This is a genomic window from Mycoplasmopsis fermentans PG18 (assembly GCF_000209735.1).
Taxonomy (GTDB): Bacteria; Bacillota_I; Bacilli_A; order Mycoplasmatales; family Metamycoplasmataceae; genus Mycoplasmopsis; species Mycoplasmopsis fermentans.
In genome coordinates this window covers 549,391-664,733 of record NC_021002.1, presented here as the reverse complement: position 1 = coordinate 664,733, position 115,343 = coordinate 549,391, and the positions used below count along the sequence as shown (strand labels likewise).

106 protein-coding genes, 4 tRNA genes and 1 pseudogene (1 of these 111 running past the window's edge) are annotated in these 115,343 nt (G+C 26.9%); 37 read left to right on the top strand and 74 right to left on the bottom strand.

Annotated elements, in window-relative coordinates; all coding sequences use genetic code 4:
- The 7 genes and pseudogenes from mutM to MBIO_RS03025 form a co-directional block, all read right to left on the bottom strand.
- Window positions 1-130, bottom strand: the start of a protein-coding gene (gene mutM / locus MBIO_RS03050; protein ID WP_013526847.1) for a bifunctional DNA-formamidopyrimidine glycosylase/DNA-(apurinic or apyrimidinic site) lyase. It extends 692 nt beyond the left edge of the window; the window shows 130 of its 822 coding nt (coding positions 1-130); it begins with the start codon at window positions 128-130; its stop codon lies beyond the left edge, outside the window.
- A gap of 411 nt (window positions 131-541) precedes the next feature.
- Window positions 542-1,655: pseudogene (locus tag MBIO_RS04695) on the bottom strand (IS30 family transposase).
- A 128-nt stretch (window positions 1,656-1,783) separates the two neighbouring features.
- Entirely contained in the window at window positions 1,784-3,064 is a 1,281-nt protein-coding gene (locus MBIO_RS03040; RefSeq protein ID WP_013354597.1) for an ATP-binding protein, read from the bottom strand.
- A 182-nt stretch (window positions 3,065-3,246) separates the two neighbouring features.
- Window positions 3,247-4,527: a glucose-6-phosphate isomerase gene (locus MBIO_RS03035; protein WP_013354598.1), complete on the bottom strand. Its 1,281-nt coding sequence runs from the start codon at window positions 4,525-4,527 to the stop codon at window positions 3,247-3,249.
- Between the two features lie 108 nt (window positions 4,528-4,635).
- Window positions 4,636-5,415, bottom strand: coding sequence for a glucose-6-phosphate isomerase (locus MBIO_RS05100; RefSeq protein ID WP_258408933.1), 780 nt, complete (start codon window positions 5,413-5,415; stop codon window positions 4,636-4,638).
- Window positions 5,416-5,439: 24 nt separating this feature from the next.
- Window positions 5,440-5,880, bottom strand: coding sequence for a hypothetical protein (locus MBIO_RS05095; protein WP_015511063.1), 441 nt, complete (start codon window positions 5,878-5,880; stop codon window positions 5,440-5,442).
- Entirely contained in the window at window positions 5,867-6,226 is a 360-nt protein-coding gene (locus MBIO_RS03025) for a S1 domain-containing protein (RefSeq protein ID WP_013526840.1), read from the bottom strand. Before MBIO_RS03025 ends, MBIO_RS05095 begins: the two co-directional genes overlap by 14 nt.
- Before the next feature lie 287 nt (window positions 6,227-6,513).
- Between MBIO_RS03025 and MBIO_RS03020 the strand changes: the two genes are divergently transcribed.
- The 9 genes from MBIO_RS03020 (at window position 6,514) to MBIO_RS02980 (ending at window position 16,269) form a co-directional block, all read left to right on the top strand.
- Entirely contained in the window at window positions 6,514-8,235 is a 1,722-nt protein-coding gene (locus MBIO_RS03020) for an MAG3090 family protein (RefSeq protein ID WP_013354601.1), read from the top strand.
- Between the two features lie 79 nt (window positions 8,236-8,314).
- The gene (locus MBIO_RS03015; RefSeq protein WP_013526838.1) at window positions 8,315-9,676 is read left to right on the top strand and encodes a glycine--tRNA ligase; all 1,362 of its coding nucleotides are present in this window, start codon (window positions 8,315-8,317) and stop codon (window positions 9,674-9,676) included.
- Window positions 9,677-9,709: 33 nt separating this feature from the next.
- Window positions 9,710-11,617, top strand: coding sequence for a DNA primase (dnaG, locus tag MBIO_RS03010; RefSeq protein WP_015511059.1), 1,908 nt, complete (start codon window positions 9,710-9,712; stop codon window positions 11,615-11,617).
- Entirely contained in the window at window positions 11,610-13,079 is a 1,470-nt protein-coding gene (locus MBIO_RS03005) for an RNA polymerase sigma factor (protein ID WP_013526837.1), read from the top strand. The genes dnaG and MBIO_RS03005 overlap by 8 nt, the downstream gene beginning before the upstream one ends.
- A complete protein-coding gene (locus MBIO_RS03000) occupies window positions 13,079-13,855 on the top strand; it encodes a Nif3-like dinuclear metal center hexameric protein (protein WP_013354605.1) in 777 nt (258 codons plus the stop codon). The genes MBIO_RS03005 and MBIO_RS03000 overlap by 1 nt, the downstream gene beginning before the upstream one ends.
- A 75-nt stretch (window positions 13,856-13,930) precedes the next feature.
- Window positions 13,931-14,350 (top strand): hypothetical protein, encoded by a 420-nt coding sequence (locus tag MBIO_RS02995; RefSeq protein WP_013354606.1) that lies wholly within the window; start codon window positions 13,931-13,933, stop codon window positions 14,348-14,350.
- Window positions 14,351-14,478: 128 nt separating this feature from the next.
- A complete protein-coding gene (locus MBIO_RS02990) occupies window positions 14,479-14,934 on the top strand; it encodes a hypothetical protein (RefSeq protein ID WP_013354607.1) in 456 nt (151 codons plus the stop codon).
- Between the two features lie 61 nt (window positions 14,935-14,995).
- Window positions 14,996-15,709 carry a HEAT repeat domain-containing protein gene (locus tag MBIO_RS02985; RefSeq protein ID WP_013354608.1) on the top strand — a complete coding sequence of 238 codons (714 nt, stop codon included), beginning with the start codon at window positions 14,996-14,998 and terminating at the stop codon, window positions 15,707-15,709.
- 56 nt (window positions 15,710-15,765) lie between these two features.
- Window positions 15,766-16,269 (top strand): dUTP diphosphatase, encoded by a 504-nt coding sequence (locus tag MBIO_RS02980; protein ID WP_013526836.1) that lies wholly within the window; start codon window positions 15,766-15,768, stop codon window positions 16,267-16,269.
- 36 nt (window positions 16,270-16,305) lie between these two features.
- On the opposite strand, the gene MBIO_RS02975 is transcribed toward MBIO_RS02980, so the two are convergent.
- The 21 genes from MBIO_RS02975 to MBIO_RS02885 form a co-directional block, all read right to left on the bottom strand.
- On the bottom strand, window positions 16,306-16,683 hold the full coding sequence (locus MBIO_RS02975; RefSeq protein ID WP_013354610.1) for an SdpI family protein: 378 nt from the start codon (window positions 16,681-16,683) through the stop codon (window positions 16,306-16,308).
- An 86-nt stretch (window positions 16,684-16,769) separates the two neighbouring features.
- The gene (gene lon / locus MBIO_RS02970) at window positions 16,770-19,751 is read right to left on the bottom strand and encodes an endopeptidase La (RefSeq protein ID WP_013354611.1); all 2,982 of its coding nucleotides are present in this window, start codon (window positions 19,749-19,751) and stop codon (window positions 16,770-16,772) included.
- Window positions 19,752-19,891: 140 nt separating this feature from the next.
- A complete protein-coding gene (locus MBIO_RS02965) occupies window positions 19,892-22,234 on the bottom strand; it encodes a class I tRNA ligase family protein (RefSeq protein WP_041594279.1) in 2,343 nt (780 codons plus the stop codon).
- 25 nt (window positions 22,235-22,259) lie between these two features.
- Window positions 22,260-23,036: an MPN527 family putative ECF transporter permease subunit gene (locus MBIO_RS02960; RefSeq protein ID WP_015511051.1), complete on the bottom strand. Its 777-nt coding sequence runs from the start codon at window positions 23,034-23,036 to the stop codon at window positions 22,260-22,262.
- Window positions 23,023-23,649, bottom strand: a complete 627-nt coding sequence (upp, locus tag MBIO_RS02955; RefSeq protein WP_013354614.1) for a uracil phosphoribosyltransferase — start codon at window positions 23,647-23,649, stop codon at window positions 23,023-23,025. Before upp ends, MBIO_RS02960 begins: the two co-directional genes overlap by 14 nt.
- A gap of 188 nt (window positions 23,650-23,837) precedes the next feature.
- Window positions 23,838-24,230: a hypothetical protein gene (locus tag MBIO_RS02950; protein WP_013354615.1), complete on the bottom strand. Its 393-nt coding sequence runs from the start codon at window positions 24,228-24,230 to the stop codon at window positions 23,838-23,840.
- Entirely contained in the window at window positions 24,230-24,478 is a 249-nt protein-coding gene (locus MBIO_RS02945; protein ID WP_013526834.1) for a MurR/RpiR family transcriptional regulator, read from the bottom strand. The genes MBIO_RS02950 and MBIO_RS02945 overlap by 1 nt, the downstream gene beginning before the upstream one ends.
- A 126-nt stretch (window positions 24,479-24,604) precedes the next feature.
- Entirely contained in the window at window positions 24,605-24,778 is a 174-nt protein-coding gene (locus tag MBIO_RS04915) for a hypothetical protein (RefSeq protein WP_013354617.1), read from the bottom strand.
- A 286-nt stretch (window positions 24,779-25,064) separates the two neighbouring features.
- Window positions 25,065-28,880 (bottom strand): rhoptry family protein, encoded by a 3,816-nt coding sequence (locus MBIO_RS02940; RefSeq protein ID WP_013354618.1) that lies wholly within the window; start codon window positions 28,878-28,880, stop codon window positions 25,065-25,067.
- Window positions 28,881-29,055: 175 nt separating this feature from the next.
- Window positions 29,056-29,451, bottom strand: coding sequence for a transposase (locus MBIO_RS05090; RefSeq protein WP_015511047.1), 396 nt, complete (start codon window positions 29,449-29,451; stop codon window positions 29,056-29,058).
- The gene (locus MBIO_RS02930) at window positions 29,408-30,172 is read right to left on the bottom strand and encodes an IS256 family transposase (RefSeq protein WP_013526859.1); all 765 of its coding nucleotides are present in this window, start codon (window positions 30,170-30,172) and stop codon (window positions 29,408-29,410) included. The genes MBIO_RS05090 and MBIO_RS02930 overlap by 44 nt, the downstream gene beginning before the upstream one ends.
- A 279-nt stretch (window positions 30,173-30,451) precedes the next feature.
- Window positions 30,452-31,351: an IS3 family transposase gene (locus MBIO_RS02925; RefSeq protein ID WP_232048404.1), complete on the bottom strand. Its 900-nt coding sequence runs from the start codon at window positions 31,349-31,351 to the stop codon at window positions 30,452-30,454.
- Between the two features lie 501 nt (window positions 31,352-31,852).
- On the bottom strand, window positions 31,853-33,007 hold the full coding sequence (locus MBIO_RS02920; protein ID WP_232048387.1) for an Mbov_0401 family ICE element transposase-like protein: 1,155 nt from the start codon (window positions 33,005-33,007) through the stop codon (window positions 31,853-31,855).
- A gap of 59 nt (window positions 33,008-33,066) precedes the next feature.
- On the bottom strand, window positions 33,067-33,993 hold the full coding sequence (locus MBIO_RS02915; protein WP_013526808.1) for an Mbov_0400 family ICE element protein: 927 nt from the start codon (window positions 33,991-33,993) through the stop codon (window positions 33,067-33,069).
- 233 nt (window positions 33,994-34,226) lie between these two features.
- On the bottom strand, window positions 34,227-34,355 hold the full coding sequence (locus MBIO_RS05085; RefSeq protein ID WP_013526861.1) for a hypothetical protein: 129 nt from the start codon (window positions 34,353-34,355) through the stop codon (window positions 34,227-34,229).
- Between the two features lie 227 nt (window positions 34,356-34,582).
- Window positions 34,583-38,812: an Mbov_0399 family ICE element protein gene (locus tag MBIO_RS02910; protein ID WP_258408932.1), complete on the bottom strand. Its 4,230-nt coding sequence runs from the start codon at window positions 38,810-38,812 to the stop codon at window positions 34,583-34,585.
- Window positions 38,813-38,893: 81 nt separating this feature from the next.
- Window positions 38,894-39,577, bottom strand: a complete 684-nt coding sequence (locus tag MBIO_RS02905; protein WP_013526863.1) for an Mbov_0398 family ICE element protein — start codon at window positions 39,575-39,577, stop codon at window positions 38,894-38,896.
- The gene (locus MBIO_RS02900) at window positions 39,558-42,371 is read right to left on the bottom strand and encodes an Mbov_0397 family ICE element conjugal transfer ATPase (protein ID WP_013526864.1); all 2,814 of its coding nucleotides are present in this window, start codon (window positions 42,369-42,371) and stop codon (window positions 39,558-39,560) included. Before MBIO_RS02900 ends, MBIO_RS02905 begins: the two co-directional genes overlap by 20 nt.
- A 15-nt stretch (window positions 42,372-42,386) precedes the next feature.
- The gene (locus MBIO_RS02895) at window positions 42,387-43,577 is read right to left on the bottom strand and encodes an Mbov_0396 family ICE element transmembrane protein (RefSeq protein ID WP_013526865.1); all 1,191 of its coding nucleotides are present in this window, start codon (window positions 43,575-43,577) and stop codon (window positions 42,387-42,389) included.
- Window positions 43,577-43,858 (bottom strand): Mbov_0395 family pilin-like conjugal transfer protein, encoded by a 282-nt coding sequence (locus tag MBIO_RS02890; RefSeq protein WP_013526816.1) that lies wholly within the window; start codon window positions 43,856-43,858, stop codon window positions 43,577-43,579. The genes MBIO_RS02895 and MBIO_RS02890 overlap by 1 nt, the downstream gene beginning before the upstream one ends.
- A 114-nt stretch (window positions 43,859-43,972) precedes the next feature.
- Window positions 43,973-45,541 (bottom strand): CDS14 family ICE transfer lipoprotein, encoded by a 1,569-nt coding sequence (locus MBIO_RS02885; protein ID WP_013526866.1) that lies wholly within the window; start codon window positions 45,539-45,541, stop codon window positions 43,973-43,975.
- 96 nt (window positions 45,542-45,637) lie between these two features.
- On the opposite strand from MBIO_RS02885, the gene MBIO_RS04875 reads away from it, so the two are divergent.
- Window positions 45,638-45,784, top strand: a complete 147-nt coding sequence (locus MBIO_RS04875) for a hypothetical protein (RefSeq protein ID WP_158305110.1) — start codon at window positions 45,638-45,640, stop codon at window positions 45,782-45,784.
- A gap of 34 nt (window positions 45,785-45,818) precedes the next feature.
- On the opposite strand, the gene MBIO_RS02875 is transcribed toward MBIO_RS04875, so the two are convergent.
- The 10 genes from MBIO_RS02875 to MBIO_RS02830 all read right to left on the bottom strand — a co-directional run bounded on the left by MBIO_RS02875 (window position 45,819) and on the right by MBIO_RS02830 (window position 53,565).
- Window positions 45,819-46,370, bottom strand: coding sequence for a single-stranded DNA-binding protein (locus tag MBIO_RS02875; protein WP_013526867.1), 552 nt, complete (start codon window positions 46,368-46,370; stop codon window positions 45,819-45,821).
- 9 nt (window positions 46,371-46,379) lie between these two features.
- Window positions 46,380-47,096 carry an Mbov_0392 family ICE element protein gene (locus MBIO_RS02870; protein WP_013526868.1) on the bottom strand — a complete coding sequence of 239 codons (717 nt, stop codon included), beginning with the start codon at window positions 47,094-47,096 and terminating at the stop codon, window positions 46,380-46,382.
- A 12-nt stretch (window positions 47,097-47,108) separates the two neighbouring features.
- Entirely contained in the window at window positions 47,109-47,348 is a 240-nt protein-coding gene (locus tag MBIO_RS02865) for a hypothetical protein (RefSeq protein WP_013526869.1), read from the bottom strand.
- A gap of 8 nt (window positions 47,349-47,356) precedes the next feature.
- Window positions 47,357-48,304 carry a toxin-antitoxin system YwqK family antitoxin gene (locus tag MBIO_RS02860; protein WP_013526824.1) on the bottom strand — a complete coding sequence of 316 codons (948 nt, stop codon included), beginning with the start codon at window positions 48,302-48,304 and terminating at the stop codon, window positions 47,357-47,359.
- 1 nt (window position 48,305) lies between these two features.
- Entirely contained in the window at window positions 48,306-48,494 is a 189-nt protein-coding gene (locus tag MBIO_RS02855) for a hypothetical protein (RefSeq protein WP_013526825.1), read from the bottom strand.
- A gap of 10 nt (window positions 48,495-48,504) precedes the next feature.
- On the bottom strand, window positions 48,505-50,724 hold the full coding sequence (locus MBIO_RS02850; protein WP_013526870.1) for a type IV secretory system conjugative DNA transfer family protein: 2,220 nt from the start codon (window positions 50,722-50,724) through the stop codon (window positions 48,505-48,507).
- Window positions 50,724-51,191, bottom strand: coding sequence for a hypothetical protein (locus tag MBIO_RS02845; protein ID WP_013526828.1), 468 nt, complete (start codon window positions 51,189-51,191; stop codon window positions 50,724-50,726). The genes MBIO_RS02850 and MBIO_RS02845 overlap by 1 nt, the downstream gene beginning before the upstream one ends.
- 9 nt (window positions 51,192-51,200) lie before the next feature.
- Window positions 51,201-52,403, bottom strand: a complete 1,203-nt coding sequence (locus MBIO_RS02840) for a relaxase MobL (RefSeq protein WP_013526871.1) — start codon at window positions 52,401-52,403, stop codon at window positions 51,201-51,203.
- A 20-nt stretch (window positions 52,404-52,423) separates the two neighbouring features.
- Complete coding sequence (locus MBIO_RS02835) at window positions 52,424-52,615, bottom strand: hypothetical protein (RefSeq protein ID WP_013526872.1); 192 nt, start codon at window positions 52,613-52,615, stop codon at window positions 52,424-52,426.
- A gap of 230 nt (window positions 52,616-52,845) precedes the next feature.
- Window positions 52,846-53,565: an MAGa4850 family ICE element protein gene (locus MBIO_RS02830; RefSeq protein WP_013526873.1), complete on the bottom strand. Its 720-nt coding sequence runs from the start codon at window positions 53,563-53,565 to the stop codon at window positions 52,846-52,848.
- Window positions 53,566-53,739: 174 nt separating this feature from the next.
- Between MBIO_RS02830 and MBIO_RS02825 the strand changes: the two genes are divergently transcribed.
- From MBIO_RS02825 to MBIO_RS04690, 3 genes are all read left to right on the top strand, one after another.
- Window positions 53,740-54,432: an ATP-binding cassette domain-containing protein gene (locus MBIO_RS02825; protein ID WP_158304011.1), complete on the top strand. Its 693-nt coding sequence runs from the start codon at window positions 53,740-53,742 to the stop codon at window positions 54,430-54,432.
- A 103-nt stretch (window positions 54,433-54,535) separates the two neighbouring features.
- Entirely contained in the window at window positions 54,536-56,638 is a 2,103-nt protein-coding gene (locus MBIO_RS02820) for a hypothetical protein (protein WP_013527095.1), read from the top strand.
- An 81-nt stretch (window positions 56,639-56,719) separates the two neighbouring features.
- A complete protein-coding gene (locus tag MBIO_RS04690; RefSeq protein ID WP_258408930.1) occupies window positions 56,720-57,904 on the top strand; it encodes an IS256 family transposase in 1,185 nt (394 codons plus the stop codon).
- 308 nt (window positions 57,905-58,212) lie between these two features.
- Here MBIO_RS04690 and MBIO_RS02810 read toward each other — a convergent pair whose 3' ends face one another.
- Both MBIO_RS02810 and MBIO_RS02805 read right to left on the bottom strand, forming a co-directional pair.
- A complete protein-coding gene (locus MBIO_RS02810; protein ID WP_013527099.1) occupies window positions 58,213-58,869 on the bottom strand; it encodes a DUF402 domain-containing protein in 657 nt (218 codons plus the stop codon).
- Window positions 58,856-60,931 (bottom strand): MYPU_1760 family metalloprotease, encoded by a 2,076-nt coding sequence (locus MBIO_RS02805; protein WP_041594228.1) that lies wholly within the window; start codon window positions 60,929-60,931, stop codon window positions 58,856-58,858. The genes MBIO_RS02810 and MBIO_RS02805 overlap by 14 nt, the downstream gene beginning before the upstream one ends.
- Before the next feature lie 227 nt (window positions 60,932-61,158).
- Here MBIO_RS02805 and MBIO_RS02800 point away from each other — a divergent pair, with 227 nt between their 5' ends.
- The 4 genes from MBIO_RS02800 (at window position 61,159) to MBIO_RS02785 (ending at window position 64,138) form a co-directional block, all read left to right on the top strand.
- A complete protein-coding gene (locus MBIO_RS02800) occupies window positions 61,159-61,374 on the top strand; it encodes an MAG6790 family protein (RefSeq protein ID WP_013354908.1) in 216 nt (71 codons plus the stop codon).
- A 172-nt stretch (window positions 61,375-61,546) separates the two neighbouring features.
- Window positions 61,547-62,650 carry an HAD family acid phosphatase gene (locus MBIO_RS02795; RefSeq protein WP_013527101.1) on the top strand — a complete coding sequence of 368 codons (1,104 nt, stop codon included), beginning with the start codon at window positions 61,547-61,549 and terminating at the stop codon, window positions 62,648-62,650.
- Window positions 62,586-62,888: a hypothetical protein gene (locus MBIO_RS02790; protein ID WP_041594227.1), complete on the top strand. Its 303-nt coding sequence runs from the start codon at window positions 62,586-62,588 to the stop codon at window positions 62,886-62,888. The genes MBIO_RS02795 and MBIO_RS02790 overlap by 65 nt, the downstream gene beginning before the upstream one ends.
- Before the next feature lie 149 nt (window positions 62,889-63,037).
- Window positions 63,038-64,138: an IS30 family transposase gene (locus MBIO_RS02785; protein WP_129622075.1), complete on the top strand. Its 1,101-nt coding sequence runs from the start codon at window positions 63,038-63,040 to the stop codon at window positions 64,136-64,138.
- Between the two features lie 254 nt (window positions 64,139-64,392).
- Here MBIO_RS02785 and MBIO_RS02780 read toward each other — a convergent pair.
- Together MBIO_RS02780 and MBIO_RS02775 are read right to left on the bottom strand one after the other, a co-directional pair.
- Window positions 64,393-64,468: transfer RNA gene (locus tag MBIO_RS02780), tRNA-Lys, on the bottom strand.
- 28 nt (window positions 64,469-64,496) lie between these two features.
- Window positions 64,497-64,583, bottom strand: a tRNA-Leu gene (locus tag MBIO_RS02775).
- A 160-nt stretch (window positions 64,584-64,743) separates the two neighbouring features.
- Between MBIO_RS02775 and MBIO_RS02770 the strand changes: the two genes are divergently transcribed.
- The gene (locus MBIO_RS02770; RefSeq protein ID WP_015511028.1) at window positions 64,744-66,741 is read left to right on the top strand and encodes a hypothetical protein; all 1,998 of its coding nucleotides are present in this window, start codon (window positions 64,744-64,746) and stop codon (window positions 66,739-66,741) included.
- Between the two features lie 48 nt (window positions 66,742-66,789).
- Here the strand turns inward: MBIO_RS02770 and MBIO_RS02765 are convergent, their stop codons facing one another.
- On the bottom strand, window positions 66,790-67,674 hold the full coding sequence (locus MBIO_RS02765) for a 5'-3' exonuclease (protein WP_041594226.1): 885 nt from the start codon (window positions 67,672-67,674) through the stop codon (window positions 66,790-66,792).
- Entirely contained in the window at window positions 67,674-70,577 is a 2,904-nt protein-coding gene (gene dnaE, locus MBIO_RS02760) for a DNA polymerase III subunit alpha (RefSeq protein WP_013527107.1), read from the bottom strand. The genes MBIO_RS02765 and dnaE overlap by 1 nt, the downstream gene beginning before the upstream one ends.
- A gap of 103 nt (window positions 70,578-70,680) precedes the next feature.
- On the opposite strand from dnaE, the gene MBIO_RS02755 reads away from it, so the two are divergent.
- On the top strand, window positions 70,681-71,061 hold the full coding sequence (locus MBIO_RS02755) for a hypothetical protein (protein WP_041594225.1): 381 nt from the start codon (window positions 70,681-70,683) through the stop codon (window positions 71,059-71,061).
- A gap of 31 nt (window positions 71,062-71,092) precedes the next feature.
- On the opposite strand, the gene MBIO_RS02750 is transcribed toward MBIO_RS02755, so the two are convergent.
- From MBIO_RS02750 to MBIO_RS02735, 4 genes are all read right to left on the bottom strand, one after another.
- Window positions 71,093-72,430: an MAG4530 family protein gene (locus MBIO_RS02750; protein ID WP_013354915.1), complete on the bottom strand. Its 1,338-nt coding sequence runs from the start codon at window positions 72,428-72,430 to the stop codon at window positions 71,093-71,095.
- Between the two features lie 99 nt (window positions 72,431-72,529).
- Complete coding sequence (frr, locus tag MBIO_RS02745; RefSeq protein WP_013354916.1) at window positions 72,530-73,081, bottom strand: ribosome recycling factor; 552 nt, start codon at window positions 73,079-73,081, stop codon at window positions 72,530-72,532.
- Complete coding sequence (gene pyrH, locus MBIO_RS02740) at window positions 73,081-73,797, bottom strand: UMP kinase (protein ID WP_013354917.1); 717 nt, start codon at window positions 73,795-73,797, stop codon at window positions 73,081-73,083. The genes frr and pyrH overlap by 1 nt, the downstream gene beginning before the upstream one ends.
- A 155-nt stretch (window positions 73,798-73,952) precedes the next feature.
- Window positions 73,953-74,531, bottom strand: a complete 579-nt coding sequence (locus MBIO_RS02735) for a hypothetical protein (RefSeq protein ID WP_013354918.1) — start codon at window positions 74,529-74,531, stop codon at window positions 73,953-73,955.
- A gap of 125 nt (window positions 74,532-74,656) precedes the next feature.
- Between MBIO_RS02735 and MBIO_RS02730 the strand changes: the two genes are divergently transcribed.
- From MBIO_RS02730 to MBIO_RS02715, 4 genes are all read left to right on the top strand, one after another.
- Window positions 74,657-76,849, top strand: a complete 2,193-nt coding sequence (locus MBIO_RS02730; protein ID WP_013527109.1) for a HinT-interacting membrane complex protein P80 — start codon at window positions 74,657-74,659, stop codon at window positions 76,847-76,849.
- A 15-nt stretch (window positions 76,850-76,864) separates the two neighbouring features.
- Window positions 76,865-78,199, top strand: a complete 1,335-nt coding sequence (locus MBIO_RS02725; protein ID WP_013527110.1) for a HinT-interacting membrane complex lipoprotein P60 — start codon at window positions 76,865-76,867, stop codon at window positions 78,197-78,199.
- A 10-nt stretch (window positions 78,200-78,209) separates the two neighbouring features.
- On the top strand, window positions 78,210-78,545 hold the full coding sequence (gene hinT / locus MBIO_RS02720; RefSeq protein WP_013527111.1) for a histidine triad protein HinT: 336 nt from the start codon (window positions 78,210-78,212) through the stop codon (window positions 78,543-78,545).
- A gap of 173 nt (window positions 78,546-78,718) precedes the next feature.
- Entirely contained in the window at window positions 78,719-79,015 is a 297-nt protein-coding gene (locus MBIO_RS02715) for an HU family DNA-binding protein (protein ID WP_015511021.1), read from the top strand.
- Window positions 79,016-79,027: 12 nt separating this feature from the next.
- Here MBIO_RS02715 and recU read toward each other — a convergent pair whose 3' ends face one another.
- Window positions 79,028-79,516 carry a Holliday junction resolvase RecU gene (recU, locus tag MBIO_RS02710; protein WP_041594224.1) on the bottom strand — a complete coding sequence of 163 codons (489 nt, stop codon included), beginning with the start codon at window positions 79,514-79,516 and terminating at the stop codon, window positions 79,028-79,030.
- Between the two features lie 136 nt (window positions 79,517-79,652).
- Between recU and MBIO_RS02705 the strand changes: the two genes are divergently transcribed.
- Together MBIO_RS02705 and MBIO_RS02700 are read left to right on the top strand one after the other, a co-directional pair.
- On the top strand, window positions 79,653-80,171 hold the full coding sequence (locus tag MBIO_RS02705; protein ID WP_013527114.1) for an MAG0490 family ComEA-like DNA-binding protein: 519 nt from the start codon (window positions 79,653-79,655) through the stop codon (window positions 80,169-80,171).
- Window positions 80,096-81,502, top strand: coding sequence for an MAG0480 family ComEC-like protein (locus MBIO_RS02700; RefSeq protein ID WP_015511019.1), 1,407 nt, complete (start codon window positions 80,096-80,098; stop codon window positions 81,500-81,502). The genes MBIO_RS02705 and MBIO_RS02700 overlap by 76 nt, the downstream gene beginning before the upstream one ends.
- 26 nt (window positions 81,503-81,528) lie before the next feature.
- Here the strand turns inward: MBIO_RS02700 and MBIO_RS02695 are convergent.
- From MBIO_RS02695 to mnmE, 7 genes are all read right to left on the bottom strand, one after another.
- A tRNA-Arg gene (locus MBIO_RS02695) sits at window positions 81,529-81,605 on the bottom strand.
- A gap of 4 nt (window positions 81,606-81,609) precedes the next feature.
- Window positions 81,610-81,684: transfer RNA gene (locus MBIO_RS02690), tRNA-Cys, on the bottom strand.
- Window positions 81,685-81,928: 244 nt separating this feature from the next.
- Window positions 81,929-82,924: an NAD(P)H-dependent glycerol-3-phosphate dehydrogenase gene (locus MBIO_RS02685; RefSeq protein WP_013527116.1), complete on the bottom strand. Its 996-nt coding sequence runs from the start codon at window positions 82,922-82,924 to the stop codon at window positions 81,929-81,931.
- Between the two features lie 12 nt (window positions 82,925-82,936).
- Window positions 82,937-83,362: an ABC-2 family transporter permease gene (locus MBIO_RS02680; protein ID WP_013354927.1), complete on the bottom strand. Its 426-nt coding sequence runs from the start codon at window positions 83,360-83,362 to the stop codon at window positions 82,937-82,939.
- 7 nt (window positions 83,363-83,369) lie between these two features.
- Window positions 83,370-84,146, bottom strand: a complete 777-nt coding sequence (gene rsmA / locus MBIO_RS02675; RefSeq protein WP_013527117.1) for a 16S rRNA (adenine(1518)-N(6)/adenine(1519)-N(6))-dimethyltransferase RsmA — start codon at window positions 84,144-84,146, stop codon at window positions 83,370-83,372.
- Window positions 84,130-84,903 (bottom strand): TatD family hydrolase, encoded by a 774-nt coding sequence (locus MBIO_RS02670; RefSeq protein WP_013354929.1) that lies wholly within the window; start codon window positions 84,901-84,903, stop codon window positions 84,130-84,132. The genes rsmA and MBIO_RS02670 overlap by 17 nt, the downstream gene beginning before the upstream one ends.
- Window positions 84,904-84,922: 19 nt before the next feature.
- Window positions 84,923-86,266, bottom strand: a complete 1,344-nt coding sequence (gene mnmE / locus MBIO_RS02665) for a tRNA uridine-5-carboxymethylaminomethyl(34) synthesis GTPase MnmE (RefSeq protein ID WP_013354930.1) — start codon at window positions 86,264-86,266, stop codon at window positions 84,923-84,925.
- A gap of 70 nt (window positions 86,267-86,336) precedes the next feature.
- On the opposite strand from mnmE, the gene MBIO_RS02660 reads away from it, so the two are divergent.
- Window positions 86,337-87,023 carry a hypothetical protein gene (locus tag MBIO_RS02660; RefSeq protein ID WP_013354931.1) on the top strand — a complete coding sequence of 229 codons (687 nt, stop codon included), beginning with the start codon at window positions 86,337-86,339 and terminating at the stop codon, window positions 87,021-87,023.
- 37 nt (window positions 87,024-87,060) lie between these two features.
- Here MBIO_RS02660 and MBIO_RS02655 read toward each other — a convergent pair whose 3' ends face one another.
- The 9 genes from MBIO_RS02655 to secG all read right to left on the bottom strand — a co-directional run bounded on the left by MBIO_RS02655 (window position 87,061) and on the right by secG (window position 96,385).
- The gene (locus MBIO_RS02655; RefSeq protein ID WP_013527118.1) at window positions 87,061-88,815 is read right to left on the bottom strand and encodes a PTS transporter subunit EIIC; all 1,755 of its coding nucleotides are present in this window, start codon (window positions 88,813-88,815) and stop codon (window positions 87,061-87,063) included.
- The gene (locus MBIO_RS02650; protein WP_013527119.1) at window positions 88,815-89,018 is read right to left on the bottom strand and encodes a hypothetical protein; all 204 of its coding nucleotides are present in this window, start codon (window positions 89,016-89,018) and stop codon (window positions 88,815-88,817) included. The genes MBIO_RS02655 and MBIO_RS02650 overlap by 1 nt, the downstream gene beginning before the upstream one ends.
- 313 nt (window positions 89,019-89,331) lie before the next feature.
- A complete protein-coding gene (locus tag MBIO_RS02645; RefSeq protein WP_013354934.1) occupies window positions 89,332-90,033 on the bottom strand; it encodes a hypothetical protein in 702 nt (233 codons plus the stop codon).
- 99 nt (window positions 90,034-90,132) lie between these two features.
- Window positions 90,133-91,140 (bottom strand): type I glyceraldehyde-3-phosphate dehydrogenase, encoded by a 1,008-nt coding sequence (gene gap, locus MBIO_RS02640; RefSeq protein WP_013354935.1) that lies wholly within the window; start codon window positions 91,138-91,140, stop codon window positions 90,133-90,135.
- Between the two features lie 191 nt (window positions 91,141-91,331).
- Window positions 91,332-91,616: a hypothetical protein gene (locus tag MBIO_RS02635; protein WP_013354936.1), complete on the bottom strand. Its 285-nt coding sequence runs from the start codon at window positions 91,614-91,616 to the stop codon at window positions 91,332-91,334.
- Between the two features lie 10 nt (window positions 91,617-91,626).
- Window positions 91,627-93,171 (bottom strand): methionine--tRNA ligase, encoded by a 1,545-nt coding sequence (gene metG, locus MBIO_RS02630; RefSeq protein ID WP_013527120.1) that lies wholly within the window; start codon window positions 93,169-93,171, stop codon window positions 91,627-91,629.
- Between the two features lie 2 nt (window positions 93,172-93,173).
- Window positions 93,174-93,959 carry a tRNA1(Val) (adenine(37)-N6)-methyltransferase gene (locus tag MBIO_RS02625; protein WP_013354938.1) on the bottom strand — a complete coding sequence of 262 codons (786 nt, stop codon included), beginning with the start codon at window positions 93,957-93,959 and terminating at the stop codon, window positions 93,174-93,176.
- A gap of 2 nt (window positions 93,960-93,961) precedes the next feature.
- Window positions 93,962-96,145 (bottom strand): ribonuclease R, encoded by a 2,184-nt coding sequence (gene rnr, locus MBIO_RS02620; RefSeq protein ID WP_015511008.1) that lies wholly within the window; start codon window positions 96,143-96,145, stop codon window positions 93,962-93,964.
- A gap of 3 nt (window positions 96,146-96,148) precedes the next feature.
- Window positions 96,149-96,385, bottom strand: a complete 237-nt coding sequence (gene secG / locus MBIO_RS02615; RefSeq protein ID WP_013354940.1) for a preprotein translocase subunit SecG — start codon at window positions 96,383-96,385, stop codon at window positions 96,149-96,151.
- A 213-nt stretch (window positions 96,386-96,598) separates the two neighbouring features.
- On the opposite strand from secG, the gene MBIO_RS02610 reads away from it, so the two are divergent.
- The 6 genes from MBIO_RS02610 (at window position 96,599) to MBIO_RS02585 (ending at window position 101,863) form a co-directional block, all read left to right on the top strand.
- Window positions 96,599-97,894: a hypothetical protein gene (locus tag MBIO_RS02610; protein ID WP_041594223.1), complete on the top strand. Its 1,296-nt coding sequence runs from the start codon at window positions 96,599-96,601 to the stop codon at window positions 97,892-97,894.
- A gap of 98 nt (window positions 97,895-97,992) precedes the next feature.
- Window positions 97,993-98,592 (top strand): guanylate kinase, encoded by a 600-nt coding sequence (gene gmk / locus MBIO_RS02605; RefSeq protein ID WP_013527123.1) that lies wholly within the window; start codon window positions 97,993-97,995, stop codon window positions 98,590-98,592.
- Complete coding sequence (locus tag MBIO_RS02600; protein WP_041594222.1) at window positions 98,592-99,359, top strand: PP2C family protein-serine/threonine phosphatase; 768 nt, start codon at window positions 98,592-98,594, stop codon at window positions 99,357-99,359. Before gmk ends, MBIO_RS02600 begins: the two co-directional genes overlap by 1 nt.
- 1 nt (window position 99,360) lies before the next feature.
- Window positions 99,361-100,359, top strand: coding sequence for a serine/threonine-protein kinase (locus MBIO_RS02595; RefSeq protein ID WP_015511003.1), 999 nt, complete (start codon window positions 99,361-99,363; stop codon window positions 100,357-100,359).
- Window positions 100,360-100,371: 12 nt separating this feature from the next.
- Window positions 100,372-101,208: a ribosome small subunit-dependent GTPase A gene (gene rsgA / locus MBIO_RS02590; RefSeq protein ID WP_013527125.1), complete on the top strand. Its 837-nt coding sequence runs from the start codon at window positions 100,372-100,374 to the stop codon at window positions 101,206-101,208.
- On the top strand, window positions 101,201-101,863 hold the full coding sequence (locus MBIO_RS02585; RefSeq protein WP_013527126.1) for a ribulose-phosphate 3-epimerase: 663 nt from the start codon (window positions 101,201-101,203) through the stop codon (window positions 101,861-101,863). Before rsgA ends, MBIO_RS02585 begins: the two co-directional genes overlap by 8 nt.
- 117 nt (window positions 101,864-101,980) lie before the next feature.
- Here MBIO_RS02585 and rpmB read toward each other — a convergent pair whose 3' ends face one another.
- The 6 genes from rpmB to MBIO_RS02555 form a co-directional block, all read right to left on the bottom strand.
- Window positions 101,981-102,181, bottom strand: a complete 201-nt coding sequence (gene rpmB, locus MBIO_RS02580) for a 50S ribosomal protein L28 (RefSeq protein WP_013354947.1) — start codon at window positions 102,179-102,181, stop codon at window positions 101,981-101,983.
- Window positions 102,182-102,288: 107 nt separating this feature from the next.
- Window positions 102,289-102,825 (bottom strand): hypothetical protein, encoded by a 537-nt coding sequence (locus MBIO_RS02575; RefSeq protein WP_013527128.1) that lies wholly within the window; start codon window positions 102,823-102,825, stop codon window positions 102,289-102,291.
- 12 nt (window positions 102,826-102,837) lie between these two features.
- Window positions 102,838-103,770, bottom strand: a complete 933-nt coding sequence (locus tag MBIO_RS02570; protein ID WP_013527129.1) for an NAD(P)/FAD-dependent oxidoreductase — start codon at window positions 103,768-103,770, stop codon at window positions 102,838-102,840.
- 16 nt (window positions 103,771-103,786) lie between these two features.
- Entirely contained in the window at window positions 103,787-104,719 is a 933-nt protein-coding gene (gene lgt / locus MBIO_RS02565) for a prolipoprotein diacylglyceryl transferase (protein ID WP_015510999.1), read from the bottom strand.
- Window positions 104,709-105,650 carry an HPr(Ser) kinase/phosphatase gene (gene hprK, locus MBIO_RS02560; protein ID WP_015510998.1) on the bottom strand — a complete coding sequence of 314 codons (942 nt, stop codon included), beginning with the start codon at window positions 105,648-105,650 and terminating at the stop codon, window positions 104,709-104,711. The genes lgt and hprK overlap by 11 nt, the downstream gene beginning before the upstream one ends.
- Window positions 105,651-106,729: 1,079 nt before the next feature.
- Window positions 106,730-107,851, bottom strand: a complete 1,122-nt coding sequence (locus MBIO_RS02555; RefSeq protein ID WP_013354954.1) for a type 2 periplasmic-binding domain-containing protein — start codon at window positions 107,849-107,851, stop codon at window positions 106,730-106,732.
- Window positions 107,852-107,927: 76 nt separating this feature from the next.
- Between MBIO_RS02555 and MBIO_RS02550 the strand changes: the two genes are divergently transcribed.
- The 5 genes from MBIO_RS02550 to MBIO_RS02530 all read left to right on the top strand — a co-directional run bounded on the left by MBIO_RS02550 (window position 107,928) and on the right by MBIO_RS02530 (window position 113,457).
- Window positions 107,928-109,739, top strand: coding sequence for an ABC transporter permease subunit (locus MBIO_RS02550; protein WP_013354955.1), 1,812 nt, complete (start codon window positions 107,928-107,930; stop codon window positions 109,737-109,739).
- A gap of 8 nt (window positions 109,740-109,747) precedes the next feature.
- The gene (locus tag MBIO_RS02545) at window positions 109,748-110,518 is read left to right on the top strand and encodes a phosphate ABC transporter ATP-binding protein (RefSeq protein WP_013354956.1); all 771 of its coding nucleotides are present in this window, start codon (window positions 109,748-109,750) and stop codon (window positions 110,516-110,518) included.
- Window positions 110,519-110,522: 4 nt separating this feature from the next.
- A complete protein-coding gene (locus tag MBIO_RS02540) occupies window positions 110,523-111,224 on the top strand; it encodes a PhoU domain-containing protein (RefSeq protein WP_013354957.1) in 702 nt (233 codons plus the stop codon).
- Window positions 111,225-111,432: 208 nt separating this feature from the next.
- Window positions 111,433-112,806, top strand: a complete 1,374-nt coding sequence (locus MBIO_RS02535; RefSeq protein WP_013354958.1) for a M17 family metallopeptidase — start codon at window positions 111,433-111,435, stop codon at window positions 112,804-112,806.
- 72 nt (window positions 112,807-112,878) lie between these two features.
- Window positions 112,879-113,457: a thymidine kinase gene (locus MBIO_RS02530; protein WP_013354959.1), complete on the top strand. Its 579-nt coding sequence runs from the start codon at window positions 112,879-112,881 to the stop codon at window positions 113,455-113,457.
- A gap of 72 nt (window positions 113,458-113,529) precedes the next feature.
- Here the strand turns inward: MBIO_RS02530 and MBIO_RS02525 are convergent, their stop codons facing one another.
- From MBIO_RS02525 to MBIO_RS02515, 3 genes are all read right to left on the bottom strand, one after another.
- The gene (locus MBIO_RS02525; RefSeq protein ID WP_013527135.1) at window positions 113,530-113,721 is read right to left on the bottom strand and encodes a hypothetical protein; all 192 of its coding nucleotides are present in this window, start codon (window positions 113,719-113,721) and stop codon (window positions 113,530-113,532) included.
- A 109-nt stretch (window positions 113,722-113,830) separates the two neighbouring features.
- Window positions 113,831-114,514 (bottom strand): DUF4143 domain-containing protein, encoded by a 684-nt coding sequence (locus tag MBIO_RS02520; protein WP_416373309.1) that lies wholly within the window; start codon window positions 114,512-114,514, stop codon window positions 113,831-113,833.
- A gap of 296 nt (window positions 114,515-114,810) precedes the next feature.
- Window positions 114,811-115,275, bottom strand: coding sequence for a restriction endonuclease (locus tag MBIO_RS02515; protein ID WP_013526949.1), 465 nt, complete (start codon window positions 115,273-115,275; stop codon window positions 114,811-114,813).
- Between the last annotated feature and the right edge of the window lie 68 nt (window positions 115,276-115,343).

Genomic DNA, 115,343 nt, shown 5'->3' with positions numbered 1-115,343 from the left:
TCTTGAATTCTTCAACACTTACCTCTTTAATTAATTTAGGATGTAAGATATCAATTTTAACTATTTTTCTATTAACAACTTTAGGTCTTAAATCTTTGACCACACTTCTAACTTCTGGTAATTCTGGCATAATGTTTTAATTATATATTAAAAAAAGAATATAATTTAATATATATGCATTGGAGGTTAAATTATGGCTTGTTCAAAGAAAAATTGTTGCACAAAAAATTGTGAAGTAAAAGACTGTGCAACTAAATGTACAACAAAAGATTGCTGCAAAAATTCATGTTGTTCATCATGTTGCAAAGAAAAATGCCGCAAAGAATGCAAATGTTGTTAATTAAAAATAGAATATTGCTTTAATTAGCAATATTCCTAGATTGTAATCTGTAAGTTTACACCTAGAAATTTGGAATATTGCATGTCAATATTCCTTTTTAATTATTAATATTGTTATTATTTTTTGTCCAATAGGACAAATAAAAGTGAGGGCATTAACCCTTCCTAAAATATTTGGCGACTTGTCGCCCTTTCTAAAATATTATTTTAATTTTCCTATTTTTTTGAAAAACAAATTTCTATTCTTGTTGCTTTCTCAGTTTCTCTTTTGTTTTCCATATAATACTTTGTCAATACCTGTTGAATTTCAAGGATTTTCTGCATTCAATTTTTCGTACATTTCCAAAACAGATAAATATCCAAAAATTTCTCTTGGACGATTGTTTATTTCATTTTGTACTTTTAAAATTTCTTCTTCAGTAATATCATCAAAATTAGTCTTTTTCTTAAAAAAATCTTCTAACTAAATCATTGAAATTTTCATTTGAACTTCTTTGAAAAGAAGCATATGGATCAGCTTTATATATAAAAATTTTTAGTTTATATCCAATGAAAAATAATGTTAAAAATTCTAATCCATTATCCTGAGTTATAGATTTAACATTTAATTTATGTTTTCAAATAAGATTCCATAAATACAAATTTAAATTTCGTGGATTTTTATTAGGAATTTTTACCAAAAATCCATATCTAAAGACTCTTTCGGTAAAACTAAGTAAATGACAATGTGTGCCTTTGCTCTTACCTACAATAAGGTCTATTTCCCAATGGCCAAATTCTTTTCTTTCATTTATGTTTGCTGGTCTAGATCAAAAAGGTCTTACATAACGTGCGCCGACCAGTCTTCTAGCAGCGCTTTGTTTCTCTCTTTTTTCGCCTTTTTTGTAGACTTTTCTTAATAAACCTTTTCAGTTCAAAATTCAATGACCACTTTTTATTCAATTGTAGACTGTTTTAAAAGAAGGAACATCAATATCAGGATAAAGATTTTTTATTTTTTCAATTGTTAATTTAACAGTCCGCATTTTACCATCATATTCTTTTTTAAATAAAGAAGAAAATTCTTTATATTTATTTAAATTGTTTAAAAATTTAAAATGATTTTTTCACTTTTCTCTTGTAATTGTTTTTTCAATTGCATATAAAGCAAAATAACCTCAAAAAGTAGAATTATTTTTTATTTCATTATTAATAGTTGTTCTTGAATAACCTAATATTTTTGCTATTTTTGTTATACTATAATTAGTTGTTCAAAGTAAGTATTCAAGAACAGTGCGTTCATTTCATGATAATTTTTTTGCATTTCTTCATGACAGTCGCCAAATACTCTTTGGGTGACTTTTTTTATAAAAAAAACTTCACCCATTATAGATTCTATCTAAAATGTGTAAAGTTTCAGATTACAATGTAGCAATATTGCTTTAATTAGCAATATTCTTTTTTCTTAATTTTTTAACAATCCAATAGGCACAACATAAACATTATCTTCTCTTAAATAAGCACTTTTCCCTGTTCCTGTAATTACGATTAATTTTTTAGGTTTTGTTGCCTTTTGTTTTTCTAATTTGTTAGAAAATCTAACTAATTTTTCAGAAGCTTTATCAACTTGTTCTCAGCCTAATTTAATTTCAATTGCAACTCATTCGCCATTTTTTAATTCAATAACAGCATCTAATTCATTATCATTATAATCTTGATAATGATAAATATTTCACTCATTACTTTGAGCATAAACTTTCAAATCTCTTAAGACAAGGTTTTCAAATAAAAAACCCAAAGTATTTAAATCATTTTGCAAACTCTCATTATTAACATTCAATAACGCAGCTGCTAAAGAAGGATCGACAAAAAGTCTTTTTTCATTTTGTTTAATTCTTAAATTGGATCTAATATTCAAACTAAATGGTTGCAAATTATCAACAATAAAAGATCTATTTAAAATATCTAAATATGCATAAATAGTTTTTTTATCAATTGTTTCATTTTCATTTGTTTTAATATCATCAATTAGTTTATTAATGCTAACTGTTATCGCATTATTTCGAGCTAATGATTTTAATAATTTTTGTAATTTATTTTTATCAAATTTAGTATCACTAATTTTATCTAAATCTTCAGTTAAAAAAGTGTTTACATAATTACTTGCCGCTAAATAAGAGTATTTATCATCAACTTCAATATTGTCAGGTCAACCACCTCTAATAATTAAATTAATAATTTTATTTAATTCAATACCTTCATAAGTTGTATTTTCAAAATTGTCATTTATTAAATCTTTTAATGAAATTTGTCCTAAAGAATCTTTAGATTCAAATAAGCTCATAGGTCTCAATTGTAATGTAGCAATTCGACCAATACCACTATGAAATAGGCCTTTATGTTCAGGAGTAGAAGAACCAGTCAAAATGAATTGACCTTTAAGTCCACGGTTATCTACTTCGAATTTAACTACATCTCAAATAGGTGGATATTCTTGTCATTCGTCAATTAGTCTTGGTGTTTTTCCTTCTAAAATTTTAGTTGGATTTATTTTTGCTAAATGTCTATTTTCAAAATTATTTCTAGAATCTCCAACATAAAATGAACTGCTTGAGTGAAATTGTGATGTTCATGTTTTGCCACATCATTTAGGTCCTTGAATGCAAATTGCTCCAAAAACTTTTAAATATTTTCTTATTATTGGATCTAATAATCTTTCATAATACATTTCTTTTTTATATGTCATAAATATTTCTTTTTATTTATTAATATTATATATTAAAAGTTATTAGAGTCTATTAAAAATTCCTAAAATGGTGGAACACATTCCACCAAATTCAGTGGAATGTGTTCCACCATTTTAGGCTTTTTGAATAAAATTTAGAATAAAAATAAGCCTTTTAACAAGACTTATAATTTAAATTTTTATTATTTAAGAATTTTAAACATATTAGCTTTATAAACTTCAACACCTGGTTGGTTGAATGGATTAACACCTAAAAGATAAGCACTAATAGCTAAAGCTCTTTCAAAGAATTGGAATAAGTAACCTAATGTGTATTCATCAAATTTTGCAAAATTCATTACAATGTTTGGAACTTTACCTGTGTTCATGTGAGCATCTAAAGTTGCTGTAAAAGCTGTCATGTTAACATTATGCAATTTGTTTTTATCTAAATAAACAAGTTTATCTAAATCTTCATTATCAGCTTTAAAAGTAATATCGTATTTTGGTTTATCTAAAACTAAAATTGTTTCAAATAATACTTTATTTCCATCTTGAATCATTTGACCAAGTGAGTGCAAGTCTGTTGAAAAAATTCCGCTTGTTGGGAATAATCCTTTGCCATCTTTCCCTTCACTTTCAGCAAATAATTGTTTTCATCATTCTGCAAAATATTGCATTTTTGGCTCATAAGAAATCATCATTTCCATGGTGTAATTTTTACTTAAAACATGTCTTGCAACCGCATAACGATAAGCATCATTTGTTTTTAAACTTAAATCATTTGCATCTTTATTAGCTTCTTGAGCACCTTTAAGAATTTGTTCAATATCAATTCCCGCACAAATGAATGGGAATAAACCAACTGGACTTAAAACACTAAAACGTCCACCAACATCATCAGGAATAATTAATTTTTCATATCCTTTTTGAGTTGCTAATGAGTATAAAACGCCTTTTTTAGCATCAGTAGTAGCCACAATTAAATTCTTAGCTTCTACTGCTCCAACTTTTGCTTCTAATAATTTTCTAAATTCTCTAAAAGCAATAGAAGGTTCTAAAGTTGTTCCACTTTTTGAAATAACATTAATTGCAAACTTTTTGTTTTCAACATATTTTAATGCTGCTACTAAGCTTTCACTACTAATGCTATTTCCAGCAAATAATAATTCCATTTTTGGTTTGTTAATGCTGTAAGGTCCATACATAAATTCATAGCCACTTTTAGCTCCTAAATATGACCCACCAATACCAATAACTACAACTACTTCAATGTTTTTGCTTTCTCATAGTTCAGCTATCTTTTTCATTCTTTTAACTTCTTCACTTTTGCCTTTGTTAGGTAATTCTAATCAACCTAATCAATCTTTTTCTGCAATAGTTTTGTTCATTATTGAATCATGAATTTGTTTAACTTTGTCTTGATAAGAAAGTAATGTTTTTTCATCAACACAATTATGTAAATTAACTTTAACTGCTTTCATATTTTTTTATCCTTAACTTAATAATTTCTTTAATTATTCTACATTTTTAATATTTTCTTTTGTTAACTATCTTCTTTTAATTAAAAAATATGGAAATTATTACAATTTTTATATATCAAAAGGATTCAATTTATTTAAGTAACATTCAAAAATATAACTTCAATATAGAAATCCAACTAAGTATCCTAAATTTAATTCATTTGAACTTTCCAATGAAATATCAAAAACTGGTAATGATGCAACATTTGAAAGTGTTGTCAAATAACCTTTTTTTGCTACTTTGTAATAGCTGCTTATGCGGTTATCTTTATGGTTCTCTAAACCATCTTGAGTATTATTAATTTCATCACTAATTCTAAAGTCAATTTTTTCATTTTCAATGCTAAAAATTGAGGTAAAAAAGTTGCGATTATTATCAATTAAATATTGTCCATAAGTATAAATATCTTGACTAAAAATTGCATACATTGTCACATTATTTGACTTTAAATATTGACTATTATTTATTGTGCTATAAAGCTTCAAAATACCTTTAAATCTTTCATCAGTTCCAATTAAAAGATCATTTTTTCGATCACCTTTTAAGCTATACCTAATGTAGGCATATTGGAATGCTTTGTTTTGTTCTAAGTTACTACTTAATCAGTTTGTGCAACCTGAAGAATAGCCTTCAGATAAGTCATTAATATTAGCTCCTTGAAGCAACAAAAGTAACATATTAATTTCACTAAAAAAAGCAAAATTATTTGAGAGGATATTTGGACTAATAAGTCTGTTTTGAAGGGGAATACTTAAAAATTCCAATTGTTTTTCTAATGATTCTTTTGAGATTAAAAAAACTCTTTCAAGTGCTCGATAATAACCTTGATTTAATTGAAAATGATTCATTAATAATTTAATAAAATTAATTGTTTATTCACTAAATTTAGTAAATGATCCAAACATTAAAGCAATGCCTTTTTGTTCAAATTTTTTCTTATACTCTTCAAACTTAGCATAGTAATCTTGCTCATAATTATCAACATTAATAAAATTAAATTTTAACTTGTATTTTTTTAATAAATCATACTTAAATAAAAAGTCATTTCCAGCTTGATAATTATCAATTATTTTGCTTGTTGTCATAATCAAAATTTCTTTAATTTCTTGCTTTTTTATTAAGCGTACAAAATTGTTTAATTCATCAACATTAAAATTACTAAAATTTAAAGCTAATTCATGAAAACCAAAATGTTCAAAACCCTCGATATTTTTTAATTTAACATCCTTAATCAAGTTATTGCCACGATTAATCAAACTTTCATTTTTAAAATCAGGTGAATAATTATAAGCTTTCAAATTAATTGTTGCCATTATTACCTTCTTTATGATAATTTTTGATTTCTTGATCAATTTGGTTTTTCAAGTTTTCAAAACCATGTTTTGTATTGCTTAAATTTTCTTTAAATGGACTGCGTGAAAAGGTGGCATGATTAATTTTAAAATTACCAATACCACTATGACTGTGATAATCAACTTTTTCAACTATAAAATTAATTTTTTCGCCGATCTTAAATTCATGACGCAAGTTAATTTTGTTTCAGTCAGTTATCAAATCACGAGGAATAAAATAAGAATAATCATTATTGCATAAAATTGTAAGTCCTTCACTACTTACACTTTTTATTTTTCCGAATAAAATATCGCCTTTATGATTCATGGTGTTTTTATTATACTTAAACTTTATGTTTATATTAATAATTAAATGGAAAAAAATAAGAAAAAATGCAAAAATATTTGATTTTTTAGCAATTTTTTTGGTCAAAAATAAAAAATATTTATTTTTAGCTAATTTTTTTGAACTAATTGCATTATAAAATTAAATATTAATTTATAATATTAATACAATAATAAAATACTATTGTTTGAGGCCAAAAATAGTAAAAAAAATTTTCAATAAATACACTATTTATTGGCTAATTAGTAAAAAATAAGCGAGGAATCAATATGAAAAGACTTAACTGTACATATGAAGTTAAAAAGGACCCAATTTATCCTTGATTACTAAAACATCCAAAAATCAAAATTGGATTAGCAAAATTTAAAACAAGACAAGAAGCTCTTGAATGATACATGTTACTTAAGTATGAAACAGCTGTTTGATATCAAAATGATCAAAAGATTTTTGAAGGTCAATTAACTTGTGATTGTGAAGATGGACAATGAAGCTACTACATTAAAACTGCTGGTTTTGATGGTGGCGGTACATATGAAGGTAACTGTCGTCAAATTGGAATTAATCCTTCAACATTCCAACACGATGATTATGATGCAAAAAGAAGATTAAGAAATCTTGATTTTGTATTAATTTCTGATCCAGCAACCTACTTTCCACCTGAATTAGAAATTGCTAAAAAGAAAAAGAAATCAGATGTTGTTGACGTTGATGCTATTAGAGCACAATTCCAAGAACAAATTAATATTCTTTTAACTCAAATTCATGAAAACAATGCTGAAGCAGACAAAGAACTTGAACTTCTTAAACAAGAATTAGCAAAAAAAGATATGAACTTCAATGAAATGGCTCGTAAAATGGAACTTTTAAGACAAAACTACAAGCCACTTGAAGGTGTAACATACATGAACTACATCACATTAAGTTTTGATGACTATGTAGGTGGTGTTGCTTTATACACAGAAAAAATTAAAAATATTATTGAAACAACTCCAAAACAAAATATTAGTGAAGCTGATTACAATAATATTAAGAAAAACTATGCTAACTTCAATAAACAATTATTAGAAGTTGAAGCAAATCCTAACTTCCCACATGCTGATTTAGTTCAAAAAATGCATGCTGAATTAAGTACAACTTTTGAATCATTACTTAGTTTATTAGTCTTAGATCCTAAATTAGAAGATACACCAGCTAACCGCGGTTATTTCCTAAATAAAGAAACTAAGCAAAAACAAGAAATCTCATGAGCTACTTCATATGTTTTAGTTGATCTTTATCATGTTGGATTTGTTCCTTATGAAGAATATGAATATGCAATTCCATATTTAGCAATTAGAAACAAATTTGCTGTAACAGTTATTAATGAATCAGATGCTACTAAAACAATAACAATTCAATCTGCAGAAAGAGATGCAGTTGAAATGGAAGAAGCTGTTTTAGCTGCTGAAAAATCTTCTAAAACTAAAAAACAACCTAAAACTGAAACTATAGTTACTGAAGTGCCTCCAGTAGTTGAAGAAGTTAAAGATGAATCAGTTGTTGAAGCTGAAGCTGTAGTTGAAGAAGTTAAACCAGTTGAAGAAAAACAACCAACAATTAAAGAAGAACCGCTTATTGTTTTAGCTCCTGAAGAAGCTAAAAAAGAAAAAGTTGAAGACAATGATTTTGTCTTAATTGACCATAAAAAAGCTGAAAAACCTAAAACAAGAGACTTTGCTGTTAGAGTTGTTGAAGAAAAACCTATTCAAGTAATTGAAGAAAAAGAAGCTCAACCTGAAGATAATTTCTACACAGGAATTAGAGGTAATGAACCAGTTGCTCTAGAATCAGAAGAATCATCAAACAATGTTTCAACTAAGAAAAAACGTTCAGCAGGATTCTACTTCTTAATCTTATTATTAGTACTAATTCTTGCAGGTCTTTTAACCTTAGATATTCTTGCTATTATTCAATTAGCAGGTGGTTATACATTCTTTAATTTTGGTGCTTAATTTAATTATCAAGAAATGCACTTAGATGCATTTTTTGTAATTATTTACTATTATTCAATTAATAAAAGGAGAGATATTTATGAAGAATAATGAAAAAAATATGACTACTTTAATAAATCATTTAAAAGCTAGTGGATTTGTTTATCAAGGTAGTGAAATTTATGGTGGTTTAGCTAATACTTGAGACTATGGTCCTCTTGGTTCACTTTTAAAGGATAATATTGAAGCTGCTTGAAAAAGCGAATTTATTAAAAAAGAAAAAAACAACCATTTACTAGATTCAAAAATTTTAATGAATCCTCAAGTTTGAGTAACTTCAGGTCATGTTATTAACTTTAATGATCCTTTAATTGAAAACAAAGTTAATGGCAAAAGATATCGTGCTGACAAATTAGTTCAAGAGATTGATCCTAACATTATTCCAGAAAAAATGACTAATGATGAAATCAAAAAATTCCTTGAAAAGAATCTTAAAGAATACGATGGTGCTAAAACTAACTGAAGCGATATTAGAAAATTTAACTTAATGTTTGAAACCAAACAAGGAGTTACAGAAGAAACCAAAAACAAAATTTACTTACGTCCTGAAACTGCTCAAGGTATTTTTGTTAACTTTAAAAACGTACAAAGAAGCATGCGTTCAAAATTACCTATGGGCATAGGGCAAGTTGGAAAAAGTTTCAGAAATGAAGTAACACCAGGTAACTTTATTTTCCGTACTCGTGAATTTGAACAAATGGAACTTGAAGTATTTTGCCATCCAAAAGAAGCAAACAAACTTTACAAATACTACATTAAAAAAGCTGAAAAATTTGCTGAATATTTAGGCTTAAGCAAAGAAAATGTTCGTATCAGAGAACATGAAAAAGAAGAACTAAGTCATTATTCTTCAGGCACAAGTGACATTGAATATCTTTTCCCTTTTGGCTGAGGTGAACTTTTAGGAATAGCTAATCGTACTGACTATGATTTAAATGCTCATATGAAAGCTACTGGTGAAAACTTAGAATATGTTGACCCTGTAACAAACGAAAAATTTGTTCCTTTTGTTATTGAACCTTCAATAGGACTTGACCGTTTAATGTTAGCAATTTTAATTGATTCATATGACGAAGAAAAACTTGAAAAAGATGACTCAAGAGTTGTTTTACATCTACACAAAAATTTAGCTCCTTATCAAGTTGCAGTTTTACCTTTAGTTAAAAAACTAAATGATAAAGCAACAGAAGTTTATGAAAAATTACTAAAAGCAGGCTTATCTGTAACTTATGATGAAACTGGATCAATAGGCAAAAGATACCGTCGTCAAGATGCTATTGGTACACCTTATTGTGTTACAATAGACTTTGATTCACTTGAAAAAAATACTGTAACAATTAGAGACAGAGACAGTATGAAACAAAAAACTGTACTAATTAATAATTTACTAAAAGAACTATAAAACAATAGTTTTAGAAAAAAACGGAGGTAACAAATGAGTAATAATAACCATGAAATAGTTGACTCAATTATTGCAAGTAATGATATTGTTGATGTTATCAACTCATTTGTTACTTTAAGCAAAAAAGGTCGTAGTTTTGTTTGCATTTGTCCTTTTCACCAAGACACAAATCCATCAATGAATGTCGACCCTAAAAAGCAAATATTTAAATGCTTTGTCTGCCAAGTTGGTGGTAATGTTTTAACATTTTTAATGAAATACAAAAAATGAACTTTCCAAGAATCACTAGAATATTTAGCTAATCGTAGTAATATCAATGTTGACTTAAGTTCATTCCAAAAATCAATAAGTCGTTACAATGAAGAAGACTTAAAAATAATTGAAATCAACAACAAAGCTAATTCACTTTTTAAACTAGAATTAATAAAAAGAAAAAACAAAGAATTAAAAGATTTTATTCATAAAAGAGCATTAACTAGTGAAATCATTCAGGCTTTTGATATTGGTTATAGTGAAGAAGAAAGTTTCAATTCAATTTTTGCAAATGAGTTAGAAAATATTCCTGACTTATTAGTCAAAGCAAGTTTAATTAATAGTCATAACAAAAGTGTCGCATTTAAGAATAGAATTACTTTTGCTATTAAAGATGAACAAGGTGAAATAGTTGGATTTAGTGCTCGTGCTTTAGACAATGATACTAAACCTAAATATATCAATAGTAATGAAACTAAACTTTTCAAAAAGAATTCTCTTTTATATAACTATTGACAAGCTAATAGTAAAAGCGAAGACAATTCAATCATAATTACTGAAGGATTTTTTGATGTTATTGCACTTTTTAAAGCTGAAATCTATAATGCTGTTGGTTTAATGGGTACAGCTTTAACCAATAATCATTTCCGATTACTAAAAAACAAAAAAGTAGTCATCTTTTTAGATGGTGATGATGCTGGTCAAAAAGCTTCACTAAAAAGTGCTAAGTTTTTATTAGACCATCGTATTGACACTTACATAGTACGTAACACAACTAAATATGACCCCGATGAATTATTTAATAGTTATGGTGCCGATATTCTTCACAAGTTAATTAAAGAAGCTCCAGCTGCATTAGATTTTATTTATGAAAATTTAAGCAAGAAATATAATCTCAGTGTTTCGCCAAACAATGAAATCAAAAATGTTAAAGCTTTTTGCAATGACTTTGTTAACTTCCTTGAACACCAAGAAATTAATGTTCAAGAATTCTACAAAAACAAAATTCAAACCGATTATGGTTTTAGCATTCAAGTAAAACACAACTTTAAGTTGCCTGATCCTTATGATTCTCAAGAAATTTATGCACCACAACAATTTCCAGAAGACTCAGGTGAATATCAATTATTAGAAAACAATATTCCCCCTTATGCTTATGATGAACAAAATTATAATCAAGTAGTTGAATACAGCAATAATGTCAATAATTTTAATCACCCTTTAAATAACGAAGTGCCATTAAGCGATTATTGAATTAACAATCTTTTCTATTTATTACTTAATCACACTGAATTAATTAAGCTATTTAAAGAAAGAGAAGATACACACAAAGACTTAATGTTTTTCGGTAAATTAAATAATGAAGATTTAAAAAAAGAACTTTATCAAACATTTAGAGAAAGTAAAAGTATTAAGGTTGCTAAATTAAAGGAATATATCAAAGACTTAGAACAGGAAAATGTTGATATCGATTTAAATCAATTTTCAAAAAAATACAAAGAGGATAAAATTATTAAACAAAACTTTAAAGATGTTTATCGCCGAGCATTAAAGGAATCAGATAATGCTTATAATAAATACACAAGCAATCCTGAAGTTTTGAAACAAATCAGCAGTATCAAAAAAATGTATGATGAACACAAAGAAAAATTAAGAGAAATGCAAAAAAGAAAGGAAAAAAATGAATAAAGCAAATGAAATTAAATCAATAATCTCAATGATTAAAAAACATGCAAAAAGCTTAAAGAAAAAACAAATAAGTCAGTCTGAAGTTTATGATTATTTAGATTCAATTAAAGTTGAAATTGATGATGAATCAATGGACGAAGTTTTAGGCCAACTTTTTGAATCAGGCTTAATTCTTGATGAAAGCGACGAGGGCGATTTAGACGATGTTAGTTTAGATGAATTAGACTCAGAATTAGAATTCGAAGAAAAAAGCAAAAAAGACGAAAACACCGATGAAATGGATGTTAAAAACAAAAAAAGTGATTTATATGACGAAGATTTAGATGAAGATGATAACTACAATTTAGTTGGTTCATATGGTGACGATGATGAAAGTCAAGAATACATTATTGAAGATGACTATGTTGATTCAAGTTATGATGAAGATGACGAAGATGAAGACGAAGAAGAATTAAGCAGTAAGAAAAAATCGAAAAAAAGTAAAAATAATGAAGATGAAGATTCACTTGAACTTGAATCTTATGAAAATGAAGAAATTAACCTTAATGATAACAAAGTAATTAAAGATAAAGATTTAACCAACAAACTTACCGAAACTAATGATATTGTTAAATGATACATGCGTTGAATTGGTAAATATGGAAAACTTTTAACCATTGAAGAAGAAAAGAAACTTGCTCAAGAAATGGAAAAAGGTGGCTTTAGAGGAAAACGTGCTAGGGATAAACTTATCAAACGTAATTTACGTTTAGTTATCAATAATGCTAAAAAATACAAAAATAGAGGACTTAGCTTTATTGACTTAATCTCAGAAGGTAACTCAGGTATCGTAAAAGCAGTTTCAAAATATAACGTTTCAAAAGGCTTTAAATTCTCAACATATGCAACTTGATGAATTCGTCAAGCAATAACTCGCGCTGTAGCTGATCAAGCTAGAACTATCAGAGTACCTGTTCACATGGTTGAAACTATTAACAAAATCACTAAAATTGAACGTGAATTGCAACAAGAATTAGGTTATGAACCAACTGATGAAATGATTGCTGAAAGATATGGCAATGGCTATGACGCTGAAAAAGTTAGATACATTAGAAAAATCAACATTGACCCTATTTCTTTAGACAAACAAATTGGTAAAGAAAATGATTCATCATTTAGTGACTTTGTTAAAGATGAAAGTGTTGTTAATCCAGTTGATTATGCTTCACAAGAAGAATTAGTGGAAACACTAAATTCAATTCTTGAAAAATCACTTGATGATGATGAAAGAATTTTAATCTGCAAACGTTTCGGAGTTGGAGTTGACGAAAATGGAAATAAATACCCAATTCACTCACTTGAAAAATTAGCAGAAGAAAGAAATGTTTCTAAAGAAAGAATTCGTCAAATTGAAAACAAAATTTTAAGAAAACTTAAAAGTAGCACACGTAAAGGACGTCACTTGAAAGATTTCATTAAATAATGCAAATTAGAAAAGTAACAAAATATTTATTAGAAAAGTGACCACTTGATCTTAAAGAAGAATGAGACCCAAGTGGTTTTTCTATTAAATTCAATTTATCAGAACCTTTACGTAGTATAGTTTGTGCTATTGACTTAACCAAAGAAGTTTTCGAAAAAGCTTTAGAAATAGATGCTAATTTAATCATCATTCATCACCCTTTTAAATTTGAAGCATCTTGAGATGATGAAGATATCAAAGCTCCATACAAAAGATCAATTTATCAAAAATGCAAAGAAAAAAGAATTAATGTTTTAGCTTTTCATACTAACTATGACAACCAATACTATGGAACTTCATATCAAATCATAAAAAAATTAGGACTTGAAAATTATCGCCAAAATTATGAACATAATTATCCTAATTTAGTAAATTACAAAACTACTTTTAATGATTTAGTTAAAAAAATTAAAACAACTTTTGGCTTCAAAGCTATGCGTACAAATTTACATAAAGACCTATGAAACAATGAAATTAGTAAAATTGCTTTCCTTTCAGGGGCTGGATATATTTCAGAAGTTAATGCTATAAATAATTTAAATTATGATCTTATTATTACAAGCGATATTAAATGAAGTGACTGAATAGTTTATAAAGAAACCAAAGCCAATATTTTAGAAATTTCTCACCTTGATGAACAAGTTTTCGCAGATGATGCATATAAAATAATCAAAGAAAAATTCCCTGGAGTTAAAATTGAATTAGTTCATATTAATGAACCATATTGAAACATTTAACAAAATATTTCTTCAAAATTAAAATTTATTTTTTATAATACTAAGGTAATAAAATTACATTTTTAAAGGAGAAAAATGCATAGAAAAAATCCTAAAAGTTCAGCTATTGCTTTGATTGTTTTATCACTTTTAAGCGCTGTTATAACAGGAATTGCAATATTTATGTTTATTGATGTTGCAGTTAAAATATTTAAAAGTGGAGAAGAAACAAATGAATATATTAAAAATAACTGAAAAGAAATTATTATCCCTACTGCATTAATTTTATCAATACTTCCTATAAGCGTTGCTTCATTTGTATTACATATTGTTATAACTATTCAAGCAAGCAAATTAGAAGATAAAAAATCAATGATAATCTTAATTATAGGATTCTTCGTTGGAATATTAACATTCATCGGAGCATTTATTTATATTTCTGATGCTCAAAAAGAAAATAAAAACTACTTCAATTATTTTAAATCAGATGAATCAATTGACTCAAAAGCAGAATAGAATTAATTTTAAAGACATTCTTATGTGAGTGTCTTTTTTTAAAAAATTTTTTTATTTTGTTTAAATTTATATAAAATTAAATTGCATCGGAAAATAGATGTTTTTGAGTTTAAATGAAAAGGAGATCTATGTCAACAGAAAACAAAACAGAATCTTTAAACAAAGTAAACAATGAAAAATTGGAAGCAAAAGAATTAAGCTATACTAAATGAATAGTTATTTGCAGTATTATTGCATGTAGCTTTATTGGATTTTTAATTCTTTTAGCTATTATTCAAAGTATTGTTATTGCGACTAATGGTTATACTCGATCATCTGCACTAACTTTTTCATTATTTACACTTATTGTTGGATTAGCACTAGGTGCAGTTTGAGTTACAATAACAGTATTTTCAATTTTCTTAGCAATTTACACTTCAGAATGAAATGATAAGACATTTATGATTTTATTTATAATTGGTTGCTTTATTTGAATTGTTTCCTTTGTTGCTGCTATACTACTTAGAAAAAAAGCAAATGTACAATTCTTCAAAGATGAAGTTATTGTAGTTAAAAAAGAAGTAGAAAAACAAGAAGAAAAATAATAATAAAATTATATAATATATGAGCCAAATTAAGGCTCATTTTTATATCAAAAGGATACTTATGAAACCAGTAGAAAATAAAAAACAATGATTATCAAGAGGTTATGTTGATCAAGAAGATATTGCAGAATTTGAAAACAAAAGCAAAAAAGAATTACTAGAATTATTGCAACATGAATATGCATGAGTTAGATCTTCTGCGGCTTATAATTTATCTCCTATGGATGAAGAAAGTGTAGATGCATTATTAAAACGATTAGAAAAAGAAGACAAACTTTATACTAAAATCGCTATTTGTGAAACTTTAGAAACAGGTAATGCTTTTACAGCTAATAAAATGATTGAATATTTGAGCAAAATTGGTAATAACCAAATTAAAGAATTGCCTAAATATATTAGTAATAAAAGTTCTTATCCACTACCAAGAGACATTATTGCCAAATCTTTAGCTAAAATGCATACTTCAATTTTTCCTCTTTTACTTGAAACTCTTAAGCAAGGAACAATTGAACAAAAACAAGAAGTTATTGATGCAATTGGTTACATTTGTTTTAATAAAAAAGAATTAGCTACTGAAAAACTTTTAAATGAGCTAATTGATGTTTATGGTCAAAATATTGATAATAAAATTTTTGTTTGGAAATTTTTAACATTATTATCAGCTTTTAATTTTGAAGCAAGTAAAGAAATACTTAACTCATATTTAAATAGCAAAGATACTTTATCAAAAGAAGCAACTCACTCTTTAGATATATTAAAGGAAGCAAATATTTAGCTAAATAATAATTTAGCTTTTTTATTGCGCTTTTAAACTTGTTGTATAATTGAAACATGAATTTAACAAAAATATTTACAATGCAAAAAGATCTTGACAAAGCTATTGCAGCTCGTAATGATATTGATGCAAAGACTTCAAAAAGCAAAATTAAAGAATTTCACTACATGAAATTATTAGCTTTACTTGTTGAAACGGCAGAATTTGCAAATGAAGTCCAAACATTCAAATATTGAAAAGCAAAAAAACAAATTGATAAAGACAAAGCTTTAGAAGAATTTGCTGATATATTGCACTTTGTTGGCTCTTTTGCTTATCAATATGAAGTTGATCCTAACATCACACCATTAATAATGAGTAAGGATGTTAATAAACAAATTTGCTTATTATTCCAAACAATTTCTTCAGCAACAAATAACATCAATAAATATGTTATTGGAGAAATATTAGCTTTAACTTTAGGGGTTGCTAAATTATTAGGTTACAGTCAAAAAGATCTTTTAGAAGCTTATTACAACAAAAACAAAAAGAATTACGAACGCATTAAAAATAAATATTAGAAGCATTGTTACATGCTTCTATTTTTTATGGATTTTTTATAAATCTGTAATTATTTTGTCTCTTTTTTTAAGTTTTAATTCAATGTAAATAATGATTGAAAAGAAACTCAAAAATCAAATTGCAAAAATTATTATGAATAAATAATGATAATCTTTAAGTGAAAAAACAATGCTGCAAGAAATAAAAGACAATATTAAAATGACTATACTTTGAGAAAACAAACCTCTTCCAAAAGTGTGATTTGCATAATAAAAGTATTCATGATTTTTTAATGATAATTTTGTTCTATAGCTAAAAACTTTATTAAGCTTAGGAGTTTTTCAATAAAAATTTGTTCCAAAAATTGTTCCGATAATAGCTAATAATAAAGTTATTGATAATAAAACATAACTTATAATTTGCATTTCTTTCATCTTAAATATTATACATTAGTTGTTACTTTTTAAAAAATATGAGGGTATTAAAAAAACTTATATTCAACGAATATAAGTCATTTAAATTATTTCTTATTTGCCTGTTTTATAGACTTTTTAGTCGAATCGCTTTTATCAGTTGTAGGCTTTTGATCTTTAAAAATGTGATTATAAATTTCTTCATAAGTTTCAACTGGAATAAAGGTAATTGCTTTTTTAACTTCTTCAGGAATATCTGCTAAATTCTTTTCATTGTCTTTTGGAATAAATACAGTTTTGATTCCTTTTTTATATGCAGCAAATGATTTTTCTTTTAATCCACCAATTTCAAAAACACGACCTCTTAAAGTAATTTCACCTGTCATTGCAATATCTTGAGGTACAGGTTTATTACTTAAAGCACTAACTAAAGCAGTTGTAAATGTTACACCAGCACTAGGCCCATCTTTAGGAACAGCTCCTTCTGGAACGTGAATATGAATTTCTCTTTCATCAAAAGCAAAATCTTTAATATCAAATTTTTCAGCATTAGCTCTTACATATGAAAGAGCAATATTGGCTGATTCCTTCATAACATCTTTAAGCGAACCGGTTAATTTGATACCGCTATTTTTACTCTTGAAGCTTGAAACTTCGATTTGCAATGTTGTTCCACCTATTGAAGTGTAAGCTAAACCGTTAACAACTCCAACTTGAGGTTCTTTCGTATCTTGGTGATCTGTAAATTTAGGAGTACCTAACATTTCAGTAACAATATCTTTTGTTATTGTAAATTTAGCAATTTTTTCACCTTCAACAATTCTTGTAACTATTTTACGAGCAATTTTATCTAAATCTCTCTTAAGTCCACGAACACCAGCTTCAGCTGTATAGTGTTTGATAATAAATTCTAGTGTTTTATCATCAATATTGAATTGTTCTTTTTTAAGACCTGCTTGTTGAATTGTAGAATCAATTAAGTGTTCACGTGCAATTTTAATTTTTTCATTAATTGTATATGAGTTTAATTCGATAATTTCCACACGGTCAATTAAAGGAGCAGGAATATTTTCGTAGTAGTTAGCAGTTGCAATAAACATAACTTTTGATAAGTCATATTCATGTTCAAGATAGTTATCTTGGAATTTTGTGTTTTGTTCAGGATCTAATACTTCAAGCATTGCACTAGCTGGATCACCTTTATAATCAGATGACATTTTGTCAATTTCATCCAATAAAATAAGTGGGTTAGATACACCAGCTCTTTGGATAGCTTTAATAATTTTACCTGGCATTGAACCTACATAAGTACGTCTGTGACCTCTAATTTCACTTTCATCATGCACACCACCAAGACTAATTTTAATGTAACTTTTGTTAAGCGCTTCAGCAATAGCTCTGGCTAAAGAGGTTTTACCAGTACCTGGAGGACCAACTAAAGTAAGAATAGGAACATTGTTAAATTCTGTTTGTAATTTAGCATTTTTTTCATCTTCTTTAAATAAGGACATATCAATTTGATAATTTTTGTCAATATCAATTAATTTGTCTTGGTCTGATTTTTTAGATAAGTTTTTATGGTTAATAATTAATGATAAGTATTCAATAATACGTTCTTTAACTTTTTCTAAGCCGTAGTGATTTTTATCTAAAACTTCTTTGGCACGTTTGATGTCTAAAGTTTCAACTTCTATTTTTCTTCAAGGCATTTTCTTTAATGTGCTGATGTAAGTAGCAGCAACATTAGCATCTGGTGTTCCTGACATCATACCTTTAAGTCTTTCCTTTTCTGTAGAGATAATTTTTAAAACACTTTCAGGATAAATTTGTTTTAATTTAGGATCATGAATAAGTTTTGAAAATGAGTCATCTTCTTCATCACCTTCTGAATCATTTTCTGAAAGACTTTCTTTAATAGCTTTAAGTTTTTCTCTTAAAAGAAATTCTTTTTGTTGTTTTTCTAAATTACTTTTAACTTTTTGGTTTATTTCATTTTCTAATAAAGCTTCAGCAATAGGATCTTTAGAATCTTTTTCACTCTTAGGTTTTTTAGTTAATAAGTTTTTTTTGTTTTCTTGAACTTTTTTAGTTTTTTCATTTTCTTCGTTGTATTCTTTTGCAACTTCTTTAATTTCATTAGCTCTAAAAATTGCTTCTGTTTCAAAGTATTTTACAGCTGCTTTTGAATTTGTGTTAATGCTTTTTGTTTTAGTATAGTTTTCGTCAAAAAATTTAAGTGAATTAATGATCCCTTTTTCTTTTGGAGTTCAACCAAAATTACGATATGAATAAAGTAATAATGACAAGTAATCAATATGGTCATTAACTGAATCTAAGTTAAAGATATCCATCTTATAAAGGCTATTTAAAGCAAAATAAATTAAAAGGGCTTCAACAATATTTTCGCCAGATTCATCATAATCTTCATCTCAACGAGGCGTGTTAAACATGCTTTCTTCCATTCATTTACTTTGTGCTCCTTCTGATTCTTTTAAGCTTAAATTATGATCTAAAATTTTGCTTCATAATCCTTTTTCAACTAAGTTTGTAATAGTTTTATCTAATACATTTAATTTTTTAACTGAATCTTTACTTAATTTATTTTCATAAGAACTTTTTGAAGCAACTGCAAATTCAACATTATATGAATTTTCAGGTGTTTTTTCACTATTATCTTCTAAATGAGTAATTTTATAACGTCCAATTCCTTTTACTTTAAGTTTATATCTATCGATTTCTTTTGAATCTTGTTTGTATTCAATATTTAAATCAAGCACTCTAACATAAGAACAATATTTGTTTACATTGTTACTTTTTGTAACTATTTTTTTTCTGCTTTCATCGCTGCCATCATATTTGTTTTTTGCGTAGTCAAAATAACCAATAAATAAATATTTAGCTTGGTCATTTTTTTCTTTCTTTTCATCATGACTAATTGATTCAAAATAATTAAACAAGTGATTTAAATATTGATCACTAAAACTTTGGTTTTTTGTTTTTATTTCTAAAATTTTTGTTTCATGATTATAAACTGCGTCAGATAAATATTCTTTATCTAAGACGTCCAACAGTAAGATTTTTTCTTTCATATGGTCTCCTTCTAAAATACATAATTTATATTTTAGCACTCTTATGCCTAAAGTGCCAAATATTTTTATATTTTCTTAATCTATTCTTAACATTTATTTAATAAATAAATAAAATTAGGAATTATTTGTGATTTTTGGCTCTATTTAGCCTTTATAACTAGGTTAACAATTTTATTTGGCACAAAAATTTCTTTAATAACAACTTGATTTTCTAATCATTTAGCAGCTTCATTTTTAGCTAAATTTAAAACATAATCTTTGTTATTGTTTGCTAAGTCAACTGTAATTTGAACTCTCATTTTGCCATTAATTGTTACTCCATAAGTGATTTCATCATGTTCTAAAGCACTATTATCAACACTAAAGTCCTTAAGGTTTTTAAGCTTAAAGAATTGCTCACTTAATTCTCAAGCTAAATGTGGAATAAATGGTTCCAAAATGTTTAATAAAACATAGTACATTTCTTTAATTAATAATGAGTTAGTAATCTTATCATAAGCATTGAAAGTTTCCATAGCTCAAGCAATTATAGTATTAAAAGCATAATTATTACGTCTATCACTAAACAAGTTTTCTTGCTTAATTAAACCTTGATAAAGTTTTCTTCTAGCATTCTTTTCTTCATTGTTTAATTTTAGATTTTTAATATCAGCTAACTTGTCTTTAGCCTTAACTTCTTTTCTTCTTGCTATTAATCTTTTAATAAATTTATGACAACCTTCAATACCTGAGGAAATTCATTCAAGTTCTTTTTCAGGCGGTGCTGCAAAAAGAACAAAAAGCCTCATAGTATCAGCATCATATTTTTTAATCATTTCATCTGGGCTAACAACATTACCTTTTGATTTAGACATCTTAAGTCCATCTTTAAGAATCATTCCTTGAGTTAATAAATTATCAAAAGGTTCTCTAAAGTCAACCATTTTTAAGTCTGCTAAAACTTTAGTAAAGAAACGTGCATACAGTAAGTGCAAAATAGCATGTTCAACTCCACCGATGTATTCATCAACATTATTTCAGTATTTTAATTGAACTTTATCAAAAATATGGCTTTCTCTTTTAGCTGGTGGTGTCGTATATCTTAAAAAGTATCAGCTTGATTCAAAGAAGGTATCAAAAGTATCAGTTTCTCTGGTTGCTTTTGAGTGACATTTAGGGCACTTAGTTTCCAATCATTTATTATTTGTTTTAAGTGGGTTGCCACTAGTAGTAAAGTTGACTTTGTAAGGCAAAGTAACTGGTAAGTTTTCTTCTTTTTCAGGAACTAAACCACACTTAGCACAATTGATCATAGGAATAGGAGCGCCTCAATATCTTTGGCGACTAATTCCTCAATCTTGTAAGTTGATTTTACTCGAGTTTTCAAGCTTACTAAAATCAGCTTTGTTATTTGCATAATTAGTAATTTCTAAGTTATTAAATTTGGCAAATTCTTCATGACTTTTAACTTTAGTAGTATCGATAATTTGACTTCTATTTTTTTCTCCGAGAGAACAAAAATCACTAACATAAATTTTGTATTTTTGATTATTTACTGGATTAATTGCTTGAAGTGGTAAAGCTAAACATAATTTTTGCGAAAAATCTTTTGCTGTAGCTTTTGCTTTAATTAAATTAAGTTTTTCAATTTCTTTATCACTTAATTTATTTTCTTCAATTAATTGTTTAACAAGGCCATGATTTGCACCAATAGTTATAAAATTCATGGTTACTAAAATATCTTTGTTTTTTGTAAAAATATCAATATTACTAAAGTGATTTTGATTATTTTCAACTATGTCAAATTTTGCCAAAAAGCCTGTTTCATAGCCAATTCAGTTTTTTTGCATCATTAAAACTTTGTCAGGTCAATGATTTTTTAATAACTCTAAATCATTTTGTAATTCTTCTGCGTAGTTTCTAATTTTTAAGTAATATTGTTCCATTTCTTTTTGAACAACAATATTGCCACAACGTCAACATTTTCCATCTTCAACTTGTTCATTTGCTAAAACTGTTTGATCATTTTCGCATCAATTTAATAATGCTTTTTTACGATATACTAAACCTTTTTTTCACATCTTAATGAAAATCAATTGTTCTCATTTTGTATAAATTTCATCAGCTGTAATACATTCATAATTTCAAGCAAAAGAGATTCCCAAATCCTTTAATTTAGGGTTCATATTTTTAATGTTTTTGTATGTTCAATCTTTAGGGTGAATGCCATTTTTAATAGCTGCATTTTCAGCTGGTAAACCAAAAGCATCTCAACCAAAAGGATGTAAAACATTAAAACCTTTACGACGATAATAACGTGCTAAAACATCGCCGATTGCATAGTTTCTAACATGCCCCATATGAATATTTCCACTTGGATAAGGGAACATACTTAAGATATATTTCTTTGGTTTCTTGGTTGTTTTTTGTGGTTCAAAATATTGAGTTTCAGCTCAATAATTTTGTCATTTTTTTTCGACTTTATGTTGATTATATGTTGACATTTTGACTCCTAAAATGATGTCTAAATTATTTGTGATTATCATTTAATTTTGCATAACAAGCTTGAATAAAAATATTTTTAAAATGTTTCTTTTTATTGATTTCAAGTAAATCGGATTTTCAAAGTTTAGCTTTAATATTGAAGGCTAAAAAGATAAAAATTATTAAAGCATTTAAACTTAAGTTAATAATATTGAAGAGAGCAAAAATAGTGCTAGTGCCTAAATAATAGTTGTTTATATTAAGAAATAGACCTTTGAATTTGTCTCAATTTTTTATCATTGAATTAATTGTGGCAGGTTCATTTTTTAATGCGCCAAAAGCTTTAAAGTATCAAGGTGTTGTAATAAAAACGTTAACAAAAGTTAAAAACAAAGTTGTAATGACTGCTGCTAAAGATAATTCAGCAATATAAAAATCTATTTGTTTTCGAATTGAATTTTGATAAATTGTTTTATTAAAAAACTTATATAGAAAATAAAAAGTTAATACAAAAGTTAGCTGAGTTAAAGCTAAAAGGAAATGTCCTAATAAACCAATAGGATCATAACAATTGCTGCCATAGGCAGGGCCTATTATTGCTAAAAGTAATATTAAGACTAAAGCTGATCAAGGTGCAATTGCTAAAGCGCTAAAAGTAACGACAACAAGTGCAAAATCAAACTTTAAAAAAGGCGCTAAAGGAAATTTCATAAAGCTTGAGCAAGTAATATTAACTACAATTGCTAAAGCTAATAAAACTCCAGTTTGGACTATTTTTTTAACAATACTTTTGCCATAATAAATACTTTTATTTTGTTCCAAAAATACGGTCTCCTGCGTCGCCTAAACCAGGTTCAATATATTTTTGATTATTGAGTTTTTTGTCTAGAGCAGCTAAATAAATTTCAAAGTCTTTACCAAAAGCCTTTTCAACAGCTGCTACTCCTTCTTTAACTCCAACTAAGCACACTAAATGAATATTAGTAAAGCCATCTGATTTTAATTTTTTAATAGCATCAACTGCGCTACCGCCAGTAGCGAGCATTGGATCAACTACAAAAATGTAGCTATCTTTTTTAACTTCTGGCATTTTGTAAAAATACTCATGAGCTTGATGAGTTACTTCATCGCGGTAAAGTCCAATGTGACCAACTCTAGCTTCAGGCATTAATTCAAGTAAGCCATCTAACATTCCAAGCCCAGCTCTTAAAATTGGCACAATAACTATTTCTTTATCAAAAGTAGCTCCTACATATTCTTGATTTAAAGGTGTCACTATTTTTCTAGCTTTAGTTTTATAGTTTCTTAAAACTTCATACACCATTAATGATGCGATTTCATTTAAGTTTCTTCTAAAACGAGAGTGATTTGCTTCTTTATCTCTCATATTAGTCAGCTTAATTGAAATAAGCGGATGATCTAAAACTTTTAACATCTTTTTTCCTCCTTATATATTAATCTAAATAATAATACTATATATTAAATATATTGTTTGCATTTTTAATAAATAATATATATATTAAAAAAATAAGTTGGCTGAAAAATGTCAAAAATTAAAAAAGAAAAATGCAAACTAGTTGCATTAATCTAATAAATTAATATTTATTAAAAGGATTTTCTAAGTTACTGACTTTTTTGCCTTTTTTTAATAATTTTAACTGTTTTTTCACTGGTTTTTGAATATTTTTTTCTTTGTTGACTATTTCAGAAATCTCTTTTAAAATTAATCTTATAAAATTTATCAAGTTGAGGATCTAAACTAAAGATTAAATAAAAGTAGATTAAATCTGTTAAAAAGTAAACACTAATTTTTGAGCCTAATGAAGCAGAAGTTTTAATATGTTGAGCTAAATTTGTTAAATTTAAAATACTTAAAGCATTTAATTTTGCAATACTTGTGCTTTGAGTTCATAAAGCATAATTAATGTTCTTGTTTTCCAAAATTTCACAAACTTTTATAACTTCAGCTGTTTCAAAAGAATGCGAAATAACTGTAACAAAAGCATCTGGACCCATTAAACATAAACTATGTTAAAAAAATCATGCATATTGTTAATAGGTAATGAAGTAAGTCTAATTTTGTTTAAATTTTCACGTAAATAACTAGCTACTTTTTCACTTTGCCCAATACCAAAAAATATGTGATTTTTAGTTTCGCTTAATAAATTGCAATACTCTTTAATTTCTTCTTTGTTAATTGACTCATAAGTTTTTTGTAAGCTTGAAGTATAGTAAGCAAAGATGTTTTTACTTATTTCATGCATACTTAAATTTGAACCAACATTGATTCTTGTTCAATCATCTGTTACTATTGTTCTTTTAGTAATATAGATTTGTAAAGATTTAAAACTAATAAAACTAGCTGCTCGAGCAAAACGAGTTAATGTTAGCTATGAAACAAACATTTTTTCAGTTAATTCAATTGAAGAGTTGTTTAAAAAAATTTCTGTTTTATTGTCGATATAATCGACTATGAATCTATACGTTTCATTTTCAGGTAAAAATTTTAAATATTTTTTTGAAGTAACTTTGACTTTAAATTTTTCATATCTTAATTTTAACAAATTAAAAAAATAAAATTCGAAGTTTAAAAATTATAGTGAACCCCAAATTCCGGACTTTTTGGAAAAGGGTTCATACCAAATAAGATAATGTTTTTTGAGCATTATTTTATTTTGTTCTACAATATTATTAGGTGTTGATGTAAAGTCAATTCTTTTCTATTGAGAAAGTGAGAGACTTTACACAAAATTATAAATAGTCTTAATAATATTTTTTAATTTAAATAATAAATGAACCCCTTTTTGAAAAAGAAATTTGGGGTTCAGCATAATATTAAATTTCGTTAATTTATCAAATAAGTTTGCTGTATGTATTATTACTTGTTTCAGTAAAGATTTTTGATCATTTATCTCAAATTGAAACTGTTTCAGAAGATTTATTTTTCAAAATGTATCTTTCGGTGATTGCATATTCTGATTTTCAGTACATTTTATTTCATATGTAGTATGAAGCATCAAAGTTTCCTAATGGGTTATCAAGAGTAAATTTAAAAATGTAATTTACTCATGAAATAGGAGCTCCATTATGTTGTAATATGAAAGCTGAATTATGTTCTACTGTTCTTAAATATGAGAATAATGTATTAGAAAATGGCATATATTCAAATAGTGGGTTAGTACTATCATATTTTTCATCTGATTTTCCACGTTTTGTTATATAGTGAGGACCATAGAAATTACTTGGTAATACTCCAATAGGATATTCTTCTCCTGTTTTTTTGTTATAAACATTAACTCTATTTCTTAATGGATTATTTCCAATTGCGTAATGAGATTTGTTTTCTTCTCCACTTCATCTTTCTCATATTCCTTCATAATATCCATTGCTTGTTGGATTGTTGTATTTAATAAAATCAAAAGCATATTTTATTTTGTAAAGAGCATCATTTAAATTAACAAAATTGCCTTGAAAATCATCTTTAAACATTATTTTAGAATCTGACATTTTTTTGATATTTGAAAGCATTTTTTCAGTTATTGTTTTCTCATATTCTATTAATTTGGCTAAAGTATATAGATCATCATGTCCACTTCAAATATCATTTTGTATTGCTTTTAAATAATCGCCATTATTTTTATTAGGATATGCTTCTTTTATATATTTAACTGTTGGTATACTATAATCTAGTGGTAGATTATTATCTTCTGGAGGTTCAATAATTGTATGTCAAGGCCTTCAATATTGATTTTCAATTTGCTTACCTTGTTCGATTTCACTAGTACTATTTCCTTTATCTACTCCATATCGGTGTCATGAATATTCGGCTCTAACTTTATCACCTTTAGAATTTCCTCAGCCTCCATTTGTGTTACCTTTTGAGTATCCTCCAGTATCTAAATCTGAAATATGGTCATATAGATGTTTTTTGCCTAGAACTTTAGGTTTAGTTCAAATTTTTGATTTTTCATCTCAATTTGCATTATCTTGTGAGACAGATGTTGGTCTATACAATTTTGTTGGAGATCAGTATACATCACCATAATTGAATTTTTCATGTAATAAGTAAATTAGTTTGTTTATGAAATATTCTCTTAAATCTTTAACAGCTAATAAATAATCATTTTCTAAATAATTTTTAATTAAATTAGTGTTTGTAAAATCAACGCCACCATCAAGTTGTTGCAAAGCTTTTAAACCTTCACTATCTAATTTAGAAATTTGATCATTTTTAATTGCATTCATTTCATTTTTTGCAAAAACAAGTGAACTTTCTTGTTCTGAAGTTAATTTTGCTTTTTGTTCAGTTTTTGCTTTTTCTTTTACATATTCATTATAGTAATTAAGAACACCAAATCATTTTTTAACAAAGTTAACTTTGTTGTCTTTATCAGCTTGAACAGCACTAAAGTTTTCTGTAGAATTAACATTTTTATAAGTTTCAATTGCAGCATCAAAAATTTTGTTTTTATATTCATATACTTTAGAATCCACATTTGCTATTGCTGCTAATTTTGCATCCATTTCATTGTATGATTCTAAGCAAAATTGAGCTTCATTTTCTAAGAAATTACTATAAAGTTTATCTTTTTCATTAATTGATGAAAGAAAATTATTGATTAAATTAATTTTTTCAAATAGTCCTTTAAATTTTTCTTTGTCATTTTGAATTTCACTGTTTTCAATTGAAGATATTTCTTTAGTTGATAAATCAGGTTTGTTATTATCAATATCTTCAATTGTTTTTTTAACATCTTCAAATTGGCTTAATGTTTTTAAATTAGCAAAAACTTTTGATAAGAAATCAACAATTTTTGGATTTGCATTACTAATAAGTTTTGAAATTTCTTTAGGTTTTGAAGCAAAGTTATTAACTTTTTGTAAGTTTAAATCAGTTGCGTTTTTAATAATTTTAAATATTTCTAAATAATTTGTTTCATATTTTTTAAGATTTGAAATTATTTCAAAGAATGCTGAAATATTATTAATTTTGTTGTCAATATCAGAATCTAAATTAGCTTTTAATAAAGGATCTAGTTTAGTTTGTATATCAATTATTGATTTATAAGAAGTTTCAAATAAATTAAATCCATTTAATGTTGTTTTGTTTGCTTCTAATGCTAAATTAAATTCATTTAATCTTGATTTAATGTTAACAAAGGCTTTTTTAAATCAATTTTTTATTGAATCTAATTCATTTTTGCTATTAACATAATCATTAATTAATTTGTTTCTGCCTTCAATATACTTGTCTCATTTGAGAGAATTTAATTCAATTTTAGATTTTTGTACAAATTCATCAATAATTTGTTTTGAGTTATTTAGTTTAGCTAATCTAACTGTTGTTTCAATTGAATCAACATTTGAATTATAAGCATTTAAAAATTCTTTAATAACAGATTGAATAGAAGTTGTCAAATTATTTTCGTCATTTAAAATAGCTTGAGTTTTGTTAATAAATTCGTCTAATTTTTCAAAAGAAATTTGATTTGAACTTTCAACAAATGAATTAAATTCATTAAGACCATTAATAATAGATGTTAATGATTTGCTGCTTAAGTCTAGAATTTGAGATTTGTTAAATAATTTTGTATTTTCAATTGTTTTGACAAAAGTATTAACATAACGATTTATATATTCTTTTGTATTTCCATATGATTGTTCCAATGTTTTACATGCCTTAATAATATCTTCTATAATAACACTTCTATTTACTGAAACACCGTTTTTTTCTAATATAACGTCATAATTATTAGAGTCAAATCTTGACAATAAAATCTTTTTAACAGCATTGATAGGATTTAAAATTGGAGAATTATTACTTGCAATAGTATTAGCATCTTCTATTTTTGCTGATAATTCTTCTATTTTAGATATGTTTGACATGAATTTTTTAATTAAACCATCTTTATTAACATATTTTTTAATAATTTTGTCATTTCAAACATGAAAATCAGATTTAATAAAATCTGCTGCCTTATCAATCATTTCAGTTGAAATGTTAGGTTTTGTGTTGTTTGAAAGTGCTTCTTCTTCGATTTTACTTAAAATGTTTTGATAATCTTTAATTTTGAGTTCTAAAGAATCTAATTCACTTTTACTATTAGCATCAACAAATTTTTCATCTGCGGTTTTTAAAGTTAATAAATCATTACTACGAACAATAAAATCTTGGATTGATTTTTTGATATTTTCATATTCGCTTTGATTAATAACTTGTTTTGTTCTTTCTATCATCTCTGGTAAAAGATTTTGAATTATTTTCTTTTCATTACTGTGTTTAGCAGCTCTTATATAACTTTTGTTACCAAAGTGGCGGCCAACATGATATGAAGAGTGTTGATCAATAATTCCTTGTAAATCTTTAATAAGTTTTTCATTTGAATCAATTTGAGTTTGGCACAAACTTAGTTCATTTCAAAGACTAGAAAGTCATTCTTGATTCTCATATTTCTTTCAAATTTCTTTTAATTTGTTGTCTTTTTCTTTTAATTTTTGATTTGATTCTTTAAAGTATTTTATGCTGTTTTCAATTCACAATTTTTCTTTTTTATAGTTTGAATGGTCAACTGCATAACCAATTAAAGTACCGGCTGATACTGCGCCAACAACCCCAGCAGAAATACCCATTGTTAAAGCTACAATTTTTTTTGTGCTATTTTTCATAGTTGTCTCCTTATATTTAACATAAAAAAATTAAATTTTCGGGACATAAGGAAAATTATGTCTTAAAAATAACCATAAAAAGTACCAAAAAAAGGCAAAAATTATTTTCTAAAAATACTATAACTTATAAAAGTAAGACATACCATTAAAGATTTTTAAAATTTTGAAAAAAATTTTATTCTTCATTTTCAAAATCAATAATTTTAAATTCATTTAATATGCTAGATCAATTTCTAATTCTTGAATTACTTCATTTTTTTATGATTTGTTGAGATGCTAGAAAAAGAATTTTTAAAAGACTATCATCAGATGGGAAAACCTTTTTTGTTTTTGCATATTTTCTAAATACACTATTTAAATTTTCGATTGGATTAGTGGTATAAATGAGCGTTCTTATTTCAAGGGAGTAATCAAACATTGTAGAAATTTCAGATCAGTTTTGTCTTCATATTGAAATAGATGTAGGATATTTTTTGCCTCATTTATCTTCAAAAATATCCAAATTATCCATTGCATTTTTTGCATCATTAGATTGATATACAGATTTTAAATCTTTGCAAAATTCTTTCATATCATTTAACAGAATTTCTAATCATATGTACAATGCAACGTTGTTGCTTACTATTAGGAAAAACAACTTCTATAGATTGTTGTATACCTTTTAAATTATCTGAGCAAATAATATCAATTTTACTAATTCCTCTATTTTTAAGAGCATTTAGGACAGACATTCAAAACTTTGTCGATTCATTTTCTCCAATATAAAGTCCTAGAATTTCTTTTTGCCCATCACTATTAATACCCATAATAACATATGTAGCTTTCTTAGTTACAACATTATTATCTACAACATGAAAATGTACTGCATCAATATAAATTATTGAATAATATGTTTCAAGTTTTCTTTCTTGTCATAATCTTGCGTCTTCGACAATTTCGTTAGTTAATTGACTTATTTGTGCTGGAGAATAATTAACACCATATTTGCTAAACATAAAATCATTTACATCTCTTGTTGACATTCCTCTAGAATATAAAGCAAATATCATATCAACTAATTCAGAAATATCACGTTCACACTTCTTGATGATTATAGGTTCAATTTTTGCTTCACGATCTCTTGGAATGTCAATTTCCATTTGGCCATATTGACTATTAACATTTTTCTTAAAAAAATCATTTCTATAATTTTTTTTGAACTTTATTATCATTTTTTCGTAACCTATAAAATTATCAAATTCTTTGTTCATCATTTTTTGGATTGTATTTTGAAATACTTCTTTCATAGCCATATTAAGATCACCAGTAGTAACTTGGTTTTAATTTTCTAAATTTTTTTGTTATTTCATCAATAGCAGGATTTATTAACCTTCTTTTCATAAATAAAAAAATCCTTTCTTAATTGATAAAATATTATCAGGAAATGATTTTAAGACTTTACACAAAATTTTTTATAGTTCCCAATTTTAAAAAACAGGCAAGACCTGTTGGTGATGTAAATTATTAGTGGGATAAGTTAGAAATTTAAAAGAGAAAACGGCATTTGGTATGAACCCCAAAAATTGGACTTTTTAATTATGTTTGGACTTATTCCTGTATTGGACAGGACTAAGTCCTTTTAATTTATTAACAATTCTGTCATTATTATAATATGAAATATATTCTCCTAAAGCAGTTTTAAATTCTTTAAAACTATTAAATTTCTTTTCTTCTCCAAATCAAAATTCTCTTTTTATAACACTAAATAAACATTCAGTAGGACTATTGTCTAAACAATTTCCCTTTCTTGACATGCTTTGAGTTGTTTGTTTTTCTTTCAAATAATCAATATAATCTTGATGAGTGTATTGTCATCCTTGATCAGAATGTAATAATACATTTTTTAAGCTGTGGCCATTCTCTTCTACGTTTTCTAACATTTTACCAACCATTCTTAAATTAGGCGATTTAGAAATCGAATAACCTAAAATCTCTCTGTTTTCAAAATCAACTACAGGAGAAAAATATGCTTTTTCATCATTTTTTAATTTAAATTCAGTAACATCTGTTCCTAGTATTTTCAAATATTTATTATTTGAAAAATTTCTTTTGTATCTGAAGAAATCTTCTGTGATATTTTCTTTATCTAAAAGCAAGTTTGGAATGTTTTTGTGAGCATCACCTTTGAATGAAGAATATTTATTTTTTCTTCTTAGCGTTTTGCCGAAAATATTCATTGCTTTCATTAATTTTTGAACTTTTTTATGATTGATTATTATTCCTTTATTTCTTAAAGCAAAAGTAATACGTCTATAACCGTATAGTCCTTTATTATAGTTAAATAAGTCAAAAATAACCTTTTTTAAATTTTCATCTTTATCAGGTTTATTTTGTGATTTTAATATCTCATAAAAAGTTGACTTTTTCAATTTAATTTTTTCTAATATTAATTTAATAAAAAATAGCTTTTTAAATTCTTGCCTTAGTTCAATTGTTATTTGGAATTTTTCTTTGTTAGTGAGTCTTTCAATTGAACCAAGGCGCTCACTTTTTTTGCTATCGCATTCTCCAATTTGAGTATTTTATTTTCTTCCTTTAATTGTTTAATTAATAAATCGGAACTAATATAAAAAGGTGTGTTATAAGATTCTCTACGTTTTCTTATTTCGTAATTATTTTATCATAATCCATTTTGTAGCAAAGGAAAATACTGCATGTGAAGAGCATGCAGTTTCCTTTTGCGCGCACACGCGCTACTTGAATAGTACAAGATAAAGACACTACAAAGCTATTTACCATAGCGTGTTTTATCTTGAAATGATTTATTCATAGAATAAATCAAAAATTAATATTTTCATATTTTCTAGGCGCATGCACTTTTTTCGTTTTTGCCTAAATTCGCATGCACTTTTACATGCACTTTAACTTGTATATTTTTATTTTAAAAATATATTAATACTGCTTTTGCGCATGCACTTTGTTAAAAATACTGCTTAAATGAAAAATAAGTTTGCTTTTGTTTCCATATTTTTTGCAATGCTTAACTGTATTGTTTTTAGTGAAAATGTAGCAAATTTCTTTGAGCAAAACCTCTTTAAATCGTGCCCAACTACCGTTTCAGCACAGCCTCCAAAGTAGTTTTTAACTAGCACTGAGTTTCAAATATATTCTCTATTTTCTTTATAATATTTCTTGAACTTTTTAGCATTAGCATATACAGTTTTATTTTTCTCTTGCTTTGTTATTCACTCTAAAACACTGTCAAGTTCTTTCTCAAATTCATAAATTAATCCTTTAGAAAACAAGTTGTCTAACACGCGATAAACATCTTTATAATCCCTAAAAAATCTCTTATTACTTACATTAATTTTTTTGCTATATCCAAAAGCTTTAAACATATTTGCTTTGAAATGAAATGGATCATAAACTCTCGTTGATTTTAAATTATCAGCTATTGTAGTTATGAATTTTGCACCATCTCCAGAGACAATAATTTCACAATTTTCTTTATATAAACTGTTTAAACTTTCTCTAATTTTGTTTTCAAAATCTTCTTCACTATTGAAGTTTTTAAACTCACTTGCAAGTGGTAAAAACTGCATAATAGAGGTCTTATTTTCTATGGCTTTTACACTACTTCCGCTAAGCAAAGTATGTATAGTCGCCATACGCACTCTAACCTTTATTTTTCTACCTTTAAAAGACACTCTAATATAAGCATCATCAATATCTATTTGTATAGTCTTGTACTCTAGATTTTTATAGTCTTTTAAAGTCAAATTATTTAATACTTCTTTCTTTAATTGTTCCCTATGGTAATAATAAACGTGATAAGGAATAAGTAGCTTACTATTATCACCTTTTGAAGCGTATATATTGTTTTCAACACATTTTTCGACGCACTCTTTATAATATTTATTTCTACCGTTATCAGCTAATCCTTCACTCGGATAAATAACTAGTCTTTTGCCTGTAGTTTTATCTTTATACATGTAGTAAATAATTCTTACTGTCTCGCCCCAAATAAAAATATCTCTTTCTATTTTTCTTTCAACATTATATTTAATTTTACGCTCTTCGCTATTCTTAAAAACTTCTGCTTGAGCATTTCAATTGTCAGCTAAAGTTTTACTCATTTTGTTCTTCACAGCGCCCTCCATAATCAATTAAAAACGACGTTTTCACGCCGTTAATAATTTTATATGTTTTACTTCAGCTTCGTTTTGTCTTTGTCTGTTTTGCTTTCTTTTATTGGTATTTCCTTAGCTACTTTATCCTTAGCTTTTTCGATATTTTTATTATCGTATGGATCAATATAGCTTGATTCACTTTTGCTACTTTTAGATAAAAAACCTATATTTTCAAAAGAATATATATTAACGTTATCCTTCGTCTTATCTAAGTCTTTTCAATCATTATGAGCAATTTCTCTAATAAAATAATTACTAGTTTCTTTATCTAATTCATACTCAAAATCATTTTGATTAATTATATTTTTCTCTTTACCAATACATAATTTAATATTCTTTAAAGCTTCTTTTGTATATTTTGTATTAGAAGTGTTTGTGTTAATTAGGAATTGGGATTTTGAAAAATTATTAGCAAAATAGTTTTTTGTTGCACGCTTAACTTTATTACTATTATTAGACAATGTAGATAAAAGCTGATTATTTATTAACTCATCGTTAGTATATAAAACTAAATTGTGCTTTAAATTATTTGATATCTTTATTATATTTAAATCGGGAGGAATTGCATTTATACGGCGACTTAGGTCATCGACTATCAATGATTTATCATTTTTATTTAATACAGAAGTATCTTGATAAATTGCTTTATCTATATTACTTTCAAGCAATTCCTTATCAATAATAAATATATCCTTAGTAACTACTACACTTTCATGATTCTTTCAATATTCGTTGGTTTGATAAGAGCTATTATCAATTATTAAATTATATTTGCTAGAACTTTTTCTTGCCGTTTGAAGTCTTATACAATAATAAGTTTTATTTTTTGTATTTTCAAAAATTATCAAAGGATGAATTTTAAATTTTGTATCGATATTTAGATGAAAAATATCTTCTAATAAAGGATTTGTAATTTTTAATGGTCTTCATAGTTCTAAACTCATATAAAAATTATACAAAAAAAGAGGATTAAACCTCTTTTTAAGACGAACTAGAGTCTAAGGCGTATCATCAAGCGCTTAAAGATAAAATATGAGCTGCTTGCTTGTTCGATTACTCATATAACAAAATCCTTCTTAGACTATTGTTTAAATTATACTACAAATAAATAAAAAAATTAATAATTTTTCAAATCTTATTTGCATTGTTTACTCTTAAACAAATTGATAATCTTTTACTAAAAAATTATAAAAGGGTGGGCTTGAATTTTTCCGTTATTTAAAACTTTGCCATCAATAGGTAGTTTGAAAATATTTTCTAATAATGGGTTATTAATTTTTAAAGGTTTTCATAAATCTAAAGACATAATAAAATTATACAAAAAAAGAGGTATAAAACCTCTTTTTAAGACGACCCAGCCTAGAGTAATTGTAGCTACACGCTAAGCTTGCTACTGTTCGATTACTTACGTGTATCTCTCTAGGTTCATATGTCTACATTATATAGTAAAAAAACAATATTTTATAAAATTCTTAACTTCACCCATATTTTCTTAATAATGTTTTAGTTAAAAATATAGTGCCTAACATTTTTTTATTTTGCAAATAATTTATTAATTTCTTCATCGCTAAGAACAACCGGCTTAGCCTTAATTCTGTCTTTTTTATAGATTTGTATTTCTTTGAATTTCTTAATTGAAACTTGTTTCTTGCTCTTGCCAGCTTTAAAGCCTTTTTTATTCAAGTATCATCTAATACCATATATGCCACCAACAGCAAAACCTAAGGCAAGCATAACCGATACAATTCAAATTCAATAATTACTTTTATGGCTTGCTTTTGTTTTATCAACATCTAAATCTTCACCATTTGGCTTTTTATGCTTATCGTTTTGTATTTCTTTAAATCATAATTTATCATCAAAAGCATTATAATTTGCCTCAATATTATTCACCACTATAGCATAGGCAAAATTAATATTATTGCCTTCTTTAACTGGTAATAAAACAAAATACTTGCCTCTAGCTTTATAATCTAAGCTTTTATTAAAGTTATCGTTTTGTATTTCTTTAATTGCCTTTTCTAAAGCTTCGTGGTACTTCTTAAATAGCTCAGTATCATTTATTTGATACGGAATAGGAACTTTATGTCCTTCAATTTCTCAAGTATTATATTCAGCCATTACCTTTGCTTTAGTTTCTTCATAAACTTTTTTGAATTTTTCATATTTAGCTTCATTTAATTTATCAATATCAGCTACTAAACCAAGTAAATAGAATGAAGCATTTACAAGTGAAACTAAATAATCTTTTTTAAACTCGATACCTGAAGCAATCGTTATCTCATTTAACTTATTTATAATATCTTTGGTAATTTTCTCAGGTTCTTTTTGCGATATAACAATAGGATTTTTTACTAGTGTATCATTAAGTAGTGATAAATCAAATGCTGGTGCTTCAGTATCATTAATAATATGAATCTTAGTGCTTGAAATTAAATTAGCATTAATACCTTTTATCTTAATATCAATACCATCTTTAAACTTATTCCCCTGTACTAGTAAATCTAAAACGTTATCTAGTCCTTCTACTTTAATATCTTTATTCAATAACATTTCTATGCCAGTTTTGTTTTTGTATAAGTTGAATTGTTCTTCTATTAGCCCTATCAACTTATTTCTAATCTTTTCTTTTAATTCTTTTGAATCATTACTAATATTCTTTCCCATTTCAATTTCGAAGTGTTTTTGAATGTCTAGTGATGATAAATCAATAGGAGGATAGTACACGTGGTACGCACTATTTTTCAAATTAAATGTTATGCTGTGATTTATGTATTTACCCGTTCCACGCAAAGTAAAAGCTCATCCCTTACCGTCATTATCTGGTACATTAATATCTTTAATATAAACTTTTAAAGCCCTATCCAATCAACGCTTTTCGCTTTCTGGCGTATTTCAATTAGCTATTACCCAGCCACCATTAATTTCATTTTCAGTTATTCCAATTGCCTTTAATTTAGCACTATTAGCAATATTTCTTTTAACAAAATTAAGCACGATTTCTTTAACTTGTCTTCTATAATTTTCTTTAATAGCTTCATTAGTTTCATCTCCATAATTCAAGCCATTAAGATTTTCTAATTTACCTCAAGTTATTTTATCTTTAAAAATATTTTCATACTCGTTTCCTGTTTCTACATTAAACTTTGACGCTTGGTCTACAAAGTTTTTATATAGTGAAATCATCTTGTCATATCCTAATTTACCCAAGTCATCATTTTGGATACCACAAGCTTCATTTAAGTAATTTTGAAATAGTGTAGTTATTCAATTGCCACCATCTAAAAATGCTTCAAAATAATCTTCACTTTGATTATTAATTTTTTCTATCTTGTTTTCAATTGAATCCAAGAAAAAACTTTTTGGCTCGCTCTTTGCATCAATTAATACCAAATTAACATTTGATATTGATTTTTCATTTACAGTAAATAATAGCCAAATGCCTTCCTCAGACATATAACTATATTCACTTGTCCCATTATTTACCGGTATTTCAATTAGTTTTTGTTCTTTCCTACCAATCTCAACGTATTTGTCATTTTCTTTTCTAAACAACAAACACTTATAGTATCTTGAAGATGACTCTAAAACTTTATCAACCACCAAGTTTCTTAATGCCCCCTTACCAAGCACATTAGCTTCAGCATAGATTCCAAGATCTGCTTTATCTGTAGTTATTTTAATATTAGGATATACAAAACGAAGTTGTTCTTTTAATTCATCACTAAACAACTTATTTTTAATTCAAACAATCTGCTTTTTAGTTCCTGTTTCTTTATCAATACTTGGATCATAATTCTTATTTACTATTAATTTGCCTTCTTTATCCTTTAACTCTTTTCCCTTTGAATCAAGCATATATGGAGAAATAATTTGTTTTTGATCCATATTCTTTTCCGGCTCTCAAGCATAATATTTTATGTTTTGTTTAAACTGATTTCCAATTACTTCATAAATAACTACATACTTTTCTTCCGGCTCTCCACTATTATTTGAGCCTTTCTTGTATCTATAAACTTCAACAAGATATTCATTTTTTGCAACATCGCCTTCGCCATTACCGCTTCCCGAGTTTTTATCAAAAGGTATTTTAGATGCATCATTAACATTAACTCTTTCATCAATTAATTTCTTTTCAAATATTCTATTTAAAACACTAACCTTTTGCTTATTTACCATTAAAACTTCAGTTTCATCCTCTGAAGCTTTAAAAGAAATATTAATTGGCCCTCTAACTACATACCTTCCACCAAATCATGGCTTACCGACAAAATCTTTTTCAAGTTCTTTATTGCTTACCCTTTCAGGTTCGTCTCTTTTAATTAGATTTTTTAAATCGCCACCATTAGCTTTTGTCTTTGCTTCTATTTGACTTATACTTCCATCAGGATTAGTAATAGAAGTTGATATAGTTAACCGTGAAGCTAACGAAGCTCCACTAAGTCTTTTATACAAATCTGATTCTAAAATATTTACCTTTAATGAATCAAAAACTTTAAAATTACCTAAAACGATATCTTTTAAAACCCTTAAAAATTGATTCCACTTCCCAACAGCTTCAGCTTTAATGTTTTCTTTTGTTCAGTCTTCAATATTATTAAGAATCTTATCCAAGTCTTTATCGATAATTTCCTTATCATCAATCTTGACTGATAAAACCTTAATATAAACATCAATTTTGTTCTTTTCACCAACAGCTTCGTTTTTTATCTTGTAATCATATTTGTATTTAACTTTAATTCCACTAGCATACTCAAACTCATATTCTTTATCGAATATTTTGTTTAAATGTTCTATATTCGATTTGCCTCCATTGTCTTTAAAAACTCCATCAACTGATGTAGTCAAATCGCCCAAGGTATCGCTTAATAAATCTATAGAGTAGTGATTTTGGTCAATTTTCTTATTTACCCCATATTCAAATCTATTCAAACAATTATCACTTGAAACACACTCTTTTAAAGCCTCTATGAATCAGCCAACTTTAGCATATTCTAGATTATTTAATACTTTATTATTATAGTACCTTACATCATACATTCCTTCAATTTCACAATCAAAATCATGAAGCCCCCACAAAAACATTTTATTTTTATCATCAGTTAGCCCACTATACACCCTTTTATCTTTATCAGTTTCAAGATTATTTAAAAACTCTAATGTTTTTTGAGAAACTTTATATTCAGCAAACAGGTTAGTAAAACTAGCACCTTTATGTTCTTCCATAAAGTTGTTTTTGTCTCATTTTATTAATTGTTCTATAAAATTAGAAGCAAAAATTACTCAATTCTCTTTTTCACGAGGATGCAAATAATTTAGATAATATTTATCATCGTATCAAAACCAGCCATAACTATTATGATTACTAGGATTTGTGTAATAGGCTTTTTCATAACGCACTTCAAAAGAGCCTAAAGTTGGCCTAGAAACTATTGACGTAATTTTATTTTTTACTGGGCCAGTTTTATGATAACCAACCCATTGGTCCTGTGCATACAATAATCCTTTATCACATAGTTGTGACCATTTTACTTGATACCTATTTTGTAGTCTTTCATTTTTAGCAATTTCATCATCTTCCATACTAGTAAAATTGGAAAATAAACTATTAGTATCAATCTTATGTTTTTCTTCAGGAGCTTTAAAATCTTTTCCATAACCTAGAAGTTTTTTATTAGTATTTAACGATAAATTAAGTACTGACGGAATCGCAATACTCAATACACTCAATGGAATTAATTTTAACATCTTTTTCTTATTCATTTTTTCCTCATTCTTCGCCCGTGCCTCCGCGTGCATATTAGTTATGCCCGTGTGCGCACGTGTGCATGTTTAAAGACTATTTTATTTTTTAAAAAACTCACTTAAATCAAAATCACCAAAATCTTCATCCTCTTTAGCATTATTTAATTCTGAAGCTTCAAGTTTTGCATTTTCTTTTTCAAACACTTTTTCAATTTCATTGTCTTCGAATTGTTCTGCAAACTTGCTTAATGAATTGTCTTCATTTCTTACCTTTTTAATTACCTTCTTATACCATGCAGAAGCCGATTCATTCATTCTTTCACGCAAACGCTTTGCATATTCTGGCTCTTTAAGCAAATTATTGTTAGGTTCATCTAACATTCCTTTATCGCTTATAAGAGCATTTAACAACATATTGACTTTTAAATCAAGCAAAACCAAATCAATATTTTGCTTGTTAATTTCATTTATAATCTTGCGATAAAATGGAGTCAAAGACGCTCAAGATACTTTTCTTAATGCATAAAATAAATCATTTTTGAAATCTTTAGCTATTTCCTCTTTCTCTTGTTTAATTAAAGCGTTGCGAATTATATCTTTAAGCTCTACATACGGAGTAGAGCCACTTTGTTTAATTCTTTTTACCCATCTTTCGTATAACGCCACATCATCTGGTTCACTAAGACGCGTAGAAATACATTTAGAGCCGTTTTTTGAGGCTCTAGAGCTTTTTACATATAATTCACCTTTTTTATTTTCTTGACTAATTTCTCATGTTTTCATCTTCCCCCTTTTCAAAGAATAATTCCTTTTCCTTTGGATTGTAATGTAGATTAATTTTGTATCTAAGTGCATTACTCATACTTGCTAAAACTTTCCCCACTCTTCTTCCTGAAATAAACTTAACTTCAGAATCTAGTAATGGAGCTTCAGCCGTTTTGTATAACTTTTTAACCGCCTCAATATCATCTCCTACTAACCCTAGAAAAAATGAATATTGACAGTTCCCCGTAATCTTTTTAGCAATTTGTTCAACTGCCGTGCTTGAAGCATAATCACTAGGATTTTGCGTGGTATGTATTGTCCCGCAATCAAGCTTACGCACAAGCTTTGTAGTATCTGATATATAGTTCAAAGTAGTTATATTCTTTTCACTAATATACAAGTGTTCTTCATCAATACAAAATGAACAATAACGTGTTAACTTTTGTATTTCTTTCTTGCTAATTAAACGAATCTTATTTTTTTCTTTATATTCGTTAATTCTTTTCTTGTTATTAAAAGCATTATCAAAGATAAAGCCATTCACCAAGCTAATTAAAACCATAATGCCAATTCTTGCATTTACGCTACCTTCAGTATCGATTAAATTACTTGTTTTAAAAACAACCAAATCGTTTTCAATATTGATATTGGTGTGACCATTATATAACGCACCCAAAGTTCCATATCTTCCAAATTTACCCTCTAATAATTCAGCCATATCTAAAACCTTTTTAGTATAGCCTTCTTTATCGTGATGGTCTTTAGGAGCTACAAACTTTTTCATTTGCTTAATCAAATCATCCATAGTTGGTCATCCATCGTTTTTGAGTTCTTTAACTTCCTTTAATCTATAAATGCCCCAACTTTGATATAACTTAATAATTTCAAGTTGCAAAATGTTCTTCTTCATTTCATTCATATCATCAAAAATGAAACTAAAGAACTTTTCTAACCAAAGCAAATGATTATTAATTAAAGTATTGAAATTAACATTGGCATCATCTTCTTCACGCGCAATAAATGATTTGACTTGTAATGGATTAATAACCGTTCCATCTCCAGAACCTAAATCAACTATTTGGCCTCCCATTTTATTTGCCCATTTAACATATTCAGCTTGCGGATCAATAATAATTGCTATATTCCCCGCAGCCAGTGATGAAGTAAGAATCTTCTTGGTTAAAGTACTTTTGCCCATTCCTGAAGTTCCCAATATCATCACATTATGATTTGCTCTACTTGAAGTCAAGCTAAACATATTTCATACAATAGGACTATCATTTCCTCCCACTTCATTTCCAAGCAACAAGTTGTTTCCGTCATTAAGTGGCAGATTTTTCAATGGATAGCCTATTGCGTTATTTATACTTGTGATTTGATAGTACTCTCTATCTAATTTGCTTAATGGATAATTAGACATATCTAAAAATCCTTCAAATTGTCTAAAGGTCAAATCATTAATTCCAAAATTAGATCTTGTAAAACCATTCTTAATTTTCAAATTATTTTGCTTCAATTCTTCAGCATTTTCCGCTTCAGCTAAAACAAAAATATTTGAATCAAATAACTTAAAATTATCCGCTTGTATTTGGTCAATCATAACCGCAATCGATTCTTCCTCTAATGCTGAACCGAATCTATTAATAATTGAATTATCCAAATTACCAGCGTCCATATTTTTCTTATTCGCTTTATCGATTATCTTATTTACAACATTTGGATCGTTATATGGAAAATTGTTTCACACAACTGTTCCCGATACATCGAATAACTTCTTTAATCACTCGTTATTCAAGCGTATTGGAATGTTCCCAGCACATTTAACGCTATACAACTTATCATCAATTTTTAATGAATTGCTTTTAAACTCCACCTTTTCATACTTGAACAAGCGGTCCAAACTATATTCACTTTCGTAAATATCACTTTCATTTAAAAACGTTTCAATATCTTCTTCGCTTTTATTAAAGTGATTAAGTTTATTCAAAAATGATAATAACTCAAAGCCACTTAGCTTTTCATAGCTAATAACTTCATAATCTTCAGCCTTTTGAATAAATGTCGAATAACACTCATCCAATTCTTCTAATGTTGGAGCATTTAAAATTAAATAAAATGTTTCAATCAAATTGCTTTTAACTTCATTCTTAAAATCAAGTTCATTAGCTTTAAAATAACTATTTCAAAACTCTTTTGTTTCTCCACCGCTATTTAACATCTTTTTACTTTGAATCGTGTTTATATAATTTAAATTACGTCTGTAATCAATTTGTTCATCTAATTTCACTATGCTAAATTTATATTTAAAACTATCCAATATTCTTGCAAAGTTTTCAATCAAAACCACTTTAGTATTTTCATTTTCAGCTCATATATTTTTTCCACCTAATTTAAAAACACTAAAGTAATTACTATGTTCACTCTTTTGAAACAACTTATTTGAAAATGACTTGTTTTTAACAACATCGTTTTCTACTAATGTTGAATATGGATTTAAATCAGAACTATCTCTTACATTCTTGTCATCCACCACATTAGAATACTTCTTTGGCATCGCCTTAAATTTAAACATTCTAATTAATAATTCATATATCTTGCAATTATTCTTATGTGTTGGTAATATCAAAATAAACAATAAAACCAAAAGTACACTAAAAACAATTCATTTATAAGTCTGCTTAACTGGATACAAAGCAACAAATGAAATAAATCAAGATATACAAGTTATTACAAAAAACTCGATAATATCTTTTCAACTAAATCTTCTTGTGGCTTTTGCCTTCTTATATTTTAATCGTTTAGGTTGTAGCACATTTCTCCCTTCTCATTATTCTTTAGGTTTAAGGAATAATCCTTTTCAGCCCATCTTCTTTACATTTTCAGCAAGCTGTGCTCCACCTTGAGCAGCTCTACCCGTTTTTGCAGCACTATTTCCCGCAGCTGAAGCCGATTTAATAGTGTTTTTACTACTTACACTAGTTCCAATAAATGAAGTTATAATTTCGCTTATTTCGCTGTATTTTAACGCTGTAGCACCATAAATAATTATTGAAGCTAAAGCTTGTAATACTCATCCAAAACCATTTGTTGATGATGCAATGAATATTTGCGTTAAAAATAGATTTACAGCACCGAAGAAAGCAAAAAGTATTTGTAGTCCTAGGAAAAATACCCCCACCGATAACATATTTCCCACATACTTATCCTTTCATATCCTTACTTTCTTGCCATCATCAAGCAAGCTCAAAGGTAAAATAATTGGAAATATTAAATACAAGAAGAATAACGGAAATATCTTTCCTATGGCATCCATCCCCCCTAAAACAAGTGGAATAGCAATAAACACCGCTCCAATAATTGATAGAAACGCTGCAGTTATTAAAATGGATGCTCAATTACCAATGTTTAAATGTTCAGTTTTCTTTGCTAAGGCCACAAAACTACCAAAACTAATATCCAAGTTGATAGTAAAGCCAAAAGGATTTGTAGTCGCAGGAATTAAAATATCTTTAACATCCCCAGCTAATTTTGGAGGATAAAACAACCTATGCAAGCCATTTATAAAAGCAACAACAATATCATTCCCTTCGCCAATCATCAATGTAATTATTTTTTGTACAAATAGATTAAAAAGTAAAATAGTAATTTGAAATGCTAAAAGTATAAACAAACTTTTAACACTAAATACCAACGCACTTCTCATTAGTGATACACTCTTTTCGCTTTCACTAAAACTGAACTTTATAATCAGCACAAAAAACATCACCAGTCATATAACCGCCGAAACTATCGCAAATCTAACATACATATATGGGCTTTGATGGTCCAAAATGTTTTGTCTCGGCATTATGCCAAAAATAACAAAGTTTAATAAATCGAAAGTTGCTAGTTTAACAACCGATAATAGAATCGCTAATAATATAAAAACAATTAGCGATACAAAAAATAGCAATAAATACAATACATATGTTGGACCATATTTGAAAATCTCCATCACACGGGTAAAAAATCCACTCATTAGCTAGTCTTTCCCCCGCTTGCTTGAATACTAATAACTAGTTCAAATATTCCTCAACCCACTATAACTAGAATTAATACAATTCCAGCTCACAAAATCTTTTTATTGTTTTGCTTTCTTTTTTGTGGATCATCTTCATGTGAGTTTTGTATCCCCGCCACAATCGAGGTAATAATAACGCTAATAACAGCCACCACAGCCACAAGTCCAAATATGATATGTCCAACTTTCTGTACTTGCTCTGTTAAATTACTTAATCCTTCTGTATCAATAGGTTTCATTTTTAATTTCTCCTTTTTGTCTTAATAAATTAATACAAAAAAACTAATAGAAAAACATCTATTAGAAAAATAGTTCTTTGCACACATTATTATGTAGTAAAGTTAGCATAATTTTTAATCTAAAGTGCTTGTATCCAAGCTTCCATTAACTCTATTATTCCAAATTGCAATTCAGCTATGAAACTTACTTTTAGCTTCTTTTTTATATTCAGCCTCTTGCATTTTATTCATAAATTTAGTGTTTAATTCAAGTTCTTTAAAACTTTTATCTTTAGCTTTAAAAACAGTATTTGTAAAAAAGTTTATGTATTCGTAAATTGGAGCATATGGTGTATTGCCTGACTTTTGATTATCATATTCAGTAAAACTATATGGCACTTCTCAATCATTAGCCCCATACATAGGCATTAACACATCATATAGTGTTCTATACGCCCATACGTAGCTATATTCATAATCAGCAAATTGATTATCCCCAATAGCTACTGGAAACATCTTAACTAAGGTTTTTTTCTCTTTGCCTAATTCTTCCATTTCCACGCCAAAGACTGCTCCGTATTTAAGAACATCAAGCAATGCATTTGTTGCTTTGTCCAAGTACTCTTTAAAATAATTTCTATATACTTGTTCAATTTCAAACCACTTCTTATTTCCAGCTTGAATAGTTCCAAACATTTGCAATAACTCTAAATACTTTTTATAAGCTTCGTTATTAACTAACGTTAGCTTAACCATCTTACCAGCCATCCAAGCAAAACTACTTAAATCATTTCAAAGATTATAATCATCACCCGTAGGCAATTGCATTATGAAATCTTTGTTTTGTTTTGCAGTCTCATAAATCTTAAAGCCTTCATGGTATTTTTCAACATTACTTCTTGTAAAAGCTAAATAAAACCATTTTGAATAATCTTTTCCTAAGTCGAAATAATTATTCCACATTCCTTGTTTATATAAACCATCAATAGCAATATCTTTAAATGTCTTGCTTGTGCCTTTAAGAGCAAAATCATTGATGAATTGTTCATAGTAATTATCAAGCTTCATATCAAAATAATAGTGATAGTGTTTTCTTACTTCCTTTTGGTCCTCAAACACTCATTTATTACCATGATAACTATCCTTATAGGCAAATACATCTTTTTGCGATCCTTCTAAATAACTAGCCATTGAATTAATATAATTCTTTGAATCCACAAGACCTAAATCTTTATATTCAGGATTCAAAAAGTTTCTCATCATATTATTCAACTTCACCGGCGCGCTATAATCAACATCGAATAAATCTTTAATTTCGTTTAATTCAGGTTGGCTAGTATACCAGTCTTTATCCAAGTCTAAACGAACATTGATTTTAGGCATATACTCGTTCTTTTTTCAATTATCATTTCTATACACATCGGCATCATATTTTTGCTCATTATGCAATACTTGCGCAAAATAATATTGATTGTCCTTCTTTAGAAAATCTTTTGGATTCTTTTCTGCATCATAATGTACATAGCCATCCACATCGCTCCAATCCGTGCTTTCTCCGCCACTAGGGTTTGGATTAGGGTTCGGATTTGGATTTGGAGGTTGATGTGGCTCAAAAATAGGACCAAAACAACTCGTCGTTAAACTTGCTAAAGGAACTATCGTTCCAATTGCCATAAACTTCATAAACTTTTTACTTTTTTTCATAATAATACCTTTACATAATAATTTTAATGCAAATCACTATTCTTCTTACTTTGTTTTCAGTATTCTATTCGTTTTTTCACTCAATATACTGGATATATGAAAGTCGCCATTCCAAGAAATAAAATTATTCCTTCGATAACTCCATACTTAGTTTCTGTCAATTCTTTATCAACATACATTCCATTAACGGCCACAAAAGATAAACTTAAAATCATCAGCATTAATATCCAGAATACTATGTAAATAATAAAAAACTTAAATTTCAAATAGTTTTTCATTACAATGTTTGACCGTGTTTTTTAGTTTCATCTTTTACTTCAACATCTTTGTTAAAAGCTTCTTCTTCGTATTTATCATAGACGCTTTGACACAATGGATCCATACCAATATATTGTTTAAAAGGTTCCATCATTTCATCCTTTTTCTTTAGTCTCGCTTTAACAACCTTTTCTTTTTCCTCCTTAGGTAATTTTGTTTCATCTTTATAAATAATATCTTCATCATTACCTTCAGCGTTTCTATCAACTTTTTTAGCACTATAAATAATATTGTCAGCAACAATTTCCATTTTGTATTGCTTATGATTATCTCTATCCACATAAGCATTTCTCTTTATCTTTCCAATAACTTCGACTAAGTCGCCTTTTTTATTGTACTTTTCAAAATTGCTTGCTTGCAAACCAAAAGCTGTAATATTTAGAAAATCAGGTTCCCCACCATATTCATTATTTACAGCAATCACAAACCCTAAAACAGCTTTACCACTTGTTGTTTTAGCTTTAAAGTAGTCTTCACTTACTACTCTACCCGTTAATATAACTTTATTCATCTGCCTCCTTTATTTTGTATTTTTAACTTTTGCTGTTTCACTTTCTTTTTCTACAATACCAGCAACATGTTTTTGAGCTTCTTTAACAGTTTTATCAGTTATTTCAACCTTATTATTTGCATCAATACTTTCTTTATTATTTAAATCAATGATTTCATCTAATTTTAAAGAAGCTAAATTTTCTATATATTCTTTTTTTATGTCATCAATATCTTCTGGATGAAAATTTAAATAATCATCAATATAAACATATTCTGTATCGATTCTACTTAAATCACCAAGTGAATAAATATATTTACTGTTTATTCCATTTTGTTTTAAATCTTCATCTACTAAATCAAATAAATATTCACTTTCTATATAACCATTTTCACCAAAAAAATCATTAAATGAGAATTTTAAATCTAAACTATTATTTTCTATATTTTCTAAATCTTCGACATTGCATATATTTAATAAAGTGATGTATTGCTCCAAATTTTTTTCATTTGTATCTTCAACATAAAACAATTTATCAAAAATCTTTTGATTTATATCATCGTCTACATTAGACATTTTGTCTACTATAGATAATACTTGTTTTTTATATTTATCCCGCATAGTATTATTCTTGATATTTTTTGCTAAATAGTTAAATTTAGCTACAACTTCTTCATCTGAAATATCACTTAATGCATATTGAGTTAGATAATACAAATCCTTAAAACAAAAAACTTTTTCAATCATTCTTTTTCCTTTCTATTTAGCAAAAAGCTTATTGCATATTTTTTTATTGCTTTCTTTTCTAAATTTTTCATATTTTTCTGGTTCCATTTTTTTGAATTCTTCAAGATATTTTTTAGCTAAGGTACTTTTGATACCATTTTGTTTTAAATCTTGATCTATTTTTTGTTTTGATTCTTCACTTAATAAAATTTCATCAAATTTATTGTTTTTAATTTCATGCATAATTTTTCCTTTTCCTTTCTTCTTTTCCATAGTTCCTCCTATTTTTTAGCCTTTGACTTTGGATTTTCAATTTTTGTTTCTTTAGCAATTTCTTTATTCATAGCTGCATTTTGTGCTTTTTCAATATTCGCATTATCATATGCGTCAGCTATAATCTTTCCACTTGCTAAATCCTTTTGGTATTGGCTCATCACAGCCTCTTTAGTTGAAACAACAATTTCTTTCATTGCTTCATTAAACGTTTTTGTTATCTCTTTAGCAACACCATCGCTCAACTTAAAGTTCTTTGCAATTTCCGGCTTTATCTCATTTTTAGCTAAAGCTTTTTCTTTTCTTTTATCAAAGAAATATTTAATAGCAGTTATGCCTATTACTAAAGGCAAACCGCCCACTAAATATGCTTGAAGACATAAGAACCCTTTTAATGCAAGAGCAGGTAATTTCTTCAAAACTTCCTTAAAGTTCTTGTTTCTTATTTCCGCTTTCTTTTCTTTATCAGCTTCTTTATATTCTTTTACCTCTTTTTCTTTTACTTCATTATTAGTAATAAAATTAGTTTTTCCTTCTACTTCTCCTTTAGCATCATATACAACTTCTTCGCCAGTTTTAAATCCATTTTCATACATTGTGCTTTTAACTAGCGCGCCGTCTTTATATTCTTCAACAGCCCCATTTAATAAACCATCTTCAAAATGTGCTTTATAAAGAATATCGCCCTTAGTGTTATAAATTGTTGCTTCACCATTTAATTCATCATTTTGGTAATTCGCAACGCCAACGAGCTGATTATTTTCAGCAATTTTGTAATAGCGTCCACTAAAAGCTCCTTCGTTCATTTCATAGTATTCTTGACTATTATCATTTAAAACATTATGTGCTAAAGTCAAACCACTTTTTGTACTAATTAATTCAAAATTAGTTCCGTTCTTTTCATAGTTTCTACGATTAATAATTTCTTCGTTTTCTAATGCATTAAATACTTGCATATTAAACCTCCTTAAAATAATGTTTAATCTTTTCTACTCTTTCAACTTGCACCCAACCATAATCTCCTTTTTCTATAATTTCATTGGCTATCTTGTCTGCCTCATTAAAGTTAGAGCAAACTGCATATGATTTTGTTTTCTTAGATTCAAGATTCTTTTTGACTCTAATTCTGTAAAAATATCTTTTCATTCGCCTTCTTCTATGTTTTAGCTCCAGCTGTTTTAATATCATTCATCTGGTCTAAACATATATTTATCGACTTCGTGAAATCGTTCACTAGTTCACTACTTAATTTGTTTTTGTATTTTTGTTGGAAACTTAATATCTTTTGTCAAGCAAGTGCTAATTTAGGCCATTCGCTTATCTTGTCTTTATACTCGCTAAGCTCCTTAATACTTCCTCTTGCATTTTGCATTTCCAAAATAAGTTTCTTTTGAACTTTCTTATCATTAAGTTCTTTATTGAGGCTTTCCTCTCTAGCTTTCTTGGCTCTTGAACTATCATTCAATTGGTCATAGTTTTTAATAGGATTTCTAACCGGTAATTCAACATCTGGCAAGTCTTGATAATTTCAAGATTCATTCACAGTGTTTTCTGTTTCGTCACATTCAAAAACATAATTATCATTACTAAAATATTTGTAAGCTAATTTTGTTTTTACTATCATAGGAAGAAAACCAATTTTTTGAATAATGGCATATTCTTTATTCTTCGCTTTAATTTCCGCCACACTCATTAAAGGCTTTTCTTCCACCGATTCACTTTCTGAAGATGAACCACCATTAGCTGATGTTGAAGATGATTTTGAAGTTGATTTTTTAATAACTTCTTTTTTGCCTAAAGAATTAGATAAATCGCTTAAAGTTTTTTCATCAATAGAGTTCAAGAAATAAGTAAATTGCAAATTACTACGAATAATGCTATCCACATTATGATTAGTGCTTGTATTGTATTTTTTAAGCTGATTGTAATCTTGCAATACAAGTTGGAAAAATACATTTCTACTACGCGATATTGTGACCTTATTATCTAGATTCAATATTGGAGGCAGGTTCCCCGCTTCATCTAACATGAAGAAGAACTTCCGTTCAAGTTTCAAGTCTTCCTTACTATTAGCGCAATCAATTAAAGCTTGATATATTTGGTCAATAAGCATACTTACTAAGAAGTGATTACTTGGCTTATGGTCTGGATAGTGAATGAAGATGACATAAGGTTCATTCGAAGATACAATACCATGTAAATCAAAACTCTTTGTTTCTCTTGTTAATCTCTTTATAAACTCATCTTCAGTAAAGTTTTTTAAAGCACTCGTAGTATGTGATAAATTACCCGTTAATGTTTCAGGAACAATATTTGCAATTGTCTTAACATTTTTAAATAATTCAGCTCAATAATACCTTTTATTTGTTTCTGCATTTATATAGCAAATTGAGATTCATTTTTGTTTAGGATTTCAAGTGTCCAAATTACACATTGAAGCTACCGATTGCAAATTGAAATGCCTTTCTGGTAATAAATCCGGCCTATCAATTGAAAGCAACAATAGAAATTGAGCCACAACATTAACAATCAATTTAGCATTATCAACCCACATAGGATTACCATCGCTATTATTCCCTCATTTTAGCTGTTCAACAACATTATTAATTTCGCTTATAGCTTCATTCATGTTGTCCTCTCATTTAGGATGCCCTTCCGGCACTCTATGAGCTAGTTTATAAGCAAATGATAATGGATTCCAACCAACACTTTTCTTTGTATCGCTAAAATCTACCGCATATATTTTGTATCCTTGCTTTTCAAGCTTTTTACCAACCATTTTGATAATTTCTTTTTTTGGATCCGGAATACAGAAATTAGCTCTATATTTATATCTTAGATGTGAATTATAAATAATATTAGGCAATAGTACACGTTGTGTTTTACCTGAACCTACACCCCCCAAAACAACTGAGTTAATATCACTTTCAGGTTCATTCACTCATCATTTATTTAGATTTGAATCGAACTTAATTACCCAATTAGCGTTGTTTTGATTTCCCACATAATTTGGTGCAACTTTAAACTTCTTATCGAAAGTTTCATTACTTACACCGCTATTATCAATTTCATTTCTATATCAATACTTATTAGGTTTTAATAATGATGTTTTAAGTTTATTTTTATAGAATAAATAACTTATACCCGCTATCGATGCAATTAATAAAAATGCGTATGAAATTAAAAACTGTTTTGGAAATGCATAAATGCTTGCTTTTGTCTGTGCAAAAAAGTCTTTAATTGAAACCATCTTAAAACTTTTCAAACGCTTAACATTAAATATAATGGCTAGAGCTAGGAAGATGATAATTGCTGCAAGAAGTATTGCAACAGCACTTAAAGATATTTTTAATATTTTCTTTTTCTTATCTCCCATTATTGACCTCCGCCTTCAGCCATAAAAATATCAAGCTTTTGCACAATAATTCTTTTAGCTAACTTTTGCATTGGAATTGCTTTAGCTATGCAAAGGCATTCTTCAATTATTTGACAATAGCCTTCTACGCTTAAGCCTAAATGTTCAATAAACTTCTGGTCGCATTTATATTTCATTCTTATAGGCTTTATTAATAACATCATGCAAAGGAATACAACCATTAATAATGAAGACGACACCGTAATAGAAATATTTCAAGCAAAACTTATATTTAATACATTCACTAGGCTAGCAAATATGAAGAAAACTAAAATTGATATTGAAAACAATACAAGTGCTACGTTTCTTAATGGCATATTGTTTTTCAAAATCTTTTTATAATGAAGTAAATTGATACCCGTTATAACATCATTCCAATCTTCCGTTTCTATAATTTTTTTAACTATCTTAGATATATTGTTTCCCATAATAAAATCCTATATTTTGTAATAAGTCATAATGTTTTCGTATTCTTGAATGCTTTGAGCTTCAAAAATCTTCTTAGCTCTATTAATCAATCTTCAAGAATCATCATTTACATTCAAGTTATAAAAGAATAATTTTGTAAAGCTTTTAGCACTCTTAGCATTTCTTGATTTTAGAATTGCTTTTATTATCTTGTTCCCTAGCTGTCTAGAAAACTCATCTTTTTCAGTTCTCAAAACATTATTGATTCTCTTTTTTAAAAACGTTGAATTCGTTTCATCCTTTAGTTGCATAACTAAATCAAATGCCTTTTGATAGTTATCCATCTTTCCTTTAAAATCATCATCATATTTATATAAAAATGTTTCTATCTTGTTTATCGCTTCTTTAACTTCTGGTGAAGCAAGTTTATAAGACTTATTGAACATATTCTCCATTTCAGCTCTTACATAACAGCAAGCCTCAATAAAGTCTTTGTAATCTTGGCTTTGAACATTCTCAAGCGTTCGTTCTGTCGAAGATAAAACATCTTTTCTGGCATCTCATAACTTACTTGTTAAATCCTTAAGATTTTGATAATCAAAGTTTTTAATAAGCTTGTTTGTAATCTTCATTCTTAGCATTTTTATATCGTCGATGTTTAATTTTCTTTTTGCTCTTTTTTTAGTCTTTTCAAAAAACATAAAATGGATGTGTGGATTATCTGTATTACCATGTATTGAATAATAAGAACTAAGGTTATCTAAATTAAAACCGCTAATGCTATAGAAGTTTCTAAACTCCTCTTTAACTAACTCAGCTCAATCATTAGCAGTTAAAACATTATGTTCTAAACCTAAATTACCTAAGTTTAAAATGCCTTCATAAAATGTTTGTTCATCAATACTCTTTAATTCTTCCTTAACGTTATCGATATTTACATCAGCACTAGAATCGTTTAGCATATCATAAACACCAGAATATTGGCTACCCATTTTAGACTTAAGATGATTTCTATATCAGTTAATCTTTTCTTCTCTACTTACTTCCTCTAAAAGCATTCTATCTTTTTCGCTATCATCAAAAGGACTAAATGCTACACACTTATCTCCTCTTGCAAAATAATCAATAACTGTCCCACTTGATACTCAACTACTTAAATCATGACAATAGCCTAAACCAGTTTTATAGTTAGTCATTTTAGATACATAGTTGAACTTCATATAAACATCCATTCTCCCTCCTCTTTAACTAACTAGCTCCCTTTAGCTATGCAATGAAACTCAGGAGTAAGTTTTGGTATATTCATAATTTGAGAAAGTCTTTTAGCTAAGTTTTTACGATTTTGTAATCCCAAATAGAGAAAATCATCTCCAACTGATGAAGATAAAAACTTTTGAGCAAACTTATAGTTAACTAAAATTAATTGTCCTTCTTTGTATTTCATTTCTTTCTCCTTCGTATTAATTCATTACATTCATTAATACTCCTAATTATTTATCGACCTAATTTGGACATCATCAGCATACTTATTCTAAAATGTCTTTAAACCCCAAAAAGGTTAAATATGAAAGATAACACACGAGTGTGCGTCCATAAGATTTTCTAAAGCAAGCAGTAATGAATAAACCGCAGTAATAATAATTGAAGCTTATTCATTACTACTCCTCATTTGCTTTATATGCGTATTACAAGATACCTTTGAGTCTTAAAGCTTAAATGCTGCAAGTTATCGACGCTTCTTTGAATAATAAATAACTCATCAGTTCTCAAACCTAAAACCAAACATATATTTTTCAAGTATCTGTAAGCCGTAGAACCTTTTAGCCCTAAAAAGTTATTTTGTACAATGACTTTCATCTTTCTACTTTTAACAAACTTTTTAGTTCCAAGTTCTTTTGATTTTCATACAAGCGTTTTATAAGCTCATAAATTAGCTAATCCAAACAACAAGAAAATCTTCCAGTCTTTATAACCACTAATAACAATGAACTTTCTATCGTCATTAGTTAGCTTAAACTTCTTAATTTTCACAGCGTTTCTAACTTTTAAAATTAGCCCTATATCTGTTAAAAACTTTACCGCTCTTTGCAAACTTGTTTTCTTGAAGCCAAAAGCCACTAATTCATAAAAATTTACATAGCGTTTTTTAGCCCCAAGAAACCTTAAACAGACATACACTTCAAAAGCAACTTTTTCAGTTCTCAAAATCTTATAGTAGCTTTCACCGAGTACTATCTTTGTTTTTAAAATTTCACTAACTGTATCTTGGCTTAACTTGTCATAAACCTTCTTGCCAAAATAATTTTTTCTCCATTCCAAGTTAGCTTCAAACTTTCTAACTTCGTTTTCGCTTCCTTCATTTGCAATTAACCTTAGTTCGCCGTATACACTCATAATTTCTCCTTTTTTTTGAACATATAACAGCGACTGTGGTATAATATATACAACAGGTCGAACGGGTAGTAAGTGTTCTAGACGCTGTTATTTTTTTATACTTTTGATCATTTTTTTGAAAAGTATATTAATTTAGCAGAATACGAAACTAAATAAAAATATGAATTAATGTTTATGAGTACTTTTATAAATAATCAAAAGTGAAATAAAAAAAGTGTTCAACACACTTCTTTCTATCACTTCCAAATAAATTTATTATTAGGCAGAAATGGTCAAGGAAAAACTCTTCTACTTAATATTGCTTCAATGCAAGACGATAATTTTACTGGAGAAATATTTTACGAAAACGAAAACATAAAAAATTGTAAAGAATGAAAAAATATTTTTTTCTTACCAACAGATTTTAATTTTCCAGTTTTTTTAACTTCTTATAAGTTTATAAAAATTTATTTAAAGCTTTTTTCAACAAAAATTTTTGGCAAATTTGAAATTGAAAATAAATTTAAAGAATTCGGTTTATTTGAATGCATAAATAAAAACCCAAATAAATTGTCTAGTGGGCAAAAAAGAACATTATTGTTTTTACTAATCAATATGATCGAACCTAAGGTTTTACTTTTAGACGAACCTGAAGCAAATTTGGATCCTTATGCAAGAAATCAACTTTATCAAAGACTTCAAGCTTTAAAGCAAAAGGGCGTGTCAATAATTTTAGCATCTCACGTTATAGATTCAAATAATGAAATAATTGATTACATTACTATTTTGAACGAAAAGGAAATAGTATTTGAATCAAAAATAAACTCAGTAAAAGAATCATCTAGCATTTATGAAAATTTTAATAAAGAAATATATGATAAGATTTAAAATAAATGACAAAAAATATGATTTCTTAACATACAACGACATTTTAACTTTTTTTAAACATTTTGTTTTACAAAATATAAAAATAAATTAGAAAGGATTTCAAATGAAAAAAATTATTAAAATAATAAGAAATTTAAGTATTTTATCACCAATACCAATGGTTTTGAATTCATGTTCAAATACCGATAAGCCTAAAAAACAAGAGGAACAAGAGGAAAAAAAAGTAAAAGAATATCATGTTCCGACTTCTTGCGTAGATTATGACAAAGATGAATTAAAAAATATATTAGAAAAAAATACTAAATTAGTAAAAAATGTTAATACAAATAAAAAAGAAAAATATATTGATTATGATTTCGTTTATGACGTTATACAAAAATGATATATTGAAAAAAATGGAAATCAATTAACAGATGTTTTTTATTTTCCTGCTTTTAATGCAATATCAATACATCCAGAATATACTAATGATAATGTTAAATTATTTTCTAGTTATTTATTTTCATCTAAAGATGATTTGATAAGTGAATTAAATTGAATAAACAACAATGAAGAAGAAGCTAAAATAAAATATTCAAATAGAAATTTTAAATTAAGTGAAGACGAAAATTTAAAAAAAATTAAATCAGAAATAGAAAAAGCTATCGAATTAAGAAAAAACAAAAAAGATATAAAAAAATTCAAAAAAATAGTAATGCCGTCAAACTTTTTAACTATGAATTCAAATGATAATTTTGATTGAAAAAGAGAATTTTCTAGAATTTCTTTGTTAAATAATTGCGAATTTGTATTTGATTCCAAATGTTCTAGTATTTTTTTTCATGATAGAAATTTTGGTAGTTGAGAGCTTAAGGGAAGAATTAATTTAAGTGAATTTAATAATGTTAAATTAAATTATTTAGACAATTCTAAAGATGGTTTGTCTTGGAATAAAAACATCTATTTTTATTTAAATAATTTTATAGACGAAGAAAAAGATATTATTGTTGATAAAAATATATTTAATATGGAAAGTTATGAACAATTTAATAATGTAAAAATAAGAAATCTATATTTAAGAAATTTTAAATATAGTTTTAATACAGGTGGTTTAAATTTAGATTATTTAAATATTGCAAAAAAATTAAAAGTAAAAAAACTTATAATTGATAAGGATTTATCATTTAAAACATCTTTCAAATTATCCTTAAAAAACACAGATTTCGAGGACATAGAAGGTGCAGAATATTTAATTAAAAACTTATATGTTCCGGAATTAAGTGGAGGAAACTCTGATTTATTTATAAAATTATTGAAAAATAATAAAATTCCTAAATCTTTCAAGATTAAATTAAAAGATTATTCGTTTCCACCAGAAGAAAATGATTTATACGTTAATTGTCTTTATCGTTTATTTAATTTAAATTTAGATTTAGTAGATTTATCCGATTCTGATCCTGTAAATATTTTATATTTTGGAAACCCTAAAAATAGTCAAACCGATAATGATGCATTTAACTGTTATACAGATAAAGTAATTTATCCTAAAAAAGTTGAAAAGGTTGAGGGGGCAATAGCTGCGCATAGATTTAAAAATATTAAATTTTGAAAAAATGTTGGATTTAATGCAGACAATTTTATTTATTTCTTTGACGAGCGAATGAATACAGATGATTGCAAAACACTTGAATTTGAAGAATTTGAAAATGTCTCAAAACCATTTGAAATGTTAAACAACGCGTTTGTTCTTTGACCTAATGGTAACAAATGAAATAAACCTTATGTATTGACTATAAAAATAAATAATTTAACAGCTTCAACGTTAAATCCAATTTATAATATCACACTCGGCAAGGAATATTTTGATGCAAGTCATTACAAAGATATTCTGGACGTTAACACATTAAATTTTACATTTGCTGAAAAAAGTTTAATGGGCTTTAAAACTGTTAGATGCTTAAATGATAATTTTGATGTATTTAAATCGTTAAATATGACAAAAGTAAATCACGAAGGAAAAGAAAAGTGATTTTTCAAAAATCATGCTGATTACTTTAATGTTCCAGTTTATGAATACAGAAGAATGAAATATAACGAATTAAGCTTTACATTTGAATGTAAAGATGGAACTTATTTGTTGAAACCAGATGAAGATCCTTATTTTGCAAAAAATGGTGAATTTTCATCAAGAAATTATTTAACTTACAATATTCAAAAAATTAAATAATGGGACTGTAAAAAATTTTGTGTAAAGTTCTAAAATCCTTTCTCAATAAATAAAATATTATCAAGAAAGGATTTTTTATTTATGAAAAGAAAACCAATAAATCCTGTTATTGATGAAATAACAGAAAAAATTTTAGAAAATTATAATCCAGTTACTTCTGGTGATCTTAGTATGGCTATGAAAGAAGTATTTCAAAATACAATCCAAAAAATGATGAACAAAGAATTTGATAATTTTATGGGTTATGAAAAAAATGATAATAAAGTTCAAAAAGAAAATTATAGAAACGGTTTTTCTAAGAAAAATGTTAATAGTCAATATGGTCAAATGGAAATTGACATTCCAAGAGATCGTGAAGCGAAATTTGAACCTATAATCATCAAAAAGTATGAACGTGATATTTCTGAATTAGTTGATATGGTATTTGCTTTATATTCTAGAGGAATGTCAACAAGAGATGTAAGTGATTTTATGTTTAGCAAATATGGCGTTAATTATTCTCCAACACAAATAAGCCAATTAACTAATGAAATTGTTGAAGACGCAAGATTATGACAAGAAAGAAAACTTGAAACATATTATCCAATAATTTATATTGATGCAGTACATTTTCATGTTGTAGACAATAATGTTGTAACTAAGAAAGCTACATATGTTATTATGGGTATTAATGGTGAAGGACAAAAAGAAATTCTAGGACTTTATATTGGAGAAAATGAATCTGCAAAGTTTTGAATGTCTGTCCTAAATGCTCTTAAAAATAGAGGAATTAGTAAAATTAATATTATTTGTTCAGATAATTTAAAAGGTATACAACAAGCTATAGAAGCCGTTTTTCCTGATAGTAAGCAACAACGTTGCATTGTACATATGATTAGAAATTCTGTTAAATATGTTAACTACAAGGATATGAAAGAATTTTGCAAAGATTTAAAATCTGTATATCAATCTAATGATGCAAAAAATGCAATGGATAATTTGGATATTTTTGAAGATAAATGAGGCAAAAAATATCCTACATCTATTTCAATATGAAGACGAAACTGATCTGAAATTTCTACAATGTTTGATTATTCTCTTGAAATAAGAACGCTCATTTATACCACTAATTCAATCGAAAATTTAAATAGCGTATTTAGAAAATATACAAAAACAAAAACGGTTTTCCCATCTGATGATAGTCTTTTAAAAATTCTTTTTCTAGCATCTCAACAAATCATAAAAAATGAAGTAATTCAAGAATTAGAAATTGATCTAGCATTTTAAATGAATTTAAAATTATTAATTTTGAAAATGAAGAATAATTTTTTCAAATTTTAAAAGCTTTGCTTCTTTGGCTTCAAAGAAGGCCTCTCCCTTAAATGAGTTAAGGGAGACGGGAGAGGGATTAAGATTTCTTGCATGGCAAGAACTTTTTCCTATTTTAAAATTCAAATTTTAAAAATAAGATAATGTTTTTTAGGCATTATCTTATTTTGTTCTGCAATATTATTAGGTGTTGATGTAAAGTTAATTCCTTTTTATTGAAAAAAGGAGAGACTTTACACAAAATTCTAAACAGTCTCAATTAACCTCTATTTATTTTTATTTCTTCATTTAAAACTATAACTACTTGCTTTTTTAACTCTAAAATCACGATAAATTGATTTGTCTTTTTTAGCTTGATTGATGTAATAATCAATTACATCTGGATTAAAGAAATACTCACCATTATTATGTTTATTAACTATTTCCTCTAAATTATCGTAAATCATATTTATCAGTTTTTTAGGATATTTGAGGCGTCTAGAATTGTAACGAAATTCTTCTTTATCTACAATTGTAAAATCTTTTTTAGGATAGCTTTTAACATCTAAATCAAAATCAACAAATTTGATTGTATTATCTTCATAATATGGTTTTGAAGCTAAATTTACATAGACATAATTACTTTTTGGTTTTAATAAAATCAAGGCATTATACATACTATTTTTAGGCATAAATCATAAAACATATTCGCGATATACTCAACCTTTTTTATCAGTTTCAGCTACTTTAGTTTTATACATAAATAGAACATAATGTTGCGGTGTATTTCTTAAAACCTTAACACCGTTTCATTGGCGGTATAATTCACCATTAAATTTAAAAGCTTGGACATTAATAATTGATCCAATTAAGGGAAAAACTATTTTTTTAGGTTTTAAATTTTCTTCTTTAATAAGAAGATTATCCTTATTAACTAAAGACATTCATTTCCCTCCTTTTAAAATATATTCCATATTTTTTATTTGATTGTTTTTTGCTTATAAAGCTAGCTTCTATTTTATATGAATTCGTTGAATCTAATTCACTAGGTGCATCACTACTAGTTAAATATCTATCTGGCAATGGATCTTTTTCATATTCTTTGATTAATTCATTATCTTGCATTTCACCATCATTATTTAGATCTTGTCAGAATTCAATAGGTGAATTTTCTTTTATATTTCTATAATCAAAATAATCACTTGTATAAGCTGCTTGTTTTGAAATTAAATCACTTAAAACCATATTTGGCGATAAGGTAAAAGTAGTATCTAATAAATTATCTTTTCCCTCAAATTTAAATGCATTTAAATAATTTATTTTAACAAACTCTTTTTCATCTTTATTATTTGTGAAATAAAATCCTTTGATATTTTTGTTATCTAAATAACCACTAATTCTTGTTTGAAAAATATTATTTTTATCAATTTCAACTGAATAACTATCAGTGTCTCCAGCAATTAATTTTTTAACATCTATTTTGCTTTTAACTTGAGCTATAGTTTTACCATAACCCATTGTTTCAAGAAACAATTTGTAAAATAGTTGTTGATTTTCACTTTTATAAATATTGTTACTATAAAAGTTTCGATCAGCTTCTAATTGAGCTTTATGCATTGTTCTTGATCAATCAATTGAATAACTATTGGCATAGGTCAACAAATTATTTGAATCTTTAAAAGTAACACCATAAAAAGATTCAATTATATCTAAATCATCTATAGTATCTGATTTAATTATTTTTTCATATAAATAATTATAAGGATTTGATGGATCATTAAATGGTATGTAAGCATATTTTTGTCATTCTCTTGGCACTAGTTCAACTAGAGAATAATAATAAGGCAAACTATTTATTGAATAATCGGCTATTAAATATTTTGAATCGAAATCTTTAGTTTCTCTAAAAGTTACTTTGTCATTTTCATCTTTAATAGATTTCAATTTATTTAAAGCTTCTTTGAATTTTTTATTATCGTTTTCATTTGATAAACTTCACAAGTCATTAAGACTTAGTTTATAAGGAACAAATGAATTGTCTCCTGGAAACCATGGATTTATTGAGTTTATTCATGTATCATCATAATTTAATAATTCCTTAAATTGATTAGCAAATTTTTTATATCAAAAATCACTTTTTACTGAAAATTCTAAATTTGAACGATAAGGAATTGTAATTGCTTTATTATTTTTAACATCTTCAATTGAACCATATGAAGCATAACTGTGTGCTCAATGGTGCATGTATTCATGAAAAAGTGAATAAAGTATTTGTTTTACTTTGACACTTAATTTTGCTCCTTTTTCACTTAGTGCCGCACCATTTAAATAAATTCTTTGAATTGTTGGCAAATAAATACCTGCAGATTCTTTAGTGATAATACTAAAGTCATTAACGTTTATAGAATCTAAAAATTTTATTTCCGGTCCATAAGTCATTCTTGAGTAGAAATAATTAGCTAATAAAGCTAAACCATAAGGGCCTAAAAGGAAGCGTGGTTTTTTGTTTTTATCAACGCCATAAGATTTGTCAATAAATTTGACATTGTTAATAGGATCAATATATACTCAACTGTTATTTTCAAATTTAAACGTTCCATTTTTAACTCAATTTCTCTTATCATATTTATAGCTATGTTTTTTCGTATCATACTTTAAAACAGTGTTATTAGCCAAAATATAATCATTAAATTTTAAATCAATAAATTGATTTTTTAAATCATTTGTAACATTGTCAAAATTATTTAATGAAGAAGGACTTTTTGCATATTGTTCAATATATTTATCTTGATTTATAAGTCCTATTTTATCTTCTTTACTTTGTATTTTTATTTTAACTAAATTATTATTTTTATTTATTGTTTCATTTTTATTATTTAAAAGTAAATAAACAGCAACAAACAATGAAACAAAACACAAAAAGATTGACAATGATATTAATGTTCAAAATAATGCATTGTTGCGCTTTTTTGATCCTGATCGCTTAATATTTTGAGGTGGGATCATGATAACCTTTCATAAAAAACTTACATATTAGTATATTTAACTAACATTTTTATTATAAATGATTAAATACCATATTTTTATAATTTTTGAAAATAATATTCAACAATTTAACCAAAAGTAATAACAATTCCATAAATAAGTGTTAAATTTTGCACAAACTAATTTTTGGTACTTCATACTTGATATAATAAAAATAGGTGGTTACAATAAACCACAAAAGGAGATTTATGTATAAATTTAAAGCAAAATTAGTTTCAACTCAAGAAGTTGTTGCACAAGCAAACTCACTTGAAGAAATCGAAGGATTAATCCTTGGCTTCCGTCGTAAACAAAAATATGACGAACACACAAGAGCCAACGAAAAAATCCAAATTATACATGTTGAAAGGGATTCTTTAAAAGGTAAACATAAATCAAAAGAAGAAATTCTTAAAGTTGTTTAATTACAATTAAATATAGGGGCTAAAGCTCCTTTTTTATGTGTCATTTTTTTCATAAAAGCACTTTTGAAGTCTTATTTTAATATAATTGTAATGTTAATATTGAGCTTGGTTGCTTATTTTTTTAGCCTTTTTTCAATATTAATTAAAAGAATAAAAAAATAGAGGAGAACTAATGAAGAAAAGATTTTTATTAGGTGCTTTAGCTCCAGTTGTTGCTTTAAGCCCTATTGCTATTGCAGTTAGTTGTGGAAAACAACCAACCATTGAAGAACAATTCGCTAAATTAAATAATGAAGGAAAATTAGCCTTTATTAATGCCATTGACTACAAAGGAATTATGTCAATGGATGAAAAAGAAAAATTAATTTCTAAATTAAATAAAGATGCTGCTCAATTTGGATCAATTGTTTGATACATTAAATCAGTTGAAGCAAGAATTGCAAAAGAAGCTGAATATTCTAGAGCAAAAGCTGTTTTTGACAACTTAATGAAATATGCTGTAACCGATGGTTTTGAATATGGTCAAAACTTTAATACAACTAAACAAGTAAATAATGCTGCAACAGATAAATACATTCCAGTTATCTTTATGGACATTGATGAAACTGTTTTACAAAATGACTACACAGAAACATTTGGTATGTTAAATGGTGGTTACAATGGAGACACGAAAGAAAAGAACGACCTTAAAGGAAATAGATTTGCTGTGCCAGGCGCTATTGATTTCATTAACTATGTACAATCAAAAGGTGCTTTAGTTGTTTATAACTCAGATATGAACCAATCTACAGCAGTTAGAGAAGCTGTTAAAAAGAATTTGATAAACTTAGGTGTTAAATATGTTTCAGACTTCCAATTCTGAATGCGTGGTTCAATGCCTTATGTAGCAATGGATGGAACTAAAGTTATTACAGACGAAATGACAAAAGATATGTCTAAGGGTGATCTTAAAAGCCTAGCTGAAAGAATGAAATTTACAAAAACTTTTGAAACTACACCATGAAGAACATGAACAAATTCAAATGCAGCTTATGTATTAGGCAAAAAAGTTTACAAAACAGACCGTATGAATGGTTTAGACGACAATGCAACAGGATGAAACTTAAAAACTGTTGATTCTAAATCAGGTGATGCTGTTAGATTGAGAACACTTATGAGAATAGGCGACAACTTTAATGACTTCTTTGATAGAAACTCAAAAGGTAAAGACAATGACAAAAGAACTCAACAATACGTTAAAAACACAGACATGAGAAAATTATTCACAGATTATTAATGGTGCTCCAGGATTAAGATTTGTTAAAAAAACAGATGGTAAATATGGAGAATTTCAAAAAACAACATACTGACAAGGTTACAGTATGGTTCCAGGAAATAGTGAATATGGTGGATGATTAGATTCATTCGGATACAGTGAAACTTACAAAAACATCTATGATGAATTGAAGAAAATATTAGCTAATCCTAAATATCAAGCTGAACGTACAATTGCAGATATTTACAACGAAAACTAATAAATCAATATTAATATCAAGCTTATTATTTAGCTTGATAGCTACATTGTAATCTGAAACTTTACACATTTTAGATAAAATCTATAATGGGTGAAGTTTTTTTTATAAAAAAAGTCACCCAAAGAGTATTTGGCGACTGTCATGAAAAAATGCAAAAAAAATTATCATGAAATGAACGCACTGTTCTTGAATACTTACTTTGAGCAACTAATTATAGTATAACAAAAATAGCAAAAATATTAGGTTATTCAAGAACAACTATTAATAATGAAATAAAAAATAATTCAACTTTTTTGGGTTATTTTGCTTTAGATGCAATTGAAAAAATAATTACAAGAGAAAAGTGAAAAAATCATTTTAAATTTTTAAACAATTTAAATAAATATAAAGAATTTTCTTCTTTATTTAAAAAAGAATATGATGGCAAAATGTGGACTGTCAAATTAACAATTGAAAAAATAAAGAATCTTTATCCTAATATTGATGTTCCTTCTTTTAAAACAGTCTACAATTGAATAAAAAGTGGTTATTGAATTTTGAACTGAAAAAGTTTATTAAGAAAAGTCTACAAAAAAGGTGGAAAAAGAGAGAAACAAAGCGCCGCTAGAAGACTGGTTGGTGCACGTTATGTAAGACCTTTTTGATCTAGACCAGCAAACATAAATGAAAGAAATGAATTTGGCCATTGGGAAATAGACCTTATTGTAGGTAAGAGCAAAGGAACACATTGTCATTTACTTAGTTTTACCGAAAGAGTCTCTAGATATGGGTTTTTGGTAAAAATTCCTAATAAAAATCCATGAAATTTAAATTTGTATTTATGGAATCTTATTTGAAAACATAAATTAAATGTTAAATCTATAACTCAGGATAATGGATTAGAATTTTCAACATTATTTTTCATTGGATATAAACTAAAAATTTTTATATATAAAGCTGATCCATGCGCTTCTTTTCAAAGGGGTTCAAATGAAAATTTCAATGGTTTAGTTAGAAGATTTTTTAAGAAAAAAACTAATTTTGATGATATTACTGAAGAAGAAATTCTAAAAGTACAAAATGAAATAAACAATCGTCCAAGAGAAATTTTTGGATATTTATCTGCTTTGGAAATGTACGAAAAATTGAATGCAGAAAATCCTTGAAATTCAACAGGTATTGACAAAGTATTATATGGAAAACAAAAGAGAAACTGAGAAAGTAACAAGAATAGAAATTTGTTTTTCAAAAAAATAAAAAAATTAAAATAATATTTTAGAAAGGGCGACAAGTCGCCAAATATTTTAGGGAGGACTAATGCCCTCACTTTTATTTGTCCTGACGGACAAAAAATAATAACAATATTAATAATTAAAAAGGAATATCGACATGCGATATTCCAAATTTCTAGGTGTAAACTTACAAATTACAATCTAGGTATCAAGCTTATTATTGAGCTTGATATTTTTTACTTTGCAAAAATAAAAGCATCCTATTGAAAGGATGCTTGGTCAATTACTTGAACTGGTACGTCCTAGAGGACTCGAACCTCCGACCCAATGGTTAAAAGCCATTTGCTCTACCGCCTGAGCTAAGGACGCATATTTGATGCCTAACGAAGTAGACAACTGGTACCCAGAACTGGACTTGAACCAGCACGAACTAACGTTCGAGGGATTTTAAGTCCCTTGCGTCTACCTATTCCGCCACCTGGGCATTTGCTAAAATGCTCTTTAATTATAAAGCAAAATAAAATAAAAACAAATATTTTTTAAAAATAAAATTTTGTGTTTTCATCTATATTTTTTGCTTTTAAAATTATAAAAAAGGAGTAAATTATGTTTATAAGTTATATTCTTAATAAAAGAGGTTTAAAATGAAAAAAAATAAAATTTTTAATAGTTTATTATTAACTCCATTAATTATAACTCCTATAACATCTTGTGGTAGTAAGCCAGAAGAAAAAAAGTCATTCCCATTACCCAGATCTTGCACAGATTATGACAAAAAAGAATTGAATAAAATAGTTGAAAAAAATACAAAATGAATTGAAAACTCTAAAACACATAAATTAGTAAAATATATTGATTATGATTTTTTCTATGATGTTGTAAAAAAATGATATTGTGATGATAATAACAATTTAAAATCTGATAATTTTTATTTTCCAGTACTAGATAAATTGTCAGTTTTACAAAAAGAAGATGACATTGCTTTAGTTTCAAGTTATATATTTTCAACAAAAAAAGATCTTCAAGAAGAACTAGATTGAATTAACAATAATGAAAAAAAGGCAATTCAAAAATATTCTAAAAGAAATGAGACACTAAGTGATGAAGAAAACTTGAAAAAAGTCAAAAAAGAAATAGAAAATGAAATTAAAATAAGAGAAAATAAAAGTGATGTTATTTCTTTTAAAAATTTTTGTATTTCTTCAAATTTCTTTTCTTTAGAAACTAATGATTTGCAAAATCCTAAATTTATGAAAAGCATGTTAAGACTTTCTTTGTTGAAAGACTGCAATGTCAACTTTGACTACAGCACTCGAGATACATTCTATTTCTATAAAAGAATTAATATAAAATTATCAGAATTTAATAATGTTTTAATTAGCTCATTCAACAATTCAAAATATTCTAAAAATTACATGTCAGGGATTTATTTCTATTTAAATAATTTTGTAGCAGAGAAACAAAATATTATTGTTGAAAAAAATAATTTTAATTATCGTGAAGCAAATCAATTTCAAAATGTAAAAATAAATAATTTAACATTAAATAATTTTAAACCAGACTTTGAAAACGAATACATTATAGCCAAAAAACTTGAAGTTAATACTATAGAATTTGGTGATGACTTTCTGAATAATGTTCATATAGAAGAAACGTTTAAAAATATAGATTTTAATGACATAAAAGGCGTTCAAAATGTATTAAAAAATTTAGATTGTTCGAAATCGAAAAATAAAGTTTTTCTATTCCAAAAATTAAATAAAATAAATAGAATGCCAGATTCATTTAAAATTAATTTAAGAGAAGAAACATTATCTGATTTTAGTACTTTATGGATGGGCAATTTAGATACCATTTTAGGCGCATGTAAAGATACTCTTGACTTATCAGAATCAAGTTTAATAAAATGTTTATCTTTTGATGATTATGGTATCTGAGGGCAATCATTTTTCAAAACTAAAAAGATTATCTTTCCTAAAAAAATAAAAGAAATTGAAGGACAAATTTACCCTGGTTCTTTTGTAAATATTAAATTTTGAGAAAATATCGGTTTTACATCAGACAATTTTAAATTATTTTTTGGCAGAAATTGACGATTAGATGAAGACAAACAAATTGAAATCTATAGCTTTGATAGTTCCAAAAAATTTGAAGTTTTAAATGACGCAGGTATTTTCTTAAAAGATAATGGCGAATGAGAAAACAAAAAAATTAGACTTACTATAAAAATAGATTATATGGAATCAAAAACATTAAATCCTATTTACAATATTACAAAAAATATGGACTTGTTTAGAGCTGAAAATTATATGGACACTTTAGATATTAATACATTTAATTTTGAATTAACAGAGAAAAGTTTGATGGGATTTAAAACAATCAGATGTTTAAAAGATGATTTTGAAATTTTCAAAGAAAAAAATATGGAAAAAACAACAAATAATAATGGAGAAGAAGTTTGATATTTTAAAAATCATGCAGATTATTTCAATGTTCCAGTTAATACTTATCCAAATATGGAATATAATAAATTAAGTTTTATTTTTGAATGCAATAATGGAACATACACATTAATTCCCGACAAAGTACCTTACTTTTACGATGGTAATTATTTAACATATAATATAACAAAAATAAAATAGCATAAAGCTATTCCTCATTTTTAAGAGTATCTTATTGATATTCTTTTTTTATTTCAATTCTTCAAATAAATTTGCGCATTTATTTAAACCATAAAAACGCATTGCATCTAAGCCATCTTCTAAGTTTAAGTTCAATAGGTAATCAGAAATGTTTTTATTCATATCAACATTTAAATTTAATTTTGCTAATGCTTTACATAAAAAAGCTTGATCTTTTTCATCTAATAATTTTTCTTTAGTTTTGCCTTTAATTTGATCAATATTTTGATACATGTTTTCAATTGAATCAAAAGTCTGAATTAATTTAATTGCACCTTTGTGTCCAATGCCATTAATTCCTCTTAAATTGTCAGAAGAATCTCCTGCTAAACCTTTATAATCAACTACTTGACTTGGTTTAATACCGTGAATAGTTTCAAAATTGTTAATGTCTTCTAATTCATAAGAAACTTTGAAATTTTCTTTAACTACTTTAATTACACTAGTATTAAGATTAACTAATTGTAAAAGGTCTTTGTCTTTAGAAAAAATTAAATTATTGCAATCTTGATTTTGAGCTAAAGTTGCAATTAAATCATCCGCTTCATCACCAACTTGTTCAAATCATTTGATATTTAATTTTGTCAAAATTTCTTTAATTAAGCTAAATTGTTCAAAAATTATTTCTGGTGCTTTGGTTCTACCTGCTTTATAATCTTTGAATATTTTATGTCTTCTAGTTTCTCCATAAGCATCAAAAGCAATAAATAAATATTTAGGTTTAAAGTATGCTATTAGTTTACTTAAAGTCATAAGAAAAACATGAACACCATTAGTTGTTAAACCTTGTGGTGAACGCATAATATTTTCTAATCTATCCGGATTATATGAAGCATAGAAAGAAGAAAATAATAAATAATTCCCATCTATTAATAAAAAGTTGTCTTTGTTCATTATTGAATTCCTTTTCAGCTAATTAAATTATGTTTGTTGCGACTGAAACTAATTGTAGCTTCAATTATTTGTCCTTTTTTAAGAGGAAGTGAGCTTGCCAATACTTTGTTGTTAACAAAGAAAGTAATTTTAGCTGTACTATCTCTTAATTCTAAAACGCTAAATTCTTTACCTCTTGGTCTTCTTAAATCAGCTACTTCAGCAGCAACAGAAACAGGAATTGAAGAGGTTATTGTATTTAATTTATTTTTGTATTTTGCTTCATAAATTGAAGTACTAAAAGCATTGTATAATTCACCTAAAAGAGCTATTTCATAGTCCATTTCGTAATTTATGTCACGTTCATTTTCTTGATCAAAAACTATATCATAGTAACCCATTTTTTGAATATCTTTTAATGCTTCTTTATAAGTTGAATGTGAAGATAAAACCTTAAAAATGTCTTTAATTTGATTATCACAAGATAGTATATATTTCATGTGTCCAAAGTCTCTAAAAGCATTGGCTTTAATTAATATTTCCATAGCAGCATCTTTAATACCTGCAAAACGAAGTCTAAGCATTGTATCAATTAAATTCTTTTGAAATGGTCCATTTTCATTTAAATCAGCCACAATTTTATTAACACCTTCAGCTCCAAAACCTTTAATCATTTCAAAAGGTAAATAAATGCCATCGTTTGTTACTATACATTTATTACTTGAATGCAAAATATTTGGCGAATAAACTGGAAAATTAAGTTTCTTAATTTCAGCTACATATTTATTAATTGTAGCTTGTGCTCCAGCTGCATTTGTAATTAAAGAGCTATAAAATAAGTTAGCATAACGAGCTTTATAGTATGACATTTTCATAGTTAAATATGCATAACTAACAGCATGAGATTTATTAAAACCGTATAGTCCAAATTTTTCAATATTGTTATAAATAGCATTAATAATTTTTTCGTTTATGCCTTTTTTAATGGCATTTTCAAAAAATATGCTTCTATATTTTTTGATATCAACTTCACTTTTTTTGCTAATTGCTTTACGCAATAAATCAGCTTGAGCAAAAGTCATTCCGCCAATACTTTGAGCTATTTGCATAATTTGTTCTTGATAAACTATTATGCCATATGTGTTGGCAACAACTTTGTCATAATCAGGATGTATTTTTTTAATTAATTTTTGATTTTTCTTATTAGTTGCATAGTCATTGATAAAGTCCATAGGTCCAGGTCTAAATAATGAAATAATGGCATATAAATCATCAAAAGAATTCAAGACAACTTTTTGAATTGTCTTCTTCATGCCCGGAGATTCTAATTGAAATATTCCTTCAGTAAAACCTAAGTTGAGCATTGTTAAAGTTTTAGGATCATTTAAAATTTGAGGATCGTTTTTTACTAAATAATCAAATTTTTGGTTTTCTTCTAAACTTTTTTCAATTAGCTGAATTTCAGTTAAAGTTCTTAAACCTAGCAAGTCAATTTTTAAAAGTCCATAACTCTCTATGTAATTCATTGGTACTTGTACCTGTTGGTAATTGTCTAAATTGCTTAAACAAACAGGGACATAATTAAATAATTTGTCCTTAGCAATAATAAAACCTGCTGCATGGAAACTTTGTTGACGAGGTAAGCCTTCGATTTTAAGTGCATGTTTATATAACTCAGGATAATTATCCATTTCAATTTTAAAGTCAATATCATTTTTATAAGCATCAGTTAAGTTATCTGATTTAATAGTTTTACTGATGCGGTTGATGTCAATTAAGCTAATTCCCATAACTCTGCCCATATCTCTAATTGCCATTTTAGCACCAATAGTTTGAAAAGTTGAAATAAGTCCAGTTTTATCTACTCCATATTTTTTTTGTAAATATTCAAAAACTTCAAAACGACGATCATCTTGAATATCTATATCAATGTCAGGCCATGAAACTCTATCAGGGTTTAAAAATCTTTCAAAAAGTAAGTTATATCTTAATGGATTAATTTCAGTTATATTTAAAAGATAAGAAACAAGTGAACCTGCTGCACTACCACGACCAGGTCCTATTGCTATTTTTTGACTTTTAGCTCAGTTAACTAAATCTTGAATAATTAAAAAGTAGTTAATATAACCAAGTTTTTTAATGACATTAAACTCATATTCAAGTCTTTTGTTTCAGTCTGGATAATTTTTTAATTCACTTGCTAGTCTTTTAGCGCCTGCTTTTAAAAGTGAAACAAAAAGCTTTTCATTGGTAGCTTCATCATTATTTTGAAAAGGAGCTAAATGCAAGGCCTTTTTAGGAAAAATAACATTGCATTCATTAATTATTGAATAAATACGGTCAATTATTTCGCTATCTACATTAACTTCATCAAAATAGTTGGCATAGTGTTTAGTTTCTTCTAAATTGCCTAATTTTTGTAAGTAATTTAGAGTTTCATTATCACTAGCTTCAAAAAGTTTATTTTCTTTTATTAATATAGAGTTAGGTAATGAAGCATCTGAAGAATTAATATAGTAGTTTTTACTTGCACTATATTTATTATCTTTAGTTTGAGCATAGTAACCATACCTTGGATGATCTAAAACTATTAAATTGGGATTTCATAATTCACTAATTTCAATAGCTTTATTAATACTTTTTTGATAAATTAGTTGATTAATTTTTTGGTAACCTTGGTAGTTTTTCGCTAAGACTATGAAGCGATAATTGTCTACATCTAAGTCCACTCCAATGATACCTTTGATATCATATTTTAAGCATGCTTCCATAAAAGCACCTAAACCGAACATATTGTTTCGGTCACTTAAAACTACTGCAGGAAGATTGTGTTCTTTTGATAATCTAACTAAATCATCTATTCTAATTAAAGAATCTAAAAAAGTGTATTCACTTGTATTGTATAAATTGACGTATTTTTTCATATTTTAATTATATTTATTTAATTAATAAAGCTAAGTAAAAGAATTATTTTTATATTTAGTTGTTAAAATAGTAAAATTATTATATACATTTCGGAGGTGTATTATGGCAAAAAAGATGAGTAAAGGTGCTATTATTGGTATATCAGTAGGAGCTACAATTTTAGTAGCTAGCACAGTAACCGCTGCTCTTGTGTGTACATTGCATGGAAAAACTGTTTATAAAATTGAATACTCTAAGTATAAAAGAGCTAGAGAAAAAGGCAATATTGGAGACAAAATAGCTTTAGCTACTTTAGAAGGACTTATTGTAACAGGTGAAACAACTTTGAAAGAAATAAATGGAACAAACCAACAATGATTGGATTTAGCTAAATTTGTAAAAGACACTAGAAAAGAAATAATAGGAAATAAATCAAAAGCTGATTTTCAAAAATTAATTGATGATTTTAAAAATTTTTTAAAAAGTTTAAAAGTAAAAAAATAATAGGCTGATAATACCTATTTTTTGTTTGCTTTTAGACATAATTGTTAACTAATTTAGTTAAAACAAAACGAATGTCAACTTTGTTTGTATTTACCTTTGGAGAAAGATAATTTAAGAATACTTTGCTTGTTTCAAAATGAATTTTAGTTGGTTCAATTTTCTTTAAATATTTATTCATTTCTTTTGCGTCTTTAAATTTTAAAAACATTGCATGATTGTCAAATGATTTAAGTGATGTTGATGAAAAATACTCATTAAGTATTAGTTCACGACCTAATAATGTGTTTTTAATTGATTGTGATAAATCAACTATTTTTTTGTCGAAAACAACTTTTTTAATGACCTTTTCGTAAAATAGGTTAAGTGATTTTAAACCAAATTTTGCATTGTTTTCCAAAGCTGTAAAAATGTTTTTGAGTTTTGTTCCTTCATAAATATCAAGCATTCTAATTGAATAATTTAAGAATTCACTACGATCATAAAAAGCTGCAAACATATTTGAAATTAAAAACAACTCAAACACTTCTTTTAGTTTAACAATATTTCATTTCTTTCATTTTGACAAAATAAGTGCTAAGTCACTCAATATGAAATATAAAATAGAATCACTAAGTGTTTCTTCATTATTTACAAATTGTAATAATTTGAAAATGCTTGATGACATTAGTCAATATCTATTAGGTATATTTACACCACGATATTTTTCAACTAAACTAGTTGGTATTAATTTTGCATATTCAATTTCAACTTGGTTATTGTTAATTTGCCCCACAAAAAGATTTTCTTTGTTTATTATTGCTTTATATTCTTTAATTTTGAAAACATGATTTCTAGTCTTTTTGTCTGAACTAATAAAGTGAAGTTTATTTAATTCACGATAAAAGTTTTGATCTAATCACATTAAAGCTGTTGAATCTAATAATGTAATCTTTTCTTTATTAGTAACTGATTGGATAGTTTCTTTCATATTTGTGTCTAAATCAAATATTAATCTTTTTAATTCGTTATATTCTTTTAATTTAAGATTAACTTTTAAATTATTAAGCATATATTTGTAACTCTTCAAATAGTTGTAATCAAATGTTATTAAAAAGTTATAAAGGAAAAATCTCTTCAATATCAAATAAATAGATATTCCAACTACAAAAATACAATACAATGAATACAAAACAACTGTTATTACAAAACTATTACTTTTAATGAAAGGAAGTTTTCAATTATTTAAATAATGAAGTAAAACTCCCATAATAACAGATGATAAAACTAAAAGAAGAGCTATCAACCAATCTAATAGCATCAAATTATGAATTTTGTCTTGTGATCTTTTGTATTTTTCAAAATATGGTTTAAGTTTCTTAATAAAAAGCATATATCCTCGTTTTCTTAATGAAATTATATCAATTTATTATTTAGATAATAAATTCTGCAAAATTTTTCTTAAAAATGAAAAAAGCCCTATAAAACAGGCTTATATGCTCATTAATTCTTTTTCTTTGTTGATTGTCATTTTGTTAATGTGTTCGATTTTTTTATCAACTTCTTTTTGAATTTCATCTAAGTATTTCTTTTCTTGATCTTCTGATAATTCTTCATCAGCCTTGATAGATTTGTTAACATTTTGTCTTGCATTTCTAATTGCAACTTTAGCATTTTCTGTAAATTTTGCAAGACTCTTAACCATATCTTTACGTCTTTCAGTTGTAAGAGGAGGAAAAGTTATTCTAACTTGATTTCCTTCATCAACAGGATTTAAACCTAAGTTAGCATTTAAAATTGTTTTTGCAATTTCATGGTTGCATGAAACGTCAAAAGGTTTAATTAATAATTGTTGTGGTTCTGGTACTGTAATTGAAGCAAGTTCTTCAAGAGGTGTCAAAGTATCATAATAATTAATTCTAACTCCCTTAATTAATTGAGGGTTAGCACGTCCAGTTGAAATTTTTGATAATTCAAAAGCATAATGATTAATTGCTTTTTCAGCCTCATCTAAAAAATCTAATAAATATAAATCTAATTCCATTATTTAATTACCTCTGTGTGTTCAATTTTACCTTCAAGAGCTTTGACAATAGCATTCTTTTCTTTAATGTTGAAAACAATTAAATTAATATTGTTGTCTCTAGCCATACTTGTGGCCGTTAAGTCCATGACTTGTAATTTTTTGTCTAAAATTTCATCATAAGTTACAACATCATATTTCTTGGCATTTGGATTTTTCTTAGGGTCTGAATCATAGATTCCACTAACACCATTTTTACCCATTAAGATAACTTCGGCTTTGATTTCTGAAGCAAATAATGTTGCTGCTGTATCTGTTGTAAAGTAAGGACGGCCTGTACCGCCAACAAAAATAACTACTTCACCTTCTTCAAGGTATTTTAAAGTCTTTTCATTAATATAATTTTCTGCAACTTTTTGATCAATTGCAATTGATGATTGGATTCTAGTTTTTAATCCAACTTTTTCGAATCCACTTTTAAGAGCTAGACCATTCATGATAGTTGCCAACATACCAATGTAGTCTGCTCTATTTCTAGGTATTCCATTCTTTTCAGCAGAAGCACCTCTTCAAAAGTTACCTCCACCAATAACAACACTAACTTGAACACCTTTGTCAATAATTTTTTTAAGCTGTTTAGCAATGTCTTCTACTAAATCATAGTCAATAGCTAAACTTTTTTGTTTATTTACTAAACCTTCACCTGAAAGTTTTACTAATATACGTTTGTATTTCACTTTTTTTCTCCTACAAATTTAACTTTAATTTTTTATATTATAAATTAATATCAAATAATTGTGAGTATTTTTCTTTACAAATATTTTGTAAAAAGCAAAAATACATAAAAAAATATAGAAATTAAAATCTATACTTCTTTTAATCATTTATTTTTTTATTTTATTTTTAAAAATTGACTAAACACAGGAAAATATTCATCATTGATTTTTGCCAATTCGACTGTTTTTCAGTTTAAATCAGAAAAAAATCTAAAATCGTCATGGCAAGAACTCAAGACAATTAATCTTAAAAATCTGTCTTCTTTAATTGTATTAATTAGCTCTATTAAACCTAATATTTTTGACTTACTTCCAAATATTTTTGTTGCTAAATTTATCTTATTTTTTCCTCAAAAAAGCAGTCTATTATGAGTTTTAAAACTATATAAATTTTTGCATTTTTCTTTACTTGTGCCAACAATTAAATCAATATAAATTCTTTTATTTTGGCATTTAAAAAATGGACTTAAATCTTTTTCATTTGTTTCATCATTTGTTAGAAATATTGAATTATTAAAATATTTGAGGTCAAAAAAATCTTTTCACCACAAAGAAATACGAAAGTTATCAGGTGTAACTTTTTCATTTTTAGAGATTACTCTTGCTGTCATTGGGCTTAAAGAATATGGAATTTTGTTAAGTTCTAATAGTTTTTTAAATTCATTTCAAGCAATCCAAAGCTCATCTTTTGTCATAAGAATAATTATAAATAAACTTTGAAAAAAGCATTGTTTTTTTTACATTTACTATATAATAAATTAAATTATAATTTTTATATCAATATTAATTTTAAATATATATTTAAATATATGGAGGAAGCATGGCTAAAAGAAAAGAAACATTTTTCGAACGTTTGACAAGAAAAAATGCCGAACACGAATATAAAAATCAACAAGCAATGCCTAAAAAGAAAAAGCTAAAAGGTATAATCCTTGGAACACTTTTAACATCTGCAATTGCAACAGGTATCATTGTTCCAGTTGTAATTAATTCAACAAAAGTAACATATAAAGACGCACTCAAAGATGAAAGTGCTGTTTTAACATTTACATTACCAGGATCAAAAGAAAAACATTCTATTACAATCAAAGAATTAAAAAATTCAAGTAAAACTGAAGATGCTAAAGATCCAAGTAAATTGTTACAACAAATTAAACGTCTTGCGATGTTTTATCTTTATGATAAAGAAGCAAAAGCCTCAGCTGAATATCAAAGATTATGAAATATGTCACGTGAAGGCAATGAAGAAGAAAATACTTCATTCAAATTAAAATCAATTGAAGAACTTAAAACAAAAGAAAGAAACAAGATTCTAGATATTCAAGAAAACACCAAAAGAACAGCCGGTTATGATAAATGAGAAGAAAAATTCAACAAAATTTTAGTTTCAAATTACAATGGAGCTAAAAACATTGATGAAGCAGTTGACTATCAAGTTTTTAAAGCTATTGAAAAAGATGCTTTAAGACGTTTTGAACTTTCAACAGTTGATATCAATAAAATAGTAAATCGTAAAGCTAACCAAAAGATCTATGAATTAGATAAAGATGGAAATCCAGATACAAGCAAAGTTTTATTTGACACTGGTCAATTAGTTTTTAACTACTACAAAGAAAACGAAAACTATTTCAAAATTAAAGATGATTACATGTCATTTACAACAAATAGTTATGTTAAAGCATATAAAGATGCATCTGCATTTATTGATGAATACTATAAAAATGATAATCCATATGCATTCACACAATTTACGATTCCAGGTGTTGCACCTACAAAAATAGCTAAAAAAGGCGAAAAAGAATTAGAATGAACAATTGACAGAACAGCTTTAAGAAAATTATTATATTTCTACCCAGCTGATGAAAAACACGGAAAAATTCAATCTTATGAAAAAATCTTTACAGACTTTAAGCCATATTCACATTACTCAAAGATTATCACAGATGCTAACAGTACAACTAATTTGCCTCAAGAAATTGTTGACTATACAACATTTTTAAGTTGAATATCAGCCGACGCTGATGAATACAAAAATAATTTTGGAACTAAGGGAATTCTTTCTCTAACCAATTTATTAAAATCAAATAATGATGAAGTTATTAAAGGTTTAATAACAATGCCAGAATTAGTTTATGGATCAACCTCTGTTCCCGAAATTGATTTAAAAGCATTATTTGAAAGTATTCAATCTAAATTAGAAACACTATTCCCTGAATTAGTTCCATTAAAACCAAATTATGATGCTACAGCTTCATTAGAAGAAAAAACTAAAAAAGTTGGAGATTACAACAAAAAACTTCTTGACATCATGAGAGATTTTGATAACAACAAGAAGAGTGGTTTATATGATGACAAATTAAAAGAAGAAATCATACCACTAATTGCTAAAGCTTTTGAAGGTGCTGACAAAAAAATAAGAACATTCTGAAAAGTTAAAGGTTTAGATAATGCTTACCTTTATTTAAATAGTAAAGGTGCTACAATAGTTTATTGTCAATCATTAACAGATGCTGATCAAGCTAAAAACAGAGCTAAAATGCTTGAAATCTTAAAAAATGATTTTATTTTAAGCAAAAAATACAAATCAATTAATGCAACAAAATACAATGCATTAGATGTAATTTCTAAAAACTTAAAATCAGATTATTATGTAAATAAAGTTTTATTAGAAGATGCTGATTTTGTTAAATATCTCAAAGAACAAGAAAATATTTATGCACTTGATGCACAAGGCAAAGCAGTAAAAGGTGTTAAATATTCTGACAAAGATATTGAAGAATTGAAAAAATCGAATGAAATTAAATACAGAATTGATGCTGAACAAAACGCTCTGGATGTTAATAAGAAATTAACAACTTGAATTAAAGAACGCGCTAAAAATGAAAAAGATAAAGACTTGTTATTTGAAGGCGGTTACAAAGTATACTTTACAAACAATAACAACAGCAAAAAAGATGAAGTAACAAAAATTATTAGTGAAAAAATTAAACAAATTTTGAAAGTTTTTAACTAGGAAGGAGAGTGCATAATGAAAAATAAAAAATTATTATTTTCTTTAGGAAGCATTAGCACTTTAGCAGCCTTCCCTATAGCCGCTGTTAGTTGTGGTCGTGTTGTTGAAACTCCAGCTAAAAAAATTCAAGATGATTTCTTAAAAGCTGGCGGCAGAAAAGAAGAAATCAAAAACATTTGAAGACAAATAACAATTGCTTCTTTATATAAGATAAACGTAACTAATTCATATAACACTGATAACTCTGAATACATAAAAACATTTAATGATACTAATTCACAACTTTATAAAGATTCTTTAGAAATTTTTAAAGTTTATGCTGAAGATAAAGTTTTCAAAAATGGAGCTGATGGTTATTACTTTTATGAAAAATCATTAGATTGAAAGAAAAAAAATTACTTTACTAAAGATCAAGAATCAAAAATATCAAATTTATTAAAAGTTGGCGAAATTCCTAATGAAGAAATTTTTAGAATTTTTTGAAATGCTGAAAAAACAGGAATTAGAGCCGAAATTCAAAAAATACTTTTAGTCCTAAAGTACTTTGAAATAAGTAATAAAGAACAATTAGCCAAACTTGATGACAAATTTAAATACAATTCATCATTCTTAAAATACGAATTAGAAAACTATAATTTAACTAGATATGCAGTTCAAAAGAAACCTGTTCAACTTTGAAAGAAAACTGCAAAAACTAAAATTACATCTGAAGAAGATTTCTTTGTTACTCAATTAAAAACAATTAAAAGTATTGACACATTTAATACCTTCATGAAAGGTTCGGAAGATGAAAGTAAAAAAATAAGTGACATTGAAAAAATTACTGATAATGCATACGAAAGTCAATTATTAGGCTATCAAGGTATTAACTTAAACTTCAGTAATTACAACTTGAAATGAGATGAAAAGAATTTACAAAATGCTGAAGCTAACAAACTTTATGGTTTCTATACACCTATTGAAGATAGACTAATTTTACAAGATGATGAATTATTTAAAAAAGGTTACAGTCCATATAAAGGCTCAAAATCAGACAAAGAAATTGTTGCTGCTTACTTAAACCAAATTGCCCCTATTGGACAACCTGAAGTTGAATTACCAAAAGAATCAAATGAAAAAGAAACTGAAAAAGTTAAACTTCTTTCATTCAAAGGCACAATCTTCCAAAATCATCTTAAAAAATTAGCGATCTTATTTGCTTTAAAAGATTCTTCATTAGTTGATACAGCAGAAACTGCATTCACTAAATTAGGTTACAAACTTAAAGTAGAAAATGATGCATTAAAAGAAGTACTTAAGGGTGAAAAATTTGTTGAAGGCGAAAAAGACAAAGACTCTAACAAAAAATAAGGAGTCAATTATGCAAAACATATTTCAATTAATAATTAACAAAAAAGCAGAAGCAAATATTATCTTTGAAGATGATAAATGTATAGCTTTTTATGACAAATTCCCAATTCAACCCGGACATTTCTTAGTGGTTCCAAAAAAACACAGTAAAAACATTACTGAAGCAGATGATGAAACAGCTGCACATTTAATAAATGTTGCTCGTAAACTTGGAAAAAAACATGTATTAGATAAGAAAATTGCAGGCTTCAAAATAATAATTAATACAGGCGAAGCTGCTGATCAAACAATTTTCCATACACACGTACACGTAATTCCATATCGTGAAAAAGCACAAGATAACTAAAAAGATGGCTTAATAAAAAAGTCATTTTTTATTTTTTAGTTTTTAACTAAACAAAGTATGCTAAATTATTTAATTTTATAAAAGCTATATGCAAAAGTGTATTTTTGACTTTTTGTACTATAAATAAGTAAAAAAATATAAAATAATAAAAAATATAGTATGATTATTATGCTATAAATCAAGAAAGGAAGATTATGACCAAAAAAGAATTTGTACAAAAAATTGCTGAAATGTTAGAAGTTCCAGTTAGAGTAGCAGATCAATACTTTGATGCATTTCTATTCGTTTTAAAAGAACAACTTATAGCTGAAGATAAAGTTCAACTTTCAGATTTAGGAACCTTCGAAACAAAAATTAGAAGAGGACGTGAAACAATTAATCCATTTACAAATGAACCAATTCAAGTGCCTGAAAAACGTGTTGTAAAATTCACACCTTCAAAATACTTAAGAGATATTGTAAACTTCTAATATCAACAATCACTAATAAAAATTTTGAACATAGGGCAAAAAGTCGATTATACCTGGAAAGGTTAATTCGATTCTAAAACCTATGTTTTTTATTTCTTCATAAGAAATAGATTTATTCATATGCTGAATTAACTCACTTGCTTTAACAAGATAAAACTCATCACAAAAACTAAAAAATATAATAAAGAAAGCTAATCCACTATTACTTTCAATATCCAATAAATACTTAATTTGGTGCCGAGCAATATTATTTGCTGGCAATCTTTTTTCATTTGTGCTTTTTGCTTCAAAAGCAACAAAAAATCCTTTATAGCAACCGATGTAATCAACTGTGCTCTTCTTTAATATATAAGCCTCATCCAATTTCAAATTATCATTTTTAACCTTCTTAAACTTAACAGGTAAAGACTTCTTTTCAATATAAGCTAATTTATTTTTGGCATAGTAATCAATTGTTTTATTAATTATTTTTTCTAATAACATTCCTCTATTTTTTTGCATGAAACACCTCAAATTAAAATTAACTTTTTTATGAAAAACATATCAAAAATGGAAAAATTTAGGAAAAATAGACTTAAAATACCAAATTTTTCCTAGAATCAACCAAAAATTAAAAAAAGCTAAAGTATAAAATGGAATGAAATATAGAAAGATAATATTAGGAACTTTGTTAGCAGGCACAATTGTAATTTCAACAAGTACAATTGCTTTTAATATTCAAAGAACCAAGGTTGCAAAGGTTAAAAGCAATGATCCTGCATCAATAGGATCAAAATTTTGTATCAAAGTATCCGGTGCAGTTGCCTTTGCTAAAAATTATTATTTCGAAAAGCCTATTTATTTAAAAGAATTATTAGATATGGCTCAACCTTATGAAAATGCAGACTTAAGCAAAATTGACTTAAAAAAAGAATTAAAAGAAAATCTTAATATTTACATTCCATATCAAAAAACTAATAACCCTTTTTTGTATTGAAATAACTTAAGTAAAGAACATTTTAAATTGTTAGTGGATTTTGGCATTAAAAAATCAATAGTTAACAAGATTTTAGATTTAAGAGAAAAGAAAAATCAAATAACATGGAACGACTTAGAAAATATTTCGGGAGTTGGCAAGGTAACCTTAAAGAAATTACAAGGAATTTTAATTCTGTAAGTCTTTTTCTTTTTAGTTTACTCTCACCTGTTTTATTACACTTAGTAATAAATGCTCAAGAAACCAAAATATTTTGAATACTATTATTTTTAATTTATGTTACTTTCTTAGCTTTAATTAAGCCTAAATATTTAATTTTAGTAGCCATGCTTTTGACTTTATATTTAAGTTATTTTTTATCTAAAACAAAAATTTATTATGAAAAAGGTATTTATAAAATTGAAGGATCGATAAGCGTCCTAAGCAAAAAATATTTAGTTATATCAAATGAAAATAATAATATTTTAATTTACACAAGTGATTTAAAAAATAGCACTCCTTTAAGTCTAGGGGACCAAGTAGAAATTCAAGGTGAATTAAATCCTATTGAAATAGACAATAGTAAAATAGCAACATTTTATTTGCAAAATAATATAAATTATTTGCTAAAAAAAACAGTCATTTTAACTGTTATTAAACCAGAATTTTCTGTTGAAGAAAAAATAATGAATTATTCAAAAAATCATGGTGAATTATTTGATTCATATTGAAGGTTGTTAGTTTTTGGATCCTATGATTCAAAAGAATTAGTATTGAATAAAGTTAATAGACTTAATATTGTTCATTTAATTGTTATTTCAGGTTTGCATTTTGACTTATTATTCTATTTAATTTTGTTGATACTAAAACCTTTGGATAAAATTAAAATCAAAAGTAAATATGTGGCTTTTGCCCTCATATTCTATTATTTAACATTACTTGCTAATCCTGTTTCTGCTTTAAGAGCTTATATTATGCAAGTTGTTAAAAATTCAAATAATCCTTTTAGTTATAACAACAAATTTAAAAAATATGATGGTCTAGTAATTTCAATTTTAGTTTTATTTTTACTTAAAAATAATTACTTGTTTTCTTTATCATTTATTCTTAGTTTTTCATCAACTTTTACAATTATGTTATTAGTGCCAATGGTCAAAAGTAAAAAATTAAACAACTTTTTAAAAACATTAATTTTGATGACTTTAATATATCTTTTTAATATTCCAATGCTTTTATATATTAATGAATATTGAAATTACTTCGGATTATTACTAGGAATAATTATGGCTCCATTATTTCAATTTTTTCACTTGTGTTCTTTATTATTTTGATGAAGTCCAACAATGCTGAGTTGAATGTATTACTTGTTAGATAATTTGTTATATTACTTAGTTGAATACACTTTTGCTTTAAAAATAAATATAAGTATCAATTGATGAATATTAATCTTTTGAAGTAGCTTTTGATATTTAACAATCTTTTTTATGAAGCTAAAATCTAATATAAAAATTTGAAAAATAAAAACAGCCTAAGCTGTTAAGGGTCATCACTGATGAAATGGCGTACCCAGCAGGAGTCGAACCCGCAACCTTCAGGGCCGTAACCTGACACTCTGTCCAGTTGAGCTATGGGTACAAAATGGAGACACCAACGGGATTCGAACCCGTAATCAGAGTTTTGCAGACTCATGCCTTGGCCATTTGGCTATGGTGTCATCTGCAAATAATTATATAATATACGACTAAAACTAATTATACAATTATATTTTTTTATTTAAAGAAAAAAATAATTACTATTTTTGTCAATTAAAACTGCAAATTCTCCATTAATAAATTTAATATTTTTTGCTTTTTAATAATACCACAAAAAATATTTATTTTGTATTTTATTTATAGACTTGGTATTTTAAGCCTTAAAATTGTTTTTCAATTTTGATAAAACAACTATAAAACAAACTTTTAGTTATATTTTTTAACAAAATCTAAAAGTAATTCAGGTTTCTTGTTTTTATATAAAATATCAATTATGCTTTTTAAAAATACAATTTTAAGATCTTTATTTTTCTTTAGAATATTAGCTAATATTTTAGCAGCATGATATCCTTCAATAGTTTTCTTATTATTTTTTAAAGTTGCTTCCAAGCCAAATTCTGCAACTTGTCTACCAAAAGAAAAGTTACGGCTTTTTGTACTTGAACAAGTTAAAAAGATATCGCCAATTCCTGCTAATTCAAATCCCATATTGTCATTTGATTCAGGAAATATTCTCTTGTAAACCATGTGAATTTCTTTAACACCAATTGAAAGCAAGGCCGCCATTGTATTTCGATATGGTCTTAAATAATCAATCATTCCAATTCCAATAGCTAGAACATTTTTTAGAGCAGCAAACAATTCTGAACCGTGTTCATTTTCATTAACAACAAGTCTAAAAGTGTCATTATTAAATAATTCAGAAACTTTTTTTAAAAATCTTGTTTTTGGACCAACAACATTAATCATGGTTAAAACATTTTCAAAAACTTCAACAGCAAAAGAAGGACCAATTAAAGTACAATAATTTTTTAAATTATTCGCAAATTGTTTGTTTAAAACTTCTGAAAAAAATTCATTTGTTTTTTCATCAATACCTTTTGCAACATTAATAACATTTATTTTTTTATTTTTGATTGTTTCCTTTATTTGTTCTAACACAGAAGTAATTGCACTTGAAGGTACAGCTAAAATTAAATAATCAAATTCTTTTAAAGCTTCATTTAAGTCCAAAGTAGCTTTTACATTAAAAGGATTATTAAATAAAGCATCTTTAAAATATTTACTATTATTTCCTTTGTTAATTGAATCTACTTCACTTGAATCAATTCCTCACATTAAAACCTTGTTATTATTTTTACTTAAAACAGTTGCGAGTGCTGAAGCTCAGGCACCTGTTCCGATAATTGTTACTTTTTTCATAATGCTCCTAAATTATTTAACTATTATTGTGTCATCATCATTTTTGTTATTAGAATTTTTATCACTGTAATCTTTTTTGCGTTTAAAAGCAATTGTACAATATGCTTTATAGTATTTAATAGCTTTTTCTTTTTGATCACTTTCATAATACTTGATGGCTTTCATTATTAAAATTCAACCAGATAATTGCAAAGTTCCAAATAATGTGAACACTGTGAAACATAAGAAAATTGCAACTTGTGCGCCAACATTAAAATAACCAAAGCCAAAAACCATTGAAAGTGTAAATCAAACCGCAAAAAGTCCAAAAGCAATAAGATAGCAAAGCGTTACTAAAATAATTATGAACTTTTTGGCATTTTTATAAGCTTGTGCTTCTTCATGATAGTTTTTACAAACAACAATTAATTCTTTTTCATATTCTAAATCTAAGTCCATAAATCTCCTAATTTTCTAAGCAATCGTATAAAGCTAATATAGTTTTTAAATCTAATTCTTGAATTCTAGTTAATTCTTTTAAATTTAATTTATTATATGCAATTTTAATTTTATCATTACTATATTTTGTAGCTAAAGCAAATGATAATTTTTTTCTTCTAGCTAAAAAACATAATTTGAAAAAGTCTTTTAAATTTTCATAATTATCATTTGCTTCATTTTTAAAAGTAATAGAAACAATAGCAGAATCAACTTTAGGAACTGGATCAAAATAAGTCTTCTTAACAAATAATTCTTTTTTAACATCAGCACAATATTGAACTGTTATTGAAAGTTTGCTGTAATCATTTTGATTAGGTTTAGCCACTAATCTTTGAGCCACTTCATTTTGAACCATAAGAATAGCTTTTTTAAAATTGTGTCGATAATCTAATAGTTTAAAAATAATATCACTAGTTATGTAATAAGGAATATTCCCAACAACAACATAGCTTTTATATTTTTTCAAATCAGCTATTAAAAAATCTCCTTGGACAATTTGATTTTGATTTAAGATATTATTTTTTTGTAAATAATCAACCATATCTTGATCTATTTCAAAAGCAGTAAATTCTTTTGCTTGTTGATTTAAAATTTTAGTTAAAGCACCTCTTCCGGGGCCTATTTCTAAAATCTTTTCACCTTGTGGTTTAATCAATTCAATTATTTTGTTAATAACATTTTGATCTTTTAAAAAATTTTGACCATATCTTTTTTTGGCTTTTAATTTATTTTCTTGAAACATTTATCTTAAATAAATCCTTTGCATTTTTTAAAATCTGGTCAGTAAATTTTTCAATTGGTATTTTTTTAATACCTGCAATAAAGTGAGTTGTTTGAATTACATAATTTGGATAATTTAATTCACCTCTTTTGTGAGCTGGAGAAAGAAAAGGAGCATCAGTTTCAGTTAATATTCTATCAATTGGCAATCAATCTAAAACTTCAATAGTTTCAGTTCCATTTTTATAAGTTGCCACTCCGCTAAAAGAAAAGTAACAACCTAATTCGTAAAACTTTTTGGCTCAATATAAGTTACCACTATATGTATGAATCATAAAAACAACATCTTTATAATATTGTTTAATAATTTCGTACAAATCTTCATATGCATCACGCATGTGAATTACTACTGGTAAATTGTGTTTTTTAGCTACTTGAATTTGAGCATGCAATGATTCAATTTGAATATCTTTCTTTTCTGGTGTATAAAAGTAATCTAAACCAATTTCGCCAATTGCAACAACAGAATCATCTAATTGCTTTTCAATAATTTCGCCGTCAACCTTTCCATGACATTCATTTGGATGAATTCCAATAACAGGAAAAGTATATGAAAAGTTTTTGGCAATTTTAATAACTTCTTCATTTTCTTGTTCATTACATCCGGTAATTAATAAAGCTACTAAACCTTTAGCATGAGCTCTTTCAATTACATGATAATTGTCATCATAGTATTCTTTTAATGGATGAGTATGAGCATCAATATATTTTATTGACATAGTTGTTCCTTTCTTATTTCTATTTTCCTAAACAAAAGTTTTTAAACATTTCGTCAAGCAATAATTCATTGTCAGCTCTACCTGAAATATCAACTAAATCAGCTCAAGCTTGTCTTACATCAATAATTACTACATCAACATCAATGCCATTATTTATTGATTCAATTGCATCAGAAATACTTGAATGAGCCTTTTTAACCAATGCTAGTTGTCTTGCATTAACAACGTATTCTTCATTGTTAATTTCATTCTTTGAAAAAATATTAACTAATGCTTCCTTTAAATCATCAATGTTTTTATTTTTAGCACTGACATAAATAACATTCTTTTTCTTTTTATTATTTTTTAATAAATCAACTTTATTAATTACTTTAATTAATGGTTTGTTAAATTGTTTAGCTAATTTTTCAACTTTTTTATCGTAATCATTTTCTAAAGTATTAGCTTCATTAACATGAATTACAACATCACATTTTTCAATTTGTTCAAAAGATTTTTCAATACCTATTTTTTCAATTTTTCGATTAGTTTTTCTAATTCCAGCGGTATCAACTAATTTGAATAATAAACCATCAATTTGATATGAAGCTTCAACAAGATCACGAGTTGTTCCAGCCTGATCTGTAACTATTGCTTTATCTTCATTTATTAAGCAATTTAATATTGAACTTTTTCCAACATTTGGCTTACCAAGAATAGCAACTTTAATGCCATCAAAAATTAATCTTGAGTTTTCACTTTCTTTGATAATTAAGCTCAATTTGTCTTGCAATTTTTGCAATCTAGAAATTAAATCTTTTGTCAAAACATTTTCAAAATCTTCATACTCTGGATAATCTATATTTATTTCCATTTGACCTATTAAATAGGCTAATTCGTCAATAAATGATTTAATCATGTTTGAAGTTTTGCCATCAAATTTCTTAATGGCTAATTCACTTTGTTTTAATGTTTTGGCATGTATTAAATCATTAATTGCTTCAGCTTTAATTAAGTCCATTTTACCATTCAAAAATGAACGTCGACTAAATTCACCTGGCAGTGCCATTCGAGCACCATTAGCTAATAATAACTCAAGAATTCTATTGGTTACTAATACACCACCATGGCAATTAATTTCAACAGTATTTTCGCCTGTAAAATTTTTATTTCCTATAAATCAAGCAATTAAAACTTCATCAATAATTTCTTTTGTTTTATTATCAAAAATATGGCCATAAGTTATTGTTTGATTTGTTCCTATTTTTCCTTTAAAAATTTTAGAAACTATTTCAATACTATCTTGACCACTAACTCTGATTATTGATATGGCTTGATTAATCTTACCACCTGAAGATATTGCTGCAATTGTGTCATTTATCATAATGTAAATATTTTACATTAAATTTAGATTTTTGTTTGTATCAATAAATTGACAAATAAAGGAGAAAAAAATGAATAATCAAAATTTTAAGAATTTATTAACTAAATATATTGAATTCTTTTATAGGTATAAAAGCATTTCATTATTAAAAAAGGCAAATAATGAATCACAATTTGATGTTAAATTAAGATTAGTTTTAACACAAAAATTTTTACTGCATTCACTAGGTTTGCAATACAACAAAAAGTTATTTAGAAAATATAAGAACAATAATTTTGAACTTTATAGAGATATAAAAAATGATCAACTAAATTATGATGAGTTAATTAAAGACATAAGCAAAAACAAAAAAGATTTAATTGACAAAAAATTAAACGCTCTTGAGATTTTTGTCAATATTATAAAAAATATTAATCAAGAAAAACTATTTACTTTTGCATTTGAATTTTTTAAATTAAAACCAAAATTTGATATTGATGGAGCTTATAACCATTCACAATTGATTTTAGTTACAAAAAGCAATAAAGAAAATCAAAGATGTATTATTTATGGAATTTTGGGAGATTTATATACCACCAATTCAAAAGATAATAATCATTTTTTAAACGAAAATAAAAATCTTATGAACACAGTTTTTATACCTATATCAATAAAAATCAAAAACAATGAAAATCTTTTAAATTCTCAAAATATACAAAAAATTGATATTGCATTTTTAAACAAAAGAAGAATACAAGAAAAAGAAATAAGAGTATAAGAAAACTTGCTAATAAGCAAGTAATCTTTTATTTATATTATTTATTTGATTCAATTTCATTGTTAATGTTTTCAGCTTCAACACCTACAATAATTTGAATTGAATTCTTTCCTAATCTAATCAAACCACTGCATCCCGCAAGTTTTAATTTTGCTTCATCAACAATATCTGAGTCTTTAACTTCATAACGAAGTCTTGTTGCACAGTTTGCAAAAGTTGTAATGTTTTCGTAACCACCAACAGCTTCAACAATAGCTTTTGCTTTTAGACTTAGGTTATTTAATTTCGAATCTGTTGGAGTTTCTTCACCAGAAGCACTTGAAGTTGATTTAACTTCTGTTAAAGCATTTGGATCAGGCAATTGGTTAGCACCACGACCTGGAGTTTCAAGTTTAAGACCTTTAATTGTATAGTAAGCAACAAAGTAATATGTAGCTGCACATGCAACACCAATTACTAAGATTCAACCAGGGTTAGCTAATACAGCATCAATACCTGTTTTGTTAGCTTTAATAATTGCTAATGATTTAGGAATTGATAATAAGTAATCCATTAAACCAGCTGAGAACCCAAATCCAATTTGAATTCCAAATGCACCAGTTATAAATGCAAATATACCAGTTAGAATGCAGTGGAAACCATATAATAATGGACTAACAAACATAAATGCAAATTCGATAGGTTCAGTAATACCTGAAAGAATTGATACTACTGCGGCTGCTCCAAAGATAGCCATTACTCTTCTCTTTTGCACTTTATCATCTGCAGTCATGTAGAAAGCAAATGCTAGAGCAGGAAGACCAAACATCATAACTGGAAAGAATCCTGATTGGAAGATACCAGCTGTGTTTCCTTTTGCTTTACCACTTAAGAAAATAAAGATATCACCAAATACAGGTGTACCATCAGGAGTTACATGTTCTCCTAATTGGAATCAGAATAAGTTGTTTGGAATGTGGTGTAATCCAAATGGAATTAATAGACGATTAATAACGCCATATACACCCATAATAGCAGCTGAAGCTCAACGACCTTTAGCTGCACCTGATAACACTTTTGAAAATGCATAAATACCATATCCAATTCATGGAAAAATAGCAGCATATGCAATGCCTCAAATAAGAGTTGAAAGAATTGCAAGAGCTGGAACTAATCTTCTACCCGAAAAGAATCCAAGAACTTTAGGTAATTGAACATCATTTGTATGGTTATAAATAGCTGCAACAATAAATCCAACAATAATACCATTAAGTACATTGCCAGACATTATTGCATTGTATTTGCCACCAAAGACACCTGCAAAACCATTAGCTATAACAAATTCTGAAGCAGGTTTACCTTCAGCTATAAAAGCTTCAAGTTTTTTACCATCTTCATTAAATTCGGCTCCAGGGAGTTTAAATGTGCTGTAGATTTTATCTACATATCCACCACTTTTTAATAAAAGTGAAAGTAATAGAATACTAATTAAAGCAGCAAAAGCAGCTTCACCACGGTTATCTTTAGTAAAACCAAATCCTATTCCGACGGCAAATAAAATGTACAAGTTGTCAAATACAACTGATCCGCCTGCTGTTATCATTTGTTGAACAAAGTTAACAAAGTTAGCTTCGACTTGTGAAATATCAGGTCCAGCTTTAACTGTTGGTAAATCAGCTCCAACTCTAAGAAGAATAGCAGCAATAGGAAGAACTGCAATAGGGAACATCAATACCCGACCAATGCGTCCAAGTTTTTCTAATAGTCTTTTTCCAAATGAAGGTCTTGATGATTGTGTTTTTGTACCAGTCATTATTTACCTCCTTGATTTTGTTGTGCTTTTTTTGTAACAGCTTTTTTATCTAAGATTGATAAAATAACTGTTCCAAAAATTGCAGCACATAAAGATATAAAGAAAAATAAGGCAACAATGGCTACGTATTTAGCATTTGTTGTTTTTAAAGATTCTGCAGCATCGAAGTTCTTAATAGAAGCTAAGATAATAATTAAAACCATAAAAACAAGAAACACCATTCAAAGTGAAAAAATAATCCACTTGTTTCGAGTCATGTTTTTGAACATAATTTTTCCTTTCACGTATATACGTTAGTGGAACCTTAATACATAGTTCCATATATATTTTAATATTTATATTAATTAGAACAATTTATAACGACACATAAATTTGATTAAAAAGCCTTAAAAATAGGCATTTTTTATTATTTTGACTCAAAATTTGTGGAATTTTTCACATCATTAAGTGCTGAAAAAACCAAAAAAAATGCGAATTTTGGACTACTTTCCAAGATTCGCAAAATATTATTTTTGATTATTTTTCAACTGCAAATAATAAGTTATTTACTAAAACAACTGAACCAGTTTGGTCGCCTTTTAGCAAATCACAAATCACAAATTTAATATTTAACTTGCCTTTAACAAATTCTAAGTTTACTCCGTTTGCATGAGGTTGAGTTTTACCACCATATTTATTTTCATAAAATGTTGAAATTCTAGCAACTTCGAATACTTTTGAAGTTAAATAAAATGCCTTAAATTTTTCAGTAAATTCAATAATTGTATAAGCAGATCTTCCGATTTTATGTTGTGCAGGATAAACTTGAGCAAATATATCACCATTTTCTAGTTTTTGTTTAGCACTAGCAATCCCATCTTCTTTAATTATAAAAGCACTTCCGTTTTCAACCATTGCTTTAATTGTTCTAGCTAAAACTAATGGCGCTTTTTCTTTAATAGTTTTAATTGCATTATCTACATCAGAAGGATTACCTTTAGCAGTTAAATCTACTCCTTCTTTTTTAAATTCTTCTACTAATTCCTTGAATTGTTTTAATTTTTCCTTGTCAGTAATTAGTGCAGAATATTTAGAAGCATCTGCATCCTTTGTCAATTTTTCCTTTAAAAGATCAGCTAAAGTTGCTTCATCTTTACTACCACATGATGAAGCAACAAATGGTATAGCTGTAATAACTGGAGCAATAATTCCTGTTAACTTTAATAAGTTTTTCTTCATAAATTCTCCTTTAATTCTATATATCTATTATATCAAAATGCTAAAAAGTTAAAATGGCAAATAAAAAAGCACTCATATTGAGTGCCTTGAAAAAAATGATTATTTTAGTTTTGCAAAGTATGACAATGTTCTTACTAATTGTGAAACGTATGACATTTCATTATCGTATCATGCAAAGATTTTGTAAAGTCTTTGACCATTTCCTTCTTTAACTTTTGTTAAAGTTGAATCGAATAATGAACCATAGTGTGAGTTAATAACGTCTGAAGAAACAATAGGGTCAACTACATATTTCATTGTTTCGTTTTCTGCTTTTTTGAATGCAGCATTAATTTCTTCAACTGTAGGTTGTTTTTTCAATTGAACTGTTAAGTCAACGAATGAACCTGTAATTGTAGGAACACGCAATGCTGAACCATCTAATAATCCATCAGCTTCGGGAACAACTAAACCAATAGCTTTTGCAGCACCTGTTGTTGAAGGAACAATGTTTTGAGCAGCAGCACGAGCACGTCTTAAGTCACCTTTACGGTGTGGACCATCTTGTAACATTTGGTCACCTGTGTAAGCGTGAACTGTTGTCATGTAACCGTTTAATAAACCAAATTTGTCTACTAAAACTTTAACAACTGGTGCTAAACAGTTTGTTGTACATGAAGCACCCGAAATAATTTCATCTTGTTTTGTTAAGGTTTCGTGGTTTACGTTGTAAACGATTGTTTTAACATCTTTACCAGCTGGAGCTGAAATAACAACTTTCTTAGCACCTGCTTCGATGTGTTTGTGTGCTAATTCTTTTTTAACAAAGAAACCTGTACATTCTAAAACAATGTCAATTCCTAATTCACCTCATGGTAAGTTAGCTGGATCTTTTTCGCAGAATACTTTAATTTCTTTTCCATTAACTTTAATAGCATTTTCTTTAACTTCAACCTTAGCTTCCAATGGGCCAAAAGCTGTATCGTATTTAAGTAAATGTGCTAACATTTTTGGATCTGTTAAGTCGTTAACTGCAACAACTTGAACTTCTTTATTTTGGGTTTCAAGTAAGTGACGAAGTGTTAAACGTCCAATACGACCGAAACCGTTGATTGCAACTTTTTTCATCTTTCTCCTTAATTAAAAAAATGTAAATTTATAAAAAGCTTTTTATACGCAATAGCGTTGTATTCATATGAATAAATACATTTTAATTATATATTTTTTTAAATAAAAAAATCATTTAAGTAAGCAAAAAAAATGAATCTTGTGCAAATGCTCTCACAAATAAAAAATAAAAGGCTTTGAGCCTTAAATTATTAACAAATAGTATTGCCTTCATAGGTCTTAATTTCTTCACTAAAATATTTAGCTAAAGATTTTCATTGTAAAATTACTTCTTCTTTTTTAGCAAACTTCTTATATTTTTCTAATGTACTTCATCTTTCCATAAAAATGAATGTATTATCATTTACTCAGTAGCCATCAAAAGATAAGTTGTATTCTTCTTTTTTAACTTCATCAATTCATAAACTAACAGTTTTTTCAAAAATCGATTTGCTTTCTAACTTGATTTTTACTTTTCTAAAAATTGCATAAATCATTCTTCCTCCTTTATTTTAATCTATTAAATAACAAATATTTCTCATCACAAATAACTTTATCAAATTTATTGAAATCATTAATTTTTTCAAAGTCAAATTTTTTAACTTTTAAAACACTTGCAACTTCTTTTATTTTTGTAGGCAATACTATTTGTAATGCACAACTAACAGCATAAATTCCATTTAATAATCTTACTAAAATTGGTTCCAATTCTTCTAATTTATCAGTTAATTTTCATGGTGTTGTTTCATCAATATATTTATTTAATTTAGCTGATAATTCAATTGCTTTTTTAAATCCTTTATCAATTTCAAAAGCATCCATATGTTTTTGAAATTGAGCACTGAAATTCTTAATTTCTTTTTCAATGTCTTTATGTATTTTTTTACTATTAACACTATAAAGCAGACCTTTTGGGAAAGAATTGTGAATCATTTTTAGTGTTCTTGAAACTAAATTACCATAATTATTTATTAAATCTGCATTAACAACTTCTTTTAATTTTTCTTCACTAAAATTACCATCTTCTCCAAATATTATTTGAGTTGCAAAATAGTATTTAATCATCTCATGATGATACTTGTCAAATAAATAATCTGGGGCTATAACATTATTTAAAGATTTGGACATTTTTAGTCCATCTTTATCTCTTAAAAGTCCATGACTAACAATATGATTTGGTAATTTAATACCTAAACAATTTAAAACAATTGGTCAGTAAATAAAGTGAAATCTTGCTATTTCTTTGCCTAAGATATGCACAATTTCGTCACCATTTTTTCAGTATTTAACAAAGTCATCTTTTGGTTTATTAAAGTCGAAACCAAGTTTTGTTATGTAGTTAAATAAAGCATCAAATCAAACATAAATTGTATGTTTAGGATCATCAATTGTTGGAATGGCTCATTTAACATTTGTTCTTGTAACTGATAAATCTTCTAAGCCTTCTTTAACAAAATTGTTTGTCATTTCATTAACTACTTTTTTAGGCAATAAGAAGTCTGGATGTTTTTTGTTATATTTGCTTCATCATTTTTGAACTTCATTCATTTTGAAGAAATAACTTTCTTCTTCCATATTGATTAATTCATGTTTTGATGAAGGATGATAATACTTACCATCTTTATAAACAGCTTGATTTTTTGTCAAAAATTCTTCATCTTGAACTGAATAAAGTCCTTGATATGAACCTTTATAAATTAAACCTTTTTGTAAAAAATAAGAAAATATTTTTTGAACAGCTTGTTCATGAAATGATTCTGTTGTTCTACTGAAATAGTCATAATCGATTTCTCATTTAGCTCACATTTCTTTGTAACTTTTAACTAAATCATCAACATATTGTTTTGGTTCTTTTTTAGCAACTAAGGCTTTTTCTTGGATTTTTTGACCATGTTCATCACTTCCGGTTAAAAGCTTAGCATCATAACCTAAAACTCTTTTATAGTTTCTAATAACTCAAGCCATAATTGTACAATAAAGATGTCCGATATGAAGCGGACCTGAAGCATAATAAATAGGAGTAGTTATATAAAAAGTCTTTTGTTTTTTCATGTTTATTTACCTTCTTTAACTTTAATTGGTTTGTACAATTTTTTAATATTTTCTAAATATTCATGTTGCTGTTTGTCATTAGGATCATGCAAGTACAAGTTAGGCAAGAAATGAACACCTCAACCAGCTTGATATCTGCCTTCAACTAAAACTAATTTAGGTTTATCTTGCATTCTTGGAATAATGAATTGAACTCTTTTAGGCTCAAAATTATATTTTCTCATTAAGCAAAAGCAATCAACTAAGCGTTCAACTGGAATCACTAAAGTTAAGTAGCCTTTTTGCTCAATTAATTTTGAAGAACCTAAAATAATTTGTTCTAAATTAATTTTATACTCATGTGTTGCAATTAGTAATTCTTCACTAATATTTTTGCTAACTTTATTAGTTTGCATTGTATAAAAAGGAGGATTGCAAACTATTGAGTCATATTTACTAGCTGCATTTTTAATTTTTTCTAAATAAAATTCATTGAAATCTTGATTAATTATTTTGATTTGATTTTGCTTGTTGTTAAGTTCAATATTGTCTTGAGCTAACTTACAAGCTTTAGTTTGGATTTCAACTGCATCTATTTTTAAATTTGGATTTCTTTCAGCTATAAAAATACTGAGAGCTCCATTGTTTGCTCCAATTTCTAATAGGTTTTTAATTTTATTATTTAAAAAAACAAAGTTGCCAAGCATAATAGTGTCAACTGAATAGTTGAACATATCTTTGTCTTGCACAACATATAAATTAGAATCAAAACCTAAAGAATTTTTAACTAATTTTTGTTTTTTATTCATAATTATTTACCTGATTTTTTATGTTTGCGATTTGAGTTTGAATTAAGTTTTTTCTTGATTTCTTCTAAGTATGAACCATAGCATTTTGCAAGCACTGCATCAATTTTACCGTTAGTTTCATCAGCTCCAGCAATAACCACTTCTACTTGGTCTCCAAGTTTAAAAGTGTGTTGTTTACTTCTTAATTCAGTAAAGTTTTCATTAACTTCATAATCACCATCACATAATGTTGAAATATGAACTAAAGCCTCTATTTTGCAGTCAAATTGGACAAACATACCAAAGCGTAAAATACTAATAATTTGAGCTTTCATTGTTTGACCAATTTTGTTTTTGAAAAACTCAGCATATTTTAAATCATTTGTATCACGTTCAAGTTGTAATGCTTCTTGTTCACTATTTGAATTTAATTCTGCAACATTACTTAAAATGTTTTTGTAGTGAGTAATTTTACTTTTATCATTGTTAAAAACAATTTCTCTTAAAATCCTATGAACAACTAAATCTGGATAACGTCGAATTGGACTAGTAAAGTGACAATAGTGTTCACTTGCTAAACCAAAGTGGCCAATATTATTTGGAGAATATTTAGCTTTTTGCATTGTTCTTAAGAAAACTGTTTTTAAAAAGTCATCATTTCTTGTTTCTTTAATTTTGTTGATTATTTTTTGAAAACTTTTTGGATTAATATCATTTCGATCAATGTTTACTTTAATACCTAAAACATTAAGTACACTCAAAAATGAATCAATTTTGTCACTATCAGGGCTTTCATGAACACGATAAATAAAAGGTATTTTTCTTTTAGCTAAAAATTTAGCTACTTCTTCATTAGTTCTAACCATGAAATCTTCAATAAGATTTTCACTAAAACCAGTTGGCTTAACTACAACATCAATTGTTTTACCTTTATCATCTAAGACAATTTCGGGTTCTTCAATTTCAAAATCAATGTAGCCTTCTTTGACTTTATAATTTCTAATTATTTTTGCCAATTCAGCTGCTTCATAGAGCATTCGATTTAATTTCGGGTCATCAAATTTTTGATTTTTATCATAAAGTTCATTAACCCTATCATATGTGAGACGATATTTTGATTGAATTATTGACTGATAAAATTTAGCATCAATAGTATCACCATTTTTATCAATTGTCATTATTGCACTAAGAGTAAAGCGATCTTCATTAGGATTAAGTGAGCAAATACCATTTGATAATTTATGAGGCAACATTGGAATAACGCCACTAACTAAATATCTTGAGGTTCCTCTTTTTAATGCTTCAACATCAAGAGAGCTGTCTTCTTTGACATAATAACTAACATCAGCAATATGAACGCCTAATTCATAAGTTCCATCAGCATTCTTTTTAACATTAATTGCATCATCAAAGTCTTTTGTGTCATTACCATCAATAGTAACAATTAATTCTTTTCTCAAGTCAAGTCTATTATTAAGTTTTTCATCTGCAATACTATTTGGAATTTTAACTAAGTAATCTTTAACTTCTTGTGGGAAATCTTCAGGTTTATTTCTAATAACTGTTAAGGCTTTAACATAAGCCATTGGATCATTACTGTTAGCTATTTTTTTGATAATGTTAAGCTCAATAATATTATTTTTAAATGAAACCATTTGACCTAAAACAACATCATGAAGTCTAGCTTCTTTAACCAATTCTTTAATATGAAAATTAATTTTTTTGTAGTCATTTTTAAGTGGTTTAAATGAAAGAAAACCTTCATGCATACCTAAAATACCAATGAATTTATCACTGTTTCTGCTTAAAACTTTTTCAACAATTGCAAAAGTTTTATCATCTAAAGAATGAAAGTATTTTAAAACTGTTATTTCAACAAAGTCTCCATCTAATGCTCTATTAAGATGAATACCAGGTACAAAATAACTTATTTTTTCAGCTTCAGGATTATCATTTTCTTCTTCTACAAAAGCATACTTGCCTTCTGAAGCAAATCGAATTTTTCCTTGGACGATTTTAATTTTTTCTATTAATGAATAAGTTGAGAGTTTGCCATTTTTAATTAATTTTCTTTCATCAATTAATTTATTTAGTAATTCGGTTAATTTTTTGTTATCTTTATAACTTATTCTTAAGCCTTTTGCAATATCAATGAAAGTTGAATTATCATGTTTTTTTAAAAAATTTAATATTTCTTGCGGATTCATAAGTTATACAATAATCCTTAAAATAATAGCTAAAATTAGCAATGCTATTCCACCAAATAACATTGAGTATTTTAAAACCTTTTTAAGTCCTCTTTCTTTTGAATATTTAAAAAGTTCCAAATCACCACTACCAACAAGTGCACCAGAAAAACCATTACTGTCTGGTGACATAAGCAATGAAATCACAATAATTGCGATCGATAAAATAGCGATAATTATTGATACAAATATAACTGCCATAATTCTCCTTTCAACCTAAAAACTTCTTATTAGTATTAATATTAAGATTATAAAGGAAAAGTTGCAAAATTTATGTTAATTTTTAGCATAAATATTATTATTCTAAATTTTAAGTTAATTTTTCTACTAATTTATTGTATTTTTTATAGTGCTTTTTAATATTTTTAAAATTATTCAATATAATTATGAAGATAAAAAATATATGGAGTTAGTATGAAAAACAAAATAACCAAACACAATATGTGTGAAATTTATGAGTCATTTCGTTTTATTCAACCTGAATATAAAAGTCGTGTAAATTCATTAAAAAATAAAAATGAAAATGACGAATTTTTAATCAAAGCACAAATGGAAAGTGCTATTTCATTGAATGAATATATTGATTCAAAATTAGAAAGAAAAAAGATCAGAATTGCTAATCGTAAGATTTCAAAAATCTCAAGTATCTTTATTCCACTAATTGTTTTCTTCTTAGTAACTGTTTTAATTGCAGTGTCTTATATTGCTTATGTAGCAGCTAACTATATGGTTAAAGATGCTGAAGTTTATACACTATTTGGTATAGCTATATTATCACTTATTTCAGCAGCAATATGCTTTGTAGTTTACTATAGAAAATACACGCGATATAACAATGATAAGGCTAAATATTTTGAAGATAAATTAAAAGAAGAAATCAAAATTGGAGATTTAAAATCTATAGTTTTAAAAAACAAAAATACATTAAATTATCAAGAAGATGTTGCTTCATTAGTTGTTGCTAACGATCTAAAATATCCTGATATTCCTGCAGGCTACAAAGTTGAAGCTTCAAAATACGCTAAACGTTTTACACTATATGGAATGAATGTTTTAGCACAAGATGCTCAACTAGTAAAAATTGACGAAAAGGCTAATGAAACAGCTGAATCAGACAAAAGTATTATTAGTAATAAAGCTAAAAAAATTAAGATTTTTGAATTCTCATTTATGAATAGTCAATTTGACAAAATTTATTTACCATTTAACTTATTTAACAAATTTGAAGTTTTCAAAGCTAAACTTGAACCAATCAAAAGTAACGTTTCTGATTTAGACAAAATCTTCAATATTCATGCAATCAAAAACCCGCTTAACAGTAAACTTTTCGATGCTCTTAAATTATGAAAAAATAATATTCATTTTGCTCATACTTTTATACCTCAAGAATCAGGTGTTAATTACTTTAACTTCAAACTTACAGCAATCTTTACTTTAAAAGAAGAATGCGAAGATGAATTTAATATTCAAACAAATGCAAAATACTGAAACAATCCATTCAAAGTTGAATTACCTGAAACAATTGATGATTCAACAAAATTACCAATGTGATTTATTATCAATAATTTCTACAAAATGGTAGACTATATTGCACTTTCAAAAGCAACAGTTGAAAAATATGTTATGCCAATGATATTCTACTTATTTAATGAAATTAATGACACCAAAGTATTTAATGAAAAAACTCTTTCAGATTTATACGAAATTTAATAGATTAAATAGTGCCCTCAAGGGCATTTTTTAATTTTTGCTAATTTTAATATTAAAAATTATTATTAATATTAGTAAAAAAATATATAATGAATATTATGAACAATTTAATTAGCAAACGTAAGCCAATAATAATATTTACAGGACCTAGCGGAGTTGGCAAAGGAACAATTGAAAAGTACCTTTTTGATTTTAAAAATTTAAAATTACATTTATCATGTTCAGCAACAACTAGAGCTCCTCGTGAAGGTGAAATTAATGGCATTCATTACTTTTTTATAACAAAAGAAGAATTTGAAAAACACATTCAAAATGATGATCTTTTTGAATACAGTTTTCATTTTGATAATTATTATGGAACACTTTATAGTGAAATTGCAAGAATTCATAGAAATGGCGAAATTCCTGTTTTAGAAATTGAAACCAATGGTGCAAAACAAATATTAGAAAAGGTTTCAAATAACAAGAATTACAAATTGATCACACTTTTTATCTTACCTCCTTCAATTGAAGAACTTGAAAGAAGAATTATTAACCGAAAGACAGAAAGTCAAGAAGCTATTAAAAAACGTTTAGCTAAAGCGCAAGCAGAAATTGCAGAAAAAGGAATATTTAGACATCACATAATTAATGATGACCCTTTAAGAGCTGCAAAAGAAATAAAAGAAATTATAGAGAAAGAATACGGTATCAAATAATGGAATATGGAATAACAAGCGACATGGGAAGAGTAAGGTTGGAAAACCAAGACAAAGCTAGTTACTTTACAAAAGGTAACTATGTTTTATTAATTTTATGTGATGGAATGGGTGGTCACTATGGTGGTGGGATTGCTTCAAGGACAACAATAAATACTTTTAATAAAATTTTTAACAATTCAATTCCAGCTGAAAATTCTGAAATTAAAGATTATGTATCTTGATTTAAAAAAACTGTTGATGCTTCACGTGATGAAATGATTAAAATTAGTGCTAATGATGAAGCAAAACTAGACATGGGAACAACAGTTACAGCTGCCTTACTTAATACAAAAACAAAATTATTATTAATATTTAATATTGGCGATTCACGTACTTATGCTATGACAACTTTTGGTGAATTAAAGCAAATTTCAATTGATCACAACTTATACAATAAGTTAATTAATGAAGAAGGTAAAAGTCCTTATGAGGCTAAATTGAATCGTTTCCATGCTTCATTAACTTCAGCTTTAGGTCCTGATAAAAAAACTAAAATTGAAGTTTTTGACTTAAGTAGTCAATACGAACATGTTTATAGTTTATTAGTCACAAGTGATGGTGTACACGACTTTATCGAAAAACCAAAAATGGAAATGATTTTAAGGGAAAATCTTAATGCTGAAGACATGACTAAAAAATTAGTGAAAGAGGCTTTAGATAATAAATCAACAGATAACTGCTCAGCAGGTATGGTCGTATTAGACAATCTAAAAGAATGGAGTTAAAATGGGAATTAAACCACAAAGTAATATATTTAAGAAATATCGTGTGCTATCAACTATTGGTGATGGTGATTTTAGTCAAGTTTATAAAGTTGAACTTTTAAATGATAAAAGCCCAATTAAAAGAAAGTTTGCACTTAAATATAGTGTTAATAAAAATAAAAATGATGAAGACATAACTCGTAGAAGATTTGAACAAGAAATCACGATATACAAAAAATTAAATACTGAACGTGTGGCATTATACTTTGACTCTTATAGCGATGAATATGAACAATATCTTGTAATGGAATTTGTTGAAGGACAAAATTTAAGAGAAATAATTAAAAGAAATGGTAAATTCACTACAACAGTTGCTGTTAACTATGCAATTCAAATAGCTGAAGGAATTAGTGAATTACATAACTTAGGTGTAATTCACCGTGATATTAAAAGTAATAACATTTTAATTACCAAAGATAAAAATGTAAAAATTATTGACCTTGGCCTAGCTTTAGATGATGAAAGTCAAAGACTTACACAAGAAAACAAAGTAGTCGGTTCTGTTTTCTATATGGCTCCTGAAATTTGTTTAGCTAATTCGAAACCATCTGTCCGTTCGGACATTTATGCTTTAGGCATTTTGTTATTTGAAATGCTAACTGGCTCATATCCTATTTCAGGTAAAGACCAACAAGAAACTTTAAGAATGCAAAGAACAACAAATGTTCCTAACTTATTAAACTTTGTTAATGCACCTCAAGCTTTAGCTAACGTTATCATCAAAGCAACAGCTAAAGATCCAAACAAAAGATATGCAACTATGTGAGATATGCGTCGTGATCTTATGACTTGTCTTGATACTAAAAGAGTTTATGAAAAACCTCTTGATCTTAGAAAAGTTAAACCTAAAAACACAATTCAAGAAAAAGTTAATAGCAAGAAATTTATTATTGCAGGTATTTCAATAATATTAGTTGTTTTGATTATAGCTTTAGTATTGATTGTTGTTTATGTTCACTAATAAGGAGAGAATTTGAAAGGCAAAATTTATTCAATTAATTCAGGTAAATATTACATAAATGATTTGCAAAATAAAATGCACATATTACCTGCAGCTGGTGTTTTTCGTCACAAAGAAATAACACCTTTAGTGGGTGATATTGTTGAGTTTGAAGAAGGCCAATATATCAAAGAAATATATCCTAGAAAAAATTCTTTTGTTCGTCCAAAAGTAGCAAACATCGACAATATTGTTGTGGTTATGTCAATTAAAGAACCTGAATTTCAAAGTTACTTAGTTGACAAATATTTAGCTTTTATAGAAAGTAAAAATATCAAACCAATTATCATTTTGACTAAAGATGATTTAGGTTCAACCCCTTACTTTGAACAATATAAAAATATGGGTTATGAAATTTACCAAATAAACTATAAAATAAATGATTGAGTAAAAATATTTACCAAAATATTTGATCATAAAACTTGCTCTTTAATGGGTCAAAGCGGAGTTGGAAAAACTACAATAATTAATAAATTAACCAACAATAATTATGAAACTCAAAACATTTCAAAATCAGTAAATCGGGGTAAACATACCACAAGAATTGTTCAAATAATTCCAATATTAAATGGTGAATTAATTGACACTCCAGGCTTTAGCTCTTTTGATTTAAACATCTCAAAATTAGAACTTGCTTCTTCTTATTCTCAATTTAGAGAGCTAGGAAAATTATGTAAATTTAAATCATGCTTGCATGAAAATGAACCTGAAGAATATTGCAATATAAAACTCAATGTAAAAAACAAAACAATACCAGAATTTAGATATCAAAATTATCTAAAATTATTAAAGGAGATTAAACATGAATAAAAAAGAAAAATATGTAACACCTTCATTATTAAATGTTGAAAAAGATAAACGTTGTGAAATGGCAACACTATTAGTTAATAATGGAATTAAATGAATTCACTATGATGTTATGGATGGCAAATTTGTACCTAACACAGCTATTGAATTAGATGAAATTAAAAACATTAACAAGAATGCACCTAAACACTTTAAAGATGCTCACTTAATGGTTGAAAATCCTCTTGATTACTTAGATGAATTTAGAGACCATGTTGATATTACAACAATTCATTATGAAGCAGTTAATAAAAAAGAATTGTTGCAATTCTTAAAAGATCATCATTCAGCTTACAGTATAGGACTTGCTATTAAACCAGCAACCGAAGTTAAAGAAATAGTTAAAATACTTCCTTATTTACAACTTGTTTTAGTTATGTCTGTAGAACCTGGCAAGGGAGGACAAAAATTTATTGAACATGCTGTTGATAAAATTAGAGAACTTAAACAATTAAGAGACAAAAATGGTTACAAATATTTAATTCAAGTTGATGGTGGAATTAATGGTGAAACTGGACCAAGATGTTTTGCAGCTGGAGTAGATGCAACAGTAGCTGGAACTTATATTGTTTCAGAACCAACTAAGGAAAGAATTGCTAGTGTATTTGGTAAAAAATAATGGTTGCTTTATTGCAACTTTTTTTATACAAATTAAGCAAAAAAGGAATAAAAAAATATGTTGACTAAAACAACATATAATTTTTATTATTTTGCCTTATTATAGGCTTTTGGTAAATTAGGCAACAACACTAACACCTTTGTTCTTTAAGGTTTTTGCTGTTTTAGCACTAACTCTTAAAGTTACTTTTTTACCATTAACATTCATTGTTACTTTTTGCAAGTTAACGTTAAATTTTCTTTTTGAAGCATTCATTGCGTGTGAACGAATGTTTCCAACCATAGGTCCTTTGCCTGTTAATTGGTCTCTTCTTGACATAAGTATTGCTCCTTTCCTAATTTACGATATTCGTTAAATGTATACAAGTAAGTTAATTATACATTATATGTATTTTTATAAAAATGTTTTTTTAATTATTTTTTAGCCTATTTTTTTCTTGCTTGAGCTCTTCTATATCTTGTAATATTGTCAACAATAATGCAGAAGAATACATAGTAAAGAATTATAAACAATCAGCCAATTACAATTCCAATTCAGAAGAAAATTTCAAAAACAATTGAAAATGCTCTTACTGTTTCTCAACTAATTGTACTTGAGTTATTATTATGAACAATAGCTACCATTACAAAATACAAAATTGCTGTAACTGCTGCAACAGCATAACAAATTAAAGCTACTAAAACAAAAATTTGTGATGCTTTTGTGTGTCTAAAACGACTAAAATCTTCTGTACGTTTTGCCATTATTCTATTGTAAAGCAAGTAAATAATAAGAACAAAGACAAAGGCTATAATTGCTAAGATAAATGCTGCTATTGACATTCCTAAGGATGTAACACCACCTAAAGTAGTGAATACAATTCTTGAAACTCCAAATAATGCCATAGCTATAATAGTCATTAATGAAGCAAGAGCAAACATTACTGTTAATGTTATAAATCTTTCTTTTAAAGTTCTAAACATATTGTCCCCTTTCTAATTTTTTAATGTATCAGAAATGTGTTTTGCAGCTATTGCACCATCAGCAGCTGCTGTAATAATTTGTCTTACTTTTTTATCTCTGATATCACCAATTGCATAGATGCCTTTTACTTTTGTTTCCATATCTTCATTGGTTTTTACAAAACCTTCTTTAGTTGTTATTTTTAGATGCTTAAATGCATCTTGGTTTGGTATAAAGCCTATGAAAACAAATAAGCCATCAGCTACAATATTAATTTCTTTATTGGTTTTTTTATTCCTTATAGTTACTGAAGTTAACTGATTTTCACCATTTAAAGAAATTAATTCATGATCATAATAAATTTTAGCATTTTTTTGCTTTTTGAGTTCCTCAACCAATTCTTCCTCAGCACTAAATGTATTTTGATTTGTAACTATTGTTACATCAGTACATAATTTAGCTAAAAAAGTTCCTTCTTCAACTGCAGAATTTCCGCCGCCTAATACAACTACTTTTCTATTCTTATATAATGCACCATCGCAAATAGCACAAAAGCTTACATATTCTTCAAGTCTTTGATAATTATCAACACCTTTAGGATATCTATTAATCATACCTGAAGCTATAATTAATTTTTTAGCTTGAATAATTTCACCATTTTCAAGAATTGCTTCTTGTAAATTTTCATTAATTGAATTGATTTTTACAACCTTGCCATAAAGATGTTTTGCGCCATATTTTAAGGCATGTTCGTAAAATTTTTGTGATAAGTCAAAACCACTTATATCTTGAATTCCAAGGTAGTTATCTACCTTAGCTGTTTTTTGAATTTTGCCACCAAAGACATCATTATCAATAAAAGCTGTATTTAGTCCTGCTCGAGAGGTATAAAGAGCAGCATTTAGTCCTGCGGGTCCTGATCCAACAATTAAAACATCAAATTTTTTAATATCTTTTTTGTCCATTATTGCACTAACTCTGTTATTGGCTTACTTTTTTAGTTTTAAAAATTCTTGTTTTTTCAATTCATTGGATATATTTTTCAGGATGAGCATAACCATATTGGAATCTGCCCTTTCTTCAAACACGAACATAGTGAGTTGGATTGAAGAATTCAAAGAAGACAAAAGCTAAACCACCTAAACCAATAAATACAATAGAGGTTATTGTATACATGTGGTATTGGTCTTCACGCAATGGTTCCATTGCTAAACGGACAAGACCATATCACACAAAGTATAATGAAGCATTTGAACCTGGTTTTAATAAACCAAATTGGTTAATAATTCATACTAAAACAATGTAACCAACTAAGTTAGCAAGAGATTCATATAAGAAGAGAGGATAACGATAAGCGCCTTTTGAAATATCATCGCTAATAAACATGTTTTGGGCAAAATTTCTTCCTCAAATTTCACAACTTGCTCCAGTAGGATCTATTTTTCCATAAACCTCATGGTTAGCGTAATTACCTCAACGTCCAATAACTTGACCAATTAGAATTGTTGGAATAATAATTGAAGCAACTTTACGAATGTCAACTAGATCTCTTTTGGTATAAACATAAATCATGTCAAGTACAAAGGCCAAGACAACACCACCTTGGATACTTAAACCACCTTCTCAGATTTTGTATCAATTCTTCCAGTTATAGTTTGGATTATAAATTGCTTCTTGGACTAAGTCTCAAAGACGGGCACCAATAATAGCGGAAGGAATTGTAATTAAAATAAGAGTTAAAAGAATTTCTCATTTATATTTTTCTCTTTGTCAAAAAATAACAATTGTCAAAATAGAAGCCAACATACCTAGCATAATAGTTAATGAATAAACTTGAATTGGTCAATTACCAATATGAAATAATGGTGTATGAGTATTCGCTGGAATTGGCGATAATTCATATTTATAATTCATGTTCTTTTTCTCCTCTCTCTTGTATTTGTTTTAAAACATCGATTCCATCTTTTCTTGCTAAGAAAGTACTTACGGCTGCTTCGATTAAGCTAGCAGCACTTGAACCATCTTTAACTGGAATTTCAATCTTAGGTAAAGCTCCATCTAAAATTGGAAACTTAAGATCTGAAAGACCTAAGCGATCTAAATTTTTTGCTTCTTCTGTTTGGTTACTTACTAATTCAACAACTAAATCAATTTCACAATTATCAGTTACTGACTTAACTCCATAAGTATATTTCATATCAATCAAACCAATACCTCTAGCTTCCAAAAAGTTTTTAGTAATAGCAGGACTTTTACCATAATAGGTATTACCAACAAGCTTTACTAAAACAGCATCATCACTAACAAAAATATGACCTCTCTGAATTAATTCTAGGGTTGCTTCACTTTTACCTGAACCACTTGGTCCAACAATTAAAACTCCAACACCACCGATTAAAACTAAACAACCATGAACTTGAACTTCTTCGGAATATTTTTCACTTAAATATGTTCCAATAGAAGCTGAAATGATTGATGTAGATGAGTTTTCAGTTGAGAAAACCGGTATTCTATATTTGTTGCAAACCTTTAAAATTCATTTTTTAGGTAACTCTCTAACCCCTTTTGAAAGAATAACTAAAGGCGGTTCTTCTTTAAGGACTCGAGCTAAAATGTTGATAGCTTCTTCTTTACCTTTTTTTGTAAAGAAAATTGATTCACTCGTACCTCAACAAATAATATTTCTTGAATAACGAGTGTTTTCAATTTGACCTGATAATTCTAAACCTAATCTTTTAATCGCAGGTTCTTGAACATCTCGGTAAATAGGATCACATTCTTCATTACAAATTGTTAGTTCGAATTCCTTAATAATTTCTTTAATATTTATTTTTCTTTTTCTCATATATTGTCCTTTTTGAAGCTATTAGCTATTTAATATATGCTTTAATATTTTATATTAATTTTAATATATATTAATTATTTTTTAAAAATGTTACATTTTTGTAAATCCCAAAAGTGAGACCCCTAGGTTTTAGAGATCTCACTTTTTAAATTGTCCTTTATAATATAAATTGCATTAAAGATTACACAAAAAACATTCATTTAATCATTTTAGATGATCCAGATAGCGAATGAATTTCTAACAATTATTTTAGAAATAAGGTTCACAAAAATCAAATTAATTTGGATACTTCTAAAGATATTTTGAATCATTTAAGAGCTAGAACTTCAATACAAAATATTTCAAAATTTGTTAATTTTAGTACAATGCTATACGTAAATTTATTGACAACTGTGCTTCGGATTTTAGACATTCCAGAAGAGATAAAAAACAAACTTTTGAGATGTGCAAAGTGTAATGAGTAGGGTCATAAAGTAAAGATTATTTCTTTAGAAAGCAAAATTAAAAATCTCAATTCTTACAGATATAAAAGAAATTGTTTTTGTAGCGAAAATATTATAAATAAATAAAAACATTTATTAAGCAACATAAAACTTTATAAATGAATATAATTGCAAAAAAGAAAGCAATGAAATCAAGAAGAAAAATACTATTTTAAAAATCAATTTAAACAATAATAGATAAAATGAATCTAGATGAAAACTGCAATAAATTTATTAGAAAATATATTCCAAAAGGAAAACATTAGACAATTTATCAAACAAATATATTGCATGAATTCAAAATGAAACTAACTCATTCATAAAACATAAAATTAAAGAATATCCATATGCAATGAGTGCAAATAATTTTTCACCTTAAATTATTATGAATAAACAATACGACCTTCAATGATTTTTTAATTTAAAATTTAAGCAGGCGATTTAGAAAAATGTGTTTTTTTAAACTTACCACCCTCGATTTTGGAAATAATAAAAATGTTACGTTTTAGTTTGAAAAAATAAATACTATTTTGAACTAATTCAACTGTTTTATAGTATTTTAAGTAAAATTTTAAAAATAAAATTAGCAATTTTTTGTTAATCAAATTTTGTATCTGGTTTGACTTTATCCATGATTTCTGGTCATTTAAATTCTGACATGTCTCTTAAATTAAAATTTGTAATTATTTCATCATTTGTTGGAAAAGTTAATGCATTTTTTGAATAAACTTTTTGGATTTTTGCTTTGTTTTTTGGATCAAATATTGTATATAAAAACTTCAATTCTTTTTTATAATTTTTCTTTAAACCTATGACTAAATAGAAACCTCTATTTCATACATAATCAAATAATTCACGATCATTTAAAGGACTATAATATTTGTTATTATCAGGATTCAAATAACTTAAAACTAAGCAATTATATCGTTTGAACTCTTCTATATTTTTCTTAATAAAATCTAAGGTAAAAAAGCCTAAACATGGTTTATCATAATGCTTCATTGACATTCAAAATTCATTACTTGAATCATTTTCTAATTTGACATCATACTTTGGTTTATCACTTGTATCTTCTAAAAATTTAGCTGCTTTTTCACTTGGTTTAATATCAAGAAAAGGATTTTGTTTTGATAAAGCTTCAGCTGTTCCGCTGAAGTTTGCTCCTCCTGATTTATAAAAAGGAGTAATGTTAAATTCTTTTAATTTAGAATCATTATTTAAAGTAATATCAGCTAAAGTCAATTGTTCTTGACCACCAAAAGATTCTAATAATATTCTTCAATTATTTTTGTTAAAATAAACATTTAAATCTTTTGCTTCAACTTCTCCACTTGATAATTGAATCTTTGATTTAGGAAGTTTAAGTACAAAAGCAACATTTTCTTTTGCAACTAAAAAAGTCTTAAGTTGATTTTCTAAATATTCTTTTTTAGCTTGTTTTTTCTTTGACGAATTCAAACCAAAACGTGGATCTTTACTTATTGAAGCAAAATCAGTTTTGCCATGAATTAATTGACTTAGGCCAGTGCCACTGCCTCCTCCTACAATATTCATTTCATATTCATAACCTAATTCTTTAGAAATATCATTTAAATACTGAATCATGCTACTTGAACCCTTGAAACTAATAACTGAAAAGTTACAAGAGGTTGTAAAAGTAACTAAGGGTAGGGAATAAATTGGGGCAAGTGCTCGCAAAAGATTTTTCTTTTTTTTCATGTCATTATTATAAATATTTTTCTTTTTTTATTTTATTTTTTCTTGTTTTTGTTAACATAAAGTTAATTGGTGAGACATGCAAAAAACACTGAAGAATGAAAATAAAAATAAATCTTTAAAATATATTTCATTAGTGATGAGCCTTTTAGCTCTTGCTGTTTTAGTTACCTTTGTTGCTTTTATCTTCTTTAAATCATTATTAAGCTGAAAAGAATTTGGTGTAAAAATCTTTTATTTTGATTATAAAATCGCAGGAGTTAAAGGTGGTTTATATTTCCCATTATTAACTAGTTTGATAATTTGCATATTGGTTTTATTTATTAGTTGTCCTATTTCTTTGAGGGTTGCAATCTTAATAATTTATCGAAATAAAAACTATAAAGCTTATCGAATATTTAAATTTATAGCTTTAATTTTAAGTGCTTTGCCTTCTGTTTTATATGGGCTTTTTGGTTTAGTGCCTTTGACTTGAATGAACAAAAATATATTTAATATGGAAAATGGGACAAACTTATTTAATGCCACAATGGTCTTAAGTTTAATGTGCATTCCAACTATGATCAATTCATTATTATTGCAATTTGAAAAAGTTGATTTATGTCTAAAACTCTCAGGTAGTGCTATTGGTTTAAGTGAATCAAAAGTAATTTATAAAATAATTAAAAAGTCATTAAACAAAAAAATATTTTTAATTTATATTAGCTCTTTTGCCAGAGTTATCGGTGAATCAGCTGCTTTAATGTTTATTTTAAATAGCAATAATTATTCAGAAAATTTTACAAATATTAAGAAATTTTTTAACTCTTCATTGCGTCCTCTTTCAGTATTTATTAATGCTAATTTCTTTGCTGAAAATGGTGGCGATGCAACTAGAAGTTACATGTTTAATTTAGCTTTTGTTCTATTAATTGTGATAACTTTAATTAATGCTGCAATCATTATTATTGTTAATTTAAAAGTCAAAAAACCTAAGTGATTAGACAAGTTTAAAACATGACAAGAAATCAAAGATTTCCTGTTGAAAAAAGATAAAAATTATAAAACTATAAATATTTTATATACTATAAACAAGTGGTTTTGGGAAATTGTTGCTTTAACTTTTGTCTTAATATTTTACTCGTGATTTGCTATTGATCTTTTTTATCGAGTCTTAAATTATTTAGCTTTAGGCAAAATTGATGCTGAAACAAATGTGGGCAACTTTAGAGCTTTATTTAACACTTTATATATCTCTTTAGTAGCAATTTTAATAACCTTCCCTTTTGCTTTTTTAGTAACAATTTATTTTGTTGAATTTAACAAAAGCAAAAAAGCAAAATTAGTATTTGATAACTTCATTTCAGTTATGACTTCAATGCCTGCTTTACTTTTTGGTGTCTTTGGTTCAGCTATCTTTTTAGGAACATTTCAATTGGCTTTAGGTGGTAAAACCAGTAACTCACTTTTAGCTGGAGCTTTAGCAATTAGCGTTATGTTATTTGCCTTCAGCTGTCGCTGAATTAAAGAAGCTCTAGAAATAGTTGATCAAAGTGTAGTAACTAGTGCAGCTGCTTTAGGACTCAGCGAAAGTTCAATTTTATTCAAAATAAAATTACCTAAAATTTGGCCTAATCTTTTAAATATTATTATTTTAATGCTGGCTAAAATCTTTTCAGAAACAACACCATTTATTTTAACTAGCGGACTAAGTAATTCAAAACATATTAGCTTATTATTATTTGGCCAAACATTAACAACTAGAATGAATGCTCAATTATCATTACCTTCTGCTTACTCAATTCCAACTATGTACTACTGTGCTATGATGTCATTTGTGACAATAGTTATCCTCTTTTCATTATCAGAATTTGTGATTCCAAAATTAAGCAAATTAAAAAGAAAACATTAGGAGTAAATATGGAAAAAAATACAATTTTTAAATTAGAAAGTGTTAACTTTTGATACAACAAAAAAGGTAAACAAATTCTAAAAAATATCAATCTAGAATTCAAAGAAAACGAAACAGTTGCTTTAATTGGGCCTAGTGGTTGTGGCAAGAGTACAACTATTAAACTTTTGAATCGAATTCATGGGCCACAAGCTGGAAATTATCTAGAAGGTAAAGTTGAATACTTAAATCAAGATCTCTTTAGCAAAAAATTTATTAATGATATTGAATTAAGAAAGCAAGTCGGAATGATATTTCAACAGCCAAGTGTTTTCCCTCTTTCTATTTATGATAATGTTGCTATTGGACTAAGAAATATTGGAATTAGAGATAAAAAAATATTAGACCAAAAAGTGCAAGAAGCTTTAGAAAGAGCTGCACTTTATGATGAAGTTAAAGATAAAATTAAAGAAAATGCAGAAGCATTAAGCGGTGGTCAAAAGCAAAGATTAGCTATTGCTCGAGCAATAGCGCTAAGTCCAAAAGTACTTTTAATGGATGAACCTACTAGTGCGCTAGATCCAATTGCAACTCAAAAAATAGAGAACTTAATTTTAGATTTAAAAAATGATTACACCATTATTTTAGTAACTCACTCAATGGCTCAAGCTCAGAGAGTTAGTGATAAAACTGCATTCTTTTTAGCAGGTGAATTAATTGAAATTAATAGCACTAGAAACATATTTACTAAACCACTTAAAGAAGAAACAAAAGACTACATTATGGGAAAGATAGGATAGAATTATGCCAATAAATTACACTATATTAAAGAAGAGCGAAGATAACTTAAGAAAAATGTTTTTTGATTACTTAGACCAAGCATATCAAATGCATCTTAAATTAACTGAACTTATTTCAATATATCAAAACAAAATTGATATTGAAGGCTTATTTTTAGAAATCAATAATCGTGAAAAACAAAGCGACTTAACTCAAGTAAATACCATTGAAGAATTGCTTTGAGACATTTCAAAAGACCAACCTTTATTAAGCCACTTGCGTTGATATATTTGTGTTTTAACTTCTTCAGGAGACATTGAGAGAATTTGTGATTACCTCTATTTTATGGCCAGATTCTTCTATCAAAACAAAAAAATTCCTCAAGAGGTTGTTAATGCTGCTTTAGCTATGAATATAGAATTAAGCAAAATTTTTAAAGAATATAGTAGCCGTCTTCAAGATGAAAAAAGTACTAAAGAATTCTTCAAAGAATTCCAAAAACAAAAAGTAGAATACAAACAATTCTGTGATAAAGAGATCAAAAAAATGGCTCGTAAATTAACCAAAAATGATGAGTATTCTAACGAAATAATTATTAAGTTTTCTTTTGAATTGCACTCATATTATCGTGTAGTTGAAAGACTAGAAAATATCATTGAAAATTTGATTTTCATTCATGATACAGATTTCTTTAGAAAGAAATTGGAAAATGAAGAAATGTTTTAAAAGACTCTAGAGTGAGCTTTAAATTCCAGTCTTTTTGGAAAGAAATTCATTCTAATTTAATTTTAAATTTTTACTTATTCCAAAAAAGGAATAAGTTTTTTTATGTAACCATTAACATAGGCAACCAAAATTTTTGTACTCTTTTAATACTGCCTTTTTAATATATTGTAAAATATAAATAATTAAATTAAATAATAGGAGGTTAATTATGTCACTTTTTACAAAATTAGTAAATAAAGCTACTAAAGATGTTTTATTGCAAGCAACTTTTAAAGATGCTAAAAAGATTGAATATTTAATCGAAAAAAACAACGAAATTACAGAATATCTTAGTGAAAACAAAGCTTATGTTTACTTAGGAGAAGAAAGCAAGTTAGATTTTAGAACTCTTGAAAGATTTTTTAGATCTTTAAGTGAAAATAGCGCACGTAACTATTGTGTTGATTTAGCTTCATTTGCAACAAAAAATGTTTCAGTTGCTGATGTTGTTGAAGCTTTTACAAGAGCAGTTTACTTTGTTAAAGCTTCTTTATACAATGAAAAAGCTAAAGATAAAGATGCTAAAGAATTTACTTTAGTTCCTTATGTAGAAAAAGTAACTAAAGAAGTTGAAGAAAGATTAGAAAAAACATTAATTTTAGCTGAAGCTACAAATTATGCTCGTAACTTACAAGTTACACCACCAAACATTTGCAACTCAGAATATTTAGCAGACCAAATTGTTAAAGATTTCAAACAATACAAAAACTTAAAAGTTACTGTTTTAAATAAAAAACAAATTCAAGACCTTAAAATGGGATTATTACTTTCAGTTAACAGAGGGTCAGTTTATGAACCACGTGTAGTTGTTATCGAATATGCTGGTGATCCTTCAAGTAAAGAAAAAACAGTTTTAGTCGGTAAAGGTATTACTTTTGACTCAGGTGGTTACTCACTTAAGAGTCCAAGAAACATGTTAGGTATGAAATTCGACATGTCAGGTAGTGTTATTGTTGCTTCAACATTAAAAGCTATCGCACAACTTAAACCTAAGAAAAATGTTTCAGCAATTATGTGTATTACAGACAACAGAGTTAATGGTGATGCTTCATTACCTGACTCAGTTTGAAAAGCAATGAATGGTAAAAGCGTTGAAATCAACAACACAGATGCTGAGGGTCGTTTAGTTATGGCTGATGGTTTAGTTTATGGAGCAACCAAACTTCATGCAACACGTTTAATTGACGTTGCTACATTAACTGGTGCTATTCTTATTGCTTTAGGTCAAACCTACACAGGTATTTGAGCAACAAGCGAAAAAGCTTGAGAAGATATTTCTAAAGCTGCAGACAATGCGCATGAATTAGTATGAAGAATGCCATTTGATGAAGCATTCTCAAAAGGAATCAAAGCTTCTAAAGTTGCTGATCTTAAAAACACAGACTTAAGCGGTTATGGTGGATCAAGCTCAGCTGCTATGTTCTTAAAAGAATTTACAGAAGGCGTTGAATACATCCACTGTGATGTCGCAGGTACAGCAGACATTAATGAAGTGCCACAAGGTGTTTTAGTCAAAACACTTACAGAGCTTGCTTTAATTTAATTTGAATAATAAAGTCCATATCTATTAAATTACTTATTGGACTTTTTATTTACTAACTTGGAGGAAAAAACAATGTATTTAAAACAAAGTGATGGGATTTTAGAAGTTATAACTGGCCCAATGTTCTCAGGTAAAACAGAAGAGCTTATTAAAAGAATTAAAATTTTAGAAATAGCAGATATTAAAACTTTAGTTCTTAAACCTAAATTTGATACTCGCTTTTCTGAAACAGAAATAGTAAGTAGAACAGGTGCAAAAGTTATAGCTAAAAATATTAAAAAATCAAGTGATATAATGAAATTTTGAGACCCTTCTTATAAAGCTGTTGCTATTGATGAAATTAACTTTTTAGATGAAGGCATTCTTGATGTTATTGATGAATTAGTTTTAAAAGGAGTTAGGGTTCTTTGCTCGGGACTTGATATGGATTTCTTAAGAAGACCTTTTGGTGTAACTCCTGCAATCTTAGCAATAGCAGATCACATTACAAAGCTAAAAGCGGTATGCATGAAATGTAAATCTAGTGCAGGTTTTAGTTTTAGAAAAACAAACGAACAATCATTAAATTCGCTTGGTGATGATACTTATGAAGCTCGTTGTAGAGTCTGCCACATCAAAGGTGAACTAAAGAAAAAAGAAGACAAAAAATAAAACAAATTGCAACTCATATAAAGAGCTGCAATTTTTATATATATCTATAAAACAGTTATTTCGGTAAAATTTCTACTTAAATAAATGTTCAAATTTGTCTACTTTAATAATGGCACTATCTAATTGTTTGTCTAATTTTTTATCAGCGCCTTTAACATATTGAAGTCTAAAATAATCCCTTTTAGCAATTCTTTTAGCCTCTTCTCTATTATAGGCATCTCATTCTTCTTGAGTATATTTTTGTCTTAATAAATATGATTTCATGGCTAAATCTCCTTCTTGCTATATGTATCATTATAAAGGCAAAAAGTAGATTTGAAAAACAGATTTTTTACTTCTAAAAACTCTTTTTTAATATATTAAAAAAGAAAATTTATAAATTTTTTTCAATATGTTTTATAAACTCTTTTAATTTAAAAGCTAAGAAATATGGAATGGTATAAATGTCATTTTGAAAACTTATATTGTTTCTTGAAAGTTTAATACCAAAAGCAACATTTTTATTTCTAAACTCACTTAAAAATTTATTTAAAGAAGAACTATCTCCTTTATTAGCTTTTACTTCAATAGGAATAACATTGTTAAAAGTTTCAACAACAAAATCTACTTTAGCTATACCTTTGTTGTTCTTTCAATAAAATAATTTAAAGTCCTGTTTGTATAAACTATTAGCTATTGCATTTTCATACAAGGCGCCATTATATGTATTGAAGTTTTTATTGATTCTTAAATCATTCATACTTTCAACATCTAATTGTGAAATAAGCATACCTGTGTCAAAGTGATATATTTTAAATGAGTTTTCAATAAAGTTTGTTTTAATTGGCTTTTCAATATTTTTTAATTGATAACAGTAATTAATAACTCCAATATGTTTTAATCAGTCTATAGAAGGTATACAGCGTTTGCTTTTTAAATTCAAATTAAGATCATTAAAAACAAATTTCTTGTTTTCACGTCCTAAGAATTTGCCAACCATATCATAAATTCTTTCAACTTTCATCATTTCTTCATAATCTAAATATTGTCCAAAATCATCTTTATAAATATTTTGTAATTCTTTTTGATATTCAAAAACTTTTCCAAAATTACTTTTTGTATTGGGATTAACTAAAATTTATCAATAATATAAGGAAGGCCACCAATAACTAAAAATTCATCATATGATTAAAAACACTTTGCAGCATATTATTTTCAAAAGGTTTTTGTTCTATCAAATGTTTAAAAATATATTCCTTTATATATTCCCACTATATATTCCCGTCAATATCTGGTATTTAAGATTTTTAGTGAATAAAACAATTCACTTTTCAACTTTATTTTATATCAAAATTTTAAATATGTTAAAAAATGTTAAATTTCTTTGAATTTTCACTCAGTTGACTCTTTTCATGCAATTAGTCCTTGAAAGGCCTTAGATCTTAAGAATGAATGCAAATTCTTCAATTCTAAAGCTTTTGGTTTGTTTAACTTAACTTGAATATAAATCTTCTCATTTCCTTTTGTTGCCACTATATCAATTTTATATATGCCATCCATTTTAAGATTTGTTCTCTTAGCTTGGTAACCTTTAGCTTTTAGAATAGACAATAATTCTTCTTCTCTTTTATAATTAATAAATGAATGATAAAAAAGAACTTGATAATAATTTTTAAATATATCAGGTTGGTGGCTATTAATTTTGGTTAAATATTTACCAAGGGCAAGGCAAAAAACTTTTGATTTAGCTTCTTTTCATTCTTCAAAGCTTTTAGGTTTTAATTTATTTAATTCTCTCTTGATATTAAAATTAAGATCTTTATAGTTTGGCATTTTCATAGTTAAATTATAACGTGAAAAATTTTCATAAATTTATTTGACATTCTTATATATTCCCGCTATAATAA